Source organism: Rhizobium sp. IBUN, from assembly GCF_000510625.1.
Classification (GTDB): Bacteria; Pseudomonadota; Alphaproteobacteria; order Rhizobiales; family Rhizobiaceae; genus Rhizobium; species Rhizobium altiplani.
Window position 1 is genome coordinate 113,167 of sequence record NZ_AZNV01000004.1, and the last position, 106,156, is coordinate 219,322.

Genomic DNA, 106,156 nt, shown 5'->3' on the forward strand with positions numbered 1-106,156 from the left:
TCGTAATAGCCGTCGAACAGATCGCCGAAGGAGTCGACCCTGATCGTCAGGTCGTAGCGGCCGGAGAAGGCAACCAGCTTGCGGAACAGATGCGGATGCCGGAAGACCAGGCTGGCGGCCTGGAAGGCGCCGAGGCTGCAGCCATGCACGATGGTACACTCATGTCCGTTCTTCGATGCCATCAGCGGCAGGACTTCGTTCAGGATATAGTCTTCGAAGGCCGTGTGGCGGCGGATACGGTCAGCCGGATGCCGGTCGAAGCCGTAGAAGGTCTCTGTGGCCAGCCCCTCGATGCAATAGAGCTGCAGATGGCCGGCTTGCAGCTTGTCGGAAAGGCTGTCGACAACGCCGAGCCTTTCGTATTCCCAGAAACGTCCCTCGCGGGTCGGAAACATCAGGACCTTGGCGCCGGCATGGCCGAACACCAGCAGTTCCATCTCGCGATGCAGGCGTGGACTATGCCAACGCAGATATTCCCGGTTCATAACACCTTGAAGAAATCTCGGACTTTCTCGCGCAGAATCGCGTTCTGCTCAGTGCTACCGGGATAATCGAAGTGCCCCGCATCCAATATGAAGGTTTCATTATATTTTGATGTCGGAAGGGCGTTGGCCACCGCGAACTGGCAGGGCGGCGCGACGGCGGGGTCGAAGAGGGCGACGGCTGCGAGCATCGGCACCTCGATCCGGCTTGCGGCACTGGCCGCGTCGAACATCCGCAGGGTCTCGAGAACGCTTCCATGTGTCGTCTGGTATGTCTGCACGGAATCTGCGCTGCCGACGGTCGGAAGCGTCAGCCATAGCTCCCGGTCGCCGAAGGTCGGGACGACGAGGTGGCCGCGATCGATGCGCGGATCGAACGGGATCGCCAGCGCGCCGATGCCGCCGCCGAAGCTGACGCCGCTGTAGCCAATGTGGCCTGAGAGCCATGGATAAAGTGTGAGAAGCGACGAGACGGCAAGCCAGAGATCATCGACGCAGCCGCCGATGATGTAGGTGTTCGGGTTGTCGATACCCTGCAGAACATGCCCCGACGCATCGGCCGGAATGGGCGGGCGGGCGCTGAGCGACAGGCCACGGGCGCAGGGGAAGAAAATGGCAGCTTCCTCGACAGGCAGGTCGAAATCGGGCACATCGCGGCCGCCATAGCCGTGGCCCACCACCAATCCGCGGCGCACCGGCAGCCGCCGTGGCAGGAGCAGCCAGCCGCCGATCTCGAATCCACCGGTCGAGGTGTAGGTGATGTCGAGGACCTGCCAGTCGGGATGCGTCAGGCTGCTCTTTCGAAGCACCGGCTGCGGGTCGGTGGCGATCGCTCGTTCGTATCGGGCCTGCCAGAACGCATCGAACCCCGGCGGCGCTTCGGGCGGAACGATCGCTCGGAGGTCGGCAAGGGTCATGCCGTAGGTGGGGTTAAAGGCGAAGGGGTGTGTGGTGGGAATGCTCATGGGAGGGTTGTTTCGCGAAAGGGCGCGCAATGCAAGGCGGGAGCGCCTGATGCGCAAGGCGCCCCCCGGAATGGCTAACCTGAAACGTTACAGCATTGTCATTTCCACGCTGTACAACATCGGCCCGCTTGGCTAAACCGCCTCTCGAAACCATGAAGAACGGGATTTCCATGATCGATCCGAAGACCCTTGCTGCCCGCTTCCCGGGCGATTTCACGTTCGGCGTTGCGACGGCGGCGTTTCAGATTGAAGGCGCTTCCAAGGCAGACGGCCGCAAGCCCTCCATCTGGGATGCCTTCTGCAACATGCCGGGTCGCGTATTCAACCGCGACAATGGCGATGTCGCCTGCGATCACTATAACAGGCTCGATCAGGACCTCGATCTCATCAAGTCCATGGGCGTCGAAGCCTACCGCTTCTCGATCGCCTGGCCACGCATCATTCCTGATGGTACCGGCCCGGTAAACGAGGCGGGCCTCGATTTCTACGATCGTCTCGTCGATGGCTGCAAGGCGCGTGGCATCAAGACCTTCGCAACACTTTACCATTGGGATCTGCCGCTGCTTCTCGCCGGCGACGGCGGCTGGACGGCGCGCTCGACGGCCTATGCATTCCAGCGCTACGCCAAGACAGTGATGGCCCGCCTCGGCGACCGCCTCGATAGCGTCGCGACCTTCAACGAGCCATGGTGCATCGTCTGGCTCAGCCATCTCTATGGCATTCATGCGCCGGGCGAACGCAATATGCAGGCAGCGCTTCACGCCATGCACCACATGAATCTCGCGCATGGCCTCGGCGTCGAAGCGATCCGCGCGGAAGCGCCCAACGTGCCTGTAGGCCTCGTGCTCAACGCTATGTCCGTCATGCCGGGCTCCGACAGCGCTGCCGACATGGCGGCTGGCGAACGCGCGCACCAGTTCCACAACGGCGCCTTCTTCGATCCGGTCTTCAAGGGCGAGTATCCGAAGGAGTTCCTGGAAGCGCTCGGCGAGCGCATGCCTGTTGTGGAAGAGGGTGATCTCAAGATCATCAATCAGAAGCTCGACTGGTGGGGCCTCAACTATTACACGCCGTTGCGAGTTGCTGATGATCCGGCAAAGAACGGCGACTTCCCCTGGACTGTCGAGGCGCCACGCGTCAGCGACGTGAAGACCGATATCGGCTGGGAAGTGTATGCGCCTGGCCTGAAGAACGTCGTCGAGGATCTCTATCGCCGCTACGAGCTGCCGGAGTGCTACATCACCGAGAACGGCGCCTGCTACAACATGGACGTCGTCAACGGCGAGGTCGACGACCAGCCGCGCCTCGACTATTACAGCGAGCACCTCGATACCGTCGCCGACCTGATCAAGGACGGGTATCCGATGCGCGGCTACTTCGCCTGGAGCCTGATGGACAATTTCGAATGGGCCGAGGGCTACCGGATGCGGTTCGGCCTCGTCCATGTTGATTACGAGACCCAGGTCCGCACGCTAAAGAAGAGCGGCAAGTGGTACAGCGAACTTGCGGCACAGTTCCCGAAGGGCAACCACACGAGCAGCTGACGAGCGCATGGCGCGAATCGGCGCCGTGGCTTAAACCGTGCGCATGGAAAAGCCGCTCTTCCTCTATGCGCTCTGCGGCAGCCAGCGAAAGGCTTCGACCAATCGCCGGCTGCTCGATGCCCTGCGGGATAATGCGCCCGCAGGCGTCGTAGTCGAGATCTGCGAGCTGATCGGCGAGCTGCCGATCTTCAACCCGGACCGCGAGGGCGAGAACACGCCAGCGATCGTCGAAGAGTTTGCAGCCAAGATCCGTGCGGCCAACGGCATTATCGTCGCATGTCCGGAATATGCCCATGGCCTGCCCGGGGGATTGAAGAACGTGCTTGATTGGCTCGTTTCCCGCGACGAAGTGCCGTTCAAGCCCGCAATGATTGCGCATGCCTCGCATCGCGGCGATTTCGCCCTCGAGCAGTTGACCGAAGTACTGAAGACGATGTCGCTGCGGCTTGTCGACGAGGCTTTTCTAAAGATCTCGTTGCTTGGCAAGACGGATGGCGGACAATCTGACGTCCTTGCCGAAGCCGTGAAAAGTGGCCTTCTCGTATCTGTGCTTGTAAAATTCTGCGCTGCAATCAATCGCGTTGGCGTCTGACTCATTCCGTCAAGCTGCGGAAAACATTGCGTAATCAATGTATTTTCCTGATGCTTTGGGGGCTAGCGATTATGGCGAAAAAATCGCCGATGATTAATCGTTACATCGATCCCTTAACCGTTTTTTGAGCCCTGGCTGGCAGACTTCCGTGATCGGGGAGCAATGAATGCGGGCAATTTTCGGGGGCAACAGGAAAGTATCGGGCATCGGTCGTCATGCGACGGTCGCCGGCGTGCTTTTCTCCTTTGCCATTGTTGTCGCAATTGTCACGACGCTCGTGTTGAGCGCGCTCGAGCGCGTTGCGGATCGATCCAACGTGCTGGATGACGAGCGCTCCCGTGAAACTGTCTCGGGCGCCCTGAAGACCTTCCAGATGCAGTTGGGCGCGACGCTCAACGATTATGCAGCCTGGGACGATGCCGCGGTGAACGTCTATGCCCCCGATGGCATGGCCTGGACGATCAGCAACTACGGCGAAATGTCGGTCAACAGCTCCCTCTTCGATATGGCAATCGTGATCGATGACGAGAAGAAGTCGATCATGGCCTATCAGGAAGGCAAGCCGATGGAAGGCGCGCTGGACGATTTCTTCTCGCCCGCGCTCTGGTCACTCTTCGACAAGGTGAAAGCGGCGGGCCTGCAGGACAACCCGGAGGCGACAGGTTTCGTCGATACCAAATCCGGTATTGCGGCGGTCGGCGTCGCTCTGGTGCGCGAGAAATCCGGCGCGCTCGATATGCCGGCAGGAAAACATCGCTATCTCATCTTTGCCCGCCACCTAGGTTCCCAGAGGGTGGCCGAACTTGGCGCGACCTATGTGGTCGACGGTTTGAAGCTGGTCGCCCCTGATTTCGAAGCCCCGTATTCGGTGGCGATCGCCGACGCCAAAGCGGCCATGCTCGGCAAGCTCATTTGGCTGTCGCGGGGGCCCGGCGATATCGGCTATGGCGAAGTTCGTCCGATGGTCGTCAAGGCACTCGGACTTGTCGGCTTGTTCTTCATCGTTCTGCTCATCATCGGTTGGCTGGCGCTACGCCGCCTCAAGGCCGAGGAAATCATTGCCCGAGAAGAAGCCAATCGTGACCGGTTGAGCGGCCTGTTGAACCGAGATGGGCTTGGAACCGCGATCGACGCCTTCGTTGCCGAGGCAGCGCAAACGCATCGCAATGTGCTCATCCTCTATCTCGATCTCGACGGCTTCAAGGAAGTCAACGACGCTTATGGTCATGGCACCGGCGATCAGCTGATCCGCGCGGTCGCAGCTGGCCTCAACGTGCTCATTCCTGTGGGCGCCGTGCTCGCCCGCATCGGCGGCGACGAGTTCGCCATCGCCTTTGTCTCCGAAAGTGAGCACGCCGTTGCCCTGCAGCTTTCCGAGCAGATCCTGGACTTCCTCGCAGAACCGCTGGAGATTGGCCGGCGCGTCGTCGTCATCGGTGCAAGCATCGGCATCGCCATGTCGGAGGGTGGTGCGATCGACCGCGAGGAACTGGTGCGCCGGGCTGACCTTGCCATGTACAAGGCCAAGGAAGCCGGCCGTGCACGCATGACGCTTTACGATCCAGCCATGGACGCCGACCGGGCCGAGCGCAATGCGCTGGAACTCGATTTGCGGATGGCGATCGAAGGCGGTGATTTGCAGATTGCCTATCAGCCGCTGATCGATGCTGCGACCCATGAAATGACGGGCGTCGAGGCGTTGGTGCGATGGAATCGCCCGGGTCACGGGCCGGTCTCGCCTGAAGTGTTTATCCCCATTGCGGAAACCAGCGGGCTTATCGAAGCGCTGGGGCTCTTTGTTTTGCGCAAGGCCTGCGAGACAGCCAAGCAATGGCCGGAACTGCGCATCTCGGTCAATGTTTCTCCGGGGCAGTTCCGTAACCCGGCCTTTGTCGACTATGTCCGATACGTGCTGAAGCAGACGGAGATCGAGGCCAAGCGGGTGACCCTTGAAGTCACCGAAGGTTACATGATCCAGAACCCTCAGCGTACCCGGCAGGCGATCGAGCGACTGAAGACACTCGGCGTCAAGGTTGCGCTAGACGACTTCGGCTCGGGCTTTTCTTCCATCGGCTACCTGCGCCAGTTCGGCTTCGACCGCATCAAGATCGACCGCTCGCTGGTCATGGACATCCTGGAAAGCGACAGCCAACGCGAAATGCTGCAGGCGACGGTGGCACTTGCCCGCTCGCTCGACATTCCGGTCACGGCCGAGGGTATCGAGACCGAAGAGCAGGGCATTGCGGTGCGGCTCTTCGGCTGTGATACGTTACAGGGCTACTTCTTTGGCCGGCCGATGCCGGCCGATCAGATCACCGAACGGCTGATGCGGTCGCGCGCGGCAAAGGTCACCACCCGCCGCACCAACGCCGCCTAATCAGGTTCCGATGTGCTTTTGGCCACGCTTCTTGGCGAGCGCGATCTGATGCTGCCGCTGGCGGTAGCGCAGGCGGTCGTCTTCGCTGCGCGTGCTGTAGCAGTTGCTGCAGGAAACGCCTTCCTCGTAGTGAGGTGAGGTGATCTCCTCAGCTGTTATCGGATTGCGGCAGGCGTGGCAAAGCTTGTGTTCGCCTTCCTTTAGGCCATGCTCGACCGAGACGCGCTCGTCGAAGACGAAGCAGGCGCCATCCCAGAGGCTTTCTTCCTGCGGGACTTCCTCGAGATACTTCAGGATGCCGCCCTTGAGGTGATAGACCTCCTCGAAGCCCTGCTCCTTCATGAAGGCGGTTGCCTTCTCGCAGCGGATGCCGCCGGTGCAATACATGGCGATCTTCGGCTTGTTGTGCAGGCCGGTATTGTTGCGCACCCAGTCCGGAAACTCGCGGAAGGTCTTCGTATTCGGGTCAACAGCACCGCGGAAGATGCCGATTGCCGTCTCATAGTCGTTGCGCGTGTCGATGACGATCGTATCGGGATCGGAGATCAGCGCATTCCAGTCCTGCGGCGCGACATAGGTGCCGACCACCTTGTTCGGATCGATGTTCTCGACGCCCATGGTGACGATCTCTTTCTTGAGCTTCACCTTCATGCGCAGGAATGGCATCTTCGATGCGTGGCTTTCCTTGTGCTCGAGCGCGGCAAATTCCGGCTGCGCGCACAGGTAGGCGAGCACTGTCTTGATGCCCGCGTCCGGTCCGGCGATCGTGCCGTTGATCCCCTCGTGCGCCAGAAGCAGCGTACCCTTCACGCCATTGTCTTCGCAAAGTGCCTGCAGCGGCTCGCGCAGGCTTTCGAAGCGCGGCACGGAAACAAAATGGTAAAGCGCCGCGACGAGAAAAGGGCTCGCCGCCGCCGTCGGTTGGGTCAGCGTGTCTGTCATGCGGCTGGAAATACAGGTTTCGGCCCGCGAACGCAATCGGCGGGATCGTCGCGGTTAGCAACGGCCCTCCAGAGCAGCGCGATCCGGTCCGCTTCCTTGTCATAATCCTTCGGGAACACATCCTCGGCACGGTCCAGCGCTGCATTCCGATCTTCCTGCTGGCGGAAGATGATGGCGTCGAGCAGACGGGCGAGATCGTCGGCACTCGGAAAAAAGTGCGGCTCTGCCTCGACGAGTTCGCAGAGCATATCGAGATCGTGGACGTGACCGAGCAGATCAACGAGTTGGCTGGCCGCTTCGTACTTCGCCTTCATTGCCGTCGGCCACAGGGAGCGGAGAAGAGTGTGATAGGCGCGGTAGTCCTGCGTCCGTTTGCGCAATGTATGGAAGGTTTCCGCCGAGGCTTCGTCATGACAGGAGGCAATTGCTTTCTGCGCTCCGCGGACGGTTTTTCGCCAGCCTTTGGCGATCAGTCGCGCATTCCTGCTCTGACGGCCGTTGAACTCGATTGTGTCGAGCGCGGCGATGGCCTCCCCAAGTATGCCGGGTATTTCCGATAGCCGCTGCTCCAGGCCGCTCTCGGCGGCCCCAAGCATACGATCGCGGCGCATCTCGAGTGCAGAGACGATGCGCTCGAGTGTCTCACCCTCCTCGGCATCGCGCGCGTTCTCCTTCAGGTAGACGGCAGTGTCGATCAGCGCCGCGGCATCACGGATTGTGGAGACGGATTTGGCGACGTCGCGGAGCCTGGCGTTCTCCCGCTCGCGAAAGGCCGGGATGTCCCTGGCGACGAGGCGATAGAGCGAGCGAACGCGTTTCAGGTTCTTGCGGAAGTCATGGATGGCCTCGTGCGTGCCATTCGGCCTCTCTTCAATAATGTCTATCGCCTCTCGCAGGTGGCCAGCGGCCGCTCTACGAAATTCGTCTGTGAGATGGTGGTCAGGCCGTATGCGAAATGGCATGCCTATCGTGCTCGAATTCGGTGGCAAGGGCCTGATTTGAGTAGCGGAAATCACCTGTAACTTCACGGCCGATCCAGGCGGGCAGCGTTGGATTGTCGTCTTCCGAATCCATTTCGACTTCTGCGATTACCAGTCCGTGGTGCTCGCCGGCGAAGACATCGACCTCCCAGACAAAACCATCATGGGGGACGCGGTGGCGCGTCTTCTCGATGACAATGCCGACTGCCTCCTTCAAGAGCTCTTCAGCGTCGCCAACAGGGATATCGTACTCGAATTCGTCGCGCGTCATCGTGCTGCGGCCTATCTTGACCGTCAGCCGTGCTTTCTTGTCATCCAGCACACGAATGCGGACCGATCGGTCGTCCATGGAGGCAATGTAGCCCTGCCGTAGCTTCGATTTCGTCTCGGCTTCGGAACGCCATGCATCGCTGCGTACTAGAAACTTCCGCTCGATTTCTTTCGCCATTTCCGATGACCTTTTGTGACGATTTTATTACGCTAGCCTAATTTTCCCGCTATGGGTACCCATTCTGTTACGAGGATAGGTTTTGTCTCGACAAAGCGCACCCTTGGAGGTATTTCGAGACCCGAATTCAATCGTTTCAAAAGGATCACGCGGCCATGGGCGAAAAGACAGAAAAGCTCCTTTCCATCCTGAAACTTCAGCCTGTTGTACCGGTTCTGATCGTCGATGACGTCAAGTCCGCGGTTTTGCTGGCGCGTGCTCTTGTCGCAGGCGGCCTGAAGGCGATCGAAATCACCATGCGCACGCCAGCCGCCCTCGATGCCGTTCGCGCCGTTGCCGACGAGGTCGAAGGCGCTGAGGTGGGTGCCGGCACCATTCTCAACGCCGCCCATTGGGATGCCGCGGTCGCTGCCGGCTCGAAATTCGTCGTCAGCCCGGGCGCGACGCAGGAGCTGCTGGATGCGGCCCGCAATTCCTCCGTTCCGCTGCTGCCGGGTGCTGCGACCGCAAGCGAGGTCATGGCGCTGCGCGAGGAAGGCTACAAGGTGCTGAAGTTCTTCCCGGCAGAACAGGCTGGCGGCGCTGCCTATCTCAAGGCGCTGTCCTCGCCGCTCGCAGGTACAGTCTTCTGCCCGACCGGCGGCATCTCGCTGAAGAATGCGATGGATTACCTGTCGCTGCCGAACGTTATCTGCGTCGGCGGCTCCTGGGTGGCTCCGAAGGAATTGGTTGCTGCGGGCGATTGGGCCGCCATCACCAAGCTCGCGTCGGAAGCTGCTGCACTGAAGGCTTGATTCCAGGATAAACGGCATTTGTATTTTGGGCGTCAGCACCTATCTCCCATTTGGCCTCTAGACAGGGAGATGATGAGGAATGATCGACGCGAAGAAGCTTCTTGAGCAGTTTCTGGGTTCGCAGGTGCCGGGTGTCGGCGGTACCGTCAAGGACCGGGCGGGCGACGCGATCCAGATGGCCAAGGACAATCCGTGGAAAGCCGGTGCGCTGGCAACCGTTCTGCTCGGGACCAAGGCTGGACGCAGCATTGCCGGCAATGCGCTTACTATCGGCGGTCTCGCTGCGATCGCCGGTCTCGGCTATCAGGCCTATAAGAATTATCAGGCAGGGCAGGCGCCGGCCACTCCGTCCGATGCGCCCCCACCAAGGACGGCCGTGCTGCCGCCCCCCGCTGACTCCGGCTTCGGCACCGGTTCCCCCGCCCAAAGCAACGAATTCGTCCTCGTTCTCATCCGCGCCATGATCGCCGCGGCCAAGGCCGATGGCCATGTCAACGATGACGAACGCGCCCTCATCCTCGAGAAGATCAGGACCGCGGATGTCGCCGCCGAAGCTGCCTTCTTCATCGAACGGGAGTTGTCGCAGCCGACGGATCTCGACGCACTGGTTGCCGCCGCCGAGACTGAGGAGCAACGGGTGGAGCTCTACACCGCGTCACGCCTGACCATTGAGCCGGATTCGCGCGCCGAGCGCGGCTATCTCGACCTGCTGGCTGGTCGCCTTGGCCTTCCCGATGCTTTGGTCGACCACATCGAGGCGACGGTGTCCTCCGCCAAGGTCAGCCTCTAAAAGCATCATTCGGCCAGTTGCCTTTCCCAGGCGGCTGGCCTAAGCCATGTCTCCTTACCCGGAGGAGCGTATGCGCGATCTATCGAATTTCAAGGGCTGTCCGGCACCCCAGCCGGTGACCCTCAGGGGGCGTTTTGTCACCGTCGAACCCTATGTCCGCGAGCAGCATCTGCAGGCGTTGTGGGACGGACTTGGCGGCATGGCCATCAATCCCTTGCTGCGCTACTTCTCGCAGCCCGATTTTACAGGTACCGAGGACTTCGCCGCCTGGCTTCAGTCGGTCGCCAAATCGGGTTGGCTGACGCATGTCTTCCGAGACAACAGCTCCGGCAAGATCGTCGGCATGGCGAACTACATGCGGGCCGATCCGGCCAATGGCGTGGTCGAGGTCGGCGGCGTCGCGCACGGTGCCGACATGAAGCGCTCGCCGCTCTCCACCGAAGTTCACTATCTGATGGCCAAGCATGTCTTCGAGGATCTCGGTTACCGGCGCTACGAGTGGAAATGCGACAATCTGAACGAGGCGAGCAAGACGACGGCGGCCCGCTACGGTTTCACCTACGAAGGCGTGTTCCGCCAGCACATGATTTCCAAGGGCCGCAATCGCGATACGGCCTGGTTTTCGATGCTCGATTCCGAATGGCCTGTCCTCAACGCAGCGTTCGAGGCCTGGCTGTCTCCCAGCAATTTTGATGCAGACGGCAAGCAGAAGCGGCGGCTGGAGGAAATCCGCGCCGAGCTGACCAAGGAATCGGCAGAGTGACGGATCCGAGATCGGAAGGCCGCTCGCAGGCAATTGCGGCGGCCATCATCCTTATGGCCGCCGGCCTCGTGCTCTATTTCATGCCGGCCGTCATTCTCGCACTTGGCAGCTACTCGCCGTATCTGGCGGCTGGTGTCGGCGCGTGCCTGGTTCTGGCTTTTTTCGTCGTCTTCTGGCTGAGGGCGCGATATCAGCGCCAGCGCGGTAAATAGCGCCGTAGGCTCTAGCCCTGTAGCGAGGCGCCGAGCAGCAGTGCGCCCATGGCAATCACCAGCAGGGCGCCTAGGATTTCGATCGTATTCCCAATCCACACCGACGCGGCTGAGCCGCGCCCGGCGAGGCGCATCGCAGTGCCCTTGGCAGTGACCGCGAGCGTTGCCAGCATCGCGACCGTTATCGCGGTGCCAAGCGACATCGCGATCACCGATAGCACGCCGCCGAGATAGAGGCCGTTCAGCAGCGAGAATGTCATGACCAGCAGCGCGCCGGAGCAGGGGCGTAAGCCAACGGCGATGATGGCCGACCAGGCTTCGCGGACATTGAACTTCTCGGCCTTGAGCAGGGACGGATCGGGCATGTGCGATTGGCCGCAGGTCTCGCAGGCCATGCCGGCAATGAACTTGTGCCCGGCTCTGAGCGCCTGTGCTTCACCGAAGGCGAAGCTCGAACCTTGCTTCTGCGCTGCATTGTCCTGCCAGTCCAGCATCATGCTGACGGGGCCAGACGACGTTGCCATGACCTCACGGCGTGGCATGCCTGCAATGATCCCCCGCAGCTTGCGGAACAACAGCCAGCAACCGAAGAGGATGACCAGGATGAAGCTGGCGATCTCCATCGCCTGCGTCGCGGCCGTCAGGGTTATGCCGGTGCCGCGCAGCACCAGCCATGCGCCGCCGACAAGTGCGATTGCGACAAATCCCTGGAGGAAGGCGGAGACGAAGGAGATGGATACGCCGCGTTTCAGCTCGATCTCATTGGCGATCATGTAGGAGGAGATAACAGCCTTGCCGTGCCCGGGGCCGGCGGCGTGAAAGACGCCATAGGCGAAGGAGAGTCCGATCAGCGCCCAGAGATGCCAGGAATCCGCACGCATGGCTCGCAGCGCACCCGTCAGGGCACGATAGAAGGCCTGCTGCTGTGCATTGACATAGAGGAGGAGGGGAGCAAGCGGGCCGCCCGTCGGCTGGAAGCTCGGTTCCGATGTGCCGATGCCGAGCGGCGACTGCGCATGCGCAACGGCCATGCCCGCGACCAGCACGAATGCGGCGCCGAGCGCAATCGGCCGAAGCCGGTGTCTCAGCATGTGAGATCCAGTCGCGTCGCGAAGAGCTTCGACATGTTCGTCCCCGTCGGGTCGTTGAAGAAAGCGTCGGTCAAGGACTGCTTGTTCTCGGCGATCACCTGGTCGGCATCGGGACGGACGACCTGGTGCTTGCAACTTTTGAACCCGTCGCCGACCAGAACCAGCTCGTTGTCGGTCGGGAAGTCGATCGAGGTGTAGAGCGTCGGGTCGTAGACACCGAAGGTAAGGCCTCCCTTGAGCGGCATCTTTTCTGCCGGCTTGACGGCGAAGAACATCAGCAACTGACCCTGTTTGTAGTCCACATGGATCAGGTCGGGCTTCTCGACCTTGATATTCTTACCGTTCATCGTAAGGTTCATGTAGTAGTCGTAGTCGACCAGCGAATCCCGCACGGTCTTGCCGACCTCGGCCAGCTCGTTCGGGTCCAGCTTCAGATCGGTGTTCTTGTCGAAATCCATCACGACGGACGACGAGAAGACCTCGTCGAAGCGCCAGACGTTGCGCAGTTCAGCAACGTTGCCGTCGTCATCGGCGACGACCTCCAGCCGCGCTTCGACAAACACATGCGGGTGTGCAAAGGCTGCAGCTGGCAAAAGCGACAGGAGCGACGCCATCAGGAATGTCGATTTCTTCATGCGTGCTCTTACTGCGGGATCCCAAACTCACCTGATTCCTCGCCAGTAAATGGGACGGAATTGGGACCGGCCCCAGACGGGAAGCGGTCAGGAATGCTTCTTGAACCAATTGTGAAGGTAGTCGACGAAGATGCGGACCTTGGCCGGCAAGTAGCGGCGATGGGGGTAGACGGCATAGATACCGCGATCGGTCGGAATGTAATCGTTGAACAGCGTCACCAGCTCGCCGCTCTCGATCGGCTTGCGGGCGATGAAATCGGGAATCAGCGCGACGCCGATGCCTGACAGTGCGGCGCGCAGCGTCGCATGTGGGCTGTTGACCTCCATGGGGCCTGTCACCGCAACGGCAAAAGATGTGCTGTCCGGATTGTAGAAGCGAATGCTGCCCTGGCTGCGCGAGTTGGTGTCGACGATGAAGGGGACGTTCGACAGATCCGATGGGTGGGCAAGATCCGGATGGCGCTCCACGAAGTCGGGTGTCGCGCAAAGATGGACGCGGAAATCCGAGATCTTGCGGGCGATCATGCCGGAGTCCTCGAGCTTGGTCACGCGAATGGCGACATCGAAGCCTTCTTCGATGAGATCGACGAATCGGTCGTCCGCGGCGATCTCCAGCGCGAGATCCGGGTTTTCCTTGGCGAAGTCGATCAGCGACTGGCCGACCTCGGCATCGACGAAGGTGCGTGGCACCGAGACCTTCAGTCGGCCCTTCAGTTGGGCGTTATTCTCGCGCACGAGATCGGCGAGGTTGTCGATCTCCTTCAGGATGTCGGATGCCGTGCGGTAGTAGGTATGGCCGGCCTCGGTCATGGAGAATTGGCGGGTCGTCCGGTTCAGCAGCAGGGCGCCGAGTTCGTCCTCCAATTCACGCACATATTTCGACAAAAGCGCCTTGGAGCGGCCGGTGCGCCTCGCCGCAGCCGAAAAGCCTTCTGCTTCAACGACATCGATGAAGGCGCGGATGCGGGTGAGGGTGTCCATGACGATCTCCTGAAAAAGCGCAGAACCACCATTCAAATCAGTCGGTTGCGGGCCGTTTTACCACGTTGAACAAATTGCGGTGTATTGTTCAAATATTTTCTGCCGGGAGATGCGAAAAAACCGCTTGATTATGACGGCGAATATTCCTATCTCGTGGTCAGCCCAAAGTCGCACGTGCCCATGGGTGTCCGCCGAACCCTCGAATTGGTGAGGAAATCGGTAAGGTACCTGGAATTAACCCCTCCAGTCGCTATTCTGGCCAACCGGAAAATGCGAGGACGCCTGAAGCAACGACGGTGCGGGCCTTTTTGTTCTCTCCCTGCTTTCCATCAGCGGGGGTTACTGAAGAGGCACACCTTCATTGCCGGAAGTGCGGTAGGGAACTCCCTCCAATCCATGGCAGACAAAGCCGGATCCATGTCGCTTTCGCGGCGTTGATCCATCATTTGCGCTATCAAGCGCTTGCTAAGGTTCCGGGGTCTCCACCGGCTGGTTCCTATGCGAGCGATTGATTGCCCTTTGTCCTCCGGTTTTCCGGAGCTCTGGAATTGGAAGAGGGAATCGATATGACCACCCAGCGCATCCGCGACTTTCTCGCAACCCGACGTCCCGACGGTCCCTGCCTCGTGGTTGACCTCGACGTCGTGCGCGATAATTTCTCTGCTTTCCGTCACGCCATGCCGGACAGCGCGATCTACTACGCCGTCAAGGCAAACCCGGCTCCGGAAGTCCTGAAGCTGCTCGCCGACATGGGCTCGAGCTTCGATTGCGCGTCAGTCGCTGAAATCGAAATGGCGCTCAATGCCGGTGCAACCGCTGCCCGTATTTCCTTCGGCAACACGATCAAGAAGGAACGCGACGTTGCCCGCGCGCATGCGCTCGGCGTCAGCCTCTTTGCGGTCGACAGCCACGAGGAAGTCGAGAAGATCTCGCGTGCCGCTCCCGGCGCCCGCGTGTTCTGCCGCGTCCTGACGGATGGTGAAGGTGCTGAATGGCCGCTGTCGCGCAAGTTCGGCTGCGTCCCGCAGATGGCTGTGGACGTTCTCGTCTACGCGCATCAGCTCGGCCTCGAGTCCTACGGTGTGTCGTTCCACGTCGGTTCGCAGATGACCAAGGTCGATGCCTGGGATTCGGCTCTCGCCGACGCCAAGCGCGTCTTCGTTCAGCTGGCCAAGCAGGGCATCCACCTGCAGATGGTCAACATGGGCGGCGGCTTCCCGACCAAGTATCTGCGTGATGTTCCGTCGGCGGAAGCTTACGGTCGTGCGATCTACCAGAGCCTACGTGACCACTTCGGCAACAACCTGCCGAAGACGATCATCGAGCCGGGCCGTGGCATGGTCGGCAACGCCGGTGTCATCAAGACTGAGGTCGTGCTGATCTCGAAGAAGTCGGACAACGACGCAGCCCGCTGGGTGTTCCTCGACATCGGCAAGTTCGGCGGTCTCGCCGAGACGATGGACGAAGCCATTCGTTACCCGATCCGGACCGAGCGCGACGGCGACGAAATGGAGCCTTGCGTGATTGCCGGCCCGACCTGCGATTCCGCAGACGTGCTCTACGAAAAGAATCTTTATCCGCTGCCGATCTCCCTTTCGATTGGCGACGAGATCCTGATCGAAGGCACCGGGGCCTACACAACCACCTACTCGGCGGTCGCGTTCAACGGCTTCGAGCCGTTGAAGGCCTACGTCATCTAATATTGCCAGCCCCGTAGCCAGCCGGGGCGGCATTCTCACAATTCATATCAATCGCCGCTGATATCGGTTTTGGGTACGGGAGGCCACGATGGCCGCTGTTCTTGATTCTGTCCGCGCATTTTTTGCGCCTTCTGTCTTTACCATCGACGCCGAGAACGCTGGCGACGTCGTGGCTCGCGAAAACCTGCTGGATCGTGCCATGGGCGCGAACCGCCGCAAGAAGTCGTCGGAAAAGATCCGCCGTGGCCGTGTGCCGGCTGAAGGCCTGGCGCTGGTTGCACGCGATCGCGACGGCCATGTCATCGGCACCGTGCGCCTGTGGAACGTCGAGGCCGGCGTCAACGCCGAAGGCACGCCGATCAACGCGCTGCTGCTCGGGCCGCTGGCGGTTGATGCGAGCTTCGAGGGCAAGGGCGTCGGTTCGGCGCTGATGCGCGCCGCCATGCTGGAAGCGAAGAACCATGGGCATGGCGCGATCCTGCTCGTCGGCGATGCCCCTTACTACGAGCGTTTCGGTTTTTTTTCCGGGAAGGCTCAACATCTCGTCATGCCGGGTCCCTTCGAACGCTCGCGCTTCCTGGCGCTGGAGCTCATCGAGGGATGGCTTGACGGTGCGGCCGGCATGATCGTCCCCTCGGGGCGGATGCTGGCAAGCGCCCCGGTCCGCAGGGCGGCGTGATCGGCAAGGCCTCTCCCCTGATGGGGAGGGGCCTTTTGTTTTCTCGTTTTTCGGAAATCAAGTTTAGGAGGCGCCGGAAAACCGGACGAACGCTTAGCCTAAACTTTTATGACTGCGTGCCCCCTCAGGCTTCAATTATTTGACGACGCTTGTGTCGACCAATTGAGTTCCGGCAGTCTGAACGACATTTTCAGGTATAGCGGCGATGAAGAACATCGTGAAAGCATAAACCGCGAATATAGTCGCTGCGGCAGTGGCCCTTAGAATCATTCATGCACTCCTATTCTCAGGAGTTCAATGTGGGCTCAAAAAGTGGCTTTCCAAAGAGTTTTCTGAACGCCAGATGAACAAAAAACTGTGAGAGCAAAAATTAATGATATTTTAGCAACACCTGAGTTTCGCCCCAAAGTGGGCGAAATTCCTGATTTGTTCTCACGAATTTGCAATTATTTCAAGCATATAGATGAAAGTTTGGGCATTGGTTTTCCTCGCTGGCGCGTGGTCGCCCTATAATCTCCTCGTCATCTGGCAGGGAGCCGGGTTCATGAACCGGTCCGCCTTCCGTTCATATTTCGGCGCTCGATGATGGTTGCCGAGGCTGGGTCGGATACCGTCAGGGTTGAAGATCCATCGGGGAATCGGGATCGGGAGACGCTCCTGTCGAACTTGAGAAGCCGGAAAGCTCGCCGCAATCGGGCAGGCGATGCAGCCTGACATCCCATTCCGCTACCCCAAATCGCCTGCCCACTCCTATCGGGAAAACCGTCACGAAGCATGGCTTCGCGCGGCGCCTTGGGCTGCCTGCGGGATGGCGGCCTACGCCTGTGGTCGTGTTCATCAGACGCGTCCCCGCCGATCATAAATTTTCACGTCCGCGTGAGCCGCATCGGGCGGACGATGATTATGCATTCTGCCTACGCTAGCTCAGCGAAATGATCACGCGCCTCGCTTTGCTCGTCGCTTTCCTGCTGTCGCCGCTCGCTGCCGTTGCACAGCCGGAGAACGGCCGGACGGCAGTTTTGCTCGAGAGCTTGTCCTCACGCGTGGAGTTGAAGCCGCTGAGAACCGTGATCGTCGCCAGGGATGGGCGGACGGTGGCGGAACAGGGCTACGGCGACCACGCCGCGACTGAGTCAGTCAACATCAAGTCCGCTTCCAAATCGATCATTTCATGCCTCGTCGGCATCGCCATCGAAAAGAAACTGCTGGAAAGCCCCGACCAACGGATCGCTCCGATCCTGAAAGCTGATCTGCCTGCCGATCCCGATCCGCGGCTTAACGAGATCACCATCGGCAACCTACTTTCGATGCAGGCGGGGCTTGGTCGCCTGTCTGGTCCCAATTACGGGCGCTGGGTTGCCTCGCGCAACTGGGTGCGTTTTGCCCTTGCCCAACCTTTCGACGACGCGCCTGGCGGTCAAATGCTCTATTCGACCGCCTCCACGCACCTTCTCTCGGCGATCCTGACGAAGGTCAGCGGGAGGTCGACGCTGGCGCTCGCCCGCGAATGGCTGGCACCCGTTAGCGGCTTTAGGATCGGCGCCTGGGAGCGCGATCCGCAGGGCATCTATCTCGGCGGGAACCAGATGGCGATGACGGCCCGCTCGCTGCTGGCTTTCGGCGAACTCTATCGCAACGGCGGCAAGGCTGCGGATGGTACGCAGGTCGTGCCTGCGGACTGGATCGCGCAATCGTGGCAGCACCGCACCAATTCGCGCTTCTCCGGCGACGATTATGGCTACGGCTGGTTCTCGCGACAGATTGGCGGCGAGGAGGTCCATTTTGCCTGGGGATATGGCGGCCAGATGCTCTACATCGTCCCCTCGCTCGGCATGACTGTTGTCATGACATCGGACGAGAGCGGCCCATCGGCGCGCACCGGCTACCGCGATGCGCTGCATGGTGTTCTTGCGGAGATTATCGAGGCGGCGCGGCTGTCCTGATAATACAGCCGCGCAAAAGCTTAGGCTGCGATATCGACGACACCGCAATCGCCGGCTTCGGAAGCGAAGGCCAGCAGCTTGCCGTTCTTGCTCCAGCTCATCGACGTGATCGCGCCTTTGCCGGGTCGGCGCAGCAGCGCTTCCTTGCTGTCGGCAATGCGGACGGCGAGGATCATGCCGTCGATGAAGCCGATCGCCAGGATGTCTTCGACAGGGTGGAACTTCACTGAGGTCGCCATGATGTTGGCGCGGGTGCCGAGCTCGAGCGGCGCTTTGCCCATCGGGCCGTCTTTGCCCTGGAATGGCCAGACGATCGCAGCCGGCGCACCTGACGAGGCAAGCCACTTGCCCTTCGCGGACCACGAGAGAGACTTCACCTTGGCGGGGTAGCCGGTCATGCGCATGTGCCGGGCTTCAGCGCCCGCCTTGCTGTCGAGCTTCCATCCGTGCAGTGCATTCTCCTGCATCGTCGTGACGAGGAAGTTGCCGTCAGGCGAGAAGGTGACGCCGGTATGGGCGCCCTTCCATTCGAGGTCGACCGGCTTGGCAGCGGTGCCGACCCAATGCAGCGACACGCCGTTGTAGCGCGCGGCGGCAATGCGCATGCCCTTGGGCGCGAAGGCGAGGCCTTCGACGGTCCGCTCTTCGGTAAATTCCTTGGTCGTGCCGTCGGCGAGGCGCACGAGAGCGCTCTTGCCGTAGGAGTAGGCGACGGCGCCCTGCGGGCCGGCGGCAAGCTGGGAAATCCATTTGCGCGGCGCGTTTGCAAGCTCGGTCACCCCGGCATCGGCTCCGATGCGCAGCACCTTGCCGTCCTCACCGCCGGAAATCAGGCTTCCGCTATACGGGTCGTGGATGCAGCTCAGCATGCCCTGATGGGCCTCGGTCACCTTCTCGCCGCCGTCGAGGCGGTGGATGGTGCCAGCGGCATTGGCGAAGAAGGGGGTGTCACCTAAAAATTCGACGGCCAGGATATGGCCGTCGAGATCAAACGGGGCAACTGTGGGCATCAGGCCGCCGCCTCGCATGCCTTGAAGGAAGCTTCGAGCTTTTCGTGATCAAGTTCGCGGCCGATGAAGACAAGACGGGTCTCATGCTTCTCGCCGTCCTTCCAGGGGCGCTGGTGGTCACCTTCGATGATCATGTGGACACCCTGAACGACGTAGCGTTCGGGATCGTCCTTAAAGGCGATGATGCCCTTGAGGCGCAGGATATTCGGCCCCTGAGTCTGCGTGATCTTCTGGATCCAGGGGAAGAAGCGTTCCGGGTTCATTTCGCCGCCACGCAGCGAGACCGACTGCACCGTCACGTCATGGATCGGCGACATGGCGCCATGATGATGGTGGTCATGATCATGATCATGATCATGATCATGGTCATGGTCATGGTGGTGATGGTCATGATCGTGGTCGTGATCATGCGCATGATGATGATGGTGGTCGTGGTCGCAATCCGGACCGCAGACGTGATCGTCATGGTCATGATCAAGAAAGTGCGGATCGTTCTCCAGCGCGCGTTCCAGGTTGAAAGCCCCCTGATCGAGAACGCGGGCCAGATCGACGCCCGAGCGGCTGGTCTTGTAGACGCGGGCCGAGGGATTGATGGCGTGAACGATATCCTCGATCTGCGCCAGCTCTTCCGGGGTGACGAGGTCGGTCTTGTTAATCAGGACGACGTCGGCAAAGGCGATCTGGTCTTCGGCCTCGCGGCTGTCCTTCAGGCGCAGCGGCAGATGCTTGGCGTCGACGAGAGCGACAACGGCGTCGAGTTCCGTCTTGGCGCGCACGTCGTCATCCATGAAGAAGGTCTGGGCGACCGGCACAGGATCTGCAAGGCCCGTCGTTTCAACGATGATGCCGTCGAAACGGCCGGGGCGGCGCATCAGGCCTTCGACAACGCGGATCAGGTCGCCGCGCACGGTGCAACAGACGCAGCCATTGTTCATCTCGTAGATCTCTTCGTCGGATTCGACAATGAGGTCATTGTCGATGCCGATCTCGCCGAACTCGTTGACGATGACCGCATACTTCTTGCCGTGGTTCTCCGACAGGATGCGGTTGAGCAAGGTCGTCTTGCCGGCGCCGAGGTAGCCGGTGAGAACGGTAACGGGGATAGGCTTCTGCTGGGTGGGGATCGCGTCGGTCATAAGAACCTCGAGAGATGGCACGCCCGGGGGCGGGGCTGAAAATTCGTCGGTCTCATATAAGGAGTTGCGGGCGGCAGTTCAAAGGGTTTTGTATGTTATAAGATCACATCGCACCGGCGATGGTTTCAATCGAGCTCCGCCGCGTCGAATGCATCGACGTCCTGCAGCAGTTCGGCTAGCCCCCTCACGGACTGCGCAATCAGCGCCTCGCCCTTCTCCGCCGTCGCCAGCGACGCGTTGCCCGCCACGCCCGATGGGCTAAGGTCAGACATTTTCCATCCGAAGGCGTGCGGGCCATAGGCACGCAGATGCTTGAAGCGGGCAGCGAAATCCGACTGTCGGGACGGGAAGTCTGCAGCCTTGGTCATGTCGACCTTATCCGGGTGAAGCGCCAGCATCACCGACGTCTCGATGTCGCCGCCGTGGATGTCGATCGCCTTTGCCTCGGGCGAGATGACATCGGCGGGAACGCCGAAGCGCGTCCAACTCGTGGCGACGGCGAGCATGTTGAACCGGACGCGGGCCTCCGTCGCAACGATCGTCATCAGCGGTGAGTTGCCGCCATGGGCATTCAACATCACCAACTTGCGAATGCCCATGTCCGAGAGCCTCCGGGCAATGCCGAGCCAGCGTTGGATGGCCTCTCCATATGTCAGCGTTTGCGTACCCTTCACGTCCATGTGCTCGATCGAATAGCCGACTGTTTCTGTCGGCAGAAACGTGACCGGCGAGGCGGCGGGAATTGCAGCCTTGAGCCGGGCAACGATTCCGGCTGCAATCAATGCGTCGGTGTCGAAGGGCAGGTGAGGTCCGTGCTGCTCGTGGGCGCCAAGCGGCAGGATTGCGATCCACCGACTGCGGTCCGAGGGGGAGAGATTCGGATCGTTGTGTTCGAAGTCGCGAGAAGGCACATTCATCCGGCTAAGCCCTCTTGTTTATGACGAGATGATGCGCAATGTGATAGCGCAGCGTTCTCAATGCTTATCGCATAAGCCCTTAAACCAAAATCGATTTAGGGGAGATGATTATGAATGTTCCGGCTCCCTTGCAAGGCGAGGGATGCGCAACACGGCAAAGTCAAAGGAATCGCGATGGGGAAGAAGCACAAGGACGGTAAGAAGCAGAAATCCAAGAAGAAGGACCAGACCGAATATACGGTTGTAGATCTTTCGCCGGCTTTGACACAGGCGGCCCGCTCGATGCGCACCGTGCTGTCTCGCAACCTGCTTGAAAGCGGTCTCTATGCCGGCCAGGACGGCGTGATTTTGCTGCTCGCGGAAACCGACGGGATGACGGCAGGCGGGTTGGCACAGAAGCTCGGCGTCAAGGCGCCAACCATGACGCGCACGATCGGGCGCATGGAAGCCCAAGGCTTCCTCGAACGCAAGCCGGATGCCGACGATGCCCGCCTGACCAAGGTCTATCTAACTGAACTCGGTCGCGGCAGCGTCAAGGCAATCGAAATGGCGTCCTCGGCGTGCGACAGCATGGCCACCCAGGAGTTCTCCGAGAAGGAAATTCGCAATCTTGTCCGTCTCTTGAGGGCAATCGACGGCAACCTGCAGTCCGCCGCCATCCCTCTCGATGAGCCTGAGGAAATCTGACAGATTTGTGAAATTACGAATTGCTTCGTTGCGTTTAATCTTTTAATTAAACATTTTAATAGTGCTCGACTCTTGAAATGGTTGGGCGCAAGGACAACCGCGCGTTGCCTGGGGAGGACACGTGGCTCAAAAGATAAAGCTTTCGACGATCGCCGAAACGCTCGGCATTTCCACAGCAACCGTATCTCTTGCCTTACGTGACAGCCCGCTCGTGGCTGGCGCCACCCGGGACAAAATCAAGGAACAGGCCCGCGCACTCGGCTATATCTATAACCGCCGCGCCGCCAGCCTGCGTACGTCCCGCTCTGGCATCATCGGTGTCGTCGTCCACGACATCATGAACCCGTTCTATGGCGAAATCCTGAAGGCGATCGAAAGCGAGCTCGATCGCAGTCGGCACACCTTCATTCTGTCGAACCATTACGACTCCGTCGAAAAGCAGCGCACCTTCATCGAAACGCTGCTGCAGCTCGGTGGGGACGGTGTCATAATGTCCCCGGCGATCGGTACGCCGCCGGAGGATATGCAGCTTGCGGAAGACAACGGCATGCCGGCGATCCTGGTGGCCCGCTCGCTGGACGGATTGGACCTTCCGACCTATCGCGGCGACGACAGCTACGGCATTTCGCTCGCCACCAACCATTTGATCGGCCTTGGCCATCGCTCGATCGCCATGATCGGCGGTACCGACCAGACGTCGACGGGACGCGATCGCTATCAGGGCTACGTCAATGCGCTGCGCAAGGCCGGCATCGACGTTGATCCGGGTCTACGCATTCCCGGTCCGCGCTCGATGCAGGGTGGTTTCGAAGCGGCGGTGCATTTCCTGTCGCTGCCGCAAAAGCCGACGGCGGCGGTCTGCTGGAACGATCTAGTCGCGATCGGCCTGATGAACGGCATTTCCCGCGCCGGTCTCGTTCCCGGCAAGGACATTTCCGTCACCGGCTATGACGACCTCGAGGAAGCGTCAATATCGATGCCGGCGCTGACCACCGTCTGGAATGGCCAGGCGGAAGTCGGACGCCTTGCTGCCCGCGCGCTTCTCGATCGCCTGGCGGGCAGCCACGAGCCCGACGGCATCCATCTGATCAAGCCCGAGATGCGCATCCGCCAGTCGACCAGCCCCTACCGACCGCGCCCGTAGCAAGCCAAGAGGAAGTGCCATGTCCCGCATCGCCGTTCTCGTTCCCGGGAAGATACACGAACGCGTCCTGACACGCCTGAAGGAGAGCTTCGACGTTGTCGAAGCCAATCCCTCGACGCTTGACGCGGAGGCCGCTGGAAAGATTCGCGGTGTCGCCGTTTCCGGCACATTTGATTCGGCAGCAATCGACAGTCTTCCGAAGGTCGAACTGATCTCCAGCTTCGGTGTCGGCTATGACGGCGTCGATGCCAAGCATGCGGCAACCAAGGGTATCATCGTCACGAACACGCCCGATGTGCTGAACGACGAGGTCGCCGATACGGCGATCGGACTGCTCCTCAACGCGGTGCGAGAGCTTCCTCGTGCCGAGAACTGGCTGCGGGCCGGCAACTGGAAGCCCGGGCAGAACTATCCGCTGTCGCGCTTCTCCCTGAAGGGGCGGCATGTCGGGATCTATGGCCTTGGCCGCATCGGCCAGGAGATCGCCAAGCGCCTGGAACCGTTCAAGGTGAAGATCAGCTATCATACTCGCACGCGCCATGCCACCGCGCCCTATGGCTACTACCCCTCGCTGAAGGACCTTGCGGAAGCCGTCGACACGCTGATCTCCATCGTCCCGAAGACGCAGCAGACGCACAAGACGATCAATGCCGACATTCTTTCGGCGCTCGGCCCCGACGGCGTGTTCATCAATGTCGGGCGCGGGTGGACCGTTGACGAAGAAGCGCTTGCCGCGGCACTGAAGTCGGGAACGATCGGCGCGGCCGGCCTCGACGTCTTCTACAACGAACCGAACGTGCCGGCTTCGCTGCTCGATCTTCCGAACGCCGTGCTCCTGCCGCACCTCGCCTCAGGCTCGGTGCCGACGCGCAATGCGATGGCGGATCTGGTGGTTGACAATCTCGTTGAGTGGTTCGGGAAGGGCCGGCCGCTGACGCCAGTTCCGGAAACACCAGCGAAGGGCTGATTGTCTCAGTCTCGGGCCGGGATGAGGCGCGCACGCGGACAAACCGTCGGCCTCACCCCAGTCTACCGTGCCTGGCTACTTGGCGACGTGCCAGACGCCGCCGACGCCATCGCCTGTCATATCGCCGGGCTTCTTGTCTCCGGCGAACGTGTAAAGTGGCTTACCTTCGTATGCCCACATTTCCTTGCCGTCGGCCGCCTTGACGAGTGTCCATTCGCCTTCGGCCTTGGCCTTGGCGGCGGTGTGGAAGGCTGGCCACTTCTTCAGGCAAGCCTCGTCGCAGTTCGATTTGCCCATGGCGTCCTTGTCGAACGTGTAGAGCGTCATGCCTTTGGCGTTTGCCAGGATCTTGCCCATCTTCGTATCGACCATTTTGGCCGGTTCCGCCGCAAACGCCGCAAAGGCGGTTGCAGCCAACAGGCCGGCAGAGACGATCAGCGTTTTCATGGTTACCTCCTGTTCAGGAGTGCCAGCGGGATGCTGGTAGCGCCCGATGTGAGCAAGAAACGTTCCTGCGACTTGGCGGTTCCATGGTCTTGCTGACAGCGGTGCGCATTCGGATTTGTTTTACTCGATCGCACGCAACGCGCATCTTTCTGCTGGAAGCGCCCAGGGCATTGTTCGCGTATGCGTTGAAAAGTGTGGTCAGCTATTGCAGAACTTTCGAATGGGGAAATCTCCCTGTCAGATGGCTGCTGCTGCAAACTGTCTTGCCAAACCCAGGGTGGATCGCAATCCGATGAATGAAATGCGACGCAAGCTGACGACCATCTTCTCGGCCGATGTCCAGGACTATACGCGGCTGATGGGCGCCGACGAGGAGGGTACCCTTGCCATGCTGAAGTGGTCGCGCGATGCGATGTCGCGGCTGATCGGCGCGCATGGCGGTCGGGTGATCAATACCTGGGGCGACGGCCTAATCGCGGAATTTCCGAGCGTCGTCGAAGCTGTGCGCGCTGCCATCGATGTCCAGAACGAACTCGTCGGAATAAACGCCGCCCGGCCGGCGGAAGGACGCATGCTCTATCGGATCGGCATCAATCTCGGCGATGTCATCGCCGAGGGTGACGACCTCTACGGCGACGGCGTCAATATCGCCGCCAGGCTTCAGGCTTCCGCAGCAGCGGGCGGCATCGTGATCTCCAACACGGTCTACGACCAGGTCCGCAACAAGGTCGCCGTCGGCTTCGATTTTCTCGGGCCACTGACGGTGAAGAACGTTAGCGAGGCCGTGCCGAGCTATGCTGTGCGGATCGGAGACGACGTGTCCACGACGCCCGCACCACGGGCTCGTCCGTTGCCGGCGGCTGCGGCACCTGGGCCGGGGCGCCCCCTTGCTCCGAAGGTGCGGAAGATTGGCGGGGTGTTCGCGGTTGTCGCGATCGCGTTGGTTGTGATCAATCTTTTGACATGGCAGGGCGAGTTCTGGGCCGTCTGGCCGCTCCTCGGCCTTGCATTCGTCGCTGCGATGGCCTGGAACCGGAATCAGAGCCGCTTCGACCAGCGTCTTGCCGGCTTGGCCGTCATCGGCATTGGTATCGTGATCATCAACTTGCTGACATGGCACGGGGTGTTCTGGGCGATATGGCCGCTGCTGGGCCTGGCGGTCGCCGTCGGCCTGCGATGGGCGATGCGAAGGTAAACGCAGGAGCTCCTATCCGCCGTGCTCGGATGGGACAAATTGATTCGACTGCCTGCGGTCGCTGTGATCCACTCGCCAAGTTTTATTGCCAATCTCGAAGTATCCAAACCAGGGAGCTGAACATGGGCAATACCTCTGTGCACAGCGAGACTGCGGCCAGGACCCCGGCAATGCGGACGGCCGACATGAAGCTCGAGGTCATCGTCGTCCCGGTCTCGGACGTCGACCGTGCCAAGCAGTTTTACAGCAATCTCGGTTGGCGGCTGGATGCCGATTTCGTCACGGGCGACGACTTCAGGGTCATTCAATTCACGCCTCCGGGCTCGCCCTGCTCCATTATCTTCGGCAAGAACGTGACGGCGGCCGTGCCCGGCACGGCGCAGGGCCTCCATCTGATCGTTTCCGATGTCGAAGCCGCTCGTGCCGAGCTCGCCGAACGCGGCGTCGCGCTGAGTGATGTCTTCCACGATGCCGGTGGCGTCTTCCATCATGCCGGCGAAAATGCACGCGTGAGAGGTCCGCATCCCCAGCACAAGAGTTACGGCTCGTTTGCTTCATTCAGCGATCCGGATGGAAACGGCTGGCTGTTTCAGGAGATCACGACCCGACTGCCTGGGCGCATAGATGCTGATGAAACGATGTATTCGTCTGCCAGCGATCTCGCCGCCGCCTTGCGCCGTGCGGAAGCCGCTCATGGAGAACATGAGAAGCGCATCGGCAGGCGCGATGAAGACTGGCCGACCTGGTATGCGGAATACATGGTTCGCGAACAGGCGGGCAAGCCGCTGTCATCGTAGGTTTTCACCGTGCAGCCACAAAGGGCCGCGCAACTGGCAGGCCAATCAGGCGGGGGTTTTTTCCGCCGCCTTGGCGACCTTGCCTGCCGCGTAATCCCTGACCGCATCGCCGAAAGCGGAGAAGATCTGGTTGGACGGCTTGTCGGTCTCGGCCCAGTACTCCGGGTGCCACTGGACGCCGACCGCAAAAGCCGGGGCATCGATCACGGACACGGCCTCGATCGTGCCGTCCTCGGCGACCGCCTCGACCTGCAGGCGCGGCGCGGTCTTGGCGATCGCCTGGCGATGCAGTGAGTTCACCCTGATCTCGCCGGGGCCGACGATACCTGCGATGCAGGAACCTTCCTTGACGAAGACGCTTTGGCGGATCGCGTACTTGCCGTCACGGTCTACCTCGGCCGGGGTGCGATGATCCCATATGCCCGGTTGGTCCTGGATTTCGCTGGCAAGCGTGCCGCCCATTGCGACGTTGAGTTCCTGAATGCCGCGGCAGATTGCGAGCAAGGGAATGGCGCGGTCGATGGCACGGCGGATCAACGGCAGAGCGGTGGCGTCACGGGCGATATCGAAGGGCCCGTCGGCATCGGTCGCCGTTGCCCCATAGTAAGACGGGTGGACGTTGCTGGCCGAACCGGAGACGAGAACGCCATCGACGCGGTCCAGAATCGCGTCGGTTCCGTATCCTTCCTCGAAGGCCGGAATGATGAAGGCCATGACACCGGCGGCGTTCAGCGCAGCGCGGACATACTGATGCTGGACGGCGTGCCATGTGGCACCGTCGAAGGTGCGGATATCGGCAGGAACGGCGACGATCGGCTTCGTCATTTTAACCCCGGTCGGAAGATGGAATTGGCTATTGAGAGAGCCGAGAACGGCCCGGAAGTCAACGTCTCGGCGCAATCGCGGGCGGAATTACGGCAGTCGTGGCCGGCGGCTCCGGCAAATTACCGCTAACCTGCTGATTCTCATGGAAATGCCCTTCGCCGCCATATTGCCGTTGTGATGCCAAAGACTAATGGCACAGTGCTTGAAACACGGTCGCCACCGTGCTTAGCTTCCCGCCATTGCTGCGGGTAGAGACGAGGGTTCGCCTCGCAGTGCCATCTATACGGGAGGTTTTTGATGGATCGTCGTTCATTCATGAAGAAGGCAGGAACCGCCGGCGCCGGCGCCGTTGCTGCTGCGGGTGCACTGGCAGCACCCGCCATTGCACAAGAGAACCCTAAAATTTCGTGGCGCATGACGTCGTCGTTCCCGAAGAGCCTCGATACGATCTATGGCGCTGCGGATGACATTGCCAAGCACCTTGCCGCGGCAACCGACGGCAACTTCACCATTCAGCCTTTTGCGGCCGGCGAAATCATTCCGGGCCTGCAGGCCGCCGATGCCGTCAGCGCCGGCACGGTCGAGGCCGCGCACACGTGCTCCTATTACTTTGTTGGCAAGGATCCGACTTACGCGATCGGCACTGCCATTCCATTCGGTCTGAACGGACGCCTGACCAATGCCTGGTTCTACGAAGGCAACGGCAACACGCTGATGAATGAGTTTTACGCCACGCAGGGCATTTATGGCCTGCCGGCCGGCAACACGGGCGCCCAGATGGGCGGCTGGTTCCGGAAGGAGATCAATACGCTTGACGACTTGAAGGGCGTCAAGATGCGTATTGCCGGTCTTGCCGGCCAGGTCATCAGCAAGGTTGGCGTCATTCCGCAGCAGATCGCCGGCGGCGATATTTATCCGGCCCTTGAAAAGGGCACGATCGACGCTTCAGAATTCGTCGGTCCCTATGACGACCTGAAGCTCGGCCTGCACAAGGTCGCGAAGTATTACTATTACCCCGGCTGGTGGGAAGGCGGCCCGACGGTCCACGCCTTCTTCAACCTCGAAAAGTGGAACAGCCTGCCTAAGCACTATCAGGCGGCACTGACCGATGCCTGCGCCTTTGCCAACACAAACATGATGGCAAAGTACGATGTGAAGAACCCCACGGCACTCAAGCAGTTGGTGGCGGAGGGCGCCACGCTTCGTCCCTTCAGCCAGGAAATCATGGAAGCCTGCTTCCAGGCTGCCCTCGGGATCTACGCCGAGATTTCGGCCTCGAACCCGTACTTCAAGAAGATCTACGAGGATCAGACCGCGTTCAAGCGCGATGCGTATCTCTGGGCGCAGCTGTCGGAGTACACCTTCGACACGTTCATGATGATCCAGCAGCGCGCCGGCAAGATTTGACCGACAGTCCAGTTCGGACAAACAAAAAGCCCCGGATTTTGGTCCGGGGCTTTTTGTTGTCAGTTTATCTTCGGGGGCTGGCCGAGGTCCGTTGCAGGCGGCGCGGGCGTTGCGGGTGCCGGCGCGGGCGGCTGGCCGGGCAGGCCGTTCATCGGCGGCAAGCTCAGTCCGGGCATTTGCGGTGGGCCGCCGCCCGGGGTTCCCAGCGGGGGCAGCGACAAGCCGTTGCCGCCGAAGCCCGGCACTTCGATCTTGATCGAGTTCGGATCGACTTTCGGTCCCTTGTCCAGCCAATACGTTACCGATTGTGGCCAGAAGATCACGATCGCGACGAGGACCAGCTGCATGCAGACCCAGGGCAGGGCGCCCATGTAGATGTCCGACGTCTTGACGCTGCGATCGGCAATGGAGCGCAGGTAGAAAAGCGCGAAGCCGAAGGGCGGGTGCATGAAGCTCGTCTGCATGTTGACGCAGATCAGCACGCCGAACCAGATCAGGTCGATGCCGAGGGCTGAGGCGACCGGCGCCAGCATCGGAATGACGATAAAGGCGATCTCGAAGAAATCGAGGAAGAAGGCCAGCACGAAGATGAAGATGTTGACGAAGATCAGGAAGCCTACCGGGCCGCCGGGGATGCCCGACAGCATGTGTTCGATCCAGCGCGAGCCGTCCATGCCTTGGAAGACCAGGCTGAAACAGGTCGAGCCGATCAGGATCATCACCACCATCGAGGTGATGTGCATGGTGGAGCGCATGGCCTCCTGCATCAGCGGCCAGGTGAGGCGGCGGTGCATGGCGGCAAGCACCATTGCGCCGACAACACCGAGCGCACCGGCTTCGGTGGGGGTTGCGAGCCCCATGAAGATCGTGCCGAGAACCAGGAAGATCAGCACGATCGACGGGATCATCCCGGACAGAACCCGCAGGAGCAGCGCCCAGTTGAAGTCGCCCCGCACTTCTTTCGGCAGCGGCGGCATAGAGGCCGGCTTCAGGATCGACAGGATCAGGATATAGCCCATGAAGATCGCGACCTGCAGGATCGAGGGGCCGATGGCGCCAAGATACATGTCGCCGACCGATTTGCCGAGCTGGTCGGCAAGGACGACCAGCACCAGGGACGGCGGAATGACCTGGGTAATGGTGCCGGAGGCGGCAATGACGCCGGTGGCCAGCCTCGGGCTGTAGCCGTAACGCAGCATGATCGGCAGCGAGATGACGCCCATGGTGATGACGGATGCGGCAACGGTGCCGGTGATGGCGCCAAGCACGGCGCCGACGAGGATTACCGCGTAGGCAAGGCCGCCGGGAACGCGGCCGAACAGCTTGCCTGTTCCCTCGAGCAGATCTTCAGCCAGTCCGCAGCGCTCCAGTATGGCGCCCATGAAGGTGAAGAAGGGGATGGCGAGCAGCAGGTCGTTGGAAACGATCCCGAAGAAGCGCAGCGGCAGGGCCTGCAGGAAGGCCTCGGTGAAATGTCCCGTGGCGATGCCGATGATGCCGAAGAACAGGCCGACGGCAGCCAGCGAAAAGGCGACCGGAAAGCCGTAGAGCATGAATAGAACCATGCCCACGAACATCGCCGGCGGAATAATGCCGAAATCAAACAATGGTGTTCCTCCGGTCCGGCTTACTGCAGCGGTTTTTCGTATTTCGTATCGATCAGGATGTAGCCGGTCAGGGCGGCGATCCGCTTGATCAACTCGGAGATCCCCTGAAGCGACAGCAGCCCGAAGCCGAGAACGAGGATGAACTTGACCGGCCAGCGGATCAGGCCGCCGGCATTGGCAGAGATCTCATGCTGTTGGTAAGAGGACAGAAAAAAGGGCCAGCAGAGCCAGGTCAGGAAGATGCAGGCCGGGATCAGGAAGACGATGAGACCGATGATATCGATCCAGATCCTCGCTTTGTCGGAAACGGAGCCGTAGATGAGGTCGACGCGTACATGTTCGTTCATACGCAGCGTGTGTGCTGCACCGAGCACAACGATGAAGGCGAAGAGATACCATTGGATCTCGAGCCAGCCGTTGGAGCTATAGTTGAACGAGTAACGGATGAGTGCATTGGCGGCGCTGATCAGGCAGCAGAGCAGCACCATGTATTCGGACAGTTTGCCCATGAATTGGCTGACCGCATCGATCAGCCGGCTGACCGTCAGCAAAGCCGGCATGCCTTTCCCCCTTTTTATCGTGCCTGTTTCGACACGTTCTCCTCTCTGGATTGGTAGACTAGGGTGTTTCAAATTGGAAGATTAAAGGGGGCGTGTTGGAATATAGTCTTATGCGAAGCGCACGCCGCAGGCACTGCCGACGACTCCCTGGCACTGCCGACAATCGAGCATGGCAGGCCCGGAATCAAAGATCTCCTTGTAGCTGCGCAAACCTTTATGAAACCAGGATTTTCGCGTTATGGTTTTAAAAAATTCAACCAAATCTATGGTTTGGACGAAATCAATTTTTAAAGGGTTCGCAGTAAGGTCTCGCCGCACAGGAAAAGCATGGATGAAGCCACATAACCCGGGCAGGGTTCCAACGGATGTGTATCTGTCGTTTGTGAGTTCCCTTTCTGGGAACCGCATGACGTTGCTCGTCGGTGTTATCGTTCACGCGGCGACTTGCCTCGCAATCGCCGCCAAGACGCAGTCTTTCCTGTATCTCATCCTCGCCGCTGCCTTCGTCCTTGTGTTCGGCGGACGCATGGCGATCTTCTGGCAGTTCGATCGCGTCGACAAAGAAAGACTCTCGTACGCCGGAATACAGCATTGGGAGCGAATTCTCGTGGCCGGCGCTGCCGGCACCACGACACTCCTGGGCATTGCCAGCGGTTATGCCATATTTTTCTTGGGCGATGGTTTTGCGGAGCTCGCCTGCATTGCCGTGACCATGGCCACCATGGTTTCCGTCGTTGGCCGCAACTACGGTTCGCGCATGGCGATCGACCTGCAGACCTTCTCTTGTTGCCTGCCGATGATCATCTGCAGCCTGATGGCGCTGGACTTCTATCGTGGAATCCTGTCGATTTTTCTCATCCCATTCTGGCTGACGACACGGGCCATGGCCAACGGGGTGCGCGAGTTTCTCTACGAGAATGTCATTGCGCGCCGGGAAATCACCGTGATCGCCGACCGTTTCGATACAGCGCTCAATAACATGCCGCATGGCCTCGTCATGGTCGATCCCGAAAACCGTATCCAGGTGATCAACCGCAAGGCCTGCGAACTTCTGAAGATCGGCGACCCCGAGCGCTTGAAGGAGCGCGACCTCAGCGCGGTCCTGCGTTACGGCGCCCGCTACAGCTTTATGGATTCCACGCAGCCGGAGCTCATCCTCCGCCAGATGACCCAGGTCGCCGATGGCAAGCTGTCACGCATGCTCATCCATTTTCCCGAGGATCTGTCGCTTGAATTCTCCGCAAGCCGCCGGCCTGATGGCGGCGCGGTGCTGATCTTCGAAGACGTGTCCAGCCGCGTGAAGGCAGAGCAGAAGATCTTGCACATGGTTCGATTCGATGCTCTGACCGGGTTGCCGAACCGCGAGTATTTCAGCCATCTCGTGCAGGACTATCTGAACAAGCACCCGAAAAAACGCGGGCCTGTTGCGTTCATGGTGCTTGATATCGACGAGTTCAAACACGTCAACGACATGCGCGGCCATATCACCGGCGACCATCTTCTCTGTGCTATCGCCAACCGCATCGAGGAGCAGGCGCGCAAGGCCATCGTCGGCCGTCTGATGGGTGACCAGTTCATCCTGTTCTTCCCGCATGCGAAGGATATGGAAGCGCTGGACGCCGAAGTTCGTCGTTTGCATGCTGCGATCCAAGGCAACTACGAAGCCGACGACGTGACCTTCTTGGTTTCGCTGAGCGGTGGCTTTGCGCTTCTTGAAAGCGATGCCTTCGCGATGGAAGAGTGGAGCATCAAAGCCGACTTGGCATTGTTCGAAAGCAAGTCGAAACAGCGCGGCGGTATTGCAAGCTTCGAGCGCGAGATGGATGGCCGCTACATCGAGCAGCAGAAGCTCAAGGCCGATCTGCGCGAAGCGGTCGGGATGCAGGGGCTCAGCATTGCCTACCAGCCGATGTTCAAGGCCGACGGCTCGCGTATTGAATGCGCCGAAGCGCTTGCTCGCTGGGTGCATCCGGAAAAGGGTGCCATTCCGCCCGACGTGTTCATCCGCCTGGCGGAAGAGATGGGCATCATCTCGGACATCACACGCTTCATCCTGATGAAGGCCTGCGCAGATTGTATGACTTGGCCCGAGCATATCGCGGTCTCGGTGAACCTTTCCGCCAGAGATCTGCGGGATGCAGACATTCTTTCCGTGGTTTCCGAAGCACTGAGCGCCTCGGGTCTGGGGCCTGAGCGACTGCATCTCGAAATCACCGAGAGTTGCTTGATCGACGAGCCGGCCGCTGTGCGCGCCATCCTGGCGGACCTGCGGGCGCGCGGCATCACGATCGCCATCGATGATTTCGGCACTGGTTTCTCGAGCCTCAGTTACCTCGACACGCTTCCGCTTGATATCGTCAAGATCGACCGGTCCTTCCTGCGCAACATCGTCGAGGACGACCGCCGCCTCAAACTGCTGCGCGGTACCGTCAATCTGGCGCGTGAACTTGGCCTCAAGATCGTCACCGAAGGTGTAGAGACGACCGAGCAGTTGGCCCTTCTCAACAAGTATCGTGCGACCGATCTCGTGCAGGGCTATGTTTTCTCGCCGGCCGTTCCGGCGCAAAATATCGCGATCCTTTCGCAGAGCCTTGCGGGCGGCCCCACCCCGCGCCGCCGCCCTAAGGTAGCCTGAATCTCAAATTTTCAGCTTGTGGAAGCGGCCCATGCCGCTCCGTTCCCTGGCGAACACCGTTAACCTTAACAATTCAAATATAACGCAAATTATCGTTGGTTCCTTGCCGTCGGCTGTTTTTTCGGATGATTAATGAATTATTAACCGATCAGCCGAGGAACCATGGTGGATACTCCTGTAACAACGAGCGATTTCAGTAATAAGCTTCTTGGAATTCTAGATCATATTGAATACCGCCGCATGGAAAGCAGCGAGGACATGATCGAGGTGGAGCGCCTGCGCTACAAGGCTTACAAGGCCCATGACGTGCTGGCACTGGCTCCAAAGGGACTGTTGGACGCGACCGATTTCGACAGTCACGCGCATGTCTTCGGTATCTATTATTACGGCGAGTTGGTCAGCACGATACGGCTCCATTATGTTACACCTGAGCATCGCGTCAGCCAGTCCGCGGGCGCCTTTCCGTGGGCGATGGACGCGCTGCTCGATGCCGGGCTGACACTGATCGATCCGGCGCGGTTTGCCGCCGATCCTGATCTGACCGCCGATCTGCCTTGGATTCCCTATCTGACGTTGAGACCCAGTATCGTCGCGGCCGCATACTTCCGCGCGGACCGCGTCCTTCAGTTCTGCCGGCCTCCGCATGCCGCTTTCTACAAGCGGGTCTTCTATGCCGATACGATCGTGCCCGGTCAGCTGGCAAAGAACTACGGAATCGACATGACGTTGATGGCAACGAACGTGATTGAAGTGGGGCGCAAGCTGCTGACGCGCTATCCGTTCTTTATCTCCAGCGCCAGCGAACAGCGCATGATGTTCTCGCGCATTCCGGAGGACACGCTGCCGCCCCTCACGATCATCCCCACAGCTCGCTTCGTGCCGAACGGTCAGCTTGGGACGGATCTCCCCCTCTGATCTGCGATGCATCGCGAAATGGAGAGTGTCGCACCAACTGCGGCATTCTCCTGCATTGCGCTTTTCCCAGGCTTTGTGTAATGCCTGACAAGGGAATTTCCAGGCGCAAGCCTTGGGAAATAATGGCATTCGTGGCCGTGTCTCAAACCGGCCAGGCATTTTGAGGGAGACGATATTCATGGCTGAGCATCACACCGGACCTGCAGAAGTCGGCGCGCCGATGGATTATAAGGAACACGAGCAGACCTACCTCATGTTCCTTGCCGCTGCTAAGTACGGCACGCTGTTTCTCGTCGCTCTCCTGCTTGGCATGACGGCTGGCTTCTTCACCGGTGCTGGCTTCCTCGGCGGCCTCGTTGTCCTGCTAATCGTCTTCATCGCCGGCCTCGTTCTGCTGCGTTAAGCGCGGCGCGGGGAGGGCGCTTTTCCAAGCTTTGACTAAATGTTCGGGCTGAGCAGGGGGACCTGCGGCAGGCTGGCTGACCCGGAGGAGGGGCGGTTGGGCAATATTGTTTTTGTGGCGAAGGAAACCACGGGGGATGAGACGCGCGTCGCTGCGTCCGTCGAGACCGTAAAGAAGATGATTGGGCTCGGACTCGACGTCGTCGTCGAGTCCGGAGCGGGCACCAAGTCGAAAGTTCCGGATGCGGAATTCGAAGCGGTCGGCGCGCGGATTGGCTCGATCGGTGCGGCGGCGACCGCGGATGTGGTATTGAAGGTCCGTCGTCCGTCGGACGAGGAGATCGGCGGCTACAAGAGTGGCGCGGTCGTCATCGCGGTCATGGATCCCTACGGCAATGACGAAGCGATCGCTGCCATGGCCAAGGCCGGGCTCTCCAGTTTCGCCATGGAGTTAATGCCGCGCATCACCCGAGCGCAGTCCATGGACGTTCTTTCCTCGCAGGCAAACCTCGCAGGCTATCAGGCGGTCATCGAAGCGGCTGCGGTTTATGACCGTGCCATGCCGATGATGATGACGGCGGCAGGCACCGTTCCCGCGGCCAAGGTCTTTGTCATGGGCGCTGGTGTTGCCGGCTTGCAGGCTATCGCCACGGCGCGTCGTCTCGGCGCCGCGGTGTCGGCGACCGACGTTCGCCCCGCGGCCAAGGAGCAGGTTGCCTCTCTGGGCGCCAAGTTCATCGCCGTCGAGGACGAAGAGTTCAAGGCGGCCGAGACGGCCGGCGGTTACGCCAAGGAAATGTCCAAGGAATACCAGGCGAAGCAGGCCGCCCTTGTGGCCGATCATATCACCAAGCAGGACATCGTCATCACCACGGCCCTGATCCCGGGGCGTCCGGCTCCGAAGCTGGTCTCGCGCGAGATGCTGAAATCGATGAAGCCGGGTGCGGTTGCGGTCGACCTTGCCGTCGAGCGCGGCGGCAATATCGAAGGCGTCAAGCCGAACAAGGTCGCCGACGTCGACGGCGTGCGCGTCATCGGCTTTTCGAATATGGCCGGCAGGATCGCTGCCAGCGCCTCCCAGCTCTACGCCAAGAACCTCGTCACCTTCCTTGAGACTATGGTCAACAAGGAAACGAAATCGATCGCCCTCAATCTCGAGGACGAACTGATCAAGGCGACGATGCTGACACATGCGGGCAATGTCGTGCACCCGGCGTTTGGCGCAAAGAAGGGGGATAACTGATGGCCAGTGAAGCAATGGACAAGGCGCTGGAGCAGTTGAACCAGGCCGTGAATGCCGTGGCGGCGGCGGCCGCCCATGCTCCAGAGGCGGCAAGTGCTGCAACCGGCGGTGCGATCGATCCCTTCGTGTTTCAGTTCGCGATCTTTGTGCTGGCGATCTTCGTCGGCTATTACGTCGTCTGGTCGGTGACGCCGGCGCTGCATACGCCGCTGATGGCGGTGACCAATGCGATCTCGTCAGTGATCGTTGTCGGTGCGCTTTTGGCGGTCGGCATTTCGACCAGCGGGCTTGCGACCGGCTTTGGCTTCATCGCCCTGGTCCTCGTCTCCGTGAACATCTTTGGCGGCTTCCTTGTCACCCAGCGCATGCTGGCGATGTACAAGAAGAAGGACAAGTGAGGACCGCATGAACAGTATCGCAGCCTTTCTCTATCTTGTTTCCGGCGTGCTTTTCATCCTGGCATTGCGCGGTCTTTCCCATCCGGCCACCAGCCGCAAGGGCAATCTTTACGGCATGACCGGCATGGGGATCGCGATCCTCACCACGTTGACGCTGGCGACACCCTCGTTCGGCGGGCTGGTGCTGATCATCCTCGGTCTTGCGATCGGCGGCGGCGCCGGCGCCTATATCGCCCGCGTGATCCCGATGACCTCGATGCCGCAGCTCGTCGCCGGTTTCCACTCGCTGGTGGGGCTTGCCGCCGTGCTGGTGGCGGCCGCGGCGCTGTATACGCCGTCATCCTTCGGCATCGGCAATATCGGCGGTATTCACACCGAGGCGCGGATCGAAATGGCGCTCGGCGTTGCGATCGGCGCGCTGACCTTCACCGGCTCGATCATCGCTTTCCTCAAGCTCGACGGGCGCATGTCCGGCAAGCCGATCCTGCTGCCCTTCCGCCACCTGATCAACATCGCCCTGCTGGTGTTGATCGTGCTCTTCATCATTGGCCTCGCCGCAACGGAAAGCCATTTCGATTTCTGGGCGGTCGTCGCGCTGTCACTGGCACTCGGTGTACTGCTGATCGTGCCCATCGGCGGCGCCGACATGCCTGTCGTCGTGTCGATGCTCAATTCCTATTCGGGATGGGCCGCCGCCGGCATCGGCTTCACGCTTGGCAATCTGGCGCTGATCATCACCGGCGCGCTGGTCGGTTCGTCCGGTGCGATCCTCTCCTACATCATGTGCAAGGGTATGAACCGCTCCTTCGTTTCCGTCATCCTCGGCGGCTTCGGCGGCGAGACGGTCGCGGGCGGCGCGGATAATTCCGACAAGACGGTCAAGCTCGGTTCGGCCGAGGATGCCGCCTACCTGATGGCAAATGCCTCGAAGGTCATCATCGTGCCGGGTTACGGCATGGCGGTGGCGCAGGCGCAGCATGCGCTGCGCGAAATGGCCGACAATCTCAAGAAGAACGGCGTCGAGGTGAAATACGCGATCCATCCGGTCGCGGGCCGTATGCCGGGTCACATGAACGTGCTGCTTGCTGAAGCGAACGTGCCCTATGACGAGGTCTTCGAGCTTGAGGACATCAACTCGGAGTTCGCGCAGGCTGACGTGGCCTATGTCATCGGCGCCAACGACGTCACCAATCCGGCGGCGCGCGATGACAAGACCTCGCCGATCTACGGGATGCCGATCCTCGATGTCGACAAGGCCAAGACCTGCCTCTTCGTCAAGCGCTCGCTCGGCTCCGGTTACGCCGGTATCGACAATACGCTGTTCTACAAGGACGGTACGATGATGCTGCTCGGAGATGCCAAGAAGGTCACCGAAGAAATCAACAAGGCGATCGGCCACTGAAGCGTCGCCAGCATGCTTGATCTCGATTAAACTACAAGGGCGCGGACTTGGACCGCGCCCTTTGTTTTGCACGGTGATGTCATGTCCCTCGAAACGCTGCTCCTCTACGTTCCCGCCTGTTTTGCGCTGAACATGGCGTTTGGTCCGAACAACCTGCTCTCGGTGACGATCGGTGCGCGCGCAGGAATGGGCATGGCAATTGCAGCCTCCGCCGGCCGCATCGTCGCCTTTGCGATCATGATCGCCATCACGGCCTTCGGTCTCGGCGCCCTCCTGATGGCTTCAGGCGTGGCCTTCTCGATCGTGAAGTGGCTGGGTGTCGCTTATCTGCTCTGGATTGGTTTCAAGCTGTTCCGCGCGAAGGTGGATGTGTCGGAACTGGCGGCTGCCCATCACCCTTCAACGTTCAGGGCGTATGTGCGGCAGGAGTTTCTTGTTGCGTCGAGCAACCCCAAGGCGATCCTGATCTTCACGGCTTTCTTGCCGCAGTTCGTCGAACGCAATGCCTACTGGCAGAGTTTCTTCACGCTCGGAGCAATCTTCCTGGTCTTGGAGGTCGGGGCGATCAGCATTTATGCCTTCGTCGGCTCGCGACTGCGTGGCGTCATGCGCAATGCCTGGGCGGTTCGCCTTGTCAATCGGATCAGCGGCTCGATGATGATGTTGTTTGGCGGCGCTCTTGCGCTGACGCATCGTTCCGCTTGACACGGAAAGGAGAGAGGCGGGTGCCTCTCTCCTCTTCGGCGCGACCTGAGATCAGGTGGCGGCCGGCGCCAGCGTCAGTTTCTCCACGCCGAGCGCGAGATTCAGGCCTTCCTGAGCCTGAACGTTCAACGGCTGGAGCATGAAGGATTGGTTGGTGCCGCCGGCGATGACCTTGGCACCAGCGCCGGCGCCGATGCTTGCATCGACCCCTACGCCGTAATACTCACCGGCCAGCGCGTAATCGGGAATGTCGGTTCCGGTCTTGGCCAGAACCTGCCAGATCATCACAGTCTTGCCGGTCTGGCCGACATCCAATCCTCTGGATCGTTCCGGCATAGACGACCTTCGGGCCACCCTCCGCAGGCGTAAAGGTGCAGAGCAGGTTCTTCTGCGAGGTGACGATCAGTCCCTGACCACCCTGCGATCCGCAGACGAGCTGGCCGAGGGTGATGTAGTTTGCGGCACTTGCCGGGTTTGCGATGGCGGCTACTGCGGCGGCCGCCGCGGCCATCATCGTTTCCCTGAACATGGACTTCTCCTTTCGAGTAGCCTGTCGGAAACGAAGGTCCAGTGTTAATTGTTCCGTGCGCTATGCACGCTCGAGGTTGCGACGAGGAGCCGTCAACGCCCAGTAAAAGCCTTCTGGCGGGAAGTCGATTTCCACGGTCCCAGCAAAAGCGGCGGCGGCGTGATTCTTGATGATGGTCGTCCCAAAGCCGGAATTCTCGGGAGCGCGCGCTACCGGACCGTCAAGCTCCTCCCACGTGAAGACAACAAGAGGTTCGTTGCGCTCCTCGTTCTGGGCATCCCGCCAGCCCAGCCGAACGCGGCCATGCGGCACGGAAAGGGCACCATACTTTACCGAGTTCGTGGCAAGTTCATGCAGGACGAGACCGAGATTTTGCACCACGTCGGGTTTGAGGACAAAATCCTTGCCAGATATCTCGGTCTGCTCGGCAGCCTGCGGAAAGCCCTTGAAGTGGATGTCGATCACGCGGCGCAGCGATGCGCCGGCCCATTGCTCGCTTGTGAGCAGGTCGATCGACCGGGACAGGCCTTCGAGGCGATCGACAACCGCTGCCTGGTATGCCTCCACGCTGTCCGCGCGCTTGGCGACTTGGCGCATCATCGCTTGCACCAGGGTCAGCAGGTTCTTGGTGCGGTGCACGAGTTCGTTCATCACGAAGTGCAGGCGGTCTTCCGTCTGACTCCGGTCGAAAGAAGCGTTGGAGAGCGCGACCGCAACTTGGTTCGCTTCGATGACGCTGGTCTCGATGGGGGCCACGATGTGGCCTTCGCCCATCCGAATGGCCATGTCGGCGATTGAGCGGATCGTCGTGCGCACCTGACGCGCAACGATATAGGCGGCCAGGATCGCGACAAGCATCAGCGCCAGGCCGCCGATGATCAGAAAGCGCCATGTCGTCAGGATAGAAGACTGCGCCGTGGCGACAGGCCCCCATATCACGGTCTTCCAGGACCAGCCCGGAATCTGCGCATAGCCGAGCATCGCGTTCGGCAATACCTGCTTGTTCTCGTAGACGCCGCTGAAATTGACCAGGGAAGGCAGGATGTCTGGATTGAAAGGTTGGCCGAAGCCAATATTCGTGGCGCCGGCGGAAGCCACCACATGCCCACTCTGATCAATGACCGCCGCAGACCAATCGTTCGGCAGGCCTTCGGTGGTGACCAGCTTCGCAAGGTCTCCGGCGTTCTGTGTTATGATCAGCGCCCTGACCTTGCCGGCCTGCATCGGCATGGTGACGTTGTAGACGAACTCGCCGCTAGTTCGTCCCATGAACACATCGGACGCTTCGATTCGGCCGGATTTGATCGCGGCCTCGACGGACGGGAGATTGCCGGCCTTGCCCAGCGGTTCGCCATAGTCCCGACGGGTGTTCAAGAGCTGTTGCCCGGTTTCATCGACGGCGATGACGTAGAGATTGTCTGTACGCAGGGACGTCTCGGTGCGAGCGTGGAAGGAGGCGAAGTCGTTATTTTCCAGTTCCGGCGAGTTGGATAGCAACCTTAAAGTTGTAGCCATGTCCTGAAGCTGGCGATCGATGGAGCGGGCGAGAGCGGTCGCATCCTGGGCCGTTTCACGCCTCAGAGTTGAGCGCTGGTTGTCTTCCAGCTGCGCGAGCAGAAGTGCCACCAGTGCGAAAATCGGCAAGGCCGTCGCAAGTGCCATCGCGATCAGGTAGGTCCCGATCGACGCCTTCGGAAAGAAGCGGAAACGGCCTTTCATGAGCCGGTACTCCGCTGACTTATGCAGCGGAAATCACCGGTTCGCCAACCGTTTACAGGCATGAAAGCAAAAATCTGGACCACCGCAATTGCCTTCAACGCGCCCCCGGCTCTCCTGATAGCCTGCTATCGAAACCCACGGCAATGTTAGGGACAGGTAATGCTGCTTGCAACACACTAAAACATGTCGTCCGGCAATTCGCAAATTTTTGTTCAACCGTGGCGTCAAACGAAGCTTCCGAGGCGGAAGGGAACGAAAAACGGCGGCCGCATCGCTCATAAAAATCTCGTAAGAGGCGAGTGGTTGACAAACGGCGCCAAGCTCACTCCGGAGCGCGCCACGGCACCGCAAGCCGTTCTGGCCCGATCGCGATGAGGGGGAGGAAAAGGCCGGGGCGGCGAAAGATCCACGCCGAGCCGCGTGCTGCCGGCACCAGGTGCCGCTGAGCCGGCGATGATGTTACCGTCGGCCCGTTTGGCGCAGGTCGCCTGTAATGCCTTAGCCGGTCGCCGCGCCGACGCGGGCAAGACCGTCCTTCGCCGGCTGGTACTTCGGGTCGAGCCCGATTGCATGGCGGTAGGAGCGGGCGGCCTTGTCCTTTTCGCCACGACGCTCGTAGACCAGCGCCTGGTTGGCCCAGGATTCGGCGACGTTGCCGTTGAGCTCAATCGCGTGATTGAAGTCGGCAAATGCGTTGTCGTCGTCGTTCAGCGCGATGTAGGAAATGCCGCGGCCGTTATAGGGTTCAGGCGCATTCGGCGAGAGCGAGATCGCCTTCGAGAAGTCGTCGATCGCCTTATCCTGCTGATTGCGCTTCTGATAGATCAGACCGCGATTGTGATAGGCGCGGCCGTCGGTCGTGCCGTTCTGGATCGCCTTGTTGAAGTCGTTGTAGGCGGCATCGTCCTGGCCAGCGGAGCGGTAGACATTGCCACGGCCGATCAGCGCCACGTCGTAGTTCGGGTTGATCTGCAGGGCGCTGTTGTAGTCCTGGATCGCCTGCTGCTGCTGACCCATGTTGCGGTAGACCAGCGCGCGGTTGGCGTAGGCCTGATAGAAGCGTGGGTTGATCTGCAGGGCCTTGTTGAAGTCGTTCAGCGCCGCGCGGAAGTCGCCGCCGCGACCGTAGGCCGAGCCCCGGACGTTGTAGCCTTCCGGATCCTGCGGATTGGCATTGATGACTGAGGTCAGCGAGGCGATGTTTTCCTGCGAACCCTGCGCCTTGTCGATGCGGATGACGGCATCCGAGGTGCTGCCTGTCGTGCAGCCGGCAAGGCCTAGCGCGGTGACGATTGCGAAAACCGGTAGAACGGCGATTTTCGGCGAACGCAGAGAGCGGGTCTTGGTGATGTCAGCCATGCGGGCTCGTTTTCCCCCAGTGCAGCCGGTCCGCTTCAAGGACGGGCAAGCTTCAGCAGCAATAAAAAGGCGGTGGCGAATAGTTCGCCCCCGCCAACATGCATCTGAAAACGTCGAAATAACGACAGCTACGCTTAGCGTGCGACGAGACCTTCGCGCTGTGCCCGCTTGCGAGCCAGCTTGCGAACACGGCGAACGGCTTCGGCCTTTTCGCGAGCGCGCTTCTGCGACGGCTTTTCGTAGTAGTCGCGCATCTTCATTTCGCGGAAAATACCTTCGCGCTGCATCTTCTTCTTGAGAGCGCGGAGAGCCTGATCGACATTGTTATCGCGGACAAGTACCTGCACGAGAATCACGTTCCTTTGGTTTGGTTGATGCCGGCGTCAGCACGGCGCCAGAGGCAAAAAATATACAGTTCGCGCGGCAGCAGCCTTGCGATTGAGGATGCGGATAGCAGAACGGTGGGGCGAAGTCCATATGTTCCGGCGTTCTTGCCGCAAAAAACGGTTTCTTATCCCAGGGAAGGCGCTTTTATGGGAGCGCAATGGGGCCATTCAGCGTAGCTGGGTGTTTCGGAGTGCTGTCGATCCGCGTTGCGCGAACTGCCCAAAACCCCGATAGCCTGCTTCCTTGCCTTGTTTATTTCGTAGTTTGCGCTATATGTAGATAATCGACTATTGGTTGTGACCTTTGTCAAAGAGCGTCAAGCTCCGTCAGATTTCCTCTCAAAATCGATCTTAGCCTTGTGAATGAACGCATGGCAGTAACGACTATGAAAGGAGATCGTTATGAATTCAGGTACCGTTAAGTGGTTCAACAGCACCAAGGGCTTCGGCTTCATTCAGCCGGATGACGGCAGCACGGACGTTTTCGTCCACATTTCCGCTGTTGAGCGCGCTGGCTTGGGAAGCCTGTCCGATGGACAGAAGATCACCTATGATCTCGTTCGCGACAAGAAGTCTGGCAAGAATTCTGCCGACAACCTGCGCGCAGCCTAATTCTCATTCGGCCCGGCTGACCACGGATGTACTGGCAGCTGAGAGCCTGATGGCGGAGGTCGGGGTCAAACCCGGCCTTTTATGTTTTTGACGCTCAAGACAGTTCGGTGGAACCAAATGGCACGAATGCCAAGATACGCTGTCGGCGACACTATCGTTCTGAAAGACGGTCTCGTTCGCACCGAAGAGGCGCGCAGGACCTGCAAGATCGCGGTAGTTCTACCGTCAGACGGGAGTCGCCCGCAGTATCGGGTCCGGTTCGAGACGGAAAACTTCGATCGGCGGATTCTTGAGAGCGATATCGACGTGAACCAGTCGGTATCCCCTACGCCGAGAGTTGACGCCGACGCGGATATCCAGGGCGGATCCTGGTTGAAAACTTCAAGCATCAGGGTACGGAAGTAGCTTCCACTCTGACCAACCGGCAAACAGATTTGCCGCACGAAAGGAAAGAATTTGCAGGTTCTCGTTCGAGATAACAATGTCGACCAGGCACTCCGCGTCCTGAAGAAGAAGATGCAGCGCGAAGGTCTGTTCCGCGAGTTCAAGGCGCGTAGCGCTTATGAAAAGCCGTCCGAGAAGCGTGTTCGCGAAAAGGCGGAAGCGGTTCGCCGTCAGCGCAAGCTGGCGCGCAAGAAGCTGCAGCGCGAAGGTCTCCTTCCGGCTCCGAAGAAGGCAGTCCGTCCGGCTCGCTGAGCTACCATGAGGCGAGCTCCGTCTAGATAGAGAGACCAGATGACTTCAAAAGACGAACTCTTCAATCCGGCCAAGCTCTCCCCGCGCGACAAGGCGGCTGCCACTGACACGACAGCGAAAGCAATCATCACGGCAGAAGCCGCGGCTCGCGAAAAGAAGACGGAGAAGCTCAGGGCGCTACGCTTGCAGCAAGAAGCCGAAGCACCAACAGCCGCCGCCCCTGCCAAGAAGCGGCGGACTGCGCCCAAGTCGGTTTGATCCTCCCAGCAGCCTCGCGCCAGCGCGCGAGGGCCCTCTCAACCCAATGGGTATACCCATGTGGATCGCTCGAGGCACGCGCGCAATCGCTACTGTGCTGTCACCTGTTGGAGCGCGGGCACCAGTTCGACGACCGGCGGGTTCCACTTTCCTGTCAAGGCTTCGCTCTCCGGTCCGTAGAGGCGCATTGTCAGGTTGAACGGCCCGGCAGGCGCCGGTAGCCAGTTCGCTTCCTTGTCCTCGCCCGGGCTCTTGTTCTGGAAGTAGAGATCAAGAGAACCGTCCGCATTGTAGGCGAAGGGCATCCAGCTGCTGACGGCAAATCGGTTCAGGCTGTTGGCGACTTGAAATCCCTCGGGATCGTAGAGCGTGACGGACCAGAACGCTTTGACCGGTGGCAGGTTCGCCTTGTCGAAGTGGATTTTGTAGCTGTTCGCTCCGTTTAGCGGGTTTCCCTTCTCGTCGCCGAGGTTGAGCGGATAGATCGCGTCCTCTGGCAGGTTTGCGCCCAGCCCGAGCTGCGCGACGATCGCCCGCTTCAAGTAGTAATTGCCGTAGACGCCCATGGTGTCGGTGTTCATCGACCAATTGTTGGCGACGCGGGCAAGCGTCGGAACTTTCCAGTCCATCAGCTTCTGGGCTTTGGCGGGAACCGCTTCCAATGCCTTGGCGACGGTTGGATCGATCTTGGTCTTATCGAAGCTCTTTCCCGGCTCTATGCCGATCCGTTTCATTAGCGCGATGATCGGTTGGTCGGTGATGTGAGGCGGATTATGTTTCATGACCTCGGACGCATAGGCGAAGAAATCCGCCGCGGTCATGCCGTCGACAGTCTTCTTCGGAGGCGTCGTCATATCGATCTTGGGATCGATCGTGACCTTCACCGGTTCTGCCGCCTTCCCCCATTGCGACAGCGGCGTGACCTTGTAGCCTGCCTGGATCTTGTGGACCGCGTCATAGTCGGCCGGCCCATCCGTTTTCGTGCGCCCAATGACCCAGACGAAGGGCGTCGGTGCGTCAATGCGCTGTACGCCGGCCGGCAGGTCCTTGCCGCTCCATCCAGGCGGCACAATCGCGAAATCCGCCTTCGCGGTTCCGGTCGTCCGCCATCCGGGCGAGGCGAATACGTCACTCCACATGTCGAGCATCGGCAGCAGGTAGTAGCGACCGTCGGTATCAGGCGCCGACACGATGACTGGTTCCTTGGTCATGTCGAGCCACGCAACGGAATAGAGCGTGTCAAAGTTCGGTCGGACGACATCTCGAAATTCAGCAGTTGGGAATTCCGGTACATTGGTGAACGCATTGGCCGGTCCACGGCCCATCTTCTTGCCCGCTTCGATATTTGTCGCCTGCGCACGGGTCACATCCATGGTGACCAGCGGATAAAGATAGACGTAGGCATCAACCCCGATGGCCGCGGCTTCCGCCTCGGTTATGGGGTCGGCGGCCATACCTGGCCCGGCAATGCACGCTCCGGTTAAAAATAGACCGGCAGCGAAATTGATAGCACGCAATGTCATTGCAACCCTCCCAACGACCGGCACAACAATCCTCCTTGTTGAGGCGGTCCGTTTCCAATTGATGCAAACCTGGGGTGGTGGCGCGTGTTGAAGATTATTCCCGAGGCTGCACCGGTTCGACTCATGCGAAAGACGTGATTTTCTGGTGCGCGAGGGCGACCTCGCTCTGACTGAAAATATGCGCTCAGGAATTGTAAATTCAAGTGTTCTAAAATGCATTGAGGGTTGACCACGGTTTGCACGGGTCGGTTTGCGCCGGTCGGAAGGTGACTCAACGTTTTTCAAGTCGGGGGGGAGAACGACCCGACGCCTCCTGCTGCATTCTCCCGTCGTGTCAAAACAAAAGCCGGTCCGCGTCGCAAAAGAAACGTTGTGCCGCTTTTGGATTTGCGATTTGTATGGCCGACGAGAAGGGACCTTTCCCCTGAAGGAGATGAACGCGGATGCGCAGATACTCGGTTTTTGCCGTGGCGAGGGAGGCCCTGAGGGGTCACAAGGGCTGGGAGAAGCAGTGGACTTCGCCGGAACCGCGCGCCGAATACGACGTCATCATCATCGGTGGCGGCGGGCATGGTCTGGGTGCGGCTTATTATCTCGCCAAGGAGCATGGCATCACAAATGTCGCGGTGCTCGAAAAGGGCTGGCTCGGCGGCGGGAACACGGGTCGCAATACGACCATCATCCGCTCGAACTATCTCTACGAAGAGAGCATGCACATCTACGAGCATTCGATGAAGCTCTGGGAGAACCTCTCGCAGGATCTCAACTACAATGTTATGTACTCGCCGCGCGGCGTGATGATGCTATCGCACAATGTGCACGACCAGCAGTCTTTCAAGCGCCACATTCATGCCAACCGCCTCTACGGCATCGACAATGAATGGCTGACGCCGGAGCAGGCGAAGGCTTATTGTCCGCCGCTCGATATCTCAGCCAGCGCCCGCTACCCGATCAACGGTGCCGCCCTCCAGCGTCGCGGCGGCACGGCGCGTCACGATGCTGTGGCCTGGGGCTACGCGCGTGCGGCGTCCGATCGCGGCGTCCACATCATCCAGAACTGCGAAGTCACCGGCATCCGACGCGGCCCTGATGGTCGCGTCACCGGTGTCGAGACATCACGTGGCTTCATCGGCGCCAAGAAGGTCGGCGTTTCGGCCGCAGGTCACACGACCACGGTCATGAAGATGGCCGATGTGCGCGTGCCGCTGCAATCGAGCCCGCTGCAGGCGCTGGTGTCCGAACCGCTGAAGCCGATCTTCCCCTGCGTGGTCATGTCCAACACCGTGCACGCCTATATCTCGCAGTCCGACAAGGGTGAGCTCGTCATCGGCGCCGGCACCGACCAGTACAATTCCTACAGCCAGACCGGCGGCCTGCAGATCATCACGCACACGCTCGATGCCATCTGCGAGCTCTTCCCGATGTTCCGCCGCGTCAAGATGATGCGCCAGTGGGGCGGCATCGTCGACAACACGCCGGACCGTTCGGCGATCCAGTCGAAGACGCCGGTTCCGGGTCTCTACGTCAACTGCGGCTGGGGCACCGGCGGCTTCAAGGCGACGCCGGGCTCGGCCAATCTCTTCGCGCACCTCATCGCCCGCGATGAGGAACACAAGTTCAATGCCGGCCTGACGCTGGACCGCTTCCGCACCGGCCGTCTGATCGACGAAGCCGCCGCCGCCGCCGTCGCGCACTGACACGAGGACATCATGCTTCTTATCTACTGCCCATACTGTCAGGAAGAGCGTTCCGAGCTCGAATTCCGCGGTGCCGGCGATGCCCATATCGCCCGTCCCACCAATATCGCCGACATCTCCGACGAGGCGTTCGAGGAATATTTCTTCCTGCGCGACAACCCGAAGGGGCTGATCTTCGAGCGCTGGCGCCACCAGCACGGATGCGGCCGTTTCTTCAATGCGGCGCGCGATACCATCAGCGACAAGTTCATCAAGACCTACAAGGCAGGCGAGCCGAAGCCCACGATCGGCGAAGCAGCCGTTCCGCATGCTCCCGTCGAGACCTACGAACAGCTCGAAGGAGAGGCACAATGAGCGGCACGAACCGTATTGCAGGCAAGGGTCGCCTGACGCCGGCCAGAACCGCGCGCTTCACCTTCGATGGCAAGAGCTACACGGCGCTCGAAGGCGATACCGTCGCCTCGGCGCTGATCGCCAACAACATCCATCTGGTCGGCCGCTCGTTCAAGTATCACCGTCCGCGGGGCATCCTTTCGGCCGGCGCCGAGGAGCCGAATGCGCTGATCGACGTTGCGCGCGACAGCGCCCGCAAACAGCCGAACGTGCGTGCCACGGTGCAGGAAGTCTTCGACGGTATGATCGTCGAATCGCAGAACCGCTTCCCATCGCTCTCCTTCGATATCGGTGGCATCAACAATCTGATGTCCCCGTTTTTCGCGGCGGGCTTCTACTACAAGACATTCATGTGGCCGAAGGCGGCCTGGAAGCACCTCTACGAGCCGATGATCCGCCGTGCGGCGGGCCTCGGCGTTGCGCCGAAGGAAGCCGATCCCGATCACTATGCCGGCCGTTATGCGCATTGCGACGTGCTCGTCGTCGGTGCCGGGATCGCCGGTCTTTCGGCGGCACTGGCGGCGGCGCAATCCGGTGGCAAGGTGATCCTCTGCGACGAGCAGGCGGATGTCGGCGGCGCGCTGCGCTACGACAGCGGCGTCAAGATCGACGGCCTTTCCGGTTATGAGTGGGCGCAGAAGACGGTCGCCACGCTGAAGGCAATGGACAATGTGCAGGTTCTGACCCGCACCACTGCTTTCGGTTACTACAACCACAATTTCGTCGGTCTCGCCGAGCGCGTGACCGACCATGTCGCGAACCCTGGCCGCCACCTGCCGCGCGAGCGTCTGTGGCAGCTGCGCGCCAAGCGCGTCATCCTCGCCAACGGCGCGATCGAGCGCCACATGGTGTTCCCGAACAACGATCGTCCGGGCATCATGCTGGCATCGGCTGCGCGCATGTATCTCAACCAGTATGGCGTCGCCGTCGGCCAGAAGGTCGGCGTTTATACGGCGCACGACTCGGCCTATGAGGCCGCCTTCGACCTGAAACGATCAGGCGTCGAGATCGCCGCGATCGTCGATTGCAGGCAGACGCCGGGTGCGGCCGTTCTGGCGGAAGCCCGTTCGCTCGGCATCGATGTTCTCACCGGTCAGTCCGTGGTCAATACGTCAGGCAAGCTCCGCATCTCGTCGATGACCGTTGCCCGCAATGGCGGCGGCTCGCCGCGCAAGATCGCGGTCGACGCGCTGCTGGTCTCGGCCGGTTGGACGCCTTCGGTGCACCTGTTCTCGCAGTCGCGCGGCAAGGTGACGTTCGAGCCCGAGACGCAGCGCTTCCTGCCCGGCACGTACGCGCAGGATTGCCTTTCTGTCGGCGCCTGCAACGGCACGGACGATCTGCAGCAGACGATCGAGGAATCGCTGGCGGCCGGCGAGCTGATGGCGCAGGCAGTTGGGAAGCCCTCCGGCGGCAAGATCAGCATCACGGCTGAGCAAGCCCATCAGTGGACGGGCGGCATGATTGGCGCTGCTGAAGGCGCAGGTCCCGAGACCAGCGCCAAGGCGTTCATCGATTTCCAGCACGACGTCTGCGCCAAGGACATTCGCCTTGCCGTGCGCGAGGGGATGCACTCGATCGAGCATATCAAGCGCTTCACGACGAACGGCATGGCCTCCGACCAGGGCAAGCTCTCCAACATGCACGGCCTGGCGATCGCCGCCGAGATGCTGGGCAAGGAAATCCCGCAGGTCGGTCTCACCACCTTCCGCGCGCCGTACACGCCTGTCACCTACGGCACGCTGATCGCGCATTCGCGCGGCGATCTGTTCGATCCGGCGCGCAAGACGCCGCTGCACCAGTGGGAAGAGGCCCATGGCGCGGTGTTCGAGGATGTGGGCAACTGGAAGCGTGCGTGGTTCTATCCGCGCGCGGGCGAGACGATGCACCAGGCGGTCGCCCGCGAATGCAAGACGGCGCGCGATGTCGCCGGTGTGTTCGATGCCTCGACGCTCGGCAAGATCGAGATCGTCGGCCCCGATGCGGCCGAGTTCATGAACCTCATGTACACCAACGCCTGGGACACGCTGAAGCCAGGCAAGTGCCGCTACGGCATCATGACGCGCGAGGACGGGTTCGTTTATGACGACGGCGTTGTCGGGCGTCTGGCCGACGATCGCTTCCACGTGACGACGACGACGGGCGGCGCGCCGCGCGTTCTCCACCACATGGAAGACTATCTGCAGACAGAGTTCCCGCATCTGAAGGTATGGCTGACTTCGGTGACGGAACAGTGGGCCGTCATCGCTGTACAGGGTCCGAAGGCGCGCGAGATCATCGCCCCGCTGGTCGAAGGCGTCGATATCTCCAACGAGGCCTTCCCGCATATGAGCGTTGCCGAGTGCACGGTCATGGGCGTGCCGGCGCGGCTGTTCCGCGTGTCGTTCACCGGTGAAACCGGCTTCGAAATCAACGTGCCGGCCGACTATGGCCAGTCCGTTCTGGAAGCCGTGTGGGCCAACGCAGAGCCGCTCGGCGCCTGCGTCTACGGCACCGAGACGATGCACGTTCTTCGCGCCGAGAAGGGTTACATCATCGTCGGCCAGGACACGGATGGCACCGTCACGCCTGACGATGCTGGTCTTTCCTGGGCGGTCTCGAAGAAGAAGACTGACTTCGTCGGCATTCGTGGGCTGAAGCGCCCGGATCTGGTGAAGGCAGGCCGCAAGCAGTTGGTCGGCCTGGTCACCAAGGATCCGAAGCTGGTGCTGGAAGAAGGTGCGCAGATCGTCGCCAATCCGAACGAGCCGAAGCCGATGACGATGCTTGGCCATGTGACCTCGTCCTACTGGTCGGAAAATCTCGGCAAGTCGATCGCCTTCGCGCTGGTCGCCGATGGCCGCAAGCGGATGGGCGAGACACTTTATGTGCCTATGCCCGACAAGACGATCGCCGTCGAGGTGACTGACATGGTGTTCTTTGACAAGGAAGGAGGCCGCATCAATGGCTGATACGGCAGTTCGCAAGTCGGTGCTCTCAGGTCGTCATGGCGGCTCGGCGACGGTACGGCTGACGGCAGCTCCGGCCGCCACCCGCATCGCGCTCCGAGCGCCCGCCGCGTCCCTCAAGGCTCTGTCCTCCGCTCTTGGCGTCACGGTTCCGTCTTCGCCGAAGACCTCCGGCCGCAAGGGTGGCCGTGCCGCCCTCTGGCTCGGGCCGGATGAATGGCTCGTTATCGATGAGTCCGGTGCAGACCTGATGGGCGCGCTCACGAAGGCGGACGTGCTGCATTCGGCAACTGATGTCTCGCACCGCAACGTCGCGATCATCGTCTCCGGTCCCGGGGCAGAGGCGACGATCTCCGCGGGTTGCCCGCAGGATCTGTCGCTTGATGCCTTCCCGGTCGGCGCCTGCTCGCGCACGATTTTCGGCAAGGCCGAGATCGTGCTCTTCCGCACCGAGGACGATACGTTCCGTGTCGAGTGCTGGCGTTCGTTCGCCGATTTCGTATTCGGCCTGCTGGCCGAGGGTGCCGAAGACGCCGCGCATTAAGCGCCACGGAACTGGAATTCCCGATTGGGGGACGGTGCTCTTGTGCCGTCCCCATTCGGCTTCAAGTTGCAAGACCGGTGTCATTCATGCCATCATTCGCCATCGCGTGCGGCTTTGTCGGAGCGTAGCCGCAACGTTGCGGGGTGTCCTCAATGATGCTGCATCACGTTTCCATCGTCACGACGGATCTCGACCGATCGGTTGCCTTCTATCGCGATATCTTCGGTCTCGAGCGGATCGAGAGGCCTCCTTTCAGTACCGACGGAGCCTGGTTTGCCTGCGGAGCGCTGCAGGTCCACATCATCGTCAATCCGGTTGGGACGTTCCGGCGGGTGGCGACCATCGATACCGCCGACGGACATTTCGCCTTCCATACCGATGACTTCGAGGGATGTATCCGGGGACTGATCGCAAAGGGTTTTCGCGAGGATGCGCCCGAGGGAGATCCCCGGCGGCTGCGTGTGAGGCGTACCGGGCCGGCCGGTTTTCCGCAGGCCTACCTGCTCGATCCTGATCGCAACATCGTTGAAATCAACGGTGCACCATAGCGCAATCGCCGCAGCTTACAGTCCTGTTGCCGTTGGCTTTTGCGAGCGGTTAGTCTGCCGGAACCGTTCGCGGGAGGAGTTCATGAAAACACGTGCCGCGGTTTTGCGCGGATCGCCGGTCGCGCCGCCATTTGCGGTGAGCCGGCCGCTCACGATCGAAGAACTCGAGCTCGCGCCACCCGGGCGGGACGAGATCCTTGTTCGTATTGGCGCGGCCGGGCTCTGCCATTCCGATCTCTCCGTCATCAACGGCGACAGGCCGCGTCCGGTGCCGATGGCGCTTGGACATGAGACGGCCGGCACCGTGGAAGCGGTCGGGCCCGATGTCCATGACCTGACGCCCGGCGATCATGTGGTGATGAGTTTCATGCCGAGCTGCGGCCATTGTCTGCCCTGCGCCGAGGGACGCCCGGCGCTGTGCATTCCCGGCGCCGATGCCAACGGAAAGGGCACGCTACTATCGGGCGAACGGCGACTGAGCTGCGAGGAGGTGCCGATCCATCATCATCTCGGCGTCTCGGGCTTTGCCACCCATGCCGTGGTCTCGCGCCATTCGGCGATTCGCATTGACCGCGATATCCCGTTCGCTCACGCCGCGTTGTTTGGCTGCGCCGTGCTGACGGGCGTTGGCGCCGTGGTGAATACCTGTCATGTGCAGCCGGGGCAGACGATCGCTGTTGTCGGTTTGGGTGGTGTCGGCTTGGCCACGGTGCTTGGCGCCGTGGCGGCCGGGGCCGAACGCATTGTCGCGGTAGACCTTGCTCCTGACAAGCTCGAGATCGCGCGTTCGCTTGGGGCGACAGACGTCTTTCGCGCCAGTGACCCTGACGTTGTGGAGCAAATCCGCGAGGCGACAAAGGGCGGCGTCGACCACGCGCTCGAGATGGCCGGAGCCGTCAAGGCCTTTGATCTCGCCTACCGCATCACGCGGCGCGGCGGAACGACGGCTACCGCAGGGTTGGCTAATCCATCCAGTCAGTTCGCAATCCCCGCAGTCAGCCTGGTCGCCGAGGAGCGGCGCGTGCTCGGGAGCTATCTCGGCAGCTGCGTGCCAAGCCGGGATATTCCGCGCTTTGTCGGGCTCTTCAGGCGTGGAAAGCTGCCGGTGGATCGCTTGTTGTCTTCAACAGGTCCGCTGGAGGGGATCAACGAAGCCTTCGACCGGCTGCATGCCGGGGAGGTGATCCGGCACGTCATCGATTTCGAGGCGCACTAGGCGTCTTCGGGCCGGTCTTTTGGGTCGAATTGGATGATGGTGATCCACCGCGCGGTGAGAGCCGGCTTCTTCTCGTTCTCGATCTCGATCGAGACGTCGTAGGTCGTCATCAACATGCCGGCGCCGCGAAAGCGGGCTTCGGCAAGGATAAAGTGGCCGCGGATGCGTGCCCCCGATTTGACGGGCGAGAGGAAGCGGACGTTCTCGAAGCCGTAGTTGATGCCCATCGTCTGCTCACGGACTTTGGGCAGGCTGTTGTAGTTCATCGCTGAAAGCAGCGAGAGGGTGAGGAATCCGTGGGCGATGGTGCCGCCGAATGGGCTCGTGGCGGCGCGCTCTGGGTCGACGTGGATGAACTGATGATCGTCGGTTGCATGCGCAAAGGCATCGATCATTGCCTGATCGACGACAATCCAGTCCGAGAGGCCGGTTTCAGTGCCGATGAGCCCGCGCACATCCGCGAGCGAAATTTCCTTGACCATTGATTCCTCATGAGAAAGCGGCTGCGCAAGCCTTACAATGGGATTGTGACAATTGCGACAAGGAATTGCAGGCAGGGGCCTGGCCGGTCAACTTCCGAGATAGAAAGCGACCGACCGGCGCGGCACGATGGCCGACGTCGCGGATTTTTCCTGACCATTGGGGGCGAGAAGCCGCCATGAGGACGGCCCGGGCAATGCAAAAATTTCCTCGCCGCCCGAGCGATTGAAAAGCACGGCCAGCCGTGCGGGCTTTCCGCCCTGCCCATCGCGCGTCGACAGCACCATTCCAAGCGTGGAAAAGTTCGGGGTCTCCCACTCCTGCACGCTCATCGGCTGGCCCGAAGGCGATATCCATTCGACGTCGCCATGGCCATCGAAGAAACCCGTTTCCGAGAACACGGAGAAGCGCTTGCGCAGGCTTGAGATGAAAGCGGTATGGGCGATGAGCTCATCGTCGAGCGCCGCCCAGTCCATCCACGTGATCTCATTGTCCTGGCAGTAGGCATTGTTGTTGCCGCGCTGGGTGCGGCCTGCTTCGTCGCCTGCCGTCAGCATGATGCTGCCGCGCGTAGCAAAGAGCGTGGAGAGCAGCGCCTTCAGGTCATCGCGGCGTCTGCGAATGATATCGGGGTAGTGCGTTTCGCCCTCGGCACCGTTGTTCCAGGAGTGGTTCTCGTTGTGGCCGTCGCGGTTCTGCTCGCCGTTCGCCTCGTTGTGCTTGCCGCTATAGGAGACGAGATCGCGGAGCGTGAAGCCGTCATGGGCGGCAAGAAAGTTGACGCTGCGCGTCCCGGTCGCACCGTTGCGGGAAAATATGTCCGAGGAGCCGGCCAGGGCAGTTGCGAGCGGTCCGGTCTTGTGATCGTCGCCGCGCCAATAGCACCTGACGTCATCACGTACGCGGTCGTTCCACTCGAGGAAGGGGGCTGGGAAGTTACCGAGCTGGTAGCCGCCAGGACCGATGTCCCAAGGCTCGGCGATCATGACGCGGTCCGACAAGACGTCATCGGCGAGCATTGCCATCAACGTTTCGCTGTTGGCCTCGAAGCCACCAGCGGTTCGGCCAAGAACGGGGGCAAGGTCGAAGCGGAAACCGTCAACGCCCGCGCCGAGCACGAAGTGGCGGAGACTGTCGATGATCAGTTGCCTGACATAGGGGTTATCACAGGCGACGGTGTTGCCCGTTCCGGTATCGTTGACCAATTCGCCTGGCCGGTCGGTCAGATGCCGATAGAAGGAGAGGTTGTCGAGGCCGCGCAGCGACAGCGTCGTGCCAAAGCGGTCGCTTTCGCCGGTGTGGTTGAAGACGAGGTCGAGGACGACACCAATGCCTTCGGCGTGGAGCTTCGCCACTGTGTCGCGGAGCTCCGCCATGCCGCCGGGCACGAGCCGCGGGTCGAGCGCCATGAAGGCGACGGGGTTATAGCCCCAGCCGTTTCTGAGGCCGAGCGGCGGCAGGTGGCGCTCGTCGATCCAGGCGGTGATCGGCATCAACTCGACCGCATCCACGCCGATGCGCTTCAGATGCGCGATCACGGAAGGATGCGCCAAAGCCGCGACGGTGCCGCGCTGCGCTTGGGGAACATCCGGATGCAGCATGGTGAACGGTCGGACGGCAACCTCGTAGATGAAGCCACCCGGCTTGAAGAGCGGCTTTCCCGGCTTCACGGGGACATCGCGGGTGACGATCGCCTTCGGCACGAGGTGCTGCGTCTCGGCGCCGGAGGTGCCGAGCAGGGGATCGTAGTGGAAGGGGCGATCGAGTTCCTTGGCGTAGGGATCAACCAGCAGCTTCGACGGGTCGAACCAGAGGCCGTCGTCGGGCGCATAGACGCCGCCGGCGCGGTAGCCGTAGCGCGCACCTTCCTTCAAGCCGTCGACGAAAAGGCGATGAACATCGTCATCGCCTCGTTTCATCGGCAGGCGGGCCAGTTCCTTGTCGTCGTCGCCGAACAGACACAGCTCGATCTGTCCTGACTTGCGCGACCAGACGGCGAAATCAACGCCGGTCTCGAGGATGGTTGCTCCGCCTTGCCCGGGTCTGCCCGCCGCCATGCCGTTCGGTCAGGTGATCACGGAAGGAGCGTCACGGCCCGTGCGGCTGCGAATGCCCGCGATGGTCTCGGCGGCAGCAACAAGATCGGCGAGCGCTTGCTGCGTCTCGATGTTGTGGCGGGTCGAATCCGCCTCGTACCGCTCGAGATAGACACGCAGCGTGGCGCCGGATGTGCCGGTACCGGAGAGACGGAAGACCACGCGCGAACCGCCTTCGAACAGGACGCGAATGCCCTGATGCTCGCTGACCGACTTGTCGACCGGGTCGTGATAGGCAAAGTCGTCGGCCTTCTCGACCCTCAGCGGGCCGAAGCTCTGGCCCGGCAGCGACGCAAGCTGGCTGCGCAGGTTTGCGATCAGGCCGTTTGCCGCGTCGGTATCGACGCCTTCATAGTCGTGGCGCGAATAGTAGTTGCGGCCGTAGGTCTGCCAGTGCTGGGTGACGATGTCCTGAACGCTTTCGCCGCGAACGGCAAGGATGTTTAGCCACAGCAGAACCGCCCAGAGGCCGTCCTTCTCGCGCACGTGGTTGGAGCCGGTGCCGGCGCTTTCCTCACCGCAGATCGTCGCCATGCCGACGTCGAGCAGGTTGCCGAAGAACTTCCAGCCGGTCGGCGTCTCGTACATGCCGATACCGCGGCGCTCGGCGACGCGATCTGCCGCGCCTGAGGTCGGCATGGAGCGAGCGATGCCGGCGAGACCCCCGGAATAGCCGGGCGCGAGGTGGGCGTTGGCGGCAAGGATCGCGAGGCTATCGGAGGGTGTGACGAAGATGCCGCGGCCGATGATGAGATTGCGGTCGCCGTCGCCGTCGGATGCCGCGCCGAAGTCGGGCGCATCATCACTCATCATCTCGTCGTAGAGTTCCTTGCAGTGAACCGGGTTCGGGTCCGGATGGTGGCCGCCGAAGTCGGGCAGCGGCATGAAATTGCGGACCGAACCGGACGGCGCGCCGAGACGGTTTTCGAAGATTTCCTTGGCATATGGGCCGGTGACGGCGCTCATTGCGTCAAAAGCGATGCGGAATCCGAGGCTGATGAGGTTGCGGATCGCGGGGAAGTCGAACAGCTCTTCCATCAGAGCCGTGTAGTCTTCCACCGAATCGAGCACCGAGAGGATCATGCCGCCCGGCAGTTCGTCCTTGCCGATGCGGTCGAGGTTGACGTCCGCGAAATCGGCGATCTTGTAGGTGTCGATCACCTTCGTGCGCGCATAGATCGCGTCGGTGATCTTCTCCGGCGCGGGGCCGCCATTGTTGATATTGTACTTGATGCCGAAATCTTCGGTTGGACCGCCGGGATTGTGGCTGGCCGAGAGAATGATGCCGCCAAAGGCCTTGTATTTGCGAATGATGTGGGAGGCTGCCGGGGTCGACAGGATGCCGCCCTTGCCGACGATCACCTTGCCGAAGCCATTGGCGGCGGCCATCTTGATCGCCTTCTGAATGACTTCCCGGTTGTAGTAGCGTCCGTCGCCGCCGATGACGAGGCACTTGCCATGAAAGCCTTCCAGCGAATCGAAGATCGACTGGATGAAGTTCTCGGCATAGTTCGGCTGCTGGAATACCGGAACCTTCTTTCGCAGGCCGGAGGTACCGGGCTTCTGATCCTGGTAGGGCGTAGTGGGTACGGATTTTATCATTTTCTCTCACTTGCCTTTAGGGGCGAGGCTTGAATAGAGGGCGGCATAGCGCTCGGCGCTCTTCTCCCACGAAACATCCGATTTCATGCCCTGCTTTTGCAATTGGGTCCAGACTTTTTGATCGGCGTAGAGATGTAGCGCGCGGCGGACCGCCTGCAACAGACCGGATGGAGTTACAGGCGAGAATTGTATCCCGGTTGCCGCTTTCGCCGCAAGCGCGGCATGGTTGGCGTCAATAACGGTGTCGTTCAACCCGCCGGTGCGGGCAACGATCGGCACGCACCCATACCGCAATCCGTAAAGCTGCGTCAGGCCACAGGGCTCGAATCTGGACGGGATGATGATGGCGTCGCAACCGGCCTGCATGAGATGGGACATCGGCTCGTTGTAGCCGATGGAAACGCCGATCCGCCCGGGGTGACGGGCGGCCGCGGCGAGCAGCGCCCCTTCGAGCGCCGCGTCTCCGGAACCCAGAATGGCCAGCTTGCCGCCCATGTCGACGATCTGGTCGGCGGTGGCGGCGATGACATCCATGCCCTTCTGCCAGGTCAGGCGGCTGATGATGCAGAAGATCGGCGCGTTGTCGTGGTGAAGTCCGAAGAACTCGGCGATCGAGCTGCGGTTTTCGACGCGGCTCTTCAGCGTGCTGCTGTTGTAATGCGTGTGGACAACCGGGTCGGTCGAGGGATTCCAGACGTCGGTATCAATGCCGTTGACGATGCCGTGCAGTGAATCGATTCGGCTTGCGATGACGCCCTGGAGACCCATGCCGAACTCGGTGGTCAGGATCTCGCCGGCATAAGAGGGGCTGACAGTGGTGATGGCGTGTGCAGTCTGCAGGCCGCCCTTCAGGAAGCCGATATTGCCGTAATATTCGATGCTTTCCGTTGCGAAGGCGTGCGGCGGCAGACGAAGACCCGGAAAGATATCGGCGCCGAACTGCCCCTGGAAAGCAATGTTGTGGATGGTCAGGACGCTCGGCAATTCCGGCGTCGGATTGTAGCGCATGTAGACCGAGGTCATCGCCGACTGCCAGTCATGCGTATGCACGAGGTCCGGCCGCCAGTCCGGCATCAACCCCGCGGCAATCTCGGCGCCGGCCAGGGACAGAGCCGCGAAACGGCGCCAATTGTCGGGGTAATCCTTGCCGGTGGCGTCGAGATAGGGGCCGCCCGACCGGTCGTAATAGGCGGGGGCGTCGAGCACGAGGATATCGAGCCCGTCGTGCTTGACTTCGAGCACGGTTGCCGGTTCGCCGAGCAGATCGTCGAATTGGAGTCGGACTACAGGATTGCGGATAGCCCTCATGACGGCCGGATAGCCCGGCATGAGGGTCTTGGTTTCGATGCCGAAACGCTCAAGGGCGATCGGCAGGGCACCCGCCACATCGGCGAGGCCCCCTGTCTTGACGAGCGGGAAGACTTCGGACGAAACCGAAAGAACTTTCATGGCTTACAGGCCCAGCTTGTCGATCATCGGTTGGGTAATGAGGCAAATGCCGCCCTCGCTGCGGCGGAAACGCTTGGCATCTAGAACCGGATCCTCGCCGACGATGAGGCCTTCAGGAATGACGACTCCGTGGTCGATCACGACGTTTCTGAGTTGGGCGTGCCTTCCGATCTTGACGCTCGGGAGAACGACGGCACCTTCGAGCTTGGAGTAGGAATTGGCGCGAACGCCGGTGAAGAGGAGGCTCTTGTTCAGCGTTGCGCCGGAAATGATGCAGTCGCCCGCGACGACGGAGGATGTGGCAGAGCCGCGGCGGTCTTCGTCGTCATGGACGAACTTCGCCGGGGGCGAGATTTCTGCATAGGTCCAGATCGGCCAGGACTTGTCGTAGATATCCAGTTCCGGAACGATCGCGGTCAGGTCGATGTTGGCCTGCCAATAGGCGTCGATCGTTCCAACATCGCGCCAGTAGGGCTCGTGCTCGAAATCCGACCGGACGCAAGAGTTGGCGAAACGATGGGCGACGGCCTTACCGTTCTTGACGATGTAAGGGATGATGTCCTTGCCGAAATCCTTGCTGGAGTTCGGGTCAGCGGCGTCGCGGCGCAGTGCGTCGATCAGGAATTTCGTGTGGAACACGTAGATGCCCATCGAGGCAAGCGCGAATTCCGGCTTGTCGGGAATGCCCGGCGGATCGGCGGGCTTCTCGACGAAGTCGATGATCCGGTCGGTCGTGTCGACGTGCATGACGCCGAAGCCGACGGCTTCCATGCGCGGGACTTCCAGGCAGCCGATCGTGACGTCGGCGCCGGAATCGACATGCTGCTGCAGCATGTATTCGTAGTCCATCTTGTAGACATGGTCGCCGGCGAGGATGACCATGTATTCGACGCCATAGTCCTCGATGATGTCGATGTTCTGGTAGACCGCATCGGCGGTGCCTTCATACCACTGCGTCTCCGAGACGCGCTGGGAGGCTGGCAGAATGTCGAAGCTCTCGTTCCGCTCGGGGCGGAAGAAGTTCCAGCCGCGCTGCATATGGCGGATCAGCGAGTGCGCCTTGTACTGGGTGGCGACGCCGATGCGGCGGATGCCCGAGTTCAGCGCGTTCGACAGCGCAAAGTCGATGATGCGGGTCTTGCCGCCGAAATAGACCGCCGGCTTGGCGCGGCGATCGGTGAGTTCCTTCAGGCGGCTTCCCCGACCACCTGCGAGAACATAGGCCATTGCGTCGCGGGCAAGTGGCTGAACACGTTTTTCTACCATTTTTATCCTCCCACCAGTCGTCAGTTCTCAGGTTCAAGCATGATCGTCGCCAGAGGCGGCAAGGTGATCGATGCGACGATGGCGCCACCGGCGTTGACGGCCTGCACGCGGCCACCATTGCCCTTGCCGCTGCCGCCATAGATGTCGGCATCGGTATTCAGTATCTCGCGCCAGCGCCCCTCGGTCGGCAGGCGCACGGAATAGTTCTCGCGATAGACAGGCGTCAGATTGCAGATGACGGCGACCGGCTTCTCTCCTGGCGCCTTGCGCAGCCAGGCAAAAACGGAGTTCTCGTGGTCGTCGGCGATCAGCCATTCGAAGCCATCGCCCTCGCAGTCGCGGGCGTGTAGGGCCGGCTTGCTGCGGTAGGTGAAGTTGAGGTCGCGCACCAGCCGGCGCATGCCCTCGTGCATGCGGTACTGCAGCAGGTTCCAGTCGAGCGAGGTTGCCTCGTTCCACTCGCTCCACTGCGCGAATTCCTGACCCATGAAGAGCAGCTTCTTGCCCGGATAGCCCCACATGAAGGCGTAATAGGCCCGCAGATTCGCAAATTTCTGCCAGTCGTCGCCGGGCATCTTGGCGATCAGCGAGCCCTTTCCGTGCACCACCTCGTCATGGGAGAGCGGCAGCACGAAGTTTTCCGAATAGGCGTAGAGCAGGCCGAAGGTCAGCTCGTTGTGATGATGCTTTCTGTGGATCGGCTCACGGCTCATGTAGCTCAGTGTGTCGTGCATGAAGCCCATGTTCCACTTGAAGCCGAAGCCGAGGCCGCCTTCATGCACCGCCTGCGACACCTTCGGCCAGGAGGTCGATTCTTCGGCGATGGTCATGACGCCTGGATGCTCGGCGTAGATACGGGTGTTCATGTTCTGCAGGAAGCGCACAGCCTCCAGGTTCTCATTACCGCCGTACTCGTTCGGGATCCATTCGCCGTGCTTGCGGGAATAGTCGAGGTAGAGCATCGAGGCCACGGCATCGACGCGCAGACCATCGAGATGGAACTTCTCGGCCCAGTATAGCGCGTTGTTGACCAGATAGGAAACGACTTCGGTGCGACCGAAATTGTAGATTGCCGTATTCCAGTCGGGGTGGAAGCCCTGGCGCGGGTCGGCATGCTCGTAGAGCGCCGTGCCGTCGAACCAGCCGAGGCCGTGTTCGTCGGTCGGGAAATGGGCTGGCACCCAATCGAGGATGACGCCGATGCCGACCTTGTGGCAGCCGTTGACGAAGCGGGCGAAACCCTCCGGCTCGCCGAAGCGGGCGGTCGGCGCATAGAGCCCGGTCGTCTGGTAGCCCCAGGAGGGATCATAGGGATGCTCGGTAATCGGCAGGAACTCGATATGGGTGAAGCCCATGTCGACGCAGTAGGGGATTAGACGGGAGGCAAGCTCGTCCCAGGAGAGGAACGAGCCATCGTCGCGCCGCTGCCAGGAGCCGGCATGAACCTCGTAGATCGAGATCGGCTGACGACGCTTGTCGGTTTCGCTCCAGTGCTTCAGATGCGCTGCGTCGTCCCATTCCTGCAGCAGCTCGGATGCCGCGACCGAGGCCGTCTGCGGGCGTAGTTCGCTGCGTCGGGCGAAAGGGTCGGCCTTTAGCGGCAACAGCACACCGTCGTGGCCGCGGATTTCGAATTTGTAGGCGACACCGGTCGGAACGTCAGGAGCGAAGATCTCCCAGATACCGGCGCTGGAGCGGAAGCGCATTACATGGCGGCGACCATCCCAGCCATTGAAGTCACCGACAACCGAGACACGCTGAGCATTCGGCGCCCAGACGGCGAAATGGATCCCCTGCGCGCCCTCGTGCTTGATCCAGTGTGCGCCCATCTTGTCGAAGAGGCGCAGATGGGAACCTTCCCGCACGTAATAGTCATCCATCGGGCCGAGGACGGGTCCGAAGCTGTAAGGGTCGGTCACCGCCCATTCGGCATCGCCGCGTCGAGCGCGATAGCGCACCGGCTGCTGCTTCGTCACCGAAACCTCGCCGGCGAAAAAGCCGTCAGAATGCTGCTGCTTCAATTCGCCGATGACGCTGCCATCGAGCGCCATCGCGGTCACCTCTTCGGCGCCCGGAATGAAGCAGCGGGTGACGTAGGCGTTTCCCGATTTGTGAACGCCGAGAACGGCGAAGGGATTGGAATGCGACCCTGCGAGGATTGCCGCTATCTCGTCTGCCGAAATCTCCCAGGGAAGTCTGACTTCAGGGGTGGCTTTCGGCGCTTTCATGCGGCTCTCCAGATTTCCTTGGCATATTGCCGTATCGTGCGGTCGGATGAGAACCAGCCCATCCGAGCCGTGTTGCAGATCGCTTTCTTGTTCCACGCCGACGGATCGGTCCAGAGCTGGTCGATATCGCGCTGCGCCTGCGCATAGGCATCGAAATCGGCCGCCACCATGAACCAGTCATGCGCGTAAATGCCTTCGATCAGCGCCGCGTATCGGCTTCGATCGTCGTGCGAGAAGACGCCGGAACTGATGGCCTGGAGTGCCTGAGACAGTTCACGCGACGCTTCGATGATGGCGCGGGGATTGTGGCCATCTGCACGGGCGGCGGCGACTTCGTCGGCACGCAGGCCGAAAATGATGATGTTGTCCTCGCCGACATGGTCGCGCATCTCGACATTGGCGCCGTCGAGTGTCCCGATCGTCAGCGCGCCGTTCAGCGCGAACTTCATGTTGCCGGTGCCCGATGCTTCCATCCCAGCAGTCGAGATCTGCTCGGACAGATCGGCGGCCGGCACCATGACCTCGGCCAGGGAAACGTTGTAGTTCGGCACGAACACGACCTTCAGCAGGCCGCGGACGGCCGGGTCGTTGTTGATCGTGCGGGCGACGTCGTTGATCAGTTTGATGATCAGCTTGGCGTTATGGTAGCTCGGCGCCGCCTTGCCGGCGAAGAGCTTGACGCGCGGCACCCAGTCCAATTCTGGATGTGAGCGGATCTGGTCGTAGAGCGCGACGGCTTCGATAATGTTGAGCAGCTGCCGCTTGTACTCGTGGATGCGCTTGATCTGGATATCGAACATAGCCGACGGATCGAGTTTGATGCCCATGCGGCTGGCGACGAGATTGGACAAGGCCACCTTGTTGGCGCGCTTCACCGCCGCGAACTTCTCCTGGAAGCTTGCATCGTTCGCGAACTTGTCGAGCGGCTTCAGCTTTTCGGCGTCATCGAGGAAGTCGTCGCCGATCGTTTCGCGGATCAGCGAGGTCAGGCCGGGATTGCACTGCTGCAGCCAGCGGCGCGGCGTGATGCCGTTGGTCTTGTTGTTGATGCGGTCGGGATAAAGCTTATGCAGGTCGGCAAAGACGGTGACCTTCATCAGGTCGGTGTGCAGAGCCGAAACGCCGTTGATCGAATGAGCGCCGACGAAGGCGAGATTGCCCATGCGTACACGGCGCTCGCCGCTTTCCTCGATCAGGGAAATCGAGCGGATTTCCGTTTCGGAGAAGGTCTTGGTCTTGCGCGCCTCCAGCAGCACCTTGGCGTTGATCGCGTAGATGATCTGCATATGCCTCGGCAGCAGGCGCTCGAACAGTGGGATCGGCCAGCTTTCCAGCGCTTCTGGAAGGAGGGTGTGATTGGTGTAGCCGATCGTGCCGCGGGTGATGTCCCAAGCCTGGTCGAAGTCGAGACCATGCACGTCGCACAGCAGGCGCATCAGCTCCGCGACCGAGACCGCCGGATGCGTGTCGTTCAGTTGGACCGCCACCTTGTCGGGCAGCGAGGTGAAATCGTCATACTGCTGCAGGTGACGGCGCAGGATGTCCTGCAGCGAAGCGGAGGAGAAGAAGAATTCCTGGCGCAGGCGCAGTTCCTGGCCGGCCGGCGTCGCGTCGGCTGGATATAGAACGCGCGTCAGGCTTTCGGCCTTGTTGCTCTCGCGCAGCGCGCCGATATGGTCGCCGGCGTTGAAGGCGTCGAGCAGGATCGGGTCGATCGGCTGCGCGGACCAGAGGCGCAGCGTGTTGACGCGCTTGCCGCGCCAGCCGACCACCGGAGTGTCGAAGGCGGCGGCGATGACACGCTCGGCAGGTTTCCACACATAGCGCGGCTCGCCCTCGGGGCTATTGACCACGTCGACGGTGCCGCCGAAGCCGATTTCGTAAGCGCTCTCGCGACGCTCGAATTCCCAGGGATTGCCGTGCGCCAGCCAGCTTTCCGGCAACTCCACTTGCCAGCCATCGGCAAGCTGCTGCCGGAAAAGACCGTGGACGTAACGGATACCGTAGCCATAGGCCGGGACATCGACGGTCGCCATGCTTTCCATGAAGCAGGCGGCGAGACGGCCAAGGCCGCCGTTGCCAAGAGCGGCGTCAGGCTCGAGGCCGGCGATGACAGAGACATCGACGCCGAGCGAGGCGAGCGCGTCGCGAACCTGTTCCATGAGGCCGAGGTTCGAGACGGCGTCGCGCATCAGGCGGCCGATGAGGAATTCGAGGGAGAGGTAGTAAACGCGCTTGTCGCCTGTTGCGTAGACCTTGCGGGTCGACTCCATCCACTTGTCGATGATGCGGTCGCGTATGACGAGGATGGTCGCCGTCAGCCAGTCATGCGGCTTGGCGACCTTCGCATCCTTGCCGATGCGGTAGGTCAGGCGTTCGATGATTTCTTCGGCGAGAATTTCCGGCTTGGAGCTGCGCGGCGCGGGGGAGGGGATTGTCGGCTTCGAAACGGTGTTCATCGTCAGTCCTCGCCAATTCTGTTTGGTTTCAGTACGTTATGCCAATTTCAATCGGTTTGCCGCGCACTAAACACGCAGTTTATGCATCGTTACAACGCACTTGCAACAAAGGAATTACCCAAACGAAAAAATTGCCGAGGCTTGGCGCACCGCTGCGGAAAGAGCTTGATTTCAATCGGTTTTCCGAATTTGATATGCGCGTTTTTGCAGGCAAACGAAAAGCCGCTCCGGTTTGTTCCGGGGCGGCTTTTGTTGTTTGCGGGTCTTTGCTGTTACCAGTTCGTCAGGCGGGTCGCGAGCTCGTCGCCTTGGCGGCCATGGCCGAAGTCCGCAACCAGCTGAGCCATGCTATTGGGCTGATAGGCGTTGCTCGGGATGGTCCCGCAGGAGGCAAGGAGGTCCTTGACCTTTTGCGGCACCATGAACGCCACGGTAAAGATCTGAATTCTATCGGCTATTCAATTATCCCAACGGAATGACATCCACGGCCTGGACAGCGCGTTGGCCGCCGTAGCTCTTCAGCACGCCGATGACCGGGGCGACGTCGGCGTAGTCGCGGCCATAGGCAACGACGATGTGGTCGGTGCCGGCCGGGATGTTGTTCGTCGGATCCAGTTCGACCCAGCCGATCGTTTCGCCGCACCAGACCCTCACCCACGCATGCATGGCGTCCGCCCCCTCCAGCCGTTCCTTGCCGGGCGGCGGAATGGTGCGCAGGAATCCGGAGACATATCCGGCGGGAATGCCGAGGCTACGCAGAGCAAGGATCATGACATGGACGAAGTCCTGGCAGACGCCGCGCCTCATTTGGAAGGCTTCAAGCGGCGTCGTATCGACGGTTGTCGCTTCGGCATCATAGGTGAAATCCTGATGGATTTTCGCGCATAGCGCAGTGGCGATCTGCAGCACGGTCAATGACGGTTCGGCGCAGGCCTTCGCATAGTCCGAGATCGCGCGTGTTTCCGAAAGGCGGGGGCTATTGCCGAGGAAATGATGCGGGGCGTCGGGCTTCAGCGACCAGACGCCTGCGACCTCATTCGGAAGCTTTGCGAGCACGGGGGAAAAATCCGCTGCGATCGAATGGCTCTCCACCTGCACGCGGGCATGCATACGGATATCCAGCTTTTCATGCGGCGCGCGCAGCATGAAGGAAGTCGCGGGGTGCTCGAAGAAATCGACGAAGTGCGCCTGTTCATCCGGCGTCGGCGAAACCTTGATCGAGCCGGCCACCAGCCGTTGCCGGTTCGGCAGCGACAGCGGCATCAGCCGCATGATGTGGCGGGCGCCAGAGGCCGGCGTGTCGTAGATGTAGCCCATGTGCAGCGAGAGATCGTAAAGCACCTGGGTCATCCGAGATATGTGTGGGCAAGGAGGTCGGACAGATGCTCCAGCTCGCGTTCGAGGCGGCGGTAGACATCGACGCTCATCGTCTCCGGCGTCATCACGGCAAGGCCGGAGTGCAACCGCATCGCTTCGCGATAGAAGGGCGACATCTGGCCGTTGACGAGTGTGTTCGGGAGCTGCTCCACCTCGCGGTGGATCTCGTTCATCTGGAAAAGTATTGAGCGTGGATTGAGCGGATCGAGCGCGAGCAGATCGGTGACCGTGAGGCGAGCGGTGTTGACGTTGTAGCGGCGGCGATGGGTCATGACGCTGTCGCCGATCTCCAGCAGCATGTCGAGCGCGCCATCAGGGGCGTCCGGCCCCGACATGTGCCCGAGCAGCCGTGTCATGTGCAGCCCGCGCTCGATATGGCGGCCGAGCGAGAGGAAACGCCAGCCGGTGAAGCGATACATGTTTTCGTGCACCAGACCGGCGAAGCCCGCGAGCTTGCGCAGCAGAATCGTCATCGCGTGGCTTGCATCGTCGCCGGGAGAAATCGTCTCGTGGAACCGTCGCGCCGTCTTGGCGAGATCAGTGAGCGCCAGCCAGCCATCCGGCGAGAAACGGTCGCGAATGTTGCTGGCGGAATAGACGGCGCTGTCGATGTTGCGCATTAGCGTATCCGGGACTGCTTCCTCGGTGTCGATGTCGACGGCGGCCAGATAGGCTGTCACGTCGGCCAACAGGGGCTGGTTCGGATCGGCGGCTTCCGCAAAGCGGGCGTGCCAGGCGCGCAGGATGCGCAGGGCCCCTTCGGCGCGCTCGATGTAGCGGCCGAGCCAGAACAGGTTGTCGGCCGCGCGGCTCGGCAGGCTGCCCGGCATGTTGCGGGTGAAGCTGCCTTCGGCCGGCAAAAGGGTGTGCGGTTCCACTGGCTTGTCACTGACGATCCAGACGTCGGCGGCGGCGCCACCCGATTGCATGGCGATGGCCGAAACGTCGTCGCTGCCGCCGATGCGGGCAAAACCGCCAGGCATGATCTGCCAGCCATTGGCCGTACGGGCGGCAAAGACGCGCAGCGACATGGGGCGTGGCGTCAGCTTGCCGCCGATCCAGGCCGGGGTCGTCGAAAGCGTTACGACTTCCTGCCCGGCAAGTTTGGCGCCGTCGGAGTTCAGCCAATCGCCGATCGAATCCTTGGTCTTGGCGCGCAAGGTCGAGCCGAGCACGGATTCGCCCCTGTCGTCGAAGAACGGTGCGCGCGAATAGGCCGGACCGATCACCATCTTTTCGATGTTGGCAGCCACATGCTCGCGTTCGCCCTTCTGGCCGCACCACCAGGTGGCGATCGAGGGGAGCTTCAACTCTTCGCCAAACAGACGACGACAGATGGTCGGCATGAAGGCGAGCAGCGCGCGTGTTTCAATGATGCCGCTGCCGAGTGCATTGACGATGGTCACGCTTTCGGCGCGCAGAGCCTCGACGAGGCCGGGCGTGCCGATATGTGAATTCTGGTTCAGTTCCAGTGGATCCGAATAGGCCGAATCGAGGCGGCGCCAAAGCACGGTGATCGGCTTCAGGCCCGACACGGTGCGGACCATCACCTTGCCGTTGACGACAGCCAGGTCTTCGCCCTCGAGCAGCATGAAGCCGAGATAGCGGGCGATATAGGCGTGCTCGTAATAGGTTTCGTTGGCGGGGCCTGGCGTCAGCACGGCGATGCGGTCGTCGCCGCTGTGCTTCATGCCCTGCAGCGCATCGCGGAAGGCGCCAAAGAAGGAGGCGAGGCGATGAACCGGCGTCTCGGCGTATATATCGGAGAAGGCGCGGGTCGTCGCCACGCGGTTTTCAAGCGCAAAGCCGGCGCCAGACGGCGCCTGCGTACGGTCAGCGAGGACCCACCAGTTTCCGTCAGGACCGCGGCCGATCTCGAAGGCGCAGAAATGCAGGTAGTGACCGCCGGCCGGGGTGACGCCGACAAGCGGACGCTGGTATTCGGGGTTGGCAGCGATCAGGGCTGGCGGCAGCACGCCCTCCGCGACAAGGCGATTTTGACCGTAGACGTCGGCAACGATCGCTTCCAGCAGGTCGGCGCGCTGGACGAGCCCAGCCGAGACCGCCTCCCATTCGCGCGCATCAATGAGGACCGGAACGTGCGAGAGGGGCCAGGAGCGCTCGGCGCTTCCGGTGCTGCCGTAGGCTCGGTAGAAAACGCCGGCGTCGCGCAGGTAACGGTCGGCGCGGGTGAAGCGTTCGGTCAGCTCCTTTTCGGGCATTCCGCTCAGATGCGAAAAGAAGCGCTGCCAGACCGGGCGGATGGCGCCGTTGGTGTCGACCATCTCGTCGGCGACGCCGGGCAGAGGAGTATAGCCAAGCACGGCATCGTTTCCGGTGCGGATCGCTGGCTCTTCCCTCAGTTCTGCCGTCGGTTTCTTGCCCATTTCGCCCTAGTGCTTAGATTCCCACCGGTCGTCGAAGATCGAGCGTCAGCGGGAATTCCGGTGAAACTGTCTCGGCACGCGGAATGAATGCGCCTGCCGTATGCCCCCACGGCTCGAATCGCGCCAGCCGTCTCGCTTCCGCTTCGTTACCATTGACCGGGAAGGTCTCATAGTTACGCCCGCCCGGATGGGCAACATGATAGATGCAGCCGCCGATCGAACGCTTCGACCATGTATCATAAATGTCGAAGGTGAGCGGCGTATTGACCGGCAAAACCGGGTGCAATCCCGACGCAGGCTGCCATGCCTTGAAGCGAACGCCAGCGACCGAGACGCCCGCCGTGCCGGTCGAGCTCAACGGAACCGTGCGGCCGTTGCAGGTCACGGTGTAGCGGGAGGCATTGCTGGTTTCCAGCCGGACCTGCAGGCGCTCTACGGAGCTGTCGACATAGCGGACCGTGCCGCCGATCGCGCCCTCCTCGCCCATGACGTGCCAGGGTTCCAGCGCCTGCCGCAGTTCGAGCTTAGAGCCTTCGTATTCGACCTCGCCACAGAAGGGGAAGCGGAATTCAAGCTGTGCCTTGAACCATTCCGGGCTGAGGTCGAAGCCATTCTGCTTGAGGTCGCCGAGCACGTCGAGGAAATCGGCCCAGACGAAGTGCGGCAGCATGAAGCGGTCGTGCAGCGACGTGCCCCAGCGCACGAACTTGCCGTCCGCAGGGTGCTGCCAGAAGCGGGCGATCAACGCGCGGACCAGCAGTTGCTGGGCAAGCGACATACGTGCGTTCGGCGGCATTTCGAAACCGCGGAATTCGACGAGGCCGAGCCGTCCGGTTGGGCCATCCGGCGAAAACAGCTTGTCGATGCAGATCTCGGCGCGGTGCGTGTTGCCAGTGACGTCGGTCAGCAGATTGCGGAACAGCCTGTCCACCAGCCAAGGGAGGGGTTGCGCGCCGCGACCCGGCGCGGGGACCTGGGCGAGCGCGATTTCCAGTTCGTAGAGGCTGTCGTGACGGGCTTCGTCGATGCGCGGCGCCTGGCTGGTGGGGCCGATGAACATGCCCGAGAACATGTAGGAGAGCGAGGGATGGCGCTGCCAGTGCAGTACCAGGCTCTTCAACAGGTCAGGGCGGCGCAGGAAGGGGCTGTCGCCCGGATTGGCGCCACCAACGACCACATGGTTGCCCCCGCCGGTACCGGTGTGGCGCCCGTCGATCATGAACTTGTCGGTGCCGAGGCGGCTTTGGCGGGCTTCCTCGTAGATCGTCATCGTAATGTCGACGCAATCCTGCCAGTTGGAAGCGGGATGGATATTGACCTCGATGACGCCGGGATCGGGGGCGACGCGGATGACATTGATGCGCTCGTCCTGCGGCGGCGAATAGCCTTCGATATGGACGGGCAGGCCGAGTTCGGTCGCTGCATTCTCCGCGGCGGCGATCAGTTCGAGATAGTCCTCGATGCGCTCGACCGGCGGCATGAAGACGCAGAGCCTGCCGTCGCGCGGTTCGACCGAGATTGCGGTGCGCACGGCGCCGCCGATCTCGCCGACGGTTTGCTCAACGCGGTTCTGGCTGCTGTCGTCGCTGTGGCGGGAGGCTTCCGGCATGGCGCGGCCGGATGGCACGAAGACTTCGGGCAGCGGATTGCGCGGAATCGACGGGTCGGCGGGGTGGATATAGGGGAAACGCGCCGGCGGCACATAGGGCAGGGTGCCGAGGGGCAGGCGATAGCCGACGGGGCTGTCGCCGGGAACGAGGAAGATCTTGCCGCGGCGGGTCTTCCATTTTTCGCTGACCCAGCGCGTGCTAGAGGCGCGCGCGTTCCAGGCCTGGACCGGCAGGATGTAGCCGGTCGGTACGGTCAGGCCGCGTTCGAAGACGCGGGCGATGCGGCTGCGCTCTTCCGGGTCCTTCAGCTTGGAATTGGATGGGTCGACGTTTTCGGGCAGGCTGCCTTCCTTCATGATCCATTCGGCTGGATCCTCGTAGGCGGGCAGCACCATGTCGGTCTCGATCGCCAGTTCCCTGGCGATGGCACTCAAAAGGTTGGCGGCGTCATCTGCCTTTGCACCGGTGTCCTTGCCCTCGCCGGCGATGAGGTCCGGGTTGCGCCAGATCGGCTTGTCGTCCTTGCGCCAGTAGAGCGAGAAGGTCCAGCGCGGCAGGCTTTCGCCGGGATACCACTTGCCCTGGCCGTAATGCAGGAAGCCGCCGGGGGCGAAGCGCTCGCGCAGCTTGCGGATCAGCAGGTCGGCTTTCTCGCGCTTGGTCGGGCCGACGGCGGCGGTGTTCCATTCCTCGGATTCAAAGTCGTCGATGGAAACGAAGGTCGGCTCGCCGCCCATGGTCAGGCGGACATCCCCGGCCTGCAGGATGCTATCGACCTTGGCACCGAGCTCGTTGAGCTCCTTCCAACTTTCGTCGGAGAAAGGCTTGGTGATGCGCGGGTGCTCCGCTACCCGCGAGACCTTCATCTCGAAGGCGAATTCGGTGTTGGCCTCGCCGTAAAGCGCGCCTGATATCGGCGCGGCATTTCGGTAGTGCGGGGTGGCGGCGAGCGGTATGTGGCTTTCGCCGGTGAGCAGGCCAGACGTCGGGTCGAGGCCGACCCAGCCAGCGCCGGGGAGATAGACCTCGCACCAGGCGTGCAGGTCGGTGAAATCGACCTCGGTGCCGGAGGGCCCGTCGAGTGCCTTCAGGTCGGGGGTGAGCTGGATGAGATAGCCGGAGACGAAGCGGGCGGCGAAGCCGAGATTGCGCAGGATCTCGACCAGCAACCAGCTCGAGTCGCGGCAGGAGCCAAGCGCCAGCTTCAGCGTTTCCTCCGGCGTCTGGACGCCGGGCTCCATGCGGATGACGTATTCGACGTCGTTCTTCAGCCGCGCATTCAGCCCTACGATGAAGTCGGTGGTCCGCATGGGAGTGCGGTCGATGCCGGCGAGATAGGCAGCCAGCGCCGGCTCCACCGGCTGCGGTTGCATGTAGATCTTCAGGTCGTCCCTGATCTCCTCGGGATAGGAGAAGGGCCACATCTCGGCGCTCTCCTCGATGAAGAAATCGAAGGGGTTATAGACCGTCATGTCGGCGACGAGGTCGACCTCGATCTTGAACTCCGTCACCGGGTCAGGGAAGACGTAGCGGGCCAGATAATTGCCGTAGGGATCCTGCTGCAGGTTCACGAAATGGTTCGACGGCGAAACCTTCAGCGAATGGCTGATCACCCGCGTCTTGGAATGCGACGCGGGCTTGAGGCGTATGATCTGAGGTCCGAGGCGGACCGGCTTGTCGTATTTGTAATGCGTCAGGTGATAGATGCTGGCTTTGATCGACATGGAGGGCCTTATCCGCTGCCGTATCGTTGTACGGCATTTGCTGTTCCCAAAGGGTAGTGTGTGCAATGCAGCGAAAGAATGCAAGGCGGTAAGGCCGAGCCGGCTAAGCCTTTACGTCGCCTTCGCAAACGTCACGGAGGCCGTGAGACCCCTGCCATGTGCACCGGGCTCCAGCGTCAGCGATGCGTTGAAGAGGCCGGCGATTTCCTCGACGATCGGCAGGCCAAGCCCGGCGCCCGGCGCGCCGGAGTTGCTGGCGCGCGAGAAGCGCTGCCGGACGGCAGCGAGCTTCTCTGCGGGAATGCCGGGGCCGTTGTCCTCGACTTCGAGGCGGACGGCATCGTCGGTCGCGGATATCCGAACGGTCACCTCAGCGCCCTTGCCGGCATAGGCGATGGCGTTTCCGGCAAGGTTGCGCAAGAGTTCGCCGATCAGCAGCGGCTCGGCATGGACGAGGGCAGGGCGGTCGCCTTCGAAGCCGAGGTCGATGCCGGCCTCGGCGGCGGTCGGGATAAGTTCTCCGGTGATGTCCTGGGCAATGGCTGTCAGGTCGATCGACGATGCGGTCAGCGCCTCCTTCGCCGTTGCAGCGTCGATTTTCGCCATCAGCAGTAATTGCGCGAGGATGCGTTCGGCATGGGCGACGGCCTGATCGCCTTTCAGGGCGGAGCCCTGCGCTTCGGCCAATGTGCTCGCGCGAGCGGAGAGGGCGAGCTGCGTGCGGATGATCGCAAGCGGCGTGCGCAGCTGGTGGCTGGCGTTGCCGGTGAAGTTACGAAGTGCATCGAGCGCCGATTGCAAGCGCACCATGAAGCCGTTGACGGTATCGACGAGCGGCTGGACCTCGCTTGGTACTGCCTGTTCGATCGGGTGCAGGTCGTCGGGACTGCGTTCGCCGATCGCATCGCGCAGCTTGTACAGCGGACGGAGCGCGACCGTGACCGAGATCCAGACGATGACGGCGGCGCCGGCGATCATAAGGGAGAGACGCAGCGCCGAGCGGAAGAGGATGGCGCGGGCGAGCTGACGGCGGGCGATCGTGGTTTCGGCAACGGTCACGGCGAAGGGGACGGAGCGAATGCCTGTTGAGGCTGACCGCTTGAGCGTTGCGACACGGATCGGTTCGCCGCGGAAGGTATCATCGGCAAAGCCTGCCGTGTCGCCTACGGTTTCGGCGAGGACCGGAAGCGCCTGATAGCCGGTGATGAATTTTCCGGGCGGTCCGTCGACGCGATAGAAGACACGGTCCTGCGCGGCCGATGTCAGCATCTCAAGGGCCACATAGGGGATGTCGACCTCGAGAGTGCCGTCTTCCGCCACGACCACGCGTTCGGCGATGGCGAGTGCCGAGCCGGCCAGCACGCGGTCCGAAACGATGTTGGAGGTCTGCACCGCTTCGCGATAAGTGTCCGCGAGCGCGACCATGCCGATGATGGCGGTCGAGATCAGCAGCCAGAACAGGAGTCTTCGTCGGAGCGAATAGGCCGTTGTCATGAGGCCTCTGGCAGTTTGTCGAGATAGTAGCCAATGCCGCGCGCAGTCTTCACCGTCAGCCCATAGGGCGACAGGCGCTTCCTGAGGCGGCTGACATATTGCTCGATGGCATTGGCCGAGATGTCGTCGTCGAAGGCGGTCAGCGACTGAATGATCGCTTCCTTGGCGACAACCTTGCCGGCGCGCATGAAGAGGATTTCCAGCAGGCCGAGTTCGCGGGCGGGAATGTCGAGCGGCGTCGAGCCGGCGGAGAAGGCGCGTGAATTGAGATCGAGTGAAAGGCCGCCGAAACTGACAGTCGCCGAATGCAGACCCGCCTGGCGGCGCAGGAGCACGCGGACGCGGGCCTCGAATTCGGAGATATCAAAGGGCTTGATAAGGTAGTCGTCGGCACCAAGATCGAGACCCTTGACGCGCTCTTCCGGCGTGCCGCGCGCCGTCAGGATCAGGACTGCCGACTGGTTCTGCCTGGCGCGCATGGCGCGCAGCACCTCGAGGCCATCCATTTCCGGCAGGTTCAGGTCGAGCACGACGAGATCGAAATTCTCGGCCGCCGTGACAGCGTTGGCGGAGGCGCCATCATGCACGACGTCGACGGCATGGCCGGTGCCTCGCAGGATGGCCGAAAGCCCGTCGGCCAGCGCGATATTGTCCTCCACCAATAGAATGCGCACGGATGTTCCCTTGATTTTTGAAGAGGATACAGGGTGGCGGCGAAGATGTCATAGCCATTTTTTGTGTCTGGTGAGTGTGCTGCTGCTGCGGTCGTACCAGCCGCCTTCGGGCGCTGTGGGTGGATGCGGCTCGCTTGCCGGATCCCGGTTGCTGGTGCATTGTCCTCTCATGAGGAGACTTTCTTTACTTGCGTGCCTGTTGCTCTGTCCCGGCTTAGCCACTGCGGATGAGGTGTTCTACCCGGCGCGTTCCGGCAATGCCGAGGCCCCGACGCTGGTTGTCTATTCATCGCTCGACGAGCCACTGGCGCAGCCGATGATCCATGGGTTCCAGGAAGCCAATCCGGACGTGGCGGTCAGGTACGAGGATATGCTGACCGGGGAAATTTATGACCGCATCGTGCGGGAGACGGATGCCGGCCAACGCACTGCGGACTTCGCCTTCTCCTCGGCCATGGATCTGCAGGTCAAGCTCTCCAACGACGGCTATGCGCAGGTGAGCAACCTGCCGATGAGCGCGCGCTGGCCGAAATGGGCCAACTGGCGCAATACCGCCTACGCGCTGACCTTCGAGCCGGCGGTGTTCGTCTACCACAAGCCGAGCTTCGCGACGGAGCCGCCGCCGAGATCGCGGGCGGAATTCGTCGATTACCTCAAGCGCAAGGGTGACGCGATCCATGGGCGGATCGGCACCTATGATATCGAGCGCTCCGGCGTCGGCTTCCTGTTCATGGCACGCGACCAGGAACAGTTCGGTGACATATGGTCCGTTATCGGCGCGATGGGGGCGGCCGGCGTCAAATTATACTCCACCAGTTCGGCCATCCTGGAGCGCGTATCGGACGGCCGCTTCGTGCTCGGCTACAACATCCTCGGGTCCTACGCCGCCGATTGGGCCAAGCGTCATCCCGATGTCGGGATCGTGCTGCCGAAAGACTATACGGTCGTGATGTCGCGCATCGGCCTGGTGCCGCAGGCGGCGGGCGAACCGGAACTCGGACGGCGCTATCTATCCTTCTTCATGTCGAAGGAGGGCCAGACGATCATGGCGCGGGAGTTGCAGATTCCCGCTGTCAGCCCGGAGGTCGCCGGCGAGAATACCGCCAACACGATGCAGGAGCTCTTGGGCGCACAGTTGCGGCCGGTGCCTGTCAGCCCGGGCTTGATGGTTTACCTGGACCAGGTGAAGCGCGCGCGATTGATCGCGCACTGGAACGAAGTGCTGCGGACGCAGTAAAATCGCCGTGGATGATTAGCGGAAGATGCAGGGCCGCTGGGCGTTGGCCAGCAGTTCCTGCTTCGTCGCGTATGACCCAAAGAGCGAGCGAAGACGTTTCTCCTCCTGCTCGTCCAACCGGTGCCGGCGTGCAAAATCGTGCACACTCCACACCTGGCGTAAGCCCTCATTTTCGATCTGCTTGTTATCGACGTGAGAACTCATGGGGCAATCCTCCTGAGCGCCATAACGCACAAACCGCCTCCAGGTTCCACGGATGGTGGCATTTTGCGTCTGTTTTCGCCCAGGGTAATTGCGGCAAAAAAGTGTCATCGCGGGCTGGATAGTTGATCGATGTCAGCTAAATGACAGCTTGTTGTGGTCCGCTTTGCAGAACTTCAGCTCCGTGGAGGCGGAGAGGTGAAGTTTCGGGAGGAGCTTGCCAGCCATATCGGACCTTGGAGTCCGTCTGCGGTGTCCTTCCCGATTCCATCGAGAACAACGCGCGGTTTCTCAGCCGCGCCCACGGAGGACACACTCGTGAAGCATACTCTTCTTGCAACCATTTTCGCGGCTGCGGTCGCCCTGCCGGCCTATGCGGCGGACTACACCATCATGGCGCCGGCCGCTCCCGGCGGTGGCTGGGACCAGACGGCCCGCTCGCTGCAGACCGTGATGCAGAAGGAAGGCATCTCAGGCAACGTTCAGGTTCAGAACGTTCCGGGCGCCGGCGGCACCATCGGTCTCGCGCAGTTCACCGGCCAGAACAACGGCAACCCGAACGCACTGATCGTCGGCGGCTATGTCATGGTCGGCGCTATCCTGACCAACAAGTCGCCGGTCACGCTGAAGGACGTCACGCCGATTGCCCGCCTTACCGGCGAGTATGAGGCGATCGTTGTCCCGGCTGCGTCCGACATCAAGACGATGGCCGATCTCGTTGCCAAGCTGAAGCAGGATCCGGGTTCGGTTTCCTGGGGTGGCGGCTCGGCAGGCGGTACCGACCACATTGCGGTCGGACTGATTGCCAAGGCTGCCGGCGTCGATCCGACGAAGATCAACTACGTCGCCTTCTCCGGCGGCGGTGAAGCCCTGGCCGCTATCCTCGGCGGACAGGTGACCGCGGGCATTTCCGGCTACGGCGAATTCGAATCGCAGGTGAAGGCTGGTCAGCTCCGGCTCCTGGCTGTCTCTAGCGACAAGCGCATCGAGGGTGTCGACGCGCCGACGCTGAAGGAATCGGGCCTCGATGTCGCTGTCGAGAACTGGCGCATGGTTGCCGCCGCCCCTGGTCTTTCGGCCGAGCAGACGGCTGCAATCACCGCTGATTTCGATAAGCTCTCGAAGTCCGCCGGCTGGCAGGAAATCCTGAAGAGCAAGGGCTGGGCTGACACCTACCTCGCCGGCGACGCCTTCAAGGCGCAGCTTGACAAGGACGTTTCGGCTACCGAAGGCATCCTCAAAGAGATCGGACTTGTTCAATGAGCAGGGGTAACGAACCCTTGGCAACGAAGCGCCGCCCTGACTGGGCGGCGCTGGTCATTGCCATCTGTCTTTTCGTCGTCGCTGCCGTCATGCTTTGGGATGCCTCGCATATGCGCGCCATCGCTCAGTATGACCGCATCGGTCCGGCAACTGCGCCCAAGGTGGTCGCCTTCGGGCTGATCGGCCTCGGCATCTGGACCATCTTCGAAGCCTGGCGTGGCGAGTTTCCCGAGCGCGAGCATCAGGAAATCGCGCCTGTAGTTTGGGTCGTCGCCGGCCTTGCCGCGCAGATGCTGCTTCTCAAGACGGCAGGCTTTTCGATCGCAACCGGCCTTCTCTTTGCCTTTACGGCCGCCGGCTTCGGACGCCGCAAGCTCTGGATCTCGATCCCTGCGGGCATCGCTTTCAGCTTCGTCGTCTGGGTGATCTTCGCAAAGCTCTTGCAGTTGACCCTGCCGGCCGGGCCGTTCGAACACATCTTCTTCTAGGATTGGATGCGATGAGCACCTTCGAATTCCTCTTCCAGGGCATCCTGGTCGCCATGCAGCCGATGAACCTGCTCTATGCGCTCGTCGGCGTGACGCTCGGCACCGCGGTCGGCGTGCTGCCGGGGATTGGCCCCGCCCTGACCGTCGCCCTTCTTCTTCCTGTTACCTACAAGCTCGATCCGGCTGGCTCGCTGATCATGTTTGCCGGCATCTATTATGGCGGCATGTATGGCGGCTCGACGACGTCGATTCTTCTCAATACGCCTGGCGAAAGCGCCTCGATCGTTACGGCCCTTGAGGGCAACAAGATGGCCCGCGCGGGCCGCGGCGGGCCGGCGCTCGCGACAGCGGCGATTGGTTCGTTTGTCGCCGGCCTGATCGCGACGCTCGGCCTTGCCTTCATCGCTCCCTACATCGTCAAGCTGGCCCTGATTTTCGGGCCGCGTGAATATTTTGCGCTGATGGTACTCGCCTTCGTGACCGTCTCGTCGGCCTTCGGGGATTCGGCGCTGCGCGGGCTTACATCGCTGTTCATCGGCTTTGCGCTTGCCATGGTCGGCATCGACCAGCAGACCGGACAGGCGCGTCTTTCCTTCGGGGTCCCCGATCTGCTCGATGGCGTCGAGGTGACGACGCTTGCGGTCGCGATGTTTGCGATCGGCGAGACACTCTATATCGCCGCCCAGGGCAACAGCATCGAGGAGAAGGTCGAGGCGGTCAAAGGCTCGCTGTGGATGACGGCGCAGGACTGGGGCCGCTCCTGGAAGGCGTGGCTGCGCGGCACGCTGATTGGCTTCCCGATCGGCGCGATGCCTGCCGGCGGTGCCGAGATCGGGACCTTCCTTTCCTATGCCACGGAAAAGCGCTTGGCGAAGAACCCCGAGGAGTTCGGTCACGGCGCGATCGAAGGCGTGGCTGGTCCTGAGGCCGCGAACAATGCGTCGGCGGCAGGGACCCTGGTGCCGCTGTTGACGCTCGGCCTGCCGACGACGGCGACGGCCGCGATCATGCTCGCCGGCTTCCAGCAATACGGCCTGCAGCCCGGCCCGCTGCTGTTTGCGAACAACCCGCAGATCGTCTGGGGCCTGATCGCCAGCCTGCTGATCGCCAACGCGATGCTGCTTGTGCTCAACCTCCCGCTGATCGGCCTCTGGGTGCGCCTGCTGACGATCCCGAAGCCGTGGCTTTATGCCGGCATCCTGCTGTTTGCCACACTCGGCACGATCGGCGCCAACCCGTCGGTCTTCGAACTGGGCATGCTGCTCGCCTTCGGCATCCTCGGCTACATCATGCGGCTCTTCGGCTATCCGATCGCGCCTGCTGTTGTCGGCCTCATCCTTGGCCCGCTGGCCGAGCAACAGTTGCGCCGCGCGCTTGCGATCAGTCAGGGCGACGTGACGACGCTGGTGATGTCGCCGATTGCGGCCGGCCTGCTCATCGTTGCTGCGGCCGCCTTCATCATCCCGCTGATCCTGCGCCTGCGTGGACGCGGCGAGGTTCTGTCGCAGCTTGCGGCGAACGAGGACTAAAGAAAAAGACTGCCCGAACCCCACAACTGCGGCCGGCGATGGAAACATCGCCGGCCTTTTCGTCTGGTTACGATAAGGTGTTATTGGTGGTTGCTGCGGACGGCACGGGTGCTTCTGCGGCGCATCCAATGCGGAGTTTCTGCTGTTCGGCAGTCACGTGTGCTGGCCGCGCCGTTCAGCTGTTAGGCCGCTTGGCCAACTTCATTTCCATCACCAGGTCGCTCTGCAAATCCTGACCGACCGCGAAGATCGTATTGCCCGTCACGACAAAGCCGGCCCTCTCATAAAACGCAATGGCTCGTGCGTTTCGCTCGTAGACGGTCAGCTCCAGGCGAGTTGCGCCACGTTGATGCGCGTCGTGCAGGACCGTTTTGAGGAGGGCCATAGCCAATCCGCGTCCCCTCCAATCGGTGTGGACATAAATTCGATTGAGGAAGGCCGATCGTCTGTCGACTGTATCCAGCATGAGGTGAGCATATCCGATGACGCGATCATCAAGCATGGCGAGGAAAACAGCGGCTGAGGGGTCGCCAATCTCCGCATTCTGCTGTTCGGCGCTGATATTCGCCTGGATGTAGGACTCGAGATCCGATGCGGGCGTGTCGCTGCCGTAGGTCGCTCGAAACTGCTGGCCGCAAATTCGCAAAGCGCTTCGGCGTCCGATGGGCGCGCGCGTCTGATTGTGAACGAGCCTGTCAATTTGATGCCTCCATTCATTTTGTCGCGTGTTCTCAACCACATGGCGCGTTTTGCGCTCGATCGCTTGTTCTTGCATGGCAGGGCTGAATTTCTGTTGCTTGTGAAGACGCGCTTCCGTTCACATGTATGAGTTGTCAATCATAAAGCAAAGCGAGAGAGAAAATGTCCTTCCGTAAGTCCATTCGCGATGGTTTCCTTGGCCGCGCCTTTGCGATGATCGGTGCTGCGAATGCTGTGAGCGCCACCATCGAAGCTGGCCGCCGCCCAAAGGCGCGCGATCTGCGCGAACTCGGCATCGACCCGAGCATGTTCGGCAGAATCAACCACTAGCTTATCTGCGCCTTAGGCGCGGCTGGCGGTCTCTGATCGCCGGATACGAAACAGCCCGCAACCGGATGGTCGCGGGCTTTATTTTTGTTCTGATGAAGCCGCATCGGTGAATGCGGCTTGCAAGCTCAGGCGTGCAGTTCCTTATGCGCCTCAGCGCGCTCTTCCGCCTGTTCCTTCTTGTTGTAGCGGATGGAAGACCAGAGTGAAATGCCGATCAGGGCGGCACCGCCAAGGCCGGTAATGACCTCGGGAATATGGTACATCGTCTGCACATACATGATCACCGAGAGGATCAGGATTGCGTAGAAGGCGCCGTGCTCGAGATAGCGGTACTCCGCGAGCGTGCCCTTTTCGACGAGCATGATTGTCATCGAACGCACATACATGGCGCCGATGCCGAGGCCAATCGCAATAACGAAGAGGTTCTGCGTCAGCGCGAAGGCGCCGATGACGCCGTCGAAGGAGAAGCTGGCGTCGAGCACTTCGAGGTAGATGAAGGCACCGAGACCGCCTTTGGCGGCGGCGCTCATCGTCTGCTGCGACGCATCGAGCAGGCCGCCGATCACCTCGACCGCCAGGAAGGTCAGAAGACCATAGATGGCGCAATGCACGAAGGTTGTGGCCTCTTCTTCTCCGAGGAACGACGAGAACACCAGGACCAGCGCCAGCACGAAGGCAATCTCGATGCCCTTGATCGTGGCCGAGCGGGCCATGAGCTTTTCAAGCCCTGATATCCAGTGGACGTCCTTCTCATGATTGAAGAAGTAGTTGAGACCAACCATCATCAGGAAGGTGCCGCCGAAGGCTGCGATCGGCAGGTGTGCGTCGTTCATGATGCGGGCGTATTCCGCAGGGTCGCGGGCAGCGAGCACCAGGGCTTCCCACGGGCCGATTTGGGCGGCGATCGCGACGATTGCGAGCGGGAAGACGATACGCATGCCGAAGACGGCGATGACGATGCCCCAGGTGAGGAAGCGATGCTGCCAGACCGGTGTCATCTCCTTGAGCTTGTTGGCATTGACGATGGCGTTGTCGAAGGAGAGCGAAATCTCCAGCACGGCGAGCACAGTGCAGATGAAGAAGACGGTCGCCATGCCGCCGATCGTGCCCGTCGTCTGCCAGCCGAGGGCTGCGCCCAGGACGAGGCCGAGGAAGGTGACGATGAAGGCCCAGCGGAAATAGCTGAGCGTCGATTTTTGCGGGGAACCGCTGGTCATGGCCGCACCTCGCAGCCACGAAGGTTGTCGAACAAGGATGTGCGGGAAAAAAGCGACATACCACAAAGGGCATGCGCGTGAGGCATGGTGAGCTTTTTCATCAATGAAAAATCCGCCGGCTTAAGCTGCAGGCGGTACCGACATCACGAGAGCGCCGTAAAAACTCTCGCCAGAGGGGCCCGGCACCAGGTTGACCCGTCGGCCGATGTCCGAGGCCTCGGGATAAGTCGAAGGTAGTGAACTTGCCACGCCAGTCAAGGCGGCGCGATGCGGTTTGTTCTTTTCCTCGGAACTATTCGGCGCCGAGGTCGTTAGTCCTTCGTTCACCAATGGCATGCGCAATAAAAAGGAGGCCGATGATGCACCCCTCGACCCACACTCCCGACACGCGCACGGAAAAATCGGACCGCATGAAGCGGGCGCGCCCCAACCGAATGCAAAAGGCACAAGTGCTGCCGCCGCATCACGTCGACCTGACGCTGCCGCATGGCGTTTTCGATGACGTCCATATCCCCGCTCACTGCACCGGCGGCGATCTTTCGAAAGGCGGGCCGAAGCCGGCCGCCGAGGAGGATTCCACGATCGCAAGGCCGATCCGCTGACCTATCGACGCCTGCTGCCCTGTATTGCCGACAACCGGTGAGGAAAGATGAAGACGACTTTGGTGCCGCACGACATTTGCCTGAAGCACGAGATCGAATGGCAGGCGCTTCGCGCGGCCGCTGATATCCAGATCGATCTGGAAAGAATTGAGATCACGAATTCACTGAGGTCTCGTTGGAGCCCGCCGACGCACTCAAGGCCTGACTCCACGTTCCCGGGCGCCCGGCTCTAGATATCTTGTACTTTTGCGACTGCGCGCCCGTTCGCAGGAGCGTTGGATCATCACGTCTGTACCAAAATGACGTGGTCGCCAACCTTTCGGAAAGGATTGCCCGGCGATAATCCGTGTGTTCACGGGAATCGGATAGATGGCAAAGACTGCGACACGCCGCCGCAAATCATCGGCACGATCGAAGGCAAGGGGAGGCGGAAGCGCTCTCCCCTGGACAATCATCGGCGTCATCGCCGTTGGGGGCATTGCGACTTACGACAATTGGAAGAGCGTGAAGCCGATGCTGGCCACGCATGCGCCAGCCTCGATCGTCTCTCGGGCAGCGCCGGTCGCGCGAAGCGAACCTGCACGCGATCCGAGCCCGAGGCAGACCGCTTCAATCGCGCCAGTGTCCCGCATGGTGCCGCCTGGAGCCGTGCCCATTCCGGCCAAGGCACCTGTCGTCCTTGAAAAAGCGGTGCCGGTTTCCCTCTCGCCCGCGCAGGCGCAGACCGGCAAGGCCGCCTTCGGCTATTGCGGCCAGGGCGAGCACATCAACTGCGTCGCCGATGGAGGCACGTTCTGGTACAAGGGCGAGAAGATCGCCATTGCCGACGTCGTGAGCCCCGGCATTGAGACAGCCCGTTGCGACAACGAGAAGCGGCTGGGCTTCGCCGCGAAGCTGCGGCTCCTGAATATCCTGAACTCCGGATCCTTCGCGATGAACCCGGCAGGGCAGCCTGGCAAGGGCGGCGTCCCGCATGTCGTGTCTCGCGATGGTCGGTCGATCGGCGCGCAGATGATCAACGAGGGATTGGCCCGCAAACCCGGCGCAAATGGCGCGTGGTGCGCCTGAGGCGAGCCCGCGGCGTATGCCGGCCTACTTCTGCTTCGGCGCCTTGCCGTTGGTGCGAAAGCTGCCGGTAAAGGCGGTGTCCTTGCTCTCGGCCGAGCATTCGATGGCGACCGGCTTGCCGCCGTAGGGGTTACCCATCGTGCAGGTGCCGGCAACTTTGACCTGACCTGTCATCTTCTGGCCGACGCCCGTGACCACCAGGTTGAGCGGCATGCGGGCATTGCCGTTGGCAGCAGGCATGATGGCCGTGCCGTCACCCTGGAAGCCCAGCATCTTGCCGCCCGAGGTGAAGATGAAGGTGACCTGTCCATTCACGAGCGTCACGCTCGCGAGTTCGCCTTCGCAGCCCTTCGTCGCGTCGACCTTGCCGACGACGAGCTTGGCGCATTTGCCGGTGAGCGTCAGTGCCCCCGGAGCGCCGGGGAAGTTCTGCGGGGCTGCGTCCGCTGCGGTTGTCAGTGTTGCGGCGAGCAGCGAAGCGGCGGCCAAAGTTGCCAGTCTCATCTCTTTACCTCGTAGTGCTTATGTCGGCGGTGCAGTGTGTCGGCAGCGGCTTGCCATTCTTCTGTGTTCGAAATTGGTCGATAGGCTTGGCCGGTGGACTTGGCAATCGACTGCCTTCCTGCGCGGTCCTTGGTCCGGACATGAGGGGCATGCGGTGAAATGCCGCTTCGTCAAATTCATCGGGCGCGATAGCTAAGCCTTGGTCTGGCAGCGAGACTGCCGGCCGATTCAAGATGGAGGAATGCGATGATCAGGAAAATCGCTCTGAGCGTAGCTATCCTGGCCTTCGGCGTCGCACCGGCGCTGGCCGCAAGCAGCCACTACTACGTAGAACATTCTCCGAACAACAGTAAATGCAGCGTCGTGTCGAAGCGTCCTGATGGCAAGACCGCCATGGCTATCGGCGGCGCGCACAAGACGAGGGCGCTTGCCGAGGCGGCAATGAAGTCCGCGTCCGCCTGCATGTAGCATGGGCTGCTGTTGCGCACGAAAGCCGAACGAAGCGCCCGCCCCTTGGCGGGCGTTCCGCATTGGCAAGGAATGGAGCGCCGTTTTGTTGCTTCGCCGAAAACGAGTATATTCAAGCTTCGGTCACACTTACGGGCAGGGCGAGATGGGCACGCCATTCAATAAGGCTTTCGGTGCGGGGGGCTTGGCCGCTGCGTTGATGCTTCCGTCCGCGGCATGGTCTGCCGGAGCACTGAACGTCGATGCCGGCGCTTACACGTGCAGCCAGATTTCCCAGATCATCCGCCAGAACAAGAAGGTTTTCGTCCGTTCCGGTTTCGGCGGCAGCAGCTTTCGCTATCCGCCCGCCAAATGCGGCTTGGGCTACGCGCGCACCACCGCGAATTTCCGGGATAAGACCGGCAAGCAATGCGCGCTCGACTACGCCTGCACTTACGACAGTGGGTCCTTTTACAATAACCCGTAGGTGCCGACGCAAAGGCGAAGACGGCCATCCGTCTCTTGCCGCGCGTCGGCTGCGTGCAATCAATGTTTGGGCTGTCCCGGAAACGAAAAAGGCTTAGCGGTTTCCCGCTAAGCCTTTGAATTCGAATGGTGGGCGTGACAAGGATCGAACTTGTGACCCCTACGATGTCAACGTAGTGCTCTCCCGCTGAGCTACACGCCCATCCGATGGCGGCGCATAGACCACAAACCCTTTTTGCCGTCAATAGGCTTTTTTCGGTTTTGTGACATGCTTTGCCGGAAGCCTTATGCGGCAAGCATTTTATTTACTTCCTCGACGAGGTCGCGAAGGTGGAAAGGCTTGGAAAGGACCTTCGCGTCCTTCGGTGCCTTCGAATCAGGGTTGAGGGCGACGGCTGCGAATCCGGTGATGAACATCACTTTCAGGTCCGGATCGAGTTCGGTGGCGCGGCGCGCCAGTTCGATTCCGTCCATTTCGGGCATGACGATATCGGTCAGGAGCAGCGAGAAGGGTTCTTCACGAAGCCTGTCATAGGCGCTGGCGCCGTTGTCGTAGGAGAGGACCTTGTAGCCTGCCTTTTCAAGCGCCTTCACAAGGAACCGGCGCATGTCATTGTCGTCTTCTGCAAGAAGTATCTTCTGAGTCATTATCCAGACCGCTAATCAGTAATTTATGCGTTGGGCTCCAGCCATTTACACTAGAGTTCGCCCAGTAAACAACCGGTGAAGAGGCCATCCGGGCCGTCATCCCCATGAGATAGTATGGACTTGGAGTGCTGCAACTGGCAACATGGGCGAAGCAATGGCCTCCTGATGTGGTAAAGAGGGAAAAAAGGGTGCACGAAATCCCTGAATACGCACTTTTCGAGGTCCGGGAGCCTGCGTCGCACGCCATTCCATTCGTCTACAACTCGCCGCACAGCGGGCGCATCTATCCCCCCGAATTCATCGCTCAGTCCAGGCTCGAGGGCATTTCCATCCGCCGCTCCGAGGATCACTATGTCGATGAGCTGTTTGCCGATGCGAGCGCGCTTGGGGCGCCGCTCCTGCTTGCAAACTTTCCGCGCGCCTATCTCGATGTGAACCGCGAGCCCTACGAGCTCGATCCGCGCATGTTCGACGGTCTGCTGCCGCCCTACGCGAACATCAATTCACTGCGCGTGGCAGGCGGGCTCGGTACCATTCCGCGCATCGTTGCCGAGAACATGGAGATCTATGCCCGTCGGCTGTCGGTGCAGGAGGGGCTCGATCGAATCGAAGCCGTCTATAAGCCATATCACGCGGCGTTGCGGCGGCTGATCGCCCGCACGCATGTCCAGTTCGGCTTCGGCGTGCTGATCGATTGCCACTCCATGCCGGGCAACGTTCGCGTCGCCGGCACCAATGCGCGGCCGGATTTCATCATCGGCGATCGCTACGGCACCAGTGCCTCGGCCGAGCTGTCGCGTGCGGCTGTCGCCATCTTGGAGGAGATGGGCTTCACGGCAATCCGCAACAAGCCATATGCCGGCGGGTTTATCACGGAGCATTATGGCCGCCCGTCGCGTGGACTGCATGCGCTGCAGATTGAAGTGAACCGCTCGATCTATGTCGACGAAGTTACGCTGGAGAAGCGCTCCGACTTCGCCTTGGTTGCCGCAGCGATCACCGCCTTCATGCGCCAGATGGCGGTCTATGTGGCGCAGTTCGCGACCGACACCGCCCTCGCTGCCGAATAGGCCTTCAAGACATCAAAAAGAGACCGCCTCGCGGCGGTCTAAGTCTAGGGAGGAAACACCCAAGGAGGGCATTTACAGTCAAAGACTGTGGGCAAAAGCTACTATTGCGGTGCACAATTGTCAATCAAAATTTTGCAGTGCAAAAAAATTGTGCAGCCGGCTAAAAGCTGCCGCTCTCGTTTGCAACGGGCGGCAATTCGGCTATGAAAAGCGGCACTCACGCGCCACCAATGGATTTCCCCATGTTGCCTGATCGCTCGTTCTTCAATCGCCTGGCGGAGGCCGCCAAGGTCGAAACGCTGCCACGGTTCCGTTCCGGACTTGACGTGACCAACAAGCTATCGAGCGGCTTTGACCCCGTCACCGAAGGCGACAGGGCGGCGGAAGTCGCCATTCGGGCGCTGATCGAGGAGCATTTCCCGGATCACGGCATTCTCGGCGAAGAGCACGGCAATGTTGGCCTGGACCGCGAATATGTCTGGGTGATCGACCCGATCGACGGTACGCGCGCGTTCATCTCCGGTGTACCGGTCTGGGGAACGCTGATCGGTCTGCAGCGAAACGGCCGGGCCGTCATGGGCATGATCGACCAGCCCTTTACTGGCGAAAGCTATTTCGCAGATGCGAACGGTTCGATCTATAACGGCCCGGAAGGGGAGCGGCGGCTGCAGGTTCGCGATTGCGGCGCACTGGCGAACGCCATTCTCTTCACCACCTCGCCGCATCTGTTTGCCGGTGTCGAGATGGAGAAATACCGTGAGATCGAGAGCCAGGTGCGGCTCTTCCGCTATGGCACGGACTGCTACGCCTACGCGCTGCTCGCCGCCGGCCATGTCGATCTGGTGATCGAAAACGGCCTGAAGCCCTACGATGTCGGTGGCATCATCCCCGTCATTGAGAATGCCGGCGGGATCATCACGACCTGGGATGGCGGGCGTCCGGAAAATGGCGGCTCGATCATTGCGGCCGGCAGCCGCGCCGTCTACGAGCAGGCGATGGCGGTCCTCAATCGATAGCATCCACCGGCATTTGTCGCGGTCGCTTGGATAGAGACCGGGCTAGGTACCAAACCCTTCGACTTCCTCGACGGCCTCGGCGTCACTGCCGGGGATGAAGGCGTGAAAGGCCGCAAGCGCCGCCTTGCGGTAGACGTCGCGTTCCTGCAGCACCTCATGCCGCGCACCATTGATCGGCACGAACTGGGCGGCGCGGAAATAGCGCGAGATCCGCTCCTGCGCGATATAGGGCACGATGGCGTCGCGCATCGGCGCGATGACGACCGTCGGGATGGTGATCGAGAACAAATGGCTCGGAGCGGTTACGCGGTCGATCGTCAGCAGCGAGTCGTGCAGCCAGCGCGCTGTCGGGGGGCCGAGCGTCAGCTCCGGATGGGCGGCGGCAACAGCGACATTGCGCTCGAAACGGGTCTCGTCCGATGTCAGAGGGTTGTCGCTGAACGGCTTCTCCTTGAGCTTGCGCGTCAGCGGGAACGAGCCGAGACCGAGCGAACAGGCGATCCAGGCAAGCGCCCGGATCGTACCTTCCGATGCTGCCTGACCTGAAAGACCAATAAAGGGTGCCGTCAGCACCATCCGCTCGATACGTGTCGATAGGTACGGGGCGGCGGACATCGCGATCAGCGCTCCGGTCGAATGCGCCAGTAGAAAGAACGGCAGGCGGGTATCCGGCAGCACGATTTTCTCGAGGAACGTGTCGAGGTCGTGCTCGTAATCGACGAAGCGGCGGACATGGCCATAGGTGCGCGTCTTCAGAAGCCGGTCCGAGCCGCCCTGGCCACGCAGATCGAAGGTCGCGACCCACAGGCCCTTGGCCGTCAGGTCGCGGATCGTCTCGAAATACTTCTCGATATACTCGTTGCGGCCCTGGAGGAGGACGACCGTACCCTTCGCCACCGGCGCGTCGGAGCGGAAGACGGCATAGCGCAGCCGATGGCCGTCATGCGTTTCGAAGAAGCCTTCGGTTCGGTTCTCCGGAGCCGGATTTTCGGGGGTCGAGAAAAGAACTTGTTCCATGGCCGATCGATCGTGTGCTTCGCGGATTCGCCTATTGAGTAAAACGGATAGCTGATTGGGCTGTCAAATCAAAGAAAAGAGGCTTGGTAACAGGCGGTGAACGTAAGCTGGCCGTTTTGCCGTCACGCCATAAAAAAAGCCGGCATGCTGAACTTGAGGTTCCGCGATGCCGGCTGGAGATCGGGCTGAAGACGAAGGGACGATACACTCCAGCCATCGGGCCAGTGTCACCCGATAGGCACGATTCCTAATCCCCTGCGCATGAATGGCTTCCGAACCGGCTGTTCATGCGGGGTTCACGCTGCGTGAGTTCCCTCCCAACGCCAGGGTCTTGAACTGCGCAAAGGCCATCCCCATCTCAATCCTGCGGGTGCCAAACGGGCCTGCTAAACCGTCCCGAAGCTGCCGATCAAGGGGTTTCAGGGGCAACTATCGCAACACGTCGCTTCCTTAAGGAGGACATCATGCGTCACGTAGACTTCTCTCCCCTTTATCGTTCGACCGTCGGTTTCGACCGTCTCTTCACCATGCTCGACAGCCTCGGCCAGCCTGACCAGGGCCAGACTTATCCGCCCTACAACATCGAGCGTACTGGTGAAAACACCTACCGCATCACCATGGCCGTTGCCGGTTTCGATGAGACCGAAATCTCCATCGAGGCACAGGCTCACGCTCTCACCGTCAAGGGTGAAAAGAGCGAAGACAAGGTTGATGGCAGCGAGTTCCTCTATCGCGGCATTGCCAAGCGCGCCTTCGAGCGCCGCTTCCAGCTTGCCGACCATGTCGAGGTTACCGCCGCTTCGCTGAAGAACGGTCTTCTCCACATCGACCTGCTTCGCAGCATTCCGGAAGCCATGAAGCCGCGCAAGATCGCGATTGCGGCTGAGCCGGTCAGCGCGCCGAAGGCCATCGAGGCACAGGTCACCAACTAACCCAATCGGTCCTCCCAAGACCAAGCATGCCGGCGGCGCTCGTTTGAGCGCCGCCTTTTTGTTGTCTGCCATCAAGCCGGGCTTGCCGCTTCCTCGGTTTCTTCCGTGGTGATGCGATGTGCCGTCTTTGCCGCGTACTTCTGTGCGATGACCGCGCAAACCATCAGCTGGATCTGGTGGAACAGCATCAGCGGCAGCACGATCGCGCCGATCGATTGCCCGGCAAAAATGACGCTGGCCATCGGCGCGCCGCTGGCGAGGCTCTTCTTCGATCCGCAAAAGGTGATGGTGATCTCGTCGGCCTTGTTGAAACCGAGCAGGCGGCTGCCAAACATGGTGAAACACAATACGATGGCAAGCAGCGCCGTGTCGGCGATGATGACGGCCGCGATGTCGGTGACCGAGAACTCGTGCCACAGCCCTTCAACGATTGCCTTGCTGAAGGCGAGGTAGACGACCATCAGGATCGAGCCACGATCAACAGGCATCAGCAGCGTCTTTTTCGCGCGGATCCAGGCCCCGATCCATGGCTGCAGCGCCTGGCCGACGATGAACGGCAGCAGCAGTTGCATGAGGATTTGCCCGAGCACCTCCCATGAGAAGCCCCCATGACCGCCGACGGAAAACAGCAGTCCGACCAGCAGCGGCGTCAGGAACATGCCGAAGATGTTCGATGCCGATGCAGAGCAGATGGCGGCCGGTACGTTGCCACCTGCCATGGAGGTGAAGGCGATCGACGACTGCACCGTCGAAGGCAGTACACAGAGATAGAGTATGCCGAGATAAAGAGGCTTCGGCAGAATCCACTCCGGCACAAAGCCAAGGCCTAGGCCAAGGATGGGAAACAGGCCAAATGTCGTCAGCAGGATCACGAGATGCAGCCGCCAGTGCAGAACGCCGGCGATAACGACGTCGCGGGACAGGCGTGCACCATGCAGGAAGAAGAGTAGGGCCACCGCGAGGTTCGTCGCTATGCCGAAATAGCCGGCAAAGGTGCCCGTGGCCGGCAGGAATGAGGCGAGGATGACTGTGCAGACGAGCAGGATCGTAAATGTATCGGGCAAGAAGCGGCGCATGGCTTTACTCATCGGATCGGTGGATCATTTCTCTTTCTTCCATTATGATACAGGATGCAAGGAATAACAGTTATCGTATTTCTGGATCACCATGCTCGATCTTACCCAACTCCGCAGCTTTGTTGCCGTCGAACAGATGGGAAGCTTCACGCTGGCTGCCGAACGGCTCGGTCTCGGGCAGTCGACCGTCAGCCAGCACATCCAGCGGCTCGAAAGCGCGGTCGGGCGGCGATTGCTGGCGCGCGACACCCACAAGGTAGTCATGACGACAGACGGGGAAGCGTTGCTCAGCCACGCGCGGGCGATGCTGGCGATCGAAGCGCAAGTGCAATCGCAATTCAAAGGGCAAAATCTGCGCGGCAACCTGCGGCTCGGCGTCTCCGAGGATTTCGTGACCAGCCAGCTTCCGGCGGTGCTCGAGGATTTCGTTCGCTCGCACCCCTCCGTCGATCTCGAGCTGACGGTAGCCCTGTCAGGAACGCTTTACGAAATGCAGGACAACGGCGAGATCGACCTCGTGCTGGCGAAGCGCCGGTTGGGCGATGCGCGCGGACGGCTGGTCTACCGTGAGCCGCTGGTGTGGCTGGCGCGTGATCCGGAGCATGTCCTAAGCGGTGGGCCTCTGCCGCTGATCGCGTTTCCGCCGCCGAGCGTGACGCGCAGCATCGCGCTCGAAGCCCTGGGCCGAAGCCAGGTCGCCTGGCGGATCGTCTGCACCTGCGGCAGCCTCAGCGGACTGACGGCGGCCGCACGGGCCGGCATGGGCGTGCTGGTGCAGCCGCGCAGCATGGCACCTTCCGGTCTGAAGGAGATCGGGCGCGATAGGCTTCCCATCCTCGAGGAGGTGGAGTTCGTCCTTGTGCCGCGCAAGGGCGCCGACCAGGCGCTGGTGCATGCGCTGTCGGAGGACATCCTCGGCAAGGTACGTCGTCTTGGTTCCGGCGGATGAGACCTGTTAAGGCGTCTTAAGTGGCGGTGAAGGCGTCGTGATAGCAGACTTTGCCGACAGGCAGCGGGCCATCGAACCGTTGGCGCATGAAATATTCCGCCGGCACGCCCTCGAAAATCAGATTGACGTCATTCTCGAAGCCGAAGCGCTCGTAGTAGCCGGGGTCGCCGAGAACAACGCAGCCCCTGGCGCCGATATCGGTCAGCCGCGACAGGCCGTCGCGAATGAGGTTTCCACCGATGCCCTCGTTCTGGCGGTCGGGTCGCACCGAAACCGGACCAAGTCCGTACCAGCCGTAGTCGCCACCATCGATCGTGACGGGCGAGAAGGCGACATGTCCGATGACTGCGCCACCGTCGACGGCGACGAGCGAAATTTTCAACGCGTTGGCCTTGCGGAGCGCGTCGATGATTTCCGCCTCTGTCTGGCTACTGTATTCCATCGGCGCGAAGGCCGCCTTTGTAATCTGGCGGATCGTCGCGATGTCGCTCGGCTGTTCAGGACGGATTTCCATCGGCGTTCTCTCGTCGTCTTCAGGTATCAGGGCATGGCCCGTGATAGCGCGACCTCGGCATGGTGGCCAGCAGATCGGCAATCACTCAAGGTCCGATCACGCAATAACGCTTCGTTGCCGCGCAATGTTCATTCGCTGCCTCGCCCAAAAGTTAATGGCCTGCTTGCCATCTTAAGGTGCCCTCAACCGTGTCACTTAGGCATCTGGTTAGGTTCGGAGCCTAGGCTCGGATCACCATGGTCGATCTTCGGGGCAAGGAGAACGGACCGATGACGTATGGTGTACTCTTCGTATCCGGGCTGGTTGCCTGTGTGATGCTGATTGTCGTGGCAGGACACGACGCGAAAACGACGGATGGTGGCAAGCCGCAATCCGCCGTGACAGGCCATCAGAATTGAGGCTCATAACTCAGTTTGCGAGGCAGTCCAGGAAACCATCGACATCTGCCTCGCTGGTCGCAAAGCTGGTGACGAGGCGGATCAGCGTCTCATCCCGGCCGACAAGCTCGGGTTTGGCCGGTGGCACCGGCCATTCATAGAACTTCGCGCCCCTTTCTTGTGCCGTTTTCGCCGCGCCTTTCGGAATGACGGCGAAGACTTCGTTGGCCGAGGTCGGCCACGCCAGCCGGGACGCGTTGCTCGCGGTGATGCCCGCGCGCAGACGATCGGACATACCGTTCGCATGGCGGGCGAGATCGAGCCAGAGATCGTTCTCGAAGTAGGCATCGAACTGGGCGGCGATGAAGCGTGACTTCGAGAACAGCTGGGCGGCGCGCTTGCGGATGAACAGCATCTCCTTGGCCCGCTCCGGGTTGAAGAAGACGATCGCTTCCGCACACCAGCAGCCATTCTTCGTGCCGCCGAAGGACAGCATGTCGATGCCGCGCTTCCAGGTCATCTCGGCCGGGCTGACACCAAGGGAGACGAGGGCATTGGCAAAGCGCGCGCCGTCCATATGGAGGGGCAGCTTGTCCTTTCGGGCGATCGCAGCGATCTCGTCGATCTCCGTGAGCGAGTAGACCGTTCCGGCTTCCGTTGCCTGAGTGATCGTGACCGCCGTTGCCCGCCCGTGCTGCACTGCCGTTTGCGGGAAGGCCGCGATCTTCTCCTTGAGCTTTTCCGGATCGATCTTTCCCTCCGTGCCGGGAACGCCAAGCAGGCGGGCACCGCTGAAGAAGTCGGGCGCGCCGCATTCGTCCGCAATCACATGTGCTTCAGAATGGGAGAAGGTGATGCCACCCGGCCGTTGGACGCTCGCGAGCGACAAGGAGTTCGCTGCCGTGCCGGTGCCGACGAAAAGAACGGCGACTTCACGCTCGAAGACTTCTGCAAAGCGGCGCTCGACACGCCGGTCGAGATCACTTGCGCCATAGGCCGCGGCAAAGCCGTCGGATTCCCGGAGCAGACGTTCGGCGATGGATCGATGGGCGCCTGCCCAGTTGTCGGATGCAAAATACATGAAAGGAGACCGCTTGGGATGTGGTGGGGGGATCAGGTTCGGCGGCGACATTACGCCAACACTCCGGCTGGTCAAAGGGGCGGCGTGGAATCATCACAAAAATTGACCTCGGCAATCAATAAACAAAATAGTGCGTAATCGTGTAATTTTATGTCTCTATGGTAGCTATTTTCGGTAATATTAAGTCGTAAACCGCCGATTTTTTGAATCTGCACTCTTGCGAAGGCGAGATGTTTCTGGCATAGATCAAGTGAATTAGGACAGTGTTGTTGTCCTATTTTGGCCGCGACGGCCGAAGAGGCGCCAAAAAACCTTACACTCGTGGGGTTTCACGCTATAGTTCTTCAAAAGCGGGTAAGAGCCTGCATGCGGAGGCGGATGGTAGGCGCAGGAGCGCACGGTTGCTTTCCCTGGAGAGCCTGCCGCCGGCGACCGGATCTTCGATAATGCAACAGCGCTGTAACGCCCCGAACCTAGGATCAGGGACGGCGCGGGACAAGAAGCCGCCCGCGGCCCCGCGGGCTCTGACAGGAGGGAAAGATGACGAAGACGCCATCCACGGGTTTTGACCAGTTCGCAGCAGCAACGACGCGCGCGACGGCCAATACGCGTAAATTCGCCTCCGGTCTGCCGCGAAAACAGGGGCTTTACGACCCACGCAACGAGCACGATGCCTGCGGCGTCGGCTTTGTCGCCCATATGAAGGGTCAGAAGTCGCACCAGATCGTCAAGGACGGTCTCTTCATTCTCGAGAACCTGACGCACCGCGGTGCCGTCGGCGCCGACCCCCTTATGGGTGATGGCGCGGGCATTCTCGTGCAGATCCCGGACCGCTTCTTCCGTGAGGAAATGGCCAAGCAGGGCATCACCCTGCCGAAGGTCGGCGAGTACGGCATGGGTCACATCTTCATGCCGCACGACGAAAAGCAGATCGCGCATTTCAAGAAGGTGATCCAGGACGTCATCACCGATGAAGGCCAGGTCTTCATCGGATTCCGCGACGTGCCCGTCGACAACTCCTCGCTGTCGAAGGCGCCCGACATCGCCGCCACCGAGCCGCATCACGTTCAGGTCTTCATCGGCGCTGGCAAGGACGCGGCGACGAACGACGAGTTCGAGCGCCGCCTGTTCACGCTCCGCAAGGTGATCTCCAACCGCATCTACGACGAGTTCGACGGCGAGGAGAGCAACTTCTACCCGGTGTCGCTGTCGTCGGCGACCGTCGTCTACAAGGGCATGTTCCTGGCCTATCAGGTCGGCGCCTACTACAAGGACCTGTCGGACCCGCGCTTCGAGTCCGCGGTTGCCCTCGTGCACCAGCGCTTCTCGACCAACACCTTCCCGTCCTGGAAGCTGGCGCACCCTTACCGCATGGTCGCCCACAACGGCGAAATCAACACGCTGCGCTCCAACGTCAACTGGATGGCGGCGCGCCAGGCATCGGTGTCTTCGCCGCTCTTCGGTGAGGATATCTCCAAGCTCTGGCCGATCTCGTATGAAGGCCAGTCGGACACTGCCTGTTTTGACAACGCGCTCGAGTTCCTCGTGCGCGGCGGCTACTCCATGGCACATGCCGTGATGATGCTGATCCCGGAAGCCTGGGCCGGCAACCAGTCGATGGCGGCCGAGCGGAAGGCATTCTACGAATACCATGCGGCCCTGATGGAGCCGTGGGACGGACCGGCTGCTGTCGCCTTCACCGATGGCAAGCAGATCGGCGCGACGCTCGACCGTAACGGTCTGCGCCCGGCCCGCTATCTCGTCACGTCAGACGACCGCGTCATCCTCGCTTCGGAAGCCGGCACGCTGCCGGTGGCTGAAGAGGATATCGTGCAGAAGTGGCGCCTGCAGCCGGGCAAGATGCTGCTGATCGACATGGAGAAGGGCCGCATCGTTTCCGACGAGGAAGTGAAGTCCGAACTCGCGACCAAGCATCCTTACCGCAACTGGCTGGATCGCACTCAGCTCATCCTCGAAGACCTGAAGCCTGTCGAGCCGCGTGCGCTGCGCCGCGACGTGTCGCTGCTCAACCGCCAGCAGGCTTTCGGCTACACGACCGAAGACACCAAGATCCTGATGTCGCCGATGGCGACCACGGGCCAGGAAGCCGTCGGCTCGATGGGCACGGACACGCCGATCTCGGCCATGTCGGAAAAGTCGAAGCTGCTCTACACCTACTTCAAGCAGAACTTCGCGCAGGTTACCAACCCGCCGATCGACCCGATCCGCGAAGAGCTCGTCATGAGCCTCGTTTCGTTCATCGGGCCGCGTCCGAACATTCTCGACCATACCGGCATGGCAAACGCCAAGCGCCTGGAAGTGCGTCAGCCGATCCTTACCAACGGCGATCTCGAAAAGATCCGTTCGATCGGTCACACGGAAGACCGCTTCGACACGAAGACGCTCGACTTCACCTATGATGTCGAGCGTGGCGCCGAAGGCATGCCTGAGATGCTCGATCGCCTCTGCGAGCGCGCGGAAGCGGCCGTCAAGGGCGGCTACAACATCATCGTTCTCTCCGACCGCCAGATCGGGCCTGATCGTATAGCGATCCCGGCACTGCTGGCGACGGCTGCCGTGCACCATCACCTGATCCGCAAGGGTCTGCGCACCTCGGTCGGCCTCGTCGTCGAGACCGGCGAGCCGCGCGAAGTGCATCACTTCTGCCTGCTCGCAGGTTACGGCGCCGAAGCGATCAACCCTTATCTTGCCTTCGACACGCTGCTCGACATGCATGCCAAGGGCGAGTTCCCGAAGGAAGTGGACGCCTCCGAAGTTGTCTACCGCTACATCAAGGCGGTCGGTAAGGGCATCCTCAAGGTCATGTCGAAGATGGGCATCTCGACCTATCAGTCCTATTGCGGCGGTCAGATCTTCGATGCGATCGGCCTGCAGCAGGAACTGGTTGACAAGTACTTCTTCGGTACCGCGACGATGATCGAAGGCGTCGATCTCACGGCGATCGCCGAAGAGACTGTTGCGCGTCACACCTCCGCCTTCGGCAAGGATCCGCTGCTCGCGACCACGCTCGATATCGGTGGCGAGTATGCCTACCGCATGCGCGGTGAAAGCCACGCCTGGACTCCGGATGCGGTGGCCACACTGCAGCACGCCGTTCGCGGCAATGCCGAGGACCGCTACCGCGAGTTCGCCGAGATGGTGAACACCTCGGCCTTGCGCATGAACACCATCCGCGGCCTCTTTAACATCAAGAGCGCCGAACAGCTCGGCCGCATGCCGGTTTCGGTCGATGAGGTCGAGCCTGCTGCCGATATCGTCAAGCGTTTCTCGACGGGCGCGATGTCCTTCGGCTCGATCTCCCGCGAGGCGCACACGACGCTCGCGATCGCGATGAACAAGATCGGCGGCAAGTCCAACACCGGCGAAGGTGGCGAAGAGTCCGACCGCTACATGCCGCTGCCGGATGGTTCGTCGAACCCCGAGCGTTCGGCGATCAAGCAGATCGCGTCGGGACGTTTCGGTGTCACGACCGAATATCTCGTCAACGCCGATATGCTGCAGATCAAGGTCGCGCAGGGCGCAAAGCCCGGCGAGGGTGGCCAACTGCCCGGCCACAAGGTCGACGCGACCGTTGCCAAGACACGTCACTCGACCCCGGGTGTCGGCCTTATCTCGCCGCCGCCGCACCATGACATCTATTCGATCGAAGATCTGGCGCAGCTGATCTACGACCTGAAGAACGTCAACCCGACGTCCGATGTCTCGGTCAAGCTCGTCTCGGAAGTCGGCGTCGGCACGGTTGCCGCCGGCGTTGCCAAGGCGCGCGCCGACCACATCACCGTCTCCGGCTTCGACGGTGGCACCGGCGCATCGCCGCTGACCTCGCTGAAGCATGCCGGTTCTCCGTGGGAAATCGGCCTTGCCGAGACGCAGCAGACGCTTGTCTTGAACGGCCTGCGTTCGCGTATCGCCCTGCAGGTCGATGGCGGTCTGAAGACCGGCCGCGACGTCATTATCGGTGCGCTTCTCGGTGCCGACGAATTCGGCTTCGCGACCGCGCCGCTGATCGCCGCCGGCTGCATCATGATGCGCAAGTGCCACCTGAACACCTGTCCTGTCGGCGTTGCCACGCAGGATCCGGTCCTGCGCAAGCGCTTCAAGGGCACGCCTGAGCACGTCGTCAACTACTTCTTCTTCGTCGCCAACGAAGTCCGCGAAATCCTGGCCTCGCTCGGCTTCACCAAGCTCGATGACATCATCGGCGCTTCGGAGCTGCTCGAGAAGGACGAGATGCTGGCGCATTGGAAGTCCAAGGGCCTCGACTTCAGCCGCATCTTCCACAAGGTCGAGGCGCCGAAGGATGCGACCTACTGGACATCACGCCAGAAGCACCCGATCGACGACGTTCTCGACCGCAAGCTGATCGCGGACGCCGAGCCGGCACTGTCTTCGAAGACCCCTGTGTCCTTCGAGGTCGATATCAAGAACGTCGACCGTTCGGCTGGCGCGATGCTGTCCGGCGAAGTCGCCAAGCGCTACAACCACCGCGGCCTCAAAGACGACACGATCAACGTGACGCTCAAGGGCACGGCCGGCCAGTCGTTCGGCGCCTTCCTGGCACGCGGCATCACCTTCAATCTGGTCGGTGACGGCAATGACTATGTCGGCAAAGGCCTCTCGGGCGGCAAGATCATCGTCCGGCCACCTGAGAATTCGAAGATCATCGCGGAAGAGTCGATCATCGTCGGCAACACCGTTCTCTATGGTGCGACCGAAGGCGAGTGCTACTTCCGCGGTGTCGCGGGCGAGCGCTTCGCGGTCCGCAACTCGGGTGCGATCGCCATCGTCGAAGGCGTGGGCGACCACGGCTGCGAATACATGACGGGTGGCGTGGTGGTCGTTCTCGGCCAAACGGGCCGTAACTTCGCGGCCGGTATGTCCGGTGGCGTTGCCTACGTACTCGACGAGGCCGGCGATTTCGCCAAGCGCTGCAACATGGCGATGGTCGAGCTCGAGCCGGTTCCTGAGGAGGACGACATGCTGGAGAAGCTGCATCATCACGGCGGCGACCTCATGCACAAGGGACGCGTCGACGTCTCCGGTGACATGACGCGCCACGATGAGGAGCGCCTCTACCAGTTGATCTCCAACCATCTGCACTACACGGGCTCCACCCGCGCCAAGCAGATCTTGGACAACTGGGCCGACTACCGTCCGAAGTTCCGCAAGGTCATGCCGGTCGAGTACCGCCGTGCGCTTGAAGAAATGGAACGCGCCCGCATGGGAATTGCGGCCGAGTAAATACGCTTACTTCCGTTGCGCCGGCGAAGGCTGGCGCGGCGGATGACCGAAATATCTCAATGACCCACGGATCGGCAGCAGCCTCAGGCAGCGCAGACGCGTGGATAGCACTCAAGGGATATGCTGGATGACGGTCGAAAGAAGCAACTTGCCTCCACTGTCGAGGCTGACGATGGACAACTGGCCGCAGGCGAGGCGGTCATGAGTGTAAGGGACGAAAATATGGGTAAGGTCACAGGGTTTCTGGAAATCGACCGGCAGGTGGCAAAGTATCAGCCTGCCTCGGATCGCATCCGGCATTTCCGCGAATTCACGATCCCGATGTCGGACCAGGAAGTGCAGAAACAGGCAGCGCGCTGCATGGACTGTGGCATTCCCTATTGCCATGGGCCAACCGGCTGCCCTGTTCATAACCAGATCCCGGATTGGAACGACCTCGTCTACAACAACAACTGGGAAGCGGCGATCCAGAACCTGCATTCGACGAACAACTTCCCGGAGTTCACCGGCCGCGTCTGCCCGGCGCCCTGCGAGGAAGCCTGCACGCTGAACCTCGAGGACACGCCGGTTGCGATCAAGACCGTCGAACAGGCGATCGCTGACAAGGCCTACGAGCTCGGCTTCATCCGTCCGCAGCCGGCAACGGTTCACACCGGCAAGAAGGTTGCGATCGTCGGTTCCGGCCCGGCCGGCATGGCGGCTGCACAGCAGCTCGGCCGCGCAGGGCATGAGGTTCACGTGTACGAACGCGAAAGCAAGCCCGGCGGCCTGCTGCGCTACGGTATCCCTGACTTCAAGATGGAAAAGAACTTCATCGATCGCCGCGTCGAGCAGATGAAGGGCGAAGGCGTCACCTTCCACTGTGGCGTCAATGTCGGTGTCGACGTGAAGGCCGAGCAGCTGCTCGCAGACCACGATGCGGTTCTCTATTGCGGCGGTTCTGAAACGCCACGCGAAGCGGGTATCCCGGGCATCGAGCTTTCGGGCGTCCATGACGCGATGCCCTACCTCGTGCAGCAGAACAAGCGCGTCGGCCGTGAAAACATCGACAGCGTCGGCTGGGCCTCTGACCCGATCCTCGCCGGCGCCAAGCATGTCGTCGTCGTCGGCGGTGGCGATACCGCATCGGACTGCGTCGGTACGGCGTTCCGCCAGGGCGCGGTGAAGGTCACGCAGCTCGACATCCGCCCGCAGCCGCCGGAGAAGGAAGACAAGCTCGCTGTCTGGCCGTTCTGGGCAACGAAGATGCGCACGTCGTCTTCGCAAGCGGAAGGCGCAATTCGCGAGTTCCAGGTGGCAACACTCGAGTTCGTCGGTGAAGATGGCGTTCTGACCGGCGTGAAGTGCTGCGAAGTCGACGAGCGTCGCAAGCCGATCGCCGGCACCGAGTTCATCATCAAGGCCGACCTTGCTTTCATCGCGATCGGTTTCAGCGGCCCGTTCAAGGACAGCGTGCTCAAGGAACTCGACGGCAAGCTCACGCTCAACACCGACCGTCGCGGCTCGACCAACGTCGTTGCCGACGACCGCGACTACAAGACCTCGGTCGACAAGCTCTGGACGGCAGGCGACGTGCGCCGCGGTCAGTCGCTGGTGGTCTGGGCGATCCGCGAAGGCCGCCAGGCCGCCCGCGCCATCGACGAAGCCCTGATGGGCTCGACGGTTCTGCCGCGGTAAGCGACACAGTTGATGATTGGATTTTGGGCCGCTCTGAGCGGCCCTTTTTCGTTTGGTGAGCCTCGCGTTCGACTGAGATCAAGAGCGCGTTTTTGGAGCGCGGCTTCATGCAGCCGGGCTATTTGATGGTGACCTGAGCGGTGGGCTTCACAGGAGCCATGCGATAGTCATCGACGCGGCCAACAGGGGGAGCCGCCATCTCGCCATCCTGAACCAGAAGATCACGTGGCGACTTGGTGGCACTGACCGGGAGTGCCCTGCCGCCAAGAAGTTCCGCGCCGCCATCCAGGTTGGGATCGGAGAGGCTGATCGGCTCGGTGCGGCCGGGCATTGCCACAGCGTCGATCACCGGCGCATTGCCCGTGTCAAGGCGGACGAGGTCCGGGCTTGCCTGTACCCCGAGAATGCGGCGCACGGGCTTTTCGACATAGAAGGCAAGCTTGCGCCGGCCTGCTTCCGTGAGGTTGATGCCATCCGAGGTGCGTAGGCGGACCTGCTGGCCGTTGATATCCGAGCCGGTGACGATGAAGTCGCCGCCTTCGCTGACGAAACCGTCCCAGATGTCGACGAACTCGCCGCCGACGCTCTCCATCTGCTTGCGGAACAGCTGGTTAAGCTGCACGGCATCGGCGGTCATCGCAGGCGAATCGAAGGCGGGCAGTCCGACCCAGAGCAGCGGAATCTTGCGGCTGGTGACCTGCTGGCCGAAGGCCACGACGCGGCGCTGATATTCGGCATACCAACCGTCGGTCCTGAATTTCTCCTTGCCGATATCCGTCACCATCTGCTGGCGGTCATTCGCGCCGAGCATGACGATGACCATGGCGGGCTTCGCCTCGTCCATGAATTTTGTCAGCTGTTGCGGCCAGTCATAGTAGTCGTCTCGGACCAGACCCGAGGCGACGTTGCTATGTGTCTCGACCACGACGCCGGGAGAATCCTTGAAAGCAGAGTCCATGCCGACGCCAAGACCGCCGGCGAGAAAATCGCCGACGACGAGGATCTTCTGGGCGTTGGCAAGCTTCTCGACCGCCTTTTCCTCAACGACGACGGGAGCGGCGGGACGGGGAGCCGCAGCCGCCTTCGGCGACGGCGCTTTCCTTCTCGGCGCAGGCTGTCGCTGCGGCGCGTTCTGAGACGGTGCCTGTGGCGGATATTCCTGGATGTAGCGACGTCCAAAGAAAAAATCGAGAATCGAGCGGCGATAGTAATACCGCTCCTGCGCATCGGCCACGTGCACCGGCAGCGCGCTGAAGACGAGCACCAACGTTGCGGTGCCAATCGCACCCCAGCGGAGCGTTGCCCAGTGTACTCGTTTACGCATAATCAGCAGCCTCGCATCTGCCGGCATTCTCGCATGGAGCGGGAACTCGCGTCCACACCATAAAAGTGTATGTTGCCGATTATTCCGTCTACTTGCGAAGCGCGTTCAGGAGCGGCAGCGATGGCTCACCGTCCTGCTGCATTCCGATGCGAGCCTGGACCGCGGCAATCGCGGCCTTGGATCCGCTGCCGAAGTTCCCGTCGACCTCGCCGTCGTAATAACCGAGTGTCTTCAGGCGCGTCTGCAGTTCGAACTTTTGCTTCATATCAAGCGTACCGTTCGGTCGTGGCCAGGGCTGCTTCATGCCGCCGTAGCCGGCGATCTCGTCCGCCAGCAGTCCGACCGCAATCGCGTAACTGTCCGACGCGTTGTAGTTCTTGATGGTGAAGAAATTGCTGGTCATCAGGAAGCCCGGGCCATCGGGGCCGGCCGGCATCTTGAGCACGGCCTTGCTGCCGCCATCGCGGAAGCTCTTGCCGCTCGGCCGGCTAAGGCCGAGGGAGGCCCACTGCGCCAGTGTATGCGTTTTACCGACCTGTTTTCGGGCATTCGGCGGCACGACCACTTCATAGCCCCAGGTTTTGCCGGCATCCCACCCGTTTTTCCGCAGCAGGTTGGCGGACGTGGCGAGAGCATCAGGCACGGAGTTCCAGATGTCGCGATGTCCGTTGCCGTCGGCGTCGACCGCATAGAGCAGGTAGCTTGTCGGAATGAATTGGGTGTGGCCCATGGCGCCCGCCCAGGAGCCGGTCATGCCATCGGGCGAGATATCGCCATTCTGCAGGATCTTCAGCGCCGCAATGAGTTGCTTCTTGGCGAACTTCGCGCGGCGTTCGTCGGCATAGGCGAGGGTCGCCAAGGCGCGCGGCACGTAGTGCAGGCGGTCGTCCTTGTCGAGAACTGCGCCATAATTGGATTCCATCGACCAGATGGCCAGGAGAATCGTCTTGTCCACACCGAACTGGCGTTGGACCGCATTCAGCGTCGAGGCATGCTTGGCGGCCATCTGACGGCCGATCTGCACCGTGTACGGATTTACACGGGAATCAACGTAGTCCCAGATTTTCGTTGTAAATTCAGGCTGATAGGCAGCCTTTTCCAGCACTGTCGGATCCGGATCGCTGACGCCTGAGAAGGCTTTGCGATAGGTTGCCTTGCTGATGCCATTTTGAGCGGCAGTTTGATAGAAGTCCGCGATCCACTTCTGGAACCGCTGATCTGCTTTCGCGTTGATGGGGGCCAGGCCGGCGGACGCGGTCACGATGAGTGCAATAGCAAGACCACGAAGGGAATTTCTGTGATTTTGAGTCATCGGCGGTCATCCGTCCTTTCGTTTCAGGCACAGCGGAGCGCAAATTTCCGCTCAGGCCTGAGACTACCTGAACGAAGTCAACAAATTCTTTACCATGACGCAGGAACGCAGTCACCATTTGCAAAACTGTAGCAAATCGCATCTAGTTCAATCAAAAATGCCTTTATTTCAAGCGGTGTAGTTATCGCAGGAGGATTGTGTGGCAGAGCATAAAAAAGTTCGCAAAGCTGTATTTCCGGTCGCGGGTCTCGGGACTCGCTTTCTCCCGGCCACCAAAGCCGTGCCGAAGGAAATGCTGACTGTCGTCGACAAACCGATCATTCAGTATGTGGTCGACGAAGCTTTGGAAGCGGGCATCGAGCATTTCGTTTTCGTCACAGGTCGTAACAAACACATCATCGAAGACTACTTCGATATCCATTTCGAGCTTGAGCAGACGCTGCGCGAGCGCAGCAAGCAGGCGGAAATGACGCTGCTTGCTGGCCAGCTTCCCAAGGCTGGTACGGTCAGCTTCACTCGTCAGCAGGAGCCGCTTGGCCTCGGCCATGCCGTCTGGTGTGCTCGCGAGATCGTCGGCAACGAGCCGTTTGCGCTGCTCTTGCCCGACATGATCATGAAGAGCGAAGGCAAGGGATGCATGAAGGGCATGATCGACCTTTATGCCCAGAGCGGCGGCAACATCATCGCCGTCGAGGAATGCGCCCCGGATCAAGCTCACAAGTACGGCATCGTCGGCGTCGGCGAAGCGATCGGTGATGGCTTCCGCATCACCGGCATGGTCGAGAAGCCTGCCAAGGGCACGGCACCGTCGAACTATTTCATCAACGGCCGCTATATCCTGCAGCCTGAAGTCTTCAAGATCCTGGAAACCCAGGAACGAGGCGCTGGCAACGAAATCCAGCTGACCGACGGCATGCTGAAGCTGCTGAAGGACCAGACGTTCGCGGGCTATCACTTCCGCGGCACGACCTATGACTGCGGCGCCAAGGACGGCTTCATCCTGGCCAACGTGGCCTTCGCCCTGGAACGTGCGGACATCCGCCCGACCGTCGAGGAAGGCTTCAAGGCGCTGCTGAAGGGCCTCTGAAACCAGCCTGCCTGTCAAACGAATTAGTCCGCCTCCAAGGCTCCCACTTGGAGGCGGATTTCGTTTCAGTGCTTCAGTTTCAGACCGACGCCGGCCCGCCATTGCTCGGAATCGCTGCTTGTCTTGCGGGACGTCAGCTCGTAGCCAATGGTGCTGGTCATATCGAGGTAACGGTTGATGTTCCAGGTCAGCCCGGCGCTCGTGGTGTAGACCGTCTCGTCGCTGGTCGGGCTATCCGACGGATAGTCGCGATAGATGATGCCGCCGAGGACAGTGCCTGTCAGATTATCACGCAGTTGATGCGTGACGCCCGTCGTCAAAGCATGCGAAACGTAGCCGGATTCGCCAGCTGTCGTCGACGGGTTGATGCTTGTCAGCAGGCCGATGTTGACGTCCGTACCTCTGAGCGGCGACCAGAATAGCTGAGCATCCACCACGGCCGCGTCGATGTCCGAGAGGCGGTCGTCGTCGAAGGTGGCAGTCTGATAGCCAACCCCAACCTCGCCGCGGAGCTTTTCACCCAAATCGAGCTCGACGCCGACCTTGGCGCCATAGCTATCTCCCGACCTGCGGAAGCCGGCGGAATCGATACTCTCGTCATAGACCGTCTTGCCGACATTGCCTTCGATGAAGGGGATGAGAGCCGGGGAAAGCTCGTAGCCGATGCGGCCGCGGATCGTGCCGCTCGTCTCGTTGCGATCGGCCAGCGAAACGGTCGTTCCATCGGACAATGTCGCGTCGGAATAGATCGTACGGCTGACATCGATAGCGGTGCTGCCGCGCAGGATGCCGAAGTCGCGTTCGATCGAGGCGCCGGTGCTGAATTCCTGAACATCCGATTGCTGGTCCGCGTTCTGGATGGCATTCGGATCATCAGTGTCTTCGCGGTAGAAATGGTAGCCGCCGATGATATGTGCGGTCGTATCCTCGGGAAGATCGAGCCGCAAGTCGCCGTCGATCCTGAAATCCGGCTGTTCCTCGCCTTCGCCGCTGACGTTCTTCTGCCAGGCGCCGTCGGTGGTCACCGTGAGTTGGTGCAGCGCCCAGTCGGAGGTCAGCGTGGCGTGCAGATCCGTTTCGAGGAAGCCACGCTTCTTTTTGATGCCGGCGTCCTTCTGCGTCTCGGTGTTGATGCTCTGGGTAACGGTCGGACGCAGGACGAAGGTGCCGATGCGGATGCCCGGCGTTTCCTCGGCCGCCGGATTCGGCTCCGGCTTGCGGGCCGGCAGCCGCTCGTCGAGCGGCGCTTCGCGCGTGTTGAGGCGTATCATGTCCTCATCGAGGATCGCACCGGTCGTCTCGTCGCTCGGTTTTTGATCGGCAGCCGCAATCGGCGCAGCAGTGGCTGCTGGCGCCGCATTGTCGGCCGGTGACATAGTGCCGGCCGGTGTTTCAGGGATATCGCCTTCATCCTCCACCGCCGCAGCAGCAGGTGCGGTCGACGAGCGGATCGAGCTGTTGGAAACGGGCGTCGACTGCGCAAGTACGGCGTGGGGCGCGAGGAAAGTGCCTGCCATCAGAGCCATGGACACCGCAAAGCCCGTCGCGCGGAGCGGCGTGAGACTGCTCGTGTCCTTCCAATGGCTCATGTGTATCCTGGCATGCGTCGAAGCGTTACCCGAACGTAAAGGCTTGTGGTTAACCATTCGTTGCGCTGCGATGCCCGTGAGGGCAGCCGATGGACTCGGCGGATGAAAACCGCTAACGCAGTGCCATGATCAAGAGAGCGGTAAATGTCATCGAAAACGGTGTCCTGGAGTCTGCGAAACGGACGATCGGCACCGAGAGGCGGGCGCTTGAGGCCCTGGAGCGAGCTTTTGACGACGGCTTGGCCGGGCCTTTCATGCGGGCCGTCGAGACGATCAACGGCGTCACCGGTCGCGTCATCGTTACAGGCGTCGGCAAGAGCGGCCACATCGGTGTGAAGATCGCGGCGACGCTGGCGTCGACAGGAACGCCGGCCTTCTTTGTCCATGCGGCCGAGGCAAACCATGGCGATCTCGGGATGATCGGCACGACGGATATCGTCCTTGCCCTTTCCAAGGGCGGCGAAAGTGCCGAGCTTCGCAGCATCATCGGCTATACGCGCCGGTTCTCGATTCCGCTGATTGCCGTCACATCTTCCGAAAGATCGTCGCTCGCCGCGGCATCCGACATTGTCCTGTTGATGCCGAACGAGGAAGAGGCCTGTCCGCATGGGCTGGCTCCGACCACCTCGACGCTGATGCAGCTCGCCATGGGCGATGCGCTTGCCATCGCGCTGCTTGAGGCACGAGGCTTTACGGCGCGCGACTTTCACGTGTTCCATCCGGGCGGCAAACTCGGGGCGAGTCTCAGCCATGTCGCCGATATCATGCATACGGGCGATCGCGTCCCGTTGGTGGCCAAGGGAACGCCGGTGCCGCTGGCGATCTCAACGTTGTCTCGGAAGCATTTCGGCTGCGTCGGTATTCTGGACGAGGATGAGCGGCTCTGCGGCATCATCACGGAAGGCGACCTGGCACGCAACCTGACGCGCAACCTCTCCGAGCTCGTTGTCGACGATATCATGACGCGGACACCAAAGACGGTGAAGCCGACAGTGCTGGCAACGGCCGCGCTTGCCATGCTCAACCAGCACAGCATCGGAGCACTGATCGTGGTCGACGACGACAACCGCCCGATCGGGCTCGTGCACTTCCATGATCTGCTGCGGATCGGCGTGGCCTGATCAGACCGGTTCTACCGTCAGATCGCGCCCGCTGCTCGCCACCACCTTTACCTTGGTGCCTACAGGCAGGTCCGGGCCGTTTACGAGCCAGAACGTATCGTCGAGGCGAATACGACCGCGCCCTTCGCGGATGGGCTCCGCCAGCGTCGCGGTGCGCCCGATGAGGCTTTCGGCCCGCTGATTGAGGAAAGGCTGATCGGTTTCACCGTGCTGCAGGGTCAGCTTGCGGCCGACCACTGTTGCCACGACTGCAAGAAGCGCAAAGAGGATGGCCTGAACCTGCCAAAGCCAGAAGCTGCTGTCCCAGAACAGTAGCGACAGCATGCCGACGATGAGGGCGGCAAGCCCGATCCAGACAAGGAAGACGCCCGGCGCGATCAATTCTGCGGCCAGCAGCACCAAGCCGGCGATCCACCAGCTCCAGGGTCCGAGTTCCGCGACA

The 106,156-nt window shown here is 61.2% G+C and carries 97 protein-coding genes, 1 tRNA gene and 1 pseudogene (1 of these 99 cut by a window edge); 53 read left to right on the top strand and 46 right to left on the bottom strand.

Going from position 1 to position 106,156, the window contains the following annotated elements:
• Window positions 1-485, bottom strand: the 5' portion of a protein-coding gene (locus tag RHIBUN_RS0106230; RefSeq protein ID WP_025658894.1) for an alpha/beta hydrolase-fold protein. The gene continues 244 nt to the left of window position 1, outside the view; 485 of the gene's 729 nt are visible here — the first part of the coding sequence; its start codon is at window positions 483-485; its stop codon lies beyond the left edge, outside the window.
• On the bottom strand, window positions 482-1,447 hold the full coding sequence (locus tag RHIBUN_RS0106235) for an acetylxylan esterase (protein WP_025658895.1): 966 nt from the start codon (window positions 1,445-1,447) through the stop codon (window positions 482-484). Before RHIBUN_RS0106235 ends, RHIBUN_RS0106230 begins: the two co-directional genes overlap by 4 nt.
• A gap of 170 nt (window positions 1,448-1,617) precedes the next feature.
• Between RHIBUN_RS0106235 and RHIBUN_RS0106245 the strand changes: the two genes are divergently transcribed.
• The 3 genes from RHIBUN_RS0106245 to RHIBUN_RS0106255 all read left to right on the top strand — a co-directional run bounded on the left by RHIBUN_RS0106245 (window position 1,618) and on the right by RHIBUN_RS0106255 (window position 5,960).
• Window positions 1,618-2,991: a GH1 family beta-glucosidase gene (locus RHIBUN_RS0106245; RefSeq protein WP_025658896.1), complete on the top strand. Its 1,374-nt coding sequence runs from the start codon at window positions 1,618-1,620 to the stop codon at window positions 2,989-2,991.
• Window positions 2,992-3,034: 43 nt separating this feature from the next.
• Complete coding sequence (locus RHIBUN_RS0106250; protein ID WP_025658897.1) at window positions 3,035-3,583, top strand: NADPH-dependent FMN reductase; 549 nt, start codon at window positions 3,035-3,037, stop codon at window positions 3,581-3,583.
• A 166-nt stretch (window positions 3,584-3,749) separates the two neighbouring features.
• Window positions 3,750-5,960 carry an EAL domain-containing protein gene (locus tag RHIBUN_RS0106255; RefSeq protein ID WP_025658898.1) on the top strand — a complete coding sequence of 737 codons (2,211 nt, stop codon included), beginning with the start codon at window positions 3,750-3,752 and terminating at the stop codon, window positions 5,958-5,960.
• Here RHIBUN_RS0106255 and RHIBUN_RS0106260 read toward each other — a convergent pair whose 3' ends face one another.
• Genes RHIBUN_RS0106260 through RHIBUN_RS0106270 form a run of 3 tightly spaced genes read right to left on the bottom strand, consistent with a single transcriptional unit; the run spans window position 5,961 to window position 8,330 of the window.
• Window positions 5,961-6,902 (bottom strand): rhodanese-related sulfurtransferase, encoded by a 942-nt coding sequence (locus RHIBUN_RS0106260; protein WP_018856547.1) that lies wholly within the window; start codon window positions 6,900-6,902, stop codon window positions 5,961-5,963. It lies immediately after the preceding gene.
• Entirely contained in the window at window positions 6,899-7,864 is a 966-nt protein-coding gene (locus RHIBUN_RS0106265; RefSeq protein ID WP_025658899.1) for a CHAD domain-containing protein, read from the bottom strand. Before RHIBUN_RS0106265 ends, RHIBUN_RS0106260 begins: the two co-directional genes overlap by 4 nt.
• Window positions 7,842-8,330, bottom strand: coding sequence for a CYTH domain-containing protein (locus tag RHIBUN_RS0106270; RefSeq protein WP_025658900.1), 489 nt, complete (start codon window positions 8,328-8,330; stop codon window positions 7,842-7,844). Before RHIBUN_RS0106270 ends, RHIBUN_RS0106265 begins: the two co-directional genes overlap by 23 nt.
• A 155-nt stretch (window positions 8,331-8,485) precedes the next feature.
• Between RHIBUN_RS0106270 and RHIBUN_RS0106275 the strand changes: the two genes are divergently transcribed.
• From RHIBUN_RS0106275 to RHIBUN_RS0106290, 4 genes are all read left to right on the top strand, one after another.
• On the top strand, window positions 8,486-9,124 hold the full coding sequence (locus RHIBUN_RS0106275) for a 2-dehydro-3-deoxy-phosphogluconate aldolase (RefSeq protein ID WP_025658901.1): 639 nt from the start codon (window positions 8,486-8,488) through the stop codon (window positions 9,122-9,124).
• A gap of 79 nt (window positions 9,125-9,203) precedes the next feature.
• Complete coding sequence (locus RHIBUN_RS0106280; RefSeq protein ID WP_025658902.1) at window positions 9,204-9,914, top strand: tellurite resistance TerB family protein; 711 nt, start codon at window positions 9,204-9,206, stop codon at window positions 9,912-9,914.
• Window positions 9,915-9,984: 70 nt separating this feature from the next.
• The gene (locus tag RHIBUN_RS0106285; protein ID WP_025658903.1) at window positions 9,985-10,677 is read left to right on the top strand and encodes a GNAT family protein; all 693 of its coding nucleotides are present in this window, start codon (window positions 9,985-9,987) and stop codon (window positions 10,675-10,677) included.
• Entirely contained in the window at window positions 10,674-10,889 is a 216-nt protein-coding gene (locus RHIBUN_RS0106290; protein ID WP_025658904.1) for a hypothetical protein, read from the top strand. The genes RHIBUN_RS0106285 and RHIBUN_RS0106290 overlap by 4 nt, the downstream gene beginning before the upstream one ends.
• Before the next feature lie 11 nt (window positions 10,890-10,900).
• Here RHIBUN_RS0106290 and RHIBUN_RS0106295 read toward each other — a convergent pair whose 3' ends face one another.
• From RHIBUN_RS0106295 to RHIBUN_RS0106305, 3 genes are all read right to left on the bottom strand, one after another.
• Window positions 10,901-11,920, bottom strand: a complete 1,020-nt coding sequence (locus RHIBUN_RS0106295) for a nickel/cobalt transporter (RefSeq protein WP_245271636.1) — start codon at window positions 11,918-11,920, stop codon at window positions 10,901-10,903.
• A 53-nt stretch (window positions 11,921-11,973) separates the two neighbouring features.
• Window positions 11,974-12,615: a DUF1007 family protein gene (locus RHIBUN_RS0106300; RefSeq protein WP_025658906.1), complete on the bottom strand. Its 642-nt coding sequence runs from the start codon at window positions 12,613-12,615 to the stop codon at window positions 11,974-11,976.
• A gap of 87 nt (window positions 12,616-12,702) precedes the next feature.
• Window positions 12,703-13,596, bottom strand: coding sequence for a LysR family transcriptional regulator (locus RHIBUN_RS0106305; RefSeq protein WP_018856557.1), 894 nt, complete (start codon window positions 13,594-13,596; stop codon window positions 12,703-12,705).
• A 566-nt stretch (window positions 13,597-14,162) separates the two neighbouring features.
• Here RHIBUN_RS0106305 and odc2 point away from each other — a divergent pair.
• The 3 genes from odc2 to RHIBUN_RS0106325 all read left to right on the top strand — a co-directional run bounded on the left by odc2 (window position 14,163) and on the right by RHIBUN_RS0106325 (window position 17,918).
• Window positions 14,163-15,296 (top strand): ornithine/lysine decarboxylase, encoded by a 1,134-nt coding sequence (odc2, locus tag RHIBUN_RS0106310; RefSeq protein ID WP_025658907.1) that lies wholly within the window; start codon window positions 14,163-14,165, stop codon window positions 15,294-15,296.
• 88 nt (window positions 15,297-15,384) lie between these two features.
• The gene (locus RHIBUN_RS0106315) at window positions 15,385-15,975 is read left to right on the top strand and encodes an N-acetyltransferase (RefSeq protein ID WP_025658908.1); all 591 of its coding nucleotides are present in this window, start codon (window positions 15,385-15,387) and stop codon (window positions 15,973-15,975) included.
• 932 nt (window positions 15,976-16,907) lie between these two features.
• Window positions 16,908-17,918 (top strand): serine hydrolase, encoded by a 1,011-nt coding sequence (locus RHIBUN_RS0106325; protein WP_025658909.1) that lies wholly within the window; start codon window positions 16,908-16,910, stop codon window positions 17,916-17,918.
• Window positions 17,919-17,938: 20 nt separating this feature from the next.
• Here RHIBUN_RS0106325 and RHIBUN_RS0106330 read toward each other — a convergent pair whose 3' ends face one another.
• The 3 genes from RHIBUN_RS0106330 to RHIBUN_RS0106340 form a co-directional block, all read right to left on the bottom strand.
• Window positions 17,939-18,928, bottom strand: a complete 990-nt coding sequence (locus RHIBUN_RS0106330) for a WD40 repeat domain-containing protein (RefSeq protein WP_025658910.1) — start codon at window positions 18,926-18,928, stop codon at window positions 17,939-17,941.
• Complete coding sequence (locus tag RHIBUN_RS0106335) at window positions 18,928-20,064, bottom strand: GTP-binding protein (protein WP_025658911.1); 1,137 nt, start codon at window positions 20,062-20,064, stop codon at window positions 18,928-18,930. The genes RHIBUN_RS0106330 and RHIBUN_RS0106335 overlap by 1 nt, the downstream gene beginning before the upstream one ends.
• 125 nt (window positions 20,065-20,189) lie before the next feature.
• On the bottom strand, window positions 20,190-20,981 hold the full coding sequence (locus RHIBUN_RS0106340; protein ID WP_025658912.1) for a creatininase family protein: 792 nt from the start codon (window positions 20,979-20,981) through the stop codon (window positions 20,190-20,192).
• A 174-nt stretch (window positions 20,982-21,155) separates the two neighbouring features.
• Between RHIBUN_RS0106340 and RHIBUN_RS0106345 the strand changes: the two genes are divergently transcribed.
• From RHIBUN_RS0106345 to RHIBUN_RS0106355, 3 genes are all read left to right on the top strand, one after another.
• Window positions 21,156-21,668, top strand: a complete 513-nt coding sequence (locus tag RHIBUN_RS0106345; protein WP_025658913.1) for a MarR family winged helix-turn-helix transcriptional regulator — start codon at window positions 21,156-21,158, stop codon at window positions 21,666-21,668.
• Between the two features lie 121 nt (window positions 21,669-21,789).
• Window positions 21,790-22,812, top strand: a complete 1,023-nt coding sequence (locus tag RHIBUN_RS0106350; protein ID WP_018856567.1) for a LacI family DNA-binding transcriptional regulator — start codon at window positions 21,790-21,792, stop codon at window positions 22,810-22,812.
• A 19-nt stretch (window positions 22,813-22,831) separates the two neighbouring features.
• Entirely contained in the window at window positions 22,832-23,779 is a 948-nt protein-coding gene (locus RHIBUN_RS0106355; RefSeq protein WP_025658914.1) for a 2-hydroxyacid dehydrogenase, read from the top strand.
• Window positions 23,780-23,854: 75 nt separating this feature from the next.
• On the opposite strand, the gene RHIBUN_RS0106360 is transcribed toward RHIBUN_RS0106355, so the two are convergent.
• Window positions 23,855-24,226: a hypothetical protein gene (locus RHIBUN_RS0106360; protein WP_025658915.1), complete on the bottom strand. Its 372-nt coding sequence runs from the start codon at window positions 24,224-24,226 to the stop codon at window positions 23,855-23,857.
• A gap of 292 nt (window positions 24,227-24,518) precedes the next feature.
• Here RHIBUN_RS0106360 and RHIBUN_RS0106365 point away from each other — a divergent pair, with 292 nt between their 5' ends.
• Together RHIBUN_RS0106365 and RHIBUN_RS0106370 are read left to right on the top strand one after the other, a co-directional pair.
• On the top strand, window positions 24,519-25,421 hold the full coding sequence (locus RHIBUN_RS0106365; protein WP_025658916.1) for an adenylate/guanylate cyclase domain-containing protein: 903 nt from the start codon (window positions 24,519-24,521) through the stop codon (window positions 25,419-25,421).
• Between the two features lie 122 nt (window positions 25,422-25,543).
• Entirely contained in the window at window positions 25,544-26,218 is a 675-nt protein-coding gene (locus RHIBUN_RS0106370) for a VOC family protein (protein WP_025658917.1), read from the top strand.
• 45 nt (window positions 26,219-26,263) lie between these two features.
• Here the strand turns inward: RHIBUN_RS0106370 and RHIBUN_RS0106375 are convergent, their stop codons facing one another.
• On the bottom strand, window positions 26,264-27,043 hold the full coding sequence (locus tag RHIBUN_RS0106375) for a gamma-glutamyl-gamma-aminobutyrate hydrolase family protein (protein WP_025658918.1): 780 nt from the start codon (window positions 27,041-27,043) through the stop codon (window positions 26,264-26,266).
• 297 nt (window positions 27,044-27,340) lie between these two features.
• Here RHIBUN_RS0106375 and RHIBUN_RS0106380 point away from each other — a divergent pair, with 297 nt between their 5' ends.
• The gene (locus tag RHIBUN_RS0106380; protein ID WP_018856573.1) at window positions 27,341-28,450 is read left to right on the top strand and encodes a TRAP transporter substrate-binding protein; all 1,110 of its coding nucleotides are present in this window, start codon (window positions 27,341-27,343) and stop codon (window positions 28,448-28,450) included.
• Between the two features lie 59 nt (window positions 28,451-28,509).
• On the opposite strand, the gene RHIBUN_RS0106385 is transcribed toward RHIBUN_RS0106380, so the two are convergent.
• Together RHIBUN_RS0106385 and RHIBUN_RS0106390 are read right to left on the bottom strand one after the other, a co-directional pair.
• Entirely contained in the window at window positions 28,510-30,057 is a 1,548-nt protein-coding gene (locus RHIBUN_RS0106385; RefSeq protein ID WP_025658919.1) for a TRAP transporter large permease subunit, read from the bottom strand.
• Between the two features lie 20 nt (window positions 30,058-30,077).
• Window positions 30,078-30,617, bottom strand: a complete 540-nt coding sequence (locus tag RHIBUN_RS0106390; RefSeq protein ID WP_018856575.1) for a TRAP transporter small permease subunit — start codon at window positions 30,615-30,617, stop codon at window positions 30,078-30,080.
• A gap of 331 nt (window positions 30,618-30,948) precedes the next feature.
• Here RHIBUN_RS0106390 and RHIBUN_RS0106395 point away from each other — a divergent pair, with 331 nt between their 5' ends.
• From RHIBUN_RS0106395 to RHIBUN_RS0106425, 7 genes are all read left to right on the top strand, one after another.
• A complete protein-coding gene (locus RHIBUN_RS0106395; RefSeq protein ID WP_025658920.1) occupies window positions 30,949-33,252 on the top strand; it encodes an EAL domain-containing protein in 2,304 nt (767 codons plus the stop codon).
• A 162-nt stretch (window positions 33,253-33,414) separates the two neighbouring features.
• A complete protein-coding gene (locus RHIBUN_RS0106400) occupies window positions 33,415-34,167 on the top strand; it encodes a hypothetical protein (RefSeq protein ID WP_025658921.1) in 753 nt (250 codons plus the stop codon).
• A 178-nt stretch (window positions 34,168-34,345) separates the two neighbouring features.
• Window positions 34,346-34,570: an aa3-type cytochrome c oxidase subunit IV gene (locus RHIBUN_RS0106405; protein WP_018856578.1), complete on the top strand. Its 225-nt coding sequence runs from the start codon at window positions 34,346-34,348 to the stop codon at window positions 34,568-34,570.
• Between the two features lie 96 nt (window positions 34,571-34,666).
• Complete coding sequence (locus tag RHIBUN_RS0106410; protein WP_025658922.1) at window positions 34,667-35,812, top strand: Re/Si-specific NAD(P)(+) transhydrogenase subunit alpha; 1,146 nt, start codon at window positions 34,667-34,669, stop codon at window positions 35,810-35,812.
• Window positions 35,812-36,210: a proton-translocating transhydrogenase family protein gene (locus RHIBUN_RS0106415; protein ID WP_018856580.1), complete on the top strand. Its 399-nt coding sequence runs from the start codon at window positions 35,812-35,814 to the stop codon at window positions 36,208-36,210. The genes RHIBUN_RS0106410 and RHIBUN_RS0106415 overlap by 1 nt, the downstream gene beginning before the upstream one ends.
• Before the next feature lie 7 nt (window positions 36,211-36,217).
• Window positions 36,218-37,612: an NAD(P)(+) transhydrogenase (Re/Si-specific) subunit beta gene (locus RHIBUN_RS0106420; protein WP_025658923.1), complete on the top strand. Its 1,395-nt coding sequence runs from the start codon at window positions 36,218-36,220 to the stop codon at window positions 37,610-37,612.
• Between the two features lie 81 nt (window positions 37,613-37,693).
• Window positions 37,694-38,317, top strand: coding sequence for a LysE family translocator (locus RHIBUN_RS0106425; RefSeq protein ID WP_018856582.1), 624 nt, complete (start codon window positions 37,694-37,696; stop codon window positions 38,315-38,317).
• 51 nt (window positions 38,318-38,368) lie between these two features.
• On the opposite strand, the pseudogene RHIBUN_RS33130 reads toward RHIBUN_RS0106425, so the two are convergent.
• The 4 genes and pseudogenes from RHIBUN_RS33130 to rpsU (RHIBUN_RS0106445) form a co-directional block, all read right to left on the bottom strand.
• Window positions 38,369-38,846: pseudogene (locus RHIBUN_RS33130) on the bottom strand (DUF992 domain-containing protein).
• A gap of 60 nt (window positions 38,847-38,906) precedes the next feature.
• On the bottom strand, window positions 38,907-40,565 hold the full coding sequence (locus RHIBUN_RS0106435) for a sensor histidine kinase (RefSeq protein WP_025658924.1): 1,659 nt from the start codon (window positions 40,563-40,565) through the stop codon (window positions 38,907-38,909).
• A 498-nt stretch (window positions 40,566-41,063) separates the two neighbouring features.
• Window positions 41,064-41,924: a tetratricopeptide repeat protein gene (locus RHIBUN_RS0106440; RefSeq protein ID WP_018856585.1), complete on the bottom strand. Its 861-nt coding sequence runs from the start codon at window positions 41,922-41,924 to the stop codon at window positions 41,064-41,066.
• Between the two features lie 134 nt (window positions 41,925-42,058).
• Window positions 42,059-42,271, bottom strand: a complete 213-nt coding sequence (gene rpsU, locus RHIBUN_RS0106445) for a 30S ribosomal protein S21 (protein WP_003585885.1) — start codon at window positions 42,269-42,271, stop codon at window positions 42,059-42,061.
• Between the two features lie 441 nt (window positions 42,272-42,712).
• On the opposite strand from rpsU (RHIBUN_RS0106445), the gene RHIBUN_RS0106450 reads away from it, so the two are divergent.
• The 4 genes from RHIBUN_RS0106450 (at window position 42,713) to RHIBUN_RS0106465 (ending at window position 43,876) form a co-directional block, all read left to right on the top strand.
• Complete coding sequence (locus RHIBUN_RS0106450; protein WP_018856586.1) at window positions 42,713-42,922, top strand: cold-shock protein; 210 nt, start codon at window positions 42,713-42,715, stop codon at window positions 42,920-42,922.
• 117 nt (window positions 42,923-43,039) lie between these two features.
• The gene (locus RHIBUN_RS37985; RefSeq protein WP_025658925.1) at window positions 43,040-43,327 is read left to right on the top strand and encodes a hypothetical protein; all 288 of its coding nucleotides are present in this window, start codon (window positions 43,040-43,042) and stop codon (window positions 43,325-43,327) included.
• 51 nt (window positions 43,328-43,378) lie between these two features.
• Entirely contained in the window at window positions 43,379-43,618 is a 240-nt protein-coding gene (gene rpsU, locus RHIBUN_RS0106460; protein WP_007527643.1) for a 30S ribosomal protein S21, read from the top strand.
• Between the two features lie 39 nt (window positions 43,619-43,657).
• Window positions 43,658-43,876, top strand: coding sequence for a hypothetical protein (locus RHIBUN_RS0106465; protein ID WP_018856588.1), 219 nt, complete (start codon window positions 43,658-43,660; stop codon window positions 43,874-43,876).
• Window positions 43,877-43,965: 89 nt separating this feature from the next.
• On the opposite strand, the gene RHIBUN_RS0106470 is transcribed toward RHIBUN_RS0106465, so the two are convergent.
• Window positions 43,966-45,330: a DUF1254 domain-containing protein gene (locus RHIBUN_RS0106470; protein ID WP_100248212.1), complete on the bottom strand. Its 1,365-nt coding sequence runs from the start codon at window positions 45,328-45,330 to the stop codon at window positions 43,966-43,968.
• Window positions 45,331-45,842: 512 nt separating this feature from the next.
• On the opposite strand from RHIBUN_RS0106470, the gene RHIBUN_RS0106475 reads away from it, so the two are divergent.
• From RHIBUN_RS0106475 to RHIBUN_RS0106500, 6 genes are all read left to right on the top strand, one after another.
• Window positions 45,843-47,096, top strand: a complete 1,254-nt coding sequence (locus RHIBUN_RS0106475; RefSeq protein WP_018856590.1) for a sarcosine oxidase subunit beta family protein — start codon at window positions 45,843-45,845, stop codon at window positions 47,094-47,096.
• 12 nt (window positions 47,097-47,108) lie between these two features.
• Window positions 47,109-47,450 (top strand): sarcosine oxidase subunit delta, encoded by a 342-nt coding sequence (locus RHIBUN_RS0106480; protein ID WP_018856591.1) that lies wholly within the window; start codon window positions 47,109-47,111, stop codon window positions 47,448-47,450.
• Complete coding sequence (locus RHIBUN_RS0106485; protein ID WP_025658927.1) at window positions 47,447-50,440, top strand: sarcosine oxidase subunit alpha; 2,994 nt, start codon at window positions 47,447-47,449, stop codon at window positions 50,438-50,440. Before RHIBUN_RS0106480 ends, RHIBUN_RS0106485 begins: the two co-directional genes overlap by 4 nt.
• Window positions 50,433-50,981, top strand: a complete 549-nt coding sequence (locus RHIBUN_RS0106490; protein WP_025658928.1) for a sarcosine oxidase subunit gamma — start codon at window positions 50,433-50,435, stop codon at window positions 50,979-50,981. Before RHIBUN_RS0106485 ends, RHIBUN_RS0106490 begins: the two co-directional genes overlap by 8 nt.
• 152 nt (window positions 50,982-51,133) lie before the next feature.
• A complete protein-coding gene (locus RHIBUN_RS0106495; protein WP_018856594.1) occupies window positions 51,134-51,529 on the top strand; it encodes a VOC family protein in 396 nt (131 codons plus the stop codon).
• Window positions 51,530-51,611: 82 nt separating this feature from the next.
• On the top strand, window positions 51,612-52,745 hold the full coding sequence (locus RHIBUN_RS0106500) for a zinc-dependent alcohol dehydrogenase family protein (protein ID WP_025658929.1): 1,134 nt from the start codon (window positions 51,612-51,614) through the stop codon (window positions 52,743-52,745).
• Here the strand turns inward: RHIBUN_RS0106500 and RHIBUN_RS0106505 are convergent.
• The 7 genes from RHIBUN_RS0106505 to RHIBUN_RS0106535 all read right to left on the bottom strand — a co-directional run bounded on the left by RHIBUN_RS0106505 (window position 52,742) and on the right by RHIBUN_RS0106535 (window position 64,325).
• A complete protein-coding gene (locus tag RHIBUN_RS0106505; RefSeq protein ID WP_018856596.1) occupies window positions 52,742-53,227 on the bottom strand; it encodes a MaoC family dehydratase in 486 nt (161 codons plus the stop codon). The two genes, RHIBUN_RS0106500 and RHIBUN_RS0106505, sit on opposite strands and share 4 nt — an antisense overlap.
• Window positions 53,228-53,314: 87 nt before the next feature.
• A complete protein-coding gene (glgX, locus tag RHIBUN_RS0106510) occupies window positions 53,315-55,282 on the bottom strand; it encodes a glycogen debranching protein GlgX (protein ID WP_025658930.1) in 1,968 nt (655 codons plus the stop codon).
• 9 nt (window positions 55,283-55,291) lie between these two features.
• Window positions 55,292-56,923, bottom strand: coding sequence for an alpha-D-glucose phosphate-specific phosphoglucomutase (locus tag RHIBUN_RS36300; RefSeq protein WP_025658931.1), 1,632 nt, complete (start codon window positions 56,921-56,923; stop codon window positions 55,292-55,294).
• 6 nt (window positions 56,924-56,929) lie between these two features.
• Window positions 56,930-58,372 (bottom strand): glycogen synthase GlgA, encoded by a 1,443-nt coding sequence (gene glgA / locus RHIBUN_RS36305; RefSeq protein ID WP_025658932.1) that lies wholly within the window; start codon window positions 58,370-58,372, stop codon window positions 56,930-56,932.
• A 3-nt stretch (window positions 58,373-58,375) separates the two neighbouring features.
• Window positions 58,376-59,638, bottom strand: coding sequence for a glucose-1-phosphate adenylyltransferase (gene glgC / locus RHIBUN_RS0106525; RefSeq protein ID WP_018856600.1), 1,263 nt, complete (start codon window positions 59,636-59,638; stop codon window positions 58,376-58,378).
• Between the two features lie 20 nt (window positions 59,639-59,658).
• A complete protein-coding gene (glgB, locus tag RHIBUN_RS0106530; protein WP_025658933.1) occupies window positions 59,659-61,866 on the bottom strand; it encodes a 1,4-alpha-glucan branching protein GlgB in 2,208 nt (735 codons plus the stop codon).
• Window positions 61,863-64,325, bottom strand: coding sequence for a glycogen/starch/alpha-glucan phosphorylase (locus RHIBUN_RS0106535; RefSeq protein ID WP_025658934.1), 2,463 nt, complete (start codon window positions 64,323-64,325; stop codon window positions 61,863-61,865). Before RHIBUN_RS0106535 ends, glgB begins: the two co-directional genes overlap by 4 nt.
• A 38-nt stretch (window positions 64,326-64,363) precedes the next feature.
• Between RHIBUN_RS0106535 and RHIBUN_RS36310 the strand changes: the two genes are divergently transcribed.
• Window positions 64,364-64,804 carry a hypothetical protein gene (locus tag RHIBUN_RS36310; RefSeq protein ID WP_156932676.1) on the top strand — a complete coding sequence of 147 codons (441 nt, stop codon included), beginning with the start codon at window positions 64,364-64,366 and terminating at the stop codon, window positions 64,802-64,804.
• Here RHIBUN_RS36310 and RHIBUN_RS0106545 read toward each other — a convergent pair.
• The 5 genes from RHIBUN_RS0106545 to RHIBUN_RS0106565 form a co-directional block, all read right to left on the bottom strand.
• A complete protein-coding gene (locus RHIBUN_RS0106545; RefSeq protein ID WP_025658935.1) occupies window positions 64,788-65,675 on the bottom strand; it encodes a transglutaminase family protein in 888 nt (295 codons plus the stop codon). The two genes, RHIBUN_RS36310 and RHIBUN_RS0106545, sit on opposite strands and share 17 nt — an antisense overlap.
• A complete protein-coding gene (locus RHIBUN_RS0106550) occupies window positions 65,672-68,089 on the bottom strand; it encodes a circularly permuted type 2 ATP-grasp protein (protein ID WP_025658936.1) in 2,418 nt (805 codons plus the stop codon). The genes RHIBUN_RS0106545 and RHIBUN_RS0106550 overlap by 4 nt, the downstream gene beginning before the upstream one ends.
• A gap of 13 nt (window positions 68,090-68,102) precedes the next feature.
• Window positions 68,103-71,423, bottom strand: coding sequence for a transglutaminase family protein (locus tag RHIBUN_RS0106555; protein ID WP_025658937.1), 3,321 nt, complete (start codon window positions 71,421-71,423; stop codon window positions 68,103-68,105).
• Window positions 71,424-71,534: 111 nt separating this feature from the next.
• Window positions 71,535-72,917: a sensor histidine kinase gene (locus RHIBUN_RS0106560; protein ID WP_025658938.1), complete on the bottom strand. Its 1,383-nt coding sequence runs from the start codon at window positions 72,915-72,917 to the stop codon at window positions 71,535-71,537.
• Complete coding sequence (locus tag RHIBUN_RS0106565; protein WP_025658939.1) at window positions 72,914-73,591, bottom strand: response regulator transcription factor; 678 nt, start codon at window positions 73,589-73,591, stop codon at window positions 72,914-72,916. Before RHIBUN_RS0106565 ends, RHIBUN_RS0106560 begins: the two co-directional genes overlap by 4 nt.
• Before the next feature lie 169 nt (window positions 73,592-73,760).
• On the opposite strand from RHIBUN_RS0106565, the gene RHIBUN_RS0106570 reads away from it, so the two are divergent.
• On the top strand, window positions 73,761-74,828 hold the full coding sequence (locus RHIBUN_RS0106570; RefSeq protein ID WP_198021133.1) for an ABC transporter substrate-binding protein: 1,068 nt from the start codon (window positions 73,761-73,763) through the stop codon (window positions 74,826-74,828).
• A gap of 15 nt (window positions 74,829-74,843) precedes the next feature.
• On the opposite strand, the gene RHIBUN_RS0106575 is transcribed toward RHIBUN_RS0106570, so the two are convergent.
• Entirely contained in the window at window positions 74,844-75,032 is a 189-nt protein-coding gene (locus RHIBUN_RS0106575; protein ID WP_025658941.1) for a hypothetical protein, read from the bottom strand.
• 315 nt (window positions 75,033-75,347) lie between these two features.
• On the opposite strand from RHIBUN_RS0106575, the gene RHIBUN_RS0106585 reads away from it, so the two are divergent.
• From RHIBUN_RS0106585 to RHIBUN_RS0106595, 3 genes are read left to right on the top strand one after another with little or no spacing between them, the layout of a single operon-like run.
• The gene (locus tag RHIBUN_RS0106585; RefSeq protein ID WP_025658942.1) at window positions 75,348-76,292 is read left to right on the top strand and encodes a tripartite tricarboxylate transporter substrate binding protein; all 945 of its coding nucleotides are present in this window, start codon (window positions 75,348-75,350) and stop codon (window positions 76,290-76,292) included.
• Window positions 76,289-76,780 carry a tripartite tricarboxylate transporter TctB family protein gene (locus RHIBUN_RS0106590; protein WP_018856612.1) on the top strand — a complete coding sequence of 164 codons (492 nt, stop codon included), beginning with the start codon at window positions 76,289-76,291 and terminating at the stop codon, window positions 76,778-76,780. The genes RHIBUN_RS0106585 and RHIBUN_RS0106590 overlap by 4 nt, the downstream gene beginning before the upstream one ends.
• Before the next feature lie 11 nt (window positions 76,781-76,791).
• Window positions 76,792-78,309 carry a tripartite tricarboxylate transporter permease gene (locus RHIBUN_RS0106595; protein WP_018856613.1) on the top strand — a complete coding sequence of 506 codons (1,518 nt, stop codon included), beginning with the start codon at window positions 76,792-76,794 and terminating at the stop codon, window positions 78,307-78,309.
• A gap of 175 nt (window positions 78,310-78,484) precedes the next feature.
• On the opposite strand, the gene RHIBUN_RS33135 is transcribed toward RHIBUN_RS0106595, so the two are convergent.
• Window positions 78,485-78,955, bottom strand: a complete 471-nt coding sequence (locus RHIBUN_RS33135) for a GNAT family N-acetyltransferase (protein ID WP_245271635.1) — start codon at window positions 78,953-78,955, stop codon at window positions 78,485-78,487.
• 215 nt (window positions 78,956-79,170) lie between these two features.
• Here RHIBUN_RS33135 and RHIBUN_RS36760 point away from each other — a divergent pair, with 215 nt between their 5' ends.
• Window positions 79,171-79,338 carry a hypothetical protein gene (locus RHIBUN_RS36760; protein WP_018856614.1) on the top strand — a complete coding sequence of 56 codons (168 nt, stop codon included), beginning with the start codon at window positions 79,171-79,173 and terminating at the stop codon, window positions 79,336-79,338.
• 125 nt (window positions 79,339-79,463) lie between these two features.
• On the opposite strand, the gene RHIBUN_RS0106610 is transcribed toward RHIBUN_RS36760, so the two are convergent.
• A complete protein-coding gene (locus RHIBUN_RS0106610; protein WP_025658943.1) occupies window positions 79,464-80,555 on the bottom strand; it encodes a DUF475 domain-containing protein in 1,092 nt (363 codons plus the stop codon).
• 356 nt (window positions 80,556-80,911) lie between these two features.
• Between RHIBUN_RS0106610 and RHIBUN_RS0106615 the strand changes: the two genes are divergently transcribed.
• The 3 genes from RHIBUN_RS0106615 (at window position 80,912) to RHIBUN_RS0106625 (ending at window position 82,225) form a co-directional block, all read left to right on the top strand.
• The gene (locus RHIBUN_RS0106615; protein ID WP_018856616.1) at window positions 80,912-81,157 is read left to right on the top strand and encodes a hypothetical protein; all 246 of its coding nucleotides are present in this window, start codon (window positions 80,912-80,914) and stop codon (window positions 81,155-81,157) included.
• Window positions 81,158-81,204: 47 nt separating this feature from the next.
• A complete protein-coding gene (locus RHIBUN_RS0106620) occupies window positions 81,205-81,390 on the top strand; it encodes a hypothetical protein (RefSeq protein WP_018856617.1) in 186 nt (61 codons plus the stop codon).
• A gap of 136 nt (window positions 81,391-81,526) precedes the next feature.
• Window positions 81,527-82,225, top strand: coding sequence for a hypothetical protein (locus RHIBUN_RS0106625; RefSeq protein WP_025658944.1), 699 nt, complete (start codon window positions 81,527-81,529; stop codon window positions 82,223-82,225).
• Window positions 82,226-82,249: 24 nt separating this feature from the next.
• On the opposite strand, the gene RHIBUN_RS0106630 is transcribed toward RHIBUN_RS0106625, so the two are convergent.
• Complete coding sequence (locus RHIBUN_RS0106630) at window positions 82,250-82,729, bottom strand: hypothetical protein (protein ID WP_025658945.1); 480 nt, start codon at window positions 82,727-82,729, stop codon at window positions 82,250-82,252.
• A 246-nt stretch (window positions 82,730-82,975) separates the two neighbouring features.
• On the opposite strand from RHIBUN_RS0106630, the gene RHIBUN_RS0106635 reads away from it, so the two are divergent.
• Both RHIBUN_RS0106635 and RHIBUN_RS0106640 read left to right on the top strand, forming a co-directional pair.
• A complete protein-coding gene (locus RHIBUN_RS0106635) occupies window positions 82,976-83,197 on the top strand; it encodes a hypothetical protein (protein ID WP_025658946.1) in 222 nt (73 codons plus the stop codon).
• A 145-nt stretch (window positions 83,198-83,342) separates the two neighbouring features.
• Window positions 83,343-83,663, top strand: a complete 321-nt coding sequence (locus RHIBUN_RS0106640) for a hypothetical protein (RefSeq protein WP_025658947.1) — start codon at window positions 83,343-83,345, stop codon at window positions 83,661-83,663.
• A 126-nt stretch (window positions 83,664-83,789) separates the two neighbouring features.
• Here RHIBUN_RS0106640 and RHIBUN_RS0106645 read toward each other — a convergent pair.
• Together RHIBUN_RS0106645 and cpdR1 are read right to left on the bottom strand one after the other, a co-directional pair.
• Window positions 83,790-83,864, bottom strand: a tRNA-Val gene (locus tag RHIBUN_RS0106645).
• 83 nt (window positions 83,865-83,947) lie between these two features.
• Window positions 83,948-84,310 (bottom strand): response regulator CpdR1, encoded by a 363-nt coding sequence (gene cpdR1 / locus RHIBUN_RS0106650; RefSeq protein WP_007527565.1) that lies wholly within the window; start codon window positions 84,308-84,310, stop codon window positions 83,948-83,950.
• A gap of 188 nt (window positions 84,311-84,498) precedes the next feature.
• Between cpdR1 and RHIBUN_RS0106655 the strand changes: the two genes are divergently transcribed.
• Together RHIBUN_RS0106655 and hisN are read left to right on the top strand one after the other, a co-directional pair.
• Entirely contained in the window at window positions 84,499-85,380 is an 882-nt protein-coding gene (locus tag RHIBUN_RS0106655) for an N-formylglutamate amidohydrolase (protein WP_025658948.1), read from the top strand.
• Window positions 85,381-85,622: 242 nt separating this feature from the next.
• Complete coding sequence (gene hisN, locus RHIBUN_RS0106660) at window positions 85,623-86,396, top strand: histidinol-phosphatase (protein ID WP_025658949.1); 774 nt, start codon at window positions 85,623-85,625, stop codon at window positions 86,394-86,396.
• Between the two features lie 42 nt (window positions 86,397-86,438).
• Here the strand turns inward: hisN and RHIBUN_RS0106665 are convergent, their stop codons facing one another.
• On the bottom strand, window positions 86,439-87,413 hold the full coding sequence (locus tag RHIBUN_RS0106665; RefSeq protein ID WP_025658950.1) for an alpha/beta hydrolase: 975 nt from the start codon (window positions 87,411-87,413) through the stop codon (window positions 86,439-86,441).
• Window positions 87,414-87,877: 464 nt separating this feature from the next.
• On the opposite strand from RHIBUN_RS0106665, the gene RHIBUN_RS0106670 reads away from it, so the two are divergent.
• A complete protein-coding gene (locus tag RHIBUN_RS0106670) occupies window positions 87,878-88,345 on the top strand; it encodes an Hsp20 family protein (protein WP_018859904.1) in 468 nt (155 codons plus the stop codon).
• Window positions 88,346-88,416: 71 nt separating this feature from the next.
• On the opposite strand, the gene RHIBUN_RS0106675 is transcribed toward RHIBUN_RS0106670, so the two are convergent.
• On the bottom strand, window positions 88,417-89,421 hold the full coding sequence (locus tag RHIBUN_RS0106675; protein ID WP_025658951.1) for a bile acid:sodium symporter family protein: 1,005 nt from the start codon (window positions 89,419-89,421) through the stop codon (window positions 88,417-88,419).
• Between the two features lie 91 nt (window positions 89,422-89,512).
• Here RHIBUN_RS0106675 and RHIBUN_RS0106680 point away from each other — a divergent pair, with 91 nt between their 5' ends.
• Entirely contained in the window at window positions 89,513-90,370 is an 858-nt protein-coding gene (locus tag RHIBUN_RS0106680; protein ID WP_018859906.1) for a LysR substrate-binding domain-containing protein, read from the top strand.
• A 16-nt stretch (window positions 90,371-90,386) separates the two neighbouring features.
• On the opposite strand, the gene RHIBUN_RS0106685 is transcribed toward RHIBUN_RS0106680, so the two are convergent.
• The gene (locus RHIBUN_RS0106685) at window positions 90,387-90,884 is read right to left on the bottom strand and encodes an N-acetyltransferase (protein WP_025658952.1); all 498 of its coding nucleotides are present in this window, start codon (window positions 90,882-90,884) and stop codon (window positions 90,387-90,389) included.
• Between the two features lie 269 nt (window positions 90,885-91,153).
• On the opposite strand from RHIBUN_RS0106685, the gene RHIBUN_RS37885 reads away from it, so the two are divergent.
• Window positions 91,154-91,282 carry a hypothetical protein gene (locus tag RHIBUN_RS37885; RefSeq protein WP_019280707.1) on the top strand — a complete coding sequence of 43 codons (129 nt, stop codon included), beginning with the start codon at window positions 91,154-91,156 and terminating at the stop codon, window positions 91,280-91,282.
• A 10-nt stretch (window positions 91,283-91,292) separates the two neighbouring features.
• Here the strand turns inward: RHIBUN_RS37885 and RHIBUN_RS0106695 are convergent, their stop codons facing one another.
• A complete protein-coding gene (locus RHIBUN_RS0106695) occupies window positions 91,293-92,342 on the bottom strand; it encodes a low specificity L-threonine aldolase (RefSeq protein WP_025658953.1) in 1,050 nt (349 codons plus the stop codon).
• Window positions 92,343-92,882: 540 nt separating this feature from the next.
• On the opposite strand from RHIBUN_RS0106695, the gene gltB reads away from it, so the two are divergent.
• Both gltB and RHIBUN_RS0106705 read left to right on the top strand, forming a co-directional pair.
• Window positions 92,883-97,604, top strand: a complete 4,722-nt coding sequence (gene gltB, locus RHIBUN_RS0106700; protein WP_025658954.1) for a glutamate synthase large subunit — start codon at window positions 92,883-92,885, stop codon at window positions 97,602-97,604.
• Window positions 97,605-97,826: 222 nt separating this feature from the next.
• Window positions 97,827-99,281 carry a glutamate synthase subunit beta gene (locus tag RHIBUN_RS0106705; RefSeq protein ID WP_025658955.1) on the top strand — a complete coding sequence of 485 codons (1,455 nt, stop codon included), beginning with the start codon at window positions 97,827-97,829 and terminating at the stop codon, window positions 99,279-99,281.
• Window positions 99,282-99,399: 118 nt separating this feature from the next.
• Here the strand turns inward: RHIBUN_RS0106705 and RHIBUN_RS0106710 are convergent, their stop codons facing one another.
• Together RHIBUN_RS0106710 and RHIBUN_RS0106715 are read right to left on the bottom strand one after the other, a co-directional pair.
• The gene (locus tag RHIBUN_RS0106710; RefSeq protein WP_025658956.1) at window positions 99,400-100,632 is read right to left on the bottom strand and encodes a DUF459 domain-containing protein; all 1,233 of its coding nucleotides are present in this window, start codon (window positions 100,630-100,632) and stop codon (window positions 99,400-99,402) included.
• Window positions 100,633-100,693: 61 nt separating this feature from the next.
• Window positions 100,694-101,917, bottom strand: coding sequence for a lytic murein transglycosylase (locus RHIBUN_RS0106715; RefSeq protein ID WP_025658957.1), 1,224 nt, complete (start codon window positions 101,915-101,917; stop codon window positions 100,694-100,696).
• Between the two features lie 199 nt (window positions 101,918-102,116).
• Here RHIBUN_RS0106715 and galU point away from each other — a divergent pair, with 199 nt between their 5' ends.
• Entirely contained in the window at window positions 102,117-103,004 is an 888-nt protein-coding gene (gene galU, locus RHIBUN_RS0106720; protein WP_007797839.1) for a UTP--glucose-1-phosphate uridylyltransferase GalU, read from the top strand.
• A 65-nt stretch (window positions 103,005-103,069) separates the two neighbouring features.
• Here galU and RHIBUN_RS0106725 read toward each other — a convergent pair whose 3' ends face one another.
• The gene (locus RHIBUN_RS0106725; protein ID WP_025658958.1) at window positions 103,070-104,593 is read right to left on the bottom strand and encodes an outer membrane beta-barrel protein; all 1,524 of its coding nucleotides are present in this window, start codon (window positions 104,591-104,593) and stop codon (window positions 103,070-103,072) included.
• Window positions 104,594-104,718: 125 nt separating this feature from the next.
• Between RHIBUN_RS0106725 and RHIBUN_RS0106730 the strand changes: the two genes are divergently transcribed.
• Window positions 104,719-105,714, top strand: coding sequence for a KpsF/GutQ family sugar-phosphate isomerase (locus RHIBUN_RS0106730; RefSeq protein ID WP_025658959.1), 996 nt, complete (start codon window positions 104,719-104,721; stop codon window positions 105,712-105,714).
• Here RHIBUN_RS0106730 and RHIBUN_RS0106735 read toward each other — a convergent pair.
• Window positions 105,715-106,156, bottom strand: a 442-nt coding sequence (locus RHIBUN_RS0106735) for an NfeD family protein (RefSeq protein WP_025658960.1), incomplete at its 5' end; no start/stop codon positions are given.

Bases quoted from the DNA above. Each gene is read 5' to 3' on its own strand.
- RHIBUN_RS0106475 (WP_018856590.1), top strand. From the start codon at position 45,843: ATGCGCAGATACTCGGTTTTTGCCGTGGCGAGGGAGGCCCTGAGGGGT.
- RHIBUN_RS0106635 (WP_025658946.1), top strand. From the start codon at position 82,976: ATGATCAGGAAAATCGCTCTGAGCGTAGCTATCCTGGCCTTCGGCGTC.
- RHIBUN_RS0106395 (WP_025658920.1), top strand. From the start codon at position 30,949: ATGAAGCCACATAACCCGGGCAGGGTTCCAACGGATGTGTATCTGTCG.
- RHIBUN_RS0106425 (WP_018856582.1), top strand. From the start codon at position 37,694: ATGTCCCTCGAAACGCTGCTCCTCTACGTTCCCGCCTGTTTTGCGCTG.
- odc2 (WP_025658907.1), top strand. From the start codon at position 14,163: ATGACCACCCAGCGCATCCGCGACTTTCTCGCAACCCGACGTCCCGAC.
- RHIBUN_RS0106260 (WP_018856547.1), bottom strand. From the start codon at position 6,902: ATGACAGACACGCTGACCCAACCGACGGCGGCGGCGAGCCCTTTTCTC.
- RHIBUN_RS0106480 (WP_018856591.1), top strand. From the start codon at position 47,109: ATGCTTCTTATCTACTGCCCATACTGTCAGGAAGAGCGTTCCGAGCTC.
- RHIBUN_RS0106365 (WP_025658916.1), top strand. From the start codon at position 24,519: ATGAATGAAATGCGACGCAAGCTGACGACCATCTTCTCGGCCGATGTC.
- RHIBUN_RS37985 (WP_025658925.1), top strand. From the start codon at position 43,040: ATGGCACGAATGCCAAGATACGCTGTCGGCGACACTATCGTTCTGAAA.
- RHIBUN_RS0106235 (WP_025658895.1), bottom strand. From the start codon at position 1,447: ATGAGCATTCCCACCACACACCCCTTCGCCTTTAACCCCACCTACGGC.
- hisN (WP_025658949.1), top strand. From the start codon at position 85,623: ATGTTGCCTGATCGCTCGTTCTTCAATCGCCTGGCGGAGGCCGCCAAG.
- RHIBUN_RS0106620 (WP_018856617.1), top strand. From the start codon at position 81,205: ATGAAGACGACTTTGGTGCCGCACGACATTTGCCTGAAGCACGAGATC.
- RHIBUN_RS0106595 (WP_018856613.1), top strand. From the start codon at position 76,792: ATGAGCACCTTCGAATTCCTCTTCCAGGGCATCCTGGTCGCCATGCAG.
- RHIBUN_RS0106670 (WP_018859904.1), top strand. From the start codon at position 87,878: ATGCGTCACGTAGACTTCTCTCCCCTTTATCGTTCGACCGTCGGTTTC.
- RHIBUN_RS0106555 (WP_025658937.1), bottom strand. From the start codon at position 71,423: ATGTCGATCAAAGCCAGCATCTATCACCTGACGCATTACAAATACGAC.
- RHIBUN_RS0106485 (WP_025658927.1), top strand. From the start codon at position 47,447: ATGAGCGGCACGAACCGTATTGCAGGCAAGGGTCGCCTGACGCCGGCC.
- RHIBUN_RS0106725 (WP_025658958.1), bottom strand. From the start codon at position 104,593: ATGAGCCATTGGAAGGACACGAGCAGTCTCACGCCGCTCCGCGCGACG.
- RHIBUN_RS0106490 (WP_025658928.1), top strand. From the start codon at position 50,433: ATGGCTGATACGGCAGTTCGCAAGTCGGTGCTCTCAGGTCGTCATGGC.
- RHIBUN_RS0106335 (WP_025658911.1), bottom strand. From the start codon at position 20,064: ATGACCGACGCGATCCCCACCCAGCAGAAGCCTATCCCCGTTACCGTT.
- glgB (WP_025658933.1), bottom strand. From the start codon at position 61,866: ATGAAAGCGCCGAAAGCCACCCCTGAAGTCAGACTTCCCTGGGAGATT.
- RHIBUN_RS0106390 (WP_018856575.1), bottom strand. From the start codon at position 30,617: ATGCCGGCTTTGCTGACGGTCAGCCGGCTGATCGATGCGGTCAGCCAA.
- RHIBUN_RS0106415 (WP_018856580.1), top strand. From the start codon at position 35,812: ATGGCCAGTGAAGCAATGGACAAGGCGCTGGAGCAGTTGAACCAGGCC.
- RHIBUN_RS0106695 (WP_025658953.1), bottom strand. From the start codon at position 92,342: ATGTATTTTGCATCCGACAACTGGGCAGGCGCCCATCGATCCATCGCC.
- RHIBUN_RS0106640 (WP_025658947.1), top strand. From the start codon at position 83,343: ATGGGCACGCCATTCAATAAGGCTTTCGGTGCGGGGGGCTTGGCCGCT.
- glgA (WP_025658932.1), bottom strand. From the start codon at position 58,372: ATGAAAGTTCTTTCGGTTTCGTCCGAAGTCTTCCCGCTCGTCAAGACA.
- RHIBUN_RS0106405 (WP_018856578.1), top strand. From the start codon at position 34,346: ATGGCTGAGCATCACACCGGACCTGCAGAAGTCGGCGCGCCGATGGAT.
- RHIBUN_RS0106375 (WP_025658918.1), bottom strand. From the start codon at position 27,043: ATGACGAAGCCGATCGTCGCCGTTCCTGCCGATATCCGCACCTTCGAC.
- RHIBUN_RS0106435 (WP_025658924.1), bottom strand. From the start codon at position 40,565: ATGAAAGGCCGTTTCCGCTTCTTTCCGAAGGCGTCGATCGGGACCTAC.
- RHIBUN_RS0106575 (WP_025658941.1), bottom strand. From the start codon at position 75,032: ATGAGTTCTCACGTCGATAACAAGCAGATCGAAAATGAGGGCTTACGC.
- RHIBUN_RS0106355 (WP_025658914.1), top strand. From the start codon at position 22,832: ATGTCCCGCATCGCCGTTCTCGTTCCCGGGAAGATACACGAACGCGTC.
- RHIBUN_RS0106730 (WP_025658959.1), top strand. From the start codon at position 104,719: ATGATCAAGAGAGCGGTAAATGTCATCGAAAACGGTGTCCTGGAGTCT.
- RHIBUN_RS36760 (WP_018856614.1), top strand. From the start codon at position 79,171: ATGTCCTTCCGTAAGTCCATTCGCGATGGTTTCCTTGGCCGCGCCTTT.
- glgC (WP_018856600.1), bottom strand. From the start codon at position 59,638: ATGGTAGAAAAACGTGTTCAGCCACTTGCCCGCGACGCAATGGCCTAT.
- RHIBUN_RS0106535 (WP_025658934.1), bottom strand. From the start codon at position 64,325: ATGAACACCGTTTCGAAGCCGACAATCCCCTCCCCCGCGCCGCGCAGC.
- RHIBUN_RS0106610 (WP_025658943.1), bottom strand. From the start codon at position 80,555: ATGACCAGCGGTTCCCCGCAAAAATCGACGCTCAGCTATTTCCGCTGG.
- RHIBUN_RS0106705 (WP_025658955.1), top strand. From the start codon at position 97,827: ATGGGTAAGGTCACAGGGTTTCTGGAAATCGACCGGCAGGTGGCAAAG.
- RHIBUN_RS0106345 (WP_025658913.1), top strand. From the start codon at position 21,156: ATGGGGAAGAAGCACAAGGACGGTAAGAAGCAGAAATCCAAGAAGAAG.
- RHIBUN_RS0106265 (WP_025658899.1), bottom strand. From the start codon at position 7,864: ATGCCATTTCGCATACGGCCTGACCACCATCTCACAGACGAATTTCGT.
- RHIBUN_RS0106685 (WP_025658952.1), bottom strand. From the start codon at position 90,884: ATGGAAATCCGTCCTGAACAGCCGAGCGACATCGCGACGATCCGCCAG.
- RHIBUN_RS0106570 (WP_198021133.1), top strand. From the start codon at position 73,761: ATGAGGAGACTTTCTTTACTTGCGTGCCTGTTGCTCTGTCCCGGCTTA.
- RHIBUN_RS0106255 (WP_025658898.1), top strand. From the start codon at position 3,750: ATGCGGGCAATTTTCGGGGGCAACAGGAAAGTATCGGGCATCGGTCGT.
- RHIBUN_RS37885 (WP_019280707.1), top strand. From the start codon at position 91,154: ATGACGTATGGTGTACTCTTCGTATCCGGGCTGGTTGCCTGTGTGATG.
- RHIBUN_RS0106275 (WP_025658901.1), top strand. From the start codon at position 8,486: ATGGGCGAAAAGACAGAAAAGCTCCTTTCCATCCTGAAACTTCAGCCT.
- RHIBUN_RS0106470 (WP_100248212.1), bottom strand. From the start codon at position 45,330: ATGGCCGCCGACCCCATAACCGAGGCGGAAGCCGCGGCCATCGGGGTT.
- RHIBUN_RS0106250 (WP_025658897.1), top strand. From the start codon at position 3,035: ATGGAAAAGCCGCTCTTCCTCTATGCGCTCTGCGGCAGCCAGCGAAAG.
- RHIBUN_RS0106285 (WP_025658903.1), top strand. From the start codon at position 9,985: ATGCGCGATCTATCGAATTTCAAGGGCTGTCCGGCACCCCAGCCGGTG.
- RHIBUN_RS0106440 (WP_018856585.1), bottom strand. From the start codon at position 41,924: ATGGCTGACATCACCAAGACCCGCTCTCTGCGTTCGCCGAAAATCGCC.
- RHIBUN_RS0106450 (WP_018856586.1), top strand. From the start codon at position 42,713: ATGAATTCAGGTACCGTTAAGTGGTTCAACAGCACCAAGGGCTTCGGC.
- RHIBUN_RS0106465 (WP_018856588.1), top strand. From the start codon at position 43,658: ATGACTTCAAAAGACGAACTCTTCAATCCGGCCAAGCTCTCCCCGCGC.
- RHIBUN_RS0106380 (WP_018856573.1), top strand. From the start codon at position 27,341: ATGGATCGTCGTTCATTCATGAAGAAGGCAGGAACCGCCGGCGCCGGC.
- RHIBUN_RS36300 (WP_025658931.1), bottom strand. From the start codon at position 56,923: ATGATAAAATCCGTACCCACTACGCCCTACCAGGATCAGAAGCCCGGT.
- RHIBUN_RS0106400 (WP_025658921.1), top strand. From the start codon at position 33,415: ATGGTGGATACTCCTGTAACAACGAGCGATTTCAGTAATAAGCTTCTT.
- RHIBUN_RS0106330 (WP_025658910.1), bottom strand. From the start codon at position 18,928: ATGCCCACAGTTGCCCCGTTTGATCTCGACGGCCATATCCTGGCCGTC.
- RHIBUN_RS0106500 (WP_025658929.1), top strand. From the start codon at position 51,612: ATGAAAACACGTGCCGCGGTTTTGCGCGGATCGCCGGTCGCGCCGCCA.
- RHIBUN_RS0106675 (WP_025658951.1), bottom strand. From the start codon at position 89,421: ATGCGCCGCTTCTTGCCCGATACATTTACGATCCTGCTCGTCTGCACA.
- RHIBUN_RS0106280 (WP_025658902.1), top strand. From the start codon at position 9,204: ATGATCGACGCGAAGAAGCTTCTTGAGCAGTTTCTGGGTTCGCAGGTG.
- RHIBUN_RS0106630 (WP_025658945.1), bottom strand. From the start codon at position 82,729: ATGAGACTGGCAACTTTGGCCGCCGCTTCGCTGCTCGCCGCAACACTG.
- RHIBUN_RS0106295 (WP_245271636.1), bottom strand. From the start codon at position 11,920: ATGGCCGTTGCGCATGCGCAGTCGCCGCTCGGCATCGGCACATCGGAA.
- RHIBUN_RS36310 (WP_156932676.1), top strand. From the start codon at position 64,364: ATGCCAATTTCAATCGGTTTGCCGCGCACTAAACACGCAGTTTATGCA.
- RHIBUN_RS0106680 (WP_018859906.1), top strand. From the start codon at position 89,513: ATGCTCGATCTTACCCAACTCCGCAGCTTTGTTGCCGTCGAACAGATG.
- RHIBUN_RS0106305 (WP_018856557.1), bottom strand. From the start codon at position 13,596: ATGGACACCCTCACCCGCATCCGCGCCTTCATCGATGTCGTTGAAGCA.
- RHIBUN_RS0106245 (WP_025658896.1), top strand. From the start codon at position 1,618: ATGATCGATCCGAAGACCCTTGCTGCCCGCTTCCCGGGCGATTTCACG.
- RHIBUN_RS0106715 (WP_025658957.1), bottom strand. From the start codon at position 101,917: ATGACTCAAAATCACAGAAATTCCCTTCGTGGTCTTGCTATTGCACTC.
- RHIBUN_RS0106325 (WP_025658909.1), top strand. From the start codon at position 16,908: ATGATCACGCGCCTCGCTTTGCTCGTCGCTTTCCTGCTGTCGCCGCTC.
- RHIBUN_RS0106550 (WP_025658936.1), bottom strand. From the start codon at position 68,089: ATGGGCAAGAAACCGACGGCAGAACTGAGGGAAGAGCCAGCGATCCGC.
- RHIBUN_RS0106710 (WP_025658956.1), bottom strand. From the start codon at position 100,632: ATGCCGGCAGATGCGAGGCTGCTGATTATGCGTAAACGAGTACACTGG.
- RHIBUN_RS0106300 (WP_025658906.1), bottom strand. From the start codon at position 12,615: ATGAAGAAATCGACATTCCTGATGGCGTCGCTCCTGTCGCTTTTGCCA.
- RHIBUN_RS0106505 (WP_018856596.1), bottom strand. From the start codon at position 53,227: ATGGTCAAGGAAATTTCGCTCGCGGATGTGCGCGGGCTCATCGGCACT.
- RHIBUN_RS0106315 (WP_025658908.1), top strand. From the start codon at position 15,385: ATGGCCGCTGTTCTTGATTCTGTCCGCGCATTTTTTGCGCCTTCTGTC.
- RHIBUN_RS0106625 (WP_025658944.1), top strand. From the start codon at position 81,527: ATGGCAAAGACTGCGACACGCCGCCGCAAATCATCGGCACGATCGAAG.
- RHIBUN_RS0106340 (WP_025658912.1), bottom strand. From the start codon at position 20,981: ATGAATGTGCCTTCTCGCGACTTCGAACACAACGATCCGAATCTCTCC.
- RHIBUN_RS0106495 (WP_018856594.1), top strand. From the start codon at position 51,134: ATGATGCTGCATCACGTTTCCATCGTCACGACGGATCTCGACCGATCG.
- RHIBUN_RS0106665 (WP_025658950.1), bottom strand. From the start codon at position 87,413: ATGGAACAAGTTCTTTTCTCGACCCCCGAAAATCCGGCTCCGGAGAAC.
- RHIBUN_RS0106590 (WP_018856612.1), top strand. From the start codon at position 76,289: ATGAGCAGGGGTAACGAACCCTTGGCAACGAAGCGCCGCCCTGACTGG.
- glgX (WP_025658930.1), bottom strand. From the start codon at position 55,282: ATGGCGGCGGGCAGACCCGGGCAAGGCGGAGCAACCATCCTCGAGACC.
- RHIBUN_RS0106420 (WP_025658923.1), top strand. From the start codon at position 36,218: ATGAACAGTATCGCAGCCTTTCTCTATCTTGTTTCCGGCGTGCTTTTC.
- RHIBUN_RS0106360 (WP_025658915.1), bottom strand. From the start codon at position 24,226: ATGAAAACGCTGATCGTCTCTGCCGGCCTGTTGGCTGCAACCGCCTTT.
- RHIBUN_RS0106615 (WP_018856616.1), top strand. From the start codon at position 80,912: ATGATGCACCCCTCGACCCACACTCCCGACACGCGCACGGAAAAATCG.
- RHIBUN_RS0106370 (WP_025658917.1), top strand. From the start codon at position 25,544: ATGGGCAATACCTCTGTGCACAGCGAGACTGCGGCCAGGACCCCGGCA.
- RHIBUN_RS0106545 (WP_025658935.1), bottom strand. From the start codon at position 65,675: ATGACCCAGGTGCTTTACGATCTCTCGCTGCACATGGGCTACATCTAC.
- cpdR1 (WP_007527565.1), bottom strand. From the start codon at position 84,310: ATGACTCAGAAGATACTTCTTGCAGAAGACGACAATGACATGCGCCGG.
- gltB (WP_025658954.1), top strand. From the start codon at position 92,883: ATGACGAAGACGCCATCCACGGGTTTTGACCAGTTCGCAGCAGCAACG.
- RHIBUN_RS0106270 (WP_025658900.1), bottom strand. From the start codon at position 8,330: ATGGCGAAAGAAATCGAGCGGAAGTTTCTAGTACGCAGCGATGCATGG.
- RHIBUN_RS0106560 (WP_025658938.1), bottom strand. From the start codon at position 72,917: ATGACAACGGCCTATTCGCTCCGACGAAGACTCCTGTTCTGGCTGCTG.